Below are 113,190 nucleotides of genomic sequence, written 5' to 3'. Positions count from 1 at the left end.
ACAGCGTCTTCCGGGTGGTGCCCTGGTCCGTCGCCAGATGCCGGACGACCGTCATCAGCTCCGGGAACAGCGCCTCCTGGAGCTTGCCGCGGGAGGGCGCGGGAATGTCGGTCCACTGCTCCGGGTCGTGCGCGAACCGCGCGAAGTAGTGCTGCGAGAGCTGCTTGGCACGGAACGGCTTCTCGCCGACCGCGGCGACCGCCTCCTTGCGCTCGGCGGGCGAGAGATCAGCGAGATGCCGCGGCGGCGTCTTGGCTCCGCGCGGCGCGACGAAAGTGAGTTCTCCGGGCTTAGGCATGGCTCAACCAGTGTCGCAGATCCACTCGGGTGACCTGCGGCTGGCGCTCGCCACGACTGTCGTTAGTAGTCGTCACCGGTCCCGCTGAGCGGCTTCGGACGGCCCAGGGACGATCCTCAGCAACTGCCCACCACTCATCTGAGCCGGACCCTGACCTGGGGGTTAGGCGCATGTCGGAAGACCTCGCCCCTGACGCATGTCCGAGGGCCGGGGGGCCACCCCCTGCGGCCTGGCTGTGATCCCCGCCGGCGCTATGACGTTCGGCACGCCGTCTACGTGCGGCAAAGCCGGTGGCAGTGCACACTTCTTCGCCGTGGAGATCCTCAAGGGCGGGCTTCGACGTTTCTCGTGCGAGGTCCGGTTCACCGCCGAGAATCCGGCACGGGTCGTCGCGGATGCCCGTGCTGTGCTGACGTCTGTGGTCGAGCGGACGGATGACTGGCCCGCCTTCGAGCGGTGGGTTGAGGTAGCCACCACCGGTTGGCCATTCGGCAGCGCTTCGCTGTCTTGACTGATCGAGGCCAGCGGTGGCAGGGAACAGCACGGCCACTTCTGACTGTTCCGGGCCGCTGGTGTTCGTCGACGTTGATGTCACTCGTGGATGTCACGGGGTGACGCCCCTCGACCGTTGAGCGCGTCCGCGAGGGCCTGGGCCTGCCCTGGCGTGATACCGAGCGCGAGCGGGACCTGGCGGGGACTATAGGGCGACGAACATACCGCGATCGGGCTGTCGGCAGTCACGGTCCAGCGGGGCCCCTTGCCTGGCTCGCGTTCACCCAACAAGGTTGTCGCCAACTCGCGGGCCGCCTCGGGAGGTATTCCGCAGTGAGTCAGCGCTTGCGCCACAGTGTCGTGGGCTCCGTGGGGTACTTCCGCATCCCCGAGCATCGGAAGGAGGAGCAAGAGGCGCTGTGACCTGTCGGTCAAGCCTGCACCGTGGTCCGGCGTGGGTGCTGCCAGAGCGGTGAGTTCCGTCCAGGACAGCCCCGGGCCGGCGTCGTCGGCGCCACATTGGCCGAGGTAACCGAGCCGTCCCCAGTCAGGGTGGCGGACGAAGAAGTCGACATTGTTCATGTCTTCGAAGTTGGCGTACACGACGTGGGCCGTATGCCCACCAGCGATGGGAGCGCGCAGGACCGACCAAGGCTCTTCAGGGTCGCTGAGGCGCTCAACCATTTCCTCGTAGGCCGATGCGTCCACCCCGTAGCGCTGCGGGTCCTCGGTCGGGTCACCCACGGTCAACAAGAGGTGGGCGAGCCAGAAGGCCGGCTCCCGCGCGAGATCCTCACCAGCTGTCAGTTCGCAGTCCTCGAGGTACTCCGGGATGTGCACAGGAACAGCCATGCGCGGAGACTACTCGGCAGTTGTCGGGTAGCCGGAGACGGGACAGCCCTCAGACCTCCCTCAGACCCACCGCCGAGGGAGGCCGCACCGCGTCGAACGCGAGGGTAGGGGGCTTACTGCGGCCTGACTACCGCCAGTTCTCCGGGACTTGGGCATAGTCCTACCGGTGTCTCGGATCCACTGTGTGGCCCGCGACCGAGGATTCACGAGGCCGCGAAGGCCGGTTCGGTCTCCTGCCGGCGCGGACCGCGTGCTCCGTCAGGTGGCGCGGATGGCCGCGATGTCGAACTGGAGGCGGACCTTCTCGCTCACCATGGCGCCGCCCTCGGCCAGCCTGGCGTTGTAGGTCAGGCCCCAGTCGGAACGGTTGATCGTGGTGGTGCCGTCGAAGCCGACGCGCTCGTAACCGAACGGGTCCGTCACATGACCGATGTAGGTGAGTTCCAGGTCGACGGGACGGGTGGTGTCCTTGATGGTGAGGTCCCCGGTCATGCGGTAGACGTCGTCGCCCGCGAGGTGCACAGCGGTGCTGGTGAAGATCATCCGCGGGTAGGTCGCGGAGTCCAGGAAGTCGCGGCCGACCAGGTGCGCGTCGCGTTGCTCCACACCGGTGTCGACACTGGCGGTGAACAGCGCTATGTCGGCACGGGAGCGGGCCGGGTCGCGGCCGTCGAAGTAGAGGCGGCTGTCGTACTGCGTGAAGGCGCCGCGCACCGTCGTCACCATGGCGTGCCGCACGGAGAACCCGATCCTGCTGTGCGCGGGGTCGATCATCCACTCGCCGGTGAGCGCCTGCAGGGCGGGATCAGGCAGAAGGCCGACACCGGCATGCGCCCGGTCGGCGGGGCTCAGCGGGGCACCGGGGGCCACGGGTGCGGCGGGAGCCGCCGCGCGTCGGAGTGGAGAGCTGCGGCCGAAAAGGTTCATGAGGCATGTAGTTATGTCAGGGCGACCGGCGCCCGCAAGACCTGGTCAGGAAACCCGACCCTTCATCGGCAGACCTTCACAGGTGAGGGCATCTGCTGGGTGGTGACGCGGCAGAGGGGCCCACCGCCCTGTGGACGACGAGCCCCTCTGCACGGACAGCGCAGGTCAGGCCGACCCCACGAAGATCACCATCAGCAGCCACACCACCGGCGCCGTCGGCAGCAAGGAGTCGAGGCGGTCCATGATGCCCCCGTGGCCCGGCAGCAGCGTGCCCATGTCCTTGATGCCCAGGTCTCGTTTGATCATGGACTCGCCGAGGTCGCCGAGGGTGGCGCTGGCCGCGACCGCGAGCCCCAGCAGCAGGCCCTGCCACCAGGAACCGCCGTCGATCAGGAACTGCATGCACAGGGCGCCCGCGCCCATCGCGAAGGTGACCGCTCCTATGAGACCCTCTCGGGTCTTGCCGGGACTGATGCGCGGGGCCAGCTTGTGCCGGCCGAAACGCCAGCCGATCGCGTACGCGCCCGTGTCACTGACGACCGTCAGGAGCAGGAAGGTCAGCACGCGCTGCGGACCGTCGTCGGCCGTGAGCATCATGGCGACGAACGTCGCCAGGAACGGCACGTAGAAGGCTGCGAAGACGCCTGCCGTGACGTCCCGGAGGTAGCCGTCCGGCGGTTCCGTCATGCGCCACACCAGGGCCGCGAGCGCGGTCAGCGCCATCGCCACCCAGGCTCCCTCGGCGCCCCGCACATACCCGGCGACGACCATTGCCGCGCCGCCGACCGCGAGCGGCACCAGCGGCGCCTTGATGCCCTTGCGTTCCTCCAGCCGCTTCGTCAACTCCCACAGGCCCACCACGACGGCGACCGCTACGACGCCGACGAACACGGCCTTGACGATGAACAACGAGGCAACGATCACGACGCCGAGCCCGACGCCGACCCCTATGGCCGCGCCCAGGTCACGGCCCGCACTCTTCTTCTGCGGTGCGGGTGCCGGCTGCGGGGCGTCGGGCATGGGCTCCGGATTCTGCGGCACCGCCCACGGGGACGGCACCTGCGGCGTCTCGTCGCGGAACAAGGGGCCGCGTCGACGGGCGGCGACCCCCCGGTCGTCATCCTGGTCTCCGCCGGGCGCGGGTACCTCGGGCACGATGGGCATGGGGCGAGTCTGCTGGGCGTCATGCGCATCGTACGCGGGACCCGCCGGGCCGACGCCCTGGCCAGGCCCCTGCTCGGTGGGCCCCCAGTACCCGGCCTGTGGCGGCGCCCCCCAGGAAGAGTCGTTCATCAGACCTCGAGCAGCTCCGCTTCCTTGTGCTTGAGCAGCTCGTCCACCTGGGCGACGTACTTCGCGGTGGTGTCGTCGAGCTCCTTCTCCGCACGGCGGCCCTCGTCCTCGCCGACCTCGCCGTCCTTGACGAGCTTGTCGATGGCGTCCTTCGCCTTGCGGCGCACGGAACGGATCGAGACCTTGGCGTCCTCGCCCTTGCCCTTGGCGACCTTGATGTACTCGCGGCGCCGCTCCTCGGTGAGCTCGGGGAACACCACACGGATGATGTTGCCGTCATTGCTCGGGTTGACGCCCAGGTCGGAGTCGCGGATCGCCTGCTCGATGTTGCGCAGCGCGCTCTTGTCGAACGGCGTCACCACGGCCATACGCGGTTCCGGCACCGAGAACGAGGCCAGCTGGTTGATCGGCGTCGGTGCGCCGTAGTAGTCGGCCACGATCTTGTTGAACATCGCCGGGTGCGCACGACCGGTGCGGATCGCGGCGAAGTCCTCCTTGGCGACCACGACGGCCTTCTCCATCTTCTCCTCGGCCTCGAGGAGGGTCTCTTCGATCACCACTTGCTCCTGCGTGTCTTGAGTAGGCCCGGCAACGGTCCTCATCGGTCTGCGGCCGGCTGCGTCGCGTCTTCTTCCTGCACGGTTCCCGACCGGCAGGACATTGTCCATCCCCCGGTCAGGGTCCGTCGCCCGGACGGGGTCCACCCCCGACGGGTCTGCCTCCGGTCACTCCCGGCCGCCTTGGTCACCCACGAGTGTGCCGATCTTCTCACCCTTGACTGCCCGGGCGATATTGCCCTCCGCCAGCAGCTCGAAGACGAGGATGGGCAGCTTGTTGTCCCGGCACAGCGTGATCGCGGTCATGTCGGCGACCTTCAGGTCGCGGGTGATGACCTCGCCGTAGCTGAGCGAGTCGAACTTGACGGCCTCGGGGTTGGTCTTCGGGTCGGAGTCGTAGACCCCGTCCACACCGTTCTTACCCATCAGCAGCGCCTCGGCGTCGATCTCGAGGGCGCGCTGGGCGGCTGTCGTGTCGGTGGAGAAGTACGGCATGCCCATACCGGCACCGAAGATGACCACGCGGCCCTTCTCCAGGTGGCGCACGGCGCGCAGCGGGATGTACGGCTCGGCGACCTGGCCCATGGTGATGGCGGTCTGCACGCGCGAGTCGATGCCCTCCTTCTCCAGGAAGTCCTGGAGAGCGAGGCAGTTCATGACCGTGCCCAGCATGCCCATGTAGTCGGAGCGGGCCCGGTCCATGCCGCGCTGCTGGAGTTCCGCGCCGCGGAAGAAGTTGCCACCGCCGATGACGACGGCGATCTGGGATCCGTCGCGCACCACGGCCGCGATCTCCCGGGCGATGGCGTGCACCACGTCCGGGTCGACGCCCAGTCCGGTGCCGCCGGAGAACGCCTCTCCGGACAGCTTCAGCAGGAACCGGCCGCGAACTTTGCCGTCGTCGCTCTTCTCGGCCTTGGTGGTCATGGAGATCTCCTCGTGGTGCACATACGAAGAAGGCCATTGCCGGTGGGGCGTGTTTCGCATCCCATGCGCGGCAATGGCCTCCTCGTCAGATCTGCTGTCGTCCGCCACACGCGTGTGCGGGTCGGCCTACGCGAGCGCGCAGACGACTGCTTTCGACCCTACCGGGGTCGCGCGTCGATCGCGGTCCGGACTCAGATGCCGACCTTGATGCGCGTGAAGCGCTTCAGGGTGACACCGGCCTCTTCGAGGACCTTCTGGACGGACTTCTTGTTGTCCAGCGCGTAGGGCTGGCCGAGCAGCGTGGCGTCCTTGAAGAAGCCGTTGAGGCGACCCTCGACGATCTTCGGCAGGGCGGCCTCGGGCTTGCCCTCGGCGCGGGTGGTCTCCTCGGCGATGCGGCGCTCGGACTCGACGACCTCGGCCGGGACGTCCTCCTTGGAGAGGTACTTCGGCGCGAAGGCGGCGATGTGCTGGGCGACGCCCTTGGCGACCTCGGCGTTCGGCTTGTCGAGCTCGACGAGCACACCGATCTGGAACGGCAGGTCGGGCATCGTGCGGTGCATGTACGCCGTCACGTAGCCGTCGGCGAACTGCGCGAAGCGGTCGAGGACGATCTTCTCGCCGAGGTTGGCATTGGCCTCGTCGACGAACGCCTGCACGGTCTTGCCGGGCTCGATCTCGGAGGCGAGCAGGGCCTCGAGGTCGGCCGGGGAGGACTTGGCGACGTGCTCGGCGATCGCCTGGGCGACGGACTGGAACTTCTCGCCCTTGGCGACGAAGTCGGTCTCGCACTTCAGCTCGACGAGGACACCGGAGGAGTTGTCGTCGGCGATGATGGAGACCACGGCGCCGTTCTCGGCGGAGCGGCCCTCGCGCTTGGCGACGCCCTTCTGGCCCTTGATGCGGAGCGCCTCGACGGCCTTGTCGACGTTGCCCTCGGCCTCGTCCAGCGCCTTCTTGCAGTCCATCATGCCGGCGCCGGTGAGCTCGCGGAGCTTCTTGACGTCGGCGGCGGTGTAGTTCGCCATGATTTTCGTGAATCTCTTCTCGGAGTTCGAAGTCTCGGAGCGGCGGCCGCCGACCCGGGGACGGTCGGCCGCCGAAGATCTGGGGGCTACGAAGATCTGCCGCCGGTGAAGATCCACCGATGCGAATCCGTCGCCCTCATGCAGATCTAAGGGCTGCGAGTGAACGGCGGGTGGCGCGCACGGCGCCGCCCGCCCTCACATCAGCCGAACGGCCCTGAAGGTCAGGCCTGCTCGCCCTCGGCGGCCGGAGCCTCGGCAGCCGGAGCCTCGGCCGACTTCTCGGCCTCGGCGGCGGAAGCCTCCTCGGCCTTCTTCTCGCCCTCGAGCAGGTCACGCTCCCACTCGGCGAGCGGCTCGCCGGCGGCCTTCTCGCCCTTGCCCTCGGCGGCCACGCCGGAACGGGCGATGAGGCCCTCGGCGACCGCGTCGGCGATCACACGGGTGAGCAGGGTGACGGAGCGGATCGCGTCGTCGTTGCCCGGGATCTTGTAGTCGACCTCGTCGGGGTCGCAGTTGGTGTCGAGGATGGCGACGACCGGAATGTTGAGCTTCCGGGCCTCACCGACCGCGATGTGCTCCTTCTTGGTGTCCACGATCCACACGGCGCTCGGCACCTTCTGCATCTCGCGGATACCGCCGAGGGTCTTCTCCAGCTTGGCCTTCTCGCGGGAGAGGACCAGGAGCTCCTTCTTGGTCAGACCGGAGGACGCGACGTCCTCGAAGTCGATCTGCTCAAGCTCCTTCAGGCGCTGCAGACGCTTGTAGACGGTCGAGAAGTTGGTGAGCATGCCGCCCAGCCAGCGCTGGTTGACGTACGGCATGCCGACGCGGGTGGCCTGCTCGGCGATGGCCTCCTGCGCCTGCTTCTTCGTGCCGACGAACATGACCGTGCCGCCGTGGGCGACGGTCTCCTTGACGAACTCGTAGGCGCGGTCGATGTACGACAGCGACTGGAGCAGGTCGATGATGTAGATGCCGTTGCGCTCGGTGAAGATGAAGCGCTTCATCTTCGGGTTCCAGCGACGGGTCTGGTGACCGAAGTGGACGCCGCTCTCCAGCAGCTCCCGCATCGTGACGACGGCCATGGCCGTTCTCCTTGTGTTTTCTCGGTTGTCCCTGACGCCCGCGTGCGCCGTGCCGCGAAGGACCGAGGAGGCGCTGACACCGGCCCGCGAGGGGCCGTTGTCGGGGCGTGCGAAGTCGACCCGGTGACCCGGATCGCCACAAGAAGTGTACGGGACCGCCGGGGCCGCGGGTGACGCCGCTGTCCACAACCGGGTAGTTGTCCACAGGTCCCGACGGCCCGGGCCCGTCGTCCGGCACGGTACCCCCATGCGAACGAAACGATGTGTGCGGACATGGCCGACGGCACTCCTGCTGGTCATGGCGGGGGTCCCGGTCTCGGCGGCGTGGGCGGGCGGCTGGCCTTCGGCGGCGGCGCCGATGGCGGCCCCGGGGCCGTCGACAGCGGTGCCTGCGGCGGCCCGGGGGCCTTCGCCGGGGACGCCTGCGCCGGACCCTGGCGGTTCGGTGCCGACCGTGGGCCGTCTGTGGCCGGTGGGGGTGCGCCCCACGGTGGTACGGGGCTGGGAACCCCCGGCGACCCCGTACGGCCCGGGCCACCGCGGCGTGGACCTGGCGGCAGCCGCGGGCGATCCGGTACGGGCGGTCGCCGCCGGGCGGGTGACGTTCGCGGGCCGGGTGGCGGGACGCGGCGTTGTCTCGGTCGACCTGACGGGCACCGGCGACCCACCGCTGCGTACGACATACGAGCCGGTGCGCGCCTCCGTACGGGAAGGTGACGAGGTGGCGCCGGGCGACGTCCTGGGCGCGCTGGAACCGTCGACGGCCCACTGCCCGGGCCCCTGCCTGCACTGGGGCCTGCGCCGAGGGGACACGTACCTGGACCCGCTGTCGCTCCTGCCACCGTGGCTGCTGCGTGCGGGACCGTCTCGGTTGCTGGCGGTGGAGGGGGTGCCTGTGCCGGAATCGGTATCTGTGTCGGTGCCGTAGGCGGGGGCTTGGCTTGGGCTTGAGTGGGGGTGGGGGTGGGGGTGGGCGGGGAGGGGGGAGGGGAGGGGCCCCGGGGAGTGAGTTCAGCCCCGGACGCCGCGCAGCGCCATCGCCACCGCCACTTCCGTGATCGCCGCCGGATCCTCCGCCGCGCCCAGTTCGATCCGCCGTACCGCCGCGTCGACCACGCCCTGGAGCAGCATCGCGGCCAGTCTGGGTTCGCGGTGGCCCAGGTCGCGCAGGGCTTCGACGATCATCGCGACGAGTCCGCCGTGCGCCGCCCTGATCTTCTCGCGGGCCCCGGCGTCGAGTTCGCTGGCCGAGATGGCCACCACGGCCCGGTGCCGCCGGTCCCCCACGAGGGCGAGCTGCCGTCGTACGTACGCCTCGATCTTGGCCTCGGGGCCTTCCGCCGCCGCCATCGCGGCCTCGACCTCCGCCGCCCACACGGGGAAGTCGACCGCGCAGAGTTCCTCGACGACGGCCGCGCGGGAGCGGAAGTACTCGTAGACGGAGGAGCGGGCGAGGCCCGTGCGTTCGGCGAGGGCCGGGAAGGTCAGTGCCTCCGTGCCTCCCTCGGACAGCAGGGACCGTGCCGCGTCCAGCAGGGCGGCTCGCTGCATCGACCGGTGCTCGGCCACGGAGGCCGCTCGAATCCTTGGCACGTCCCCCACTGTACGGACGGACTATCGGCGACGGCAGTCACTCGTGCCACACGCGCCGGTGACGGGATTGCGCCTCAGCGGCCGAAGGCGGCCAGCTTGGCGCGCAGCTGCAGGACCGACTTCGTGTGGATCTGGCTCACCCGGCTCTCGGTCACGCCGAGCACGTTGCCGATCTCGGCGAGCGTGAGCCCCTCGTAGTAGTAGAGCGTGACCACGGTCTTCTCCCGCTCGGGCAGCGTGTTGATGGCTCGCGCCAGGAACCTCCGCAGCTCCCGGTCCTCGGCCACCTCGACCGGGTTGTCGGCGGCGGTGTCCTCCAGGGTGTCCATGAAGCTCAGCCCGTCGCCGTCCTCACCGCCCACGTGCAGCAGTTCCTCGAGGGCCACGACGTTCGCGAGTGACAACTGGCTGAAGACGGCATGGAGCTCCTCCACGCCGATGCCCATTTCCGCGGCCACCTCCGCCTCGGTCGGGGTCCGCCTCAGACGCGCCTCCAGGGTCGCGTACGCCCGCTCCACGCTGCGTGCCTTCTGCCGTACCGATCGTGGGATCCAGTCCAGCGCCCGCAGTTCGTCGATCATGGCGCCCCGGATCCGGGTGATCGCGTACGTCTCGAACTTGATCTCCCGGTCGATGTCGAACTTCTCGATCGCGTCGATCAGCCCGAAGACCCCCGATGACACGAAGTCGGCCTGGTCCACGTTGGCCGGCAGGCCCACGCTCACCCGGCCCGCGACGTACTTCACCAACGGCGAGTAGTGCAGGATCAGCTGCTCCCGCAACCGCTCGTCCCCCGTCTCCTTGTACGACCGCCACAACTCGTCGAGCGTCGAGGGAGCGGGCGGGCGCACGCTGCCGCCGTCACGGGCGGCTGGGGGAACCGCCGCCCGGTCGGACCCGGAGGTGTGCTGGGGCATTCGTCGCCTTGTGCCGTTCTGCCGTGAACTGGTGATGCCTGGGTGAGCTGTCGGTCTGGTGCCGAGATGGCCTGTCTGAGTCGGAACCTCGTGAGCGTAGCGTGACTGTGGTGTCGCAGTGTGCGAAGGGCAACGGATCACCCGTGCGCGAATGGGCCGTGTGGAGCGGTTGCCGCGGGTGCGGGGGTAGCGGTCTGTGATCGCCGGAAAGGGTCAACTGCGGGAAACACCAAGGCTGTCGGGGGTCGCCCGGACGGCCGACACACGCTCGGTCAGCACCGGGGGTGATCTTGTCGACCGGCTGTGATGGCCTGGCGTGTCAACTTCCAGCCATCGCCGTGTCGTTCGACGAATCCAAGTGATCGGAGTTCGTACAGTCTCCCGACCGCGTCGTCCTGGGTCGTCTGTGCGTCGCGGGCGATCTCGGCCGGTGACGCTGTGCCGCGTGCGGGCAGGGCGGCCAGGATCCGTCGGGCGGCGGGTTCCAGCAGGTCGCGGGGCAGGACGGGGCCGCGTCGGTCCGGGGCCAGTTCGCCCATGTCGCCGACCAGTTCCACGACGTCCGCTGCGTCGGTGACGAGTAGGGCTTCACCGCGCAGCAGTTCGTGCACGCCGGCCGAGAGTCCGCTGGTGACGGGTCCGGGGACGCCCATGACGAGGCGGCCGAGCCGCGCAGCGGCACGCGCGGTGGCCAGGGAGCCGCTGCGGTGGGCGGCCTCGACGACGACGGTGCCGCGGGTGAGTGCGGCGATGACCCTGTTGCGGACGATGAACCGGCTGGGTGTCGGATGTTCCCCGGGCGGCAGTTCCCCCACGACCAGTCCCTGTTCCGTGATCCTGCCGATCAGCCGGCTGTGGCCGTGTGGGTAGGGCCGGTCGACGCCGCAGGCGAGGACGGCGACGGTGGCACCGCCGGCCCCGAGGGCGCCTCGGTGGGCGGCGCCGTCGACGCCGTAGGCGCCCCCCGACACGACGACCCAGCCGCGTTCGGCGAGGTCGGCGGCGAGGGTGGCGGCGATGTGTGCGCCGTACTCCGTGCAGGCCCGTGCGCCGACGAGCGCGACGGACTTCAGGGCCCACATCCGCAGACTGGGGCGCCCTCGCACCCACAGCCCGATAGGGCGTGCGTCACCGAGGTCGTCGAGCTGGGCAGGCCAATCGGCCGTCCCGGGGCACACGAACCTCATGCCGGCCTCTCGGGCGGCGGCCCAGTCCCGCTCCGGCTCGGCTCGTGCGGCCCGCGCGAGCAGGCCTGCCCACCGTTTGTCGGTCGCGCCCGGCAGCCGCCTGCCGCCTTCGCGCAGTCGTCGGGCGAGCTCTTCGGGGCCGCGTTCCCGCAGCCAGCGGCCGGCCACCTCGTCGCCGGGCTCGATGACCCGGGTGAGGAAGATCCGGGCGCGGGATGCGGCATCGAGGGAGCCGTCCTCGCTCATGCCGATGCTCCGATCGTCATGGGCACGCCCCGCGGAACGCCGGTGCGCAGTTGCAGTGCCAGGGCGACGTCCGTGGCGTTGGGCCGGTCGTGGCCCACGAGGTCGGCGACCGTCCAGGCCACGCGCAGCACGCGGTCGAGTCCCCGGGCGGTGAGCACGCCCCGTTCCAGGTTGCGCTCGGCCTCGTCCATGGCGCCGGGCGCCGCGTGCCAGCGGCTGCGCAGTTCGCGTCCCGGTACTTCGCTGTTGGTCCGCCAGGGGGTGTCCGCCAGGCGTGCCGCCGCTCGCTGCCTGGCGGCGCGGACGCGGTCGGCGACGGTCGCGGTGGTCTCGCCGCGGGCGCCGCGGTCGGTGAGTTCGGCCCGGGTGACGGGGTCGACCTCGACGCGCAGGTCGACCCGGTCGAGGAGGGGGCCGGAGAGCCGGGCCTGGTAGCGGCGGATCGCCGAGGGCGGGCAGTCGCAGTGGGTGTCGCGCTGGGAGAAGCGTCCGCACGGGCAGGGGTTGGCCGCGAGCACCATGAGGAACTTCGCGGGGAACCGTACGACACCGGCGCTGCGGGCGATCACGACGTGCCCGGACTCCAGGGGCTGTCGTAGGGCGTCCAGGGTGTGGCTGCTGAACTCGGGGGTTTCGTCCAGGAAGAGGACCCCTCGGTGGGCGAGTGACACGGCGCCGGGCCGGGCGACGCCGGGGCCGCCTCCGACGAGGGCCTGCATGGTGGCCGAGTGGTGCGGCGCGCAGTAGGGGGCGATGTCGATCAGGGGTTTACCGGGTGGGAGCAGGCCGGCCACCGAGTGCACCGCCGTGACTTCCAGTGATTCCTGCCTGCTGAGCCTGGGCAGGATGGCGGGCAGCCGTTCGGCGAGCATGGTCTTGCCGGCGCCGGGCGGGCCTTCGAGGAAGAGGTGGTGGCCGCCGGCCGCGGCCACCTCGACGGCGGTGCGCGCCGAGTGCTGGCCCACGACGTCGGCGAGGTCGTGGCCGGTGTCGTGCTGTGCGGCGCCGACGCTGTGCATCCCGGTGGCGGCTCCGGTGCCCGGTACGCGCAGGCCGGCGAGGAGGGGATCGGGGCGACCCTGCACGTCCGGCTCCTCGTCGGGTACGGGCTCGTCGGCGAGGACGGCGATCAGTTGCCGCAGGCTGCGGACGCCGAGTACGGACACGCCGGGGACGAGGGTGGCCTCGGCGGCGGCGCATTCCGGCACGACCACCTGTTCGTAGCCTGCGTCCGCGGCGGCCAGGACGGCGGGCAGGATGCCGCGGACCGGCCGGACTCGTCCGTCCAGGCCGAGTTCGCCGATCATGACGATGTCGGCGAGCACCCTGGGGTCGATGCGTTCGGCGGCGCCGAGTACCGCGCAGGCGACGGCGAGGTCGAACCCGCTGCCGGCCTTGGGCACGGAGGCGGGGCTGAGTCCGACGGTGAGTTTCTTCTGGGGCCATTCGCCGCCCGAGTTGACCACCGCGGCCCGGACCCGGTCCCGGCTCTCCGTGAGGCTCTTGTCGGGCAGGCCGACGAGGGTGAATGCCGCGACGCCTGGTTCGAGGTCGGCCTGGACCTCGACGACCACGCCTTCGACGCCTACGAGTGCCACGGAGCAGGTGCGCGCGAAGCCCATGTCAGGCCACCCCCCGTGCGTGCTGGACGGCGGGTGCGCCGCGCTGCGGGAGCAGGACGCCGATCAGGTCGATGCGGACGCCTCCCGGTGGGGCGCCGCCGTGGGCATGGATCCAGCGTTCGGCGAGGTCGCGCAGCCGCTGCGCCTTCTGGGGGGTCACGGCGGCCATCGGGTGCTCGAAGGAGCCGCCCCTGCGGGTCTTCACCTCGCAGACGACCAGCACGTCGCCGTCTCTGGCGACGATGTCGATCTCGCCGCTTCTGCCGTCGCGCCAGTTGCGCTCCAGGATGGTCATTCCGGCGGCCGTGAGGCGCCGGGCGGCCAGGTTCTCTCCGTACCTGCCGAGTGCGTTGCGTGCCTGGTGTGTGTTCATGTCGGCACCACCTCCGGCGCCAACCGTCACGCATCGGGCTCCACCGGTTGGATCTTGGTGGATTACTCGGCGGTTGTGGAAAACTCCGTCACCCACACGGGGTGGTCACGGGCGCGGTGCTCAGCCGCCCGGCAACTCCAGGTCGCTCTTGTTCAGCTCCTCGATGTTCACGTCCTTGAATGTGAGGACTCGTACCTGCTTCACGAAACGGGCGGGGCGGTACATGTCCCACACCCAGGCGTCCGCCATGGACACCTCGAAGAACACCTCGCCCTGGACCGAGTGCACCTGCATCTCGTAGTCGTTGGTGAGGTAGAAGCGCCGTTCGGTCTCGATCACGTACTTGAACAGACCGACGACATCGCGGTACTCCCGGTAGAGCTTGAGCTCCATCTCGGTCTCGTACTTCTCGAGGTCCTCGGCGCTCATGGCATGTTCCCCTTCAGCCGTGCGATCCCCCCATTGTGCGCCACTCCTGTGAGGCCCTAGACGATTTCCGTGTCCAGGGTCACAGGTTCGGCGGGGGGACCTTCGTCGAGCAGTATGCGCAGCAGCTCGGCGAGTCTCTTGGGATACACCGTCTCATGCGCCTCGGCCAGTTCTCCGCACGTCCACCACCGTGCTCCCGCGACACTGCGCTTTTCCAGTTCCGTGAGGTTCGGCGTGGCCGTGGCCGTCTGGGTCGTACGGGCCAGGTAGTACCACTCGTCCTGGTCCCAGCGGCGGCCCGCGAACGGGAACGAGCATCTTCGCCGCCACAGCACGGGGCCCAGCTCGACCTGCGTGATACCGGTTTCTTCGGCCACTTCCCGCAGCGCGGCCTGCTCGCGTGTCTCGTCGCCCTCGACGCCGCCGCCGGGGGTGAACCACCAGTCGTCCGCCGGGTCCTCCGGCTCGTGGCCGTGCAGCAGCAGGATGCGGTCGTCGGGGTCCAGCAGCACCACCCGGGCCACCTTGCGCGGCGCGTCGGCCCCCGGCACCTCCGGCGTCGGGGGCGCGGGCGGGGAGGGCTCAGCGGGCACGGGCAGGCTCCGTCCGCACCGCGGTGCCGCGCCCCCGTCGCGCGAGCCCGGCGATCGGCCCGTAGGCCGCTCCTCCCAGCACCAGCACCGCGCCCGCCACGATCGCGCCGATGATCAGCCGCAGCGGCCCGGGCGACGAGAGGGCGCCCAGTGTCTCGAAGCCCGTCGGGCGGGCCAGCATGCCGTGCATCGGCCACACCACGGCGTCCACACGGGCATCCACCGCGTTGCGCGGCACCGTGCCGTTGAAGGCCTCCGTGAGGTGGGCGGAGGAGTCCAGGGAGCCGCTGCGCTCGTCGCCGAGCACGAACAGCCGGTCCCTGGGGACCGTGATCGTGGGGATCGTCTTGAACTCGGCGGGCTCGCCCTTGGTGAGGTAGGACTCCTCGATCTGCTTTCCGTTGACGGTCAGCTTGCCCGCGGTGCAGCAGCCGACGGTGTCTCCGCCGACCGCCACGACCCGCTTGACCAGCGGCATGTCGCCCCAGGTCGTCTGGCGGAAGACGACGACGTCGCCGCGCTTGACGTCGGTGCCGTCGACGCGCTGGGCGAGGACCCGGTCACCGGCGGCGATGGTGGGCGACATGGAGTTGGTGGGCACGGTGTAGGGCTGGTAGAGGATCGCGCCCCAGACGAATCCGCCGAGGAAGAGCACACAGCCGAGGGCCACGGCCAGCCCCGACAGCCTGCTGCCGAGCCGTCCGCGGCCCTTGTCCGCACGACCAGTCCCGCTCATTCCCACAGCTCCCAGGTCGGAGAATCGATCCCGCGGCCAAGGTCGGGCCGCGGAAGATCGGCGATCTGGGACGGCACCCTACCCGGCGGTACCGCTGCCGGAAACCCGCGGGTTTCCCTCGGTAAGGTGCGCGGTCAGACGGCGCCTGCGCCACAGCACCAGCGGCACGGCGCCGATCAGGCCGAGGCCTGGGGGGGCCACCGTGTTCAGGCCCTGGTCGAAGGTGTCCGGGATGGGCAGCGTGTCCCAGCGGGTGGGCGGCCAGGCGATCACCACGGCGCGGCCCACGACGTTCCCCACGGGCACGAAGCCCCGGTACTTGTCCTGCTGGTGGTAGCGCGAGTCGAGCGAGTTCTGCCGGTGGTCGCCCATGACCCAGATTTTGCCCGGCGGGACCGTGACCTTGAACTGGCCGCCCTGGTCGTCGACGCTGCACGGGGTGTTGCCCGGGTACACGTACGGCTCGTTGAGCGGCTTGCCGTTGACCAGCAGCGGGCCGGTGTTCCTGCACTCGATGGTGTCGCCGGCGACGCCGACGACCCGCTTGATGAGGTCCTTCTCCTCGGCGGACGGCATCAGACCGATCCAGCTCAGCGCCGTCTGCAGGGCGTTCGGCGTGCTGGTGGGCTCCCCGGCCAGCCAGTTGTCCGGGTCGTGGAAGACCACGACCTCGCCACGCGAGGGCTTGGAGCCGAACCACGGGGTCAGCTTGTCGACGAGGACTCGGTCGCCCTGCTGGAGCGTGTTCTGCATCGAGTCCGAGGGGATCGAGAACGCCTGCACCAGGAACGTCTTGATCAGCAGCGCGAGCACCAGCGCGATGCCGATGAGGAGCGGAAGCTCCTTCCAGAAGGAGCGCTGCTTCTTGGGGCCGCCGCCCTGTCCGCCGCTCTCCCGCGCGCCGTGCGCCGGGGAGTCACTCCCGGTGCCGACGTGCTCTTCCGCGGCCGGGGCAGCCGCCTCGTCGGGTCGCTCCGGCCTCTCCTCGGGACCCTCGTGTCCGGACCGTGCGCCGACCGCCAAATCCCCCACATCCACTCCTCACTCCGTACCGCCGCCGGCGCCCCTGTCGACGCAGGCCCACCACTCCCATAACGAGCGGGAGTTCCGCAGGGCTCGGGAGGGGGATCAATCCGTATCGATCCGCGGAGGCCACCCTATGCGACGGACCGAGTGCGCTGGTGGCACCGCCCGGCAGCGACGCGTAAGTGTCCGGCTCCTTCAATCGGGTCCAGTGCCCGATGGGCCAGGCGATAACCATGGCGCGGCCCACGACGGACTCCTCCGAGACAGTACCGCCGTACGGCTCGTTGCGGTGGTAGCGGGAGTCGGCCGAGTTGGCCCGGTGGTCGCCCATCACCCACAGTCGGCCCGGTGGCACGGTCTCCGAGAACGAGAAGTCCGAAGGTTTGTTCCCAGGGTGAATGTACGGCTCATTCAGCGGTACGCCGTTGACCGTGACCCGCCCTTGCGCGTCGCAGCACTTGACGGTGTCTCCGCCGACCGCGACGACCCGTTTGATGAGGTCCTTGTCGTTGTCGGACGGCAGCAGGCCGATCCAGGTGAGCCCTTCCTTGACCTGCTTGACGACGATGGGGTCGTTCTTCTGGGGCGTCTTCTCGCCCGCGAGCCAGTCGCCGGGGTCCCGGAACACAACGACGTCACCGCGCTGCGGCTTGGAGCCGAACCACGGGGTCAGCTTGTCGACGAGGACGCGGTCGCCGATCTGGATCGTGTTCTCCATGGAGCCCGACGGGATGACGAACGCCTGAACGAGGAAGGTCTTCAGAACCAGCGCTATGAGGACGGCGACCCCGACGAGGAGCGGTATCTCCTTGACGGCGGAACGCCTCCTCTTGCGCTTCACCTTGCGCTGGAGCTTGCGCCGCTCGGCACGGCTGCGTCCGGTGGGGGCTGCGCCGGCAGCGCGTCGCGCGCCGGTGGGCAGCAGGTTCTGCGTGGCGGTGTCGGACGGCGCACCGCGTGGCTTGCCGCGGTTACCCATGCGCACCGCCCCCTGCCTTCGGCGCGTTCGTTTCCGGGGCGCTCGCGCCGGGCGCGGGCACGCACGCGTAGGCGCCGGGGCGGGTGATGTGCCTGAAGTGCGCGGAGGGCCAGATCACCCAGTCGGCCCGACCGATCACTGCGCCGACGGGGACCATGCCGCCGCCCGGCGAGCCGAGGTGGTCCCGGGAGTCGCTGGAGTGACTGCGGTGGTCACCGAGGACGAAGAGCGCGCCGTCGGGCACGACGGCGTCGAAGGGGACGTCGGACGGGCCGTTGCCGGGGTACAGAAACGACGACTCGTCGACCGACCGGCCGTTCACCTCGAGCCTCCCGTCCTTGTCGCAGCAGACCACGTGGTCTCCCCCTACACCTACTACCCGTTTGACGTAGTCGGCGTTCCCGAAGTATCCGGTGCCGTCGAACACGACGACATCTCCCCGCTGCGGCTCGGATCCGAAACGGTACGCCAACTTGTTTACGAGAACGCGGTCCCCGATCCTCAATCCGCGCTCCATGGAACCGCTCGGTATGTCGAACGGCTGCATCACAAACGTGCCGAGGGTGAGGAGAAACAGCAGGCAGGCCAGCACGGTGAGGGTGATCCGGCCACCGGGCAGCCAGTCGGCGACCCGCGACAGCAACGCAAAGCGCGACCGCTCCTCCGGCTCCCCTGTGTCCGAGGTCTCCTCGGGCTGAGCGGGGTGGGAGGAGCGGTCGCGCTCCACGTGCTGTGCTTCGGTGTCCATCGGGGCCAGATGCTATCCGGCCCGCTTGTGAACTCCCTCAGGCGCTCAGTTCTCGCGCTTCTCCTTGATCTTCGCGGCCTTGCCGCGCAGGTCGCGCAGGTAGTACAGCTTGGCGCGACGGACGTCACCCTTGGTGACGAGCTCGATCTTCTCGACGATCGGGGTGTGCACCGGGAAGGTGCGCTCGACGCCGACGGAGAAGGAGACCTTGCGGACCGTGAAGGTCTCGCGCACACCGGAGCCCTGGCGGCGGATCACGACGCCCTTGAACTGCTGCACACGAGAGCGGTTGCCCTCAATGACGCGGACGTGGACGTTGACCGTGTCACCGGGACGGAAGGCCGGGATGTCGGAGCGCAGCGACGCGGCGTCGACGGAGTCGAGCAGGTGAGACATTTCGTCTGCTTTCTTCGCCGATGCCACAGGTCATCGGCGGTACGTAGTTTTTCGGTAAGTGAGTGGTGGCCGACGTCGGGGCGGGCGTCGTGTCCCCCTGTGGCAGGGGCGCACGCCGGACGGCGGGCAACAGCGCACTATTCTTCCATGCCGTCCGGCCTGCGCCAAAATCGGCCGTAGGGTTTGCCGTCCGGGTCCGGCGCCCAGCCCAGGATGGAGAGCATCTCGCGGTCCTTCTTGTCGAAGGCGGCGGGGTCGCAGCGCTCGATCAGGTCGGGCCGGTTGGCCGTCGTGCGCTTCAGGGCCTCGTCGCGGCGCCAGCGGGCGATCTTCCCGTGATGGCCGCTGAGCAGCATCTCGGGGATGCCCCGGCCGCGCCAGGCGGGCGGCTTGGTGTAGACGGGGCCTTCGAGGAGGTTGGCCATCGCGCCGGGCGCGAAGGAGTCGTCCCGGTGGGACTCGGCGTTGCCGAGGACGCCGGGCAGTAGCCGGGCCACCGCCTCGGTGATGACGAGGACGGCCGCCTCGCCGCCGGCCAGGACGTAGTCGCCGATGGACACCTCGTACACCGGCATCCGGGTGGCGTACTCGTCGACGACGCGACGGTCGATGCCCTCGTAGCGGGCGGGAGTGAAGATCAGCCACGGGCGCTCGGAGAGTTCGACGGCGAGCTTCTGGGTGAAGGGGCGCCCACTGGGGGTCGGCACGATCAGCGCGGGCTCGTGGGAGCCGGTCTCGTAGCCGTCGGCGAGTATCTCGTCCAGGGCATCGCCCCAGGGCTCGGTCTTCATCACCATGCCGGGGCCGCCACCGTACGGCGTGTCGTCGACGGTGTTGTGCCGGTCGTACGTCCAGGACCGCAGGTCGTGCACATGGACGTCGAGCTGTCCACGCGCGCGTGCCTTGCCGACGAGGGAGACGTTCAGCGGTTCCAGGTACTCGGGGAAGATCGTGACGACGTCGAGCCGCATTACGCCTCTTCTCGGGAGGACACGATCTCGGCCCTGTCGTCGATCAGTCCCGGCGGCGGATCGATGATCGCCCGCTGCTCCTCGAGGTCGATCTCGGTGACGATCTCCGACACGAACGGGATGAGCACCTCGGTCCCGTCCGGACGCTCGACCACGAACAGGTCCTGCGTGGGCAGGTGCGAGATCTCGGTGATGCGGCCGACCTCGACGCCGTCCTCGGTGACCACGTCCAGGTCGATGAGCTGGTGGTCGTAGTACTCGTCCTCGCCCTCGGGCAGTTCGTCGGGGTCGACCTCGGCGATCAGCAGGGTGTTGCGCAGCGCCTCCGCGGCGTTGCGGTCCCTCACTCCCTCGAAACGCAGGAGCAGGCGGCCGCTGTGGACCCGGCCCGTCTCGATGGTCAGCGGTCCGGCCGAGGCGGGGTCGGTGGCCAGTACGGCGCCGGGTGCGAGCCTGAGTTCCGGCTCATCGGTACGGACCTCCACGGTGACCTCGCCCCTGACCCCGTGGGCGCGGCCGATCCGTGCGACTACCAGCTGCACTGTGCTTGATCTCCTGTCATACGACTACGGGCCGGGGACGGCCCAGTGGCCCTCCCCGGCCCGAGCCGGTGCTGCGTTGGTTCAGCGAACGGAGTCCACGTCGACGAGGTCGACCCGGACGCCGCGGCCGCCGATGGCGCCCACGACGGTGCGCAGAGCACGTGCGGTGCGGCCGTTGCGGCCGATCACCTTGCCGAGGTCGTCGGGGTGGACCCGAACCTCGAGCACACGCCCGCGACGCAGGTTGCGCGAGGCCACCTGCACATCGTCAGGGTTGTCGACGATGCCCCTCACGAGGTGCTCGAGAGCCTCCTCGAGCATGCTCAGGCCTCGGTCGACTCAGACGCAGAGGACTCGGCCGGGGCCTCGTCCTTCTTCTCGACCTTCTTCTTCTGGGTGATCGCCTCGCCCTTGCCCTCGTCCTCGCCGCTGACGGCCTCGAACGACGGACGCGCGGCCTTGGTCTCCGGCTGCAGCAGCGGTGCCGGGGCGGGCTCGCCCTTGAACTTCTGCCAGTCGCCGGTCTTCTTGAGGATGGCGAGCACGGGCTCGGTCGGCTGGGCGCCGACACCGAGCCAGTACGCCGCGCGCTCGGCGTCGACCTCGATCACCGACGGGTTGTACGTCGGGTGGTACTTGCCGATCTCCTCGATCGCCCGGCCATCACGGCGGGTGCGGGAGTCGGCGACGACGATGCGGTAGTGAGGCGAACGGATCTTGCCCAGACGCTTCAGCTTGATCTTGACTGCCACGGGAGTGGGTTCTCCTGGATTTGACGTGGTTGGGCACGGCGAAGTGGCCGCGTGGGGTTGCGGTACCCGAGTGCCCGATGGACGCGTCAGCCGGAGGAGAGAGGGGTCCTGTGCGGCTGTCGAGTACAGCTAGCCATTGTGCCATACCCAGCGGGTCGCTCATGGCCGAGGGGGCGGTGTGCACGCGTGCGGACATGCCGAAGAGGCACCCGGCGCCGGGGTCCCCCGGGCGTTGGTCACGCCACCCGGCGCTCACGGATGCCTGCGGGCAAGTGAGGTACGGCCGCCACGAGCAGCCGTCGGCTCAGCTTGCCGCCGCTCCCACCGGCTCCGGGATGCGGAACGGTTTCCCGCAGCCGCCGCACACGATCGGGGCCTGGGCCAGGACGGAGGGCACCACCCGCACATTGCGGCCGCAGTCGCAGACCGCCTTGACACGGACTCCGCCTCCGGAGGAACCGTGGCGGGCGGCCGGGCCCCGGAACGTGCGGGCCGTGTCGGCGGCCGTCGCCTGCGAGTGGGCCTTGAGCGCGCGCTGGAGCCGCTCGATGGTCGGGCGGTAGCGCCGCTTCGCCTCGGGGTTGAGCGTGACCAGGGAGAAGCCGCTGCTCGGGTGCGGCTCCTCGGGGTGGTCCAGGCCCAGCTCCTCGGCGATCGCGAGGAATCTGCGGTTGTGGTAGCGGCCGGCACGGGAGGTGTCGCGTACTCCACGCGCGGCGGCGATGCCGTGGACTGCCTCATGCAGCAGTCGTTCGAAGGAGAGTTCGTGCCCGCAGGCGGACGACGACTCTCCGATCAGTGACTCGGGCGCGGCAAGATCGGGCAGCTCGGGGTGGTACCGCTGAATGTCGGCCCACGCCTGCGCCAGCTCTGCGGCGAGAACAGGTGGTGTCGTGCTCACGTAATGACAACGAGCCTGAGGCCCCCCGTGTTCCTATTCCGGGGCATCCCAAATAATTTGCACGTACCCGTCAGTTGCCGCTGATGCGTCCTGACGAGGGCGGGTGCGCCGAACTGCGGAGAAGTCTCACAGCCCATCCCAAGGTGGTGCGTAGCGACGCCTACGGCCCGGCGCGTAGAGGAACTCCGCACGCCGGCGCTGCTGTGGTCCTCGGATGCGCAAGAGGCGTTTCGGCCGCTCTTGGCCCACCGACCGGTATCTCAGTAAGCGCGCGCCACGACGGCGACGTTACCGGGTGCGTCGTCGGCGTCGGGAACCGACCCGTCCTCGGCGACCAGACACCGCACGGTCACCGCGTGCTCGGCCAGCCCCGCCTCGCCGTCCTCGCCGAGCACGGCCCACGGGATGCGCGCCCAGCCGCCCGCCGTGGCCGCCTCGACGGCCTCCTCGATCGTGGACACGTCCGCCGTGCGGGACTCTCGGCACTCGCGCGACTGCTCCACCAGCAGCGCCTGGTCCTCCTCGAGGACCGGGGGCAGCATCCCGGCGAGCGCGTCGGCCGGGACCGGCTTCTTGCCTCCCGGGATGCGGCGGACCAGCATCGCGGTGCCGCTCTCCAGGTCACGGGGTCCGATCTCGACGCGTACGGGTACGCCCTTGAACTCCCAGTCGACGGCTCGGCGGCCGAAGGGGATGTCGGTGCGGTCGTCGACGTGGACGCGCAGGCCCGCCCGCCGCTCTCAGTCGGTCGCCGGTCTCGCATTTCCCGCCCGGGGGCGGACCAGGGGCGCGCGGACGGCGCACACCGAGTACCCCACGACCCCTGGACGCCACGACGGGCGCGGAGTTTCCTGGCATACGGAGGCCATACGGGGGCCACGGGGGCCGAGTGCGAGGGCACGTCACGGGGGACGGCATCGTCAGACAGCGGCAACTCACGGCGGATTGGGGCGCTTTCGATGACACCTACGCCCGTGCGGCAGCACCTTTCCCACGCGGGCGCGGTTCCTCGCGTGGACCGGGGTGCACGCGCGCGTGACTGGGCGGAGATCCAGGAGCGGATGCTGGTGCCGCTCTACGAGGCCGTCTACGAGCGGCTGGAAGTGGGTTCCGGGACGCGGCTGCTGGGGCTCGGATGCGGTACGGGACTGGCCCTGCTGATGGCCGCCTCCCGGGGCGCGTCGGTCACCGGCGTGGACTGCGGGGCGTGCGAACGGCTGGCGCTCGCGCGCGAGCGGCTGGGGCCCGCGCCGTGGGGCACGCGCGCGTGTGCCGGTGCCCGGATCGTGGCGGGCTCGCCACGGGACGCGGCGCCCGCACCCGATGGGCCGACGTACAACCTGGTGACCGCGTTCGAGCCGATCGGCTGTGTGGCCGGTGACGCCGAGACCCTTGAGGAGCAGTTGGTGGCGGCGGCGCCGTTCACGGAGCACGGGGCGCCCGTGGTGCTCGCCGGATGGGGTCCGCCGGAGCGGTGCAGCACCGCGTCCGTCCTGCGGGTCGCCGCCAAACTGGCCGATCCGGATCGTGACGGGGGCGGTTGGCGGCCGGCCCGGCGCGACGACCTGGAGGAGGCCGCGCAGCGCTGCGGGCTCAGGCCGGACGGGTCGGGACGGGTCGCCTGTCCCTTCGGCTATGCCGACATGGACAGCGCGCTGCGGGGGATGCTGTCGACGGGGTTGTTCGACGCGGCGATCGACGCGACGGACCAGGAGCAGGTCGACAAGGAGCTGGCGGAGGCGCTGCATCCGCACCGGCGTGCGGACGGCACGGTATGGATGCCGAACGTCTTCCGCTACCTGATCGCCCGCATCCCCTAGTGCTGTGGCCGGAAAGGTTCACCGGCCACAGCACTGGACGACGCCGGGGGCGCCCCTCCTCGAAGGGGCGCCCCCGGCGTCGTACGCGTCGAACGCGGGTCAGCCCATGAACTTCTTGAACTCGTCCGGCAGCTCGAACTCCTGGCCGCTCTGCTGCGGCAGGCCGAAGGCGCCCCCGCTCTGCGCCGCGGCGGCGCGGCGTGCGGCCTCCTCCTGTTCCTGCTGCTTGCGCTTCATCGGGTTGCCGGAGCGCTGCTTGCCCTTGGCCTTCTTCTGCTGCTTCTTGGCGCGGCCGGGGCCGCCGCCCATGCCCGGGATCCCCGGCATGCCGGGCATACCGCCGCCCTGGGCCATGCGGGACATCATCTTGCGGGCCTCGAAGAACCGCTCGACGAGGTTCTTCACCGCGCTGACCTCGACACCGGAACCCTTGGCGATACGGGCGCGGCGCGAGCCGTTGATGATCGTCGGATCCTGGCGCTCGCCCGGCGTCATCGACTTGATGATCGCGGCGGTGCGGTCGACGTCCCGCTCGTCGATGTTCTGGATCTGGTCCTTGATCTGGCCCATGCCCGGGAGCATGCCGAGCAGCTTGGAGATGGAGCCCATCTTCCTGACCTGCTCCATCTGGGCCAGGAAGTCGTCGAGGGTGAAGTCCTGGCCCTTCTTGGACGCCAGCTTGGAGGCCATCTTCTCGGCCTCTTCCTGGCTGAACGTCTTCTCCGCCTGCTCGATCAGGGTGAGCAGGTCACCCATGTCGAGGATGCGGGAGGCCATCCGGTCCGGGTGGAAGGCGTCGAAGTCGTCGAGCTTCTCACCGTTCGACGCGAACATGATCGGCTTGCCGGTGATCTGGCGGATCGACAGGGCCGCACCACCACGGGCGTCACCGTCGAGCTTGGAGAGCACCACACCGTCGAAGCCGACGCCGTCGCGGAAGGCCTCCGCGGTGTTCACGGCGTCCTGACCGATCATGGCGTCGACGACGAACAGGATCTCGTCCGGCGAGACCGCGTCCCGGATGTCCGCGGCCTGCTGCATCATCTCCTGGTCGATGCCAAGGCGGCCCGCGGTGTCCACGATCACGATGTCGTGGACCTTCTGCTTGGCGTGGTCGATGGAGTCCTTGGCGACCTTGACCGGGTCGCCGACGCCGTTGCCCGGCTCCGGTGCGTAGACGGCGACGCCGGCGCGCTCGGCGACGACGCTGAGCTGGTTGACCGCGTTCGGGCGCTGGAGGTCGGCGGCGACCAGGAGCGGGGAGTGCCCCTGCTCCTTGAGCCACTTGCCGAGCTTGCCCGCGAGCGTGGTCTTACCGGCGCCCTGCAGACCCGCGAGCATGATCACGGTCGGGGGCTGCTTGGCGAAGCGCAGACGGCGGGTCTCGCCGCCGAGGATGGTGACCAGCTCGTCGTTGACGATCTTGAGGACCTGCTGGGCCGGGTTCAGGGCCCGGGAGACCTCGGCGCCGAGGGCGCGCTCCTTGACGTTCTTGATGAAGGAGCGGACCACGGGCAGGGCCACGTCGGCTTCGAGGAGCGCGATGCGGATCTCACGCGCCGTGGCGTCGATGTCCGCCTCGGAGAGCCTGCCTTTTCCGCGGAGGCTTTTGAAAGTCGCGCTAAGGCGGTCGGAGAGCGTGTCGAACACGGCGGCGTCGGTCCTCGGGGTCGGGGTCGTCTTGGGCTGCCCTCCAGGGTATCCGGCCGCGCGGGGAAAACGTCCCCGCCCGCCGGGGTCAGCCCCGCAGCGTCTCCTCCAGGGCCCGTGCCACCGACACCGCGTCCTGCGTCGGCAACGGCGCGCCCGTGCCCGTCGTCACGTAGAAGGCGTCCACGGCGTTGGCCCCCAGCGTGGAGACGTGGGCGCTGCGCACCCGCACCCCCGCCTTCTCCAGGGCCCGCCCGATCCGGAACAGCAGCCCCGGTGCGTCCTGGGCACGGACCTCGATCACCGTGGCGTGGCTGGAGGCCGCGGGGGCGACCGTCACGCGCGGCGGCGGGGGCACCACGCCCCGGCGGCGCGGGTAGGCCGCGTCGCGTTCCGCGAGGCGGGCAGAGATGTCCAGGGAGCCGTCCAGGGCCCGTACGAGGTCGGCGCGCAGCCGGGCCGCCTGGGGCAGGGAGCCGTACTCCGCCGCGACCCGCCAGTCGAGCAGCAGCACCGAGCCGTCCATGCCGTCCGGCAGGTCCAGGGCGCGCAGCTCGGCGGTGCGGACGGTGAGGCGGTGCATGGCGAGCACCCCGGACACGGCGGGCAGCACGCCCGGCTGGTCCGGTACGGCGATGAGGAGTTCCACGCCGAGGGGTTCGGGTTCGCCGGACGGTTCCTCGGCGGGTGGCTCGGTCTGTGCGCGCAGCGCCAGGACCGGGCCGCCGGTGCGGTACGCCTCGACGGCGAGCCGTTCCTGCTCGGCGGTGGGCGTGGCGGCCTCGGGGTCGGCGGGCTCGTCGCCGGCCAGCACCGCGGAGACCCGTTTCACCAGGTCGGTCACGAGCGCGCTGCGCCAGGTCGACCAGGCCGCGGGCCCGGTGGCGAGCGCGTCGGCCTCGGTGAGGGCGTGCAGCAGTTCCAGGGTGCTCTGCGAGCCGACGGCCTCGGCGACCGAACTGACGGTGGCCGGGTCCTCCAGGTCGCGCCGGGTCGCGGTCTCGACGAGGAGCAGGTGGTGGCGTACGAGGGTGGCGAGGACGGCGACGTCGTCGCGGTCGAAGCCGATGCGTCCGGCCACGTCACGCGCGATGATCTCGCCGGCGAGGGAGTGGTCGCCGGGCCAGCCCTTGCCGATGTCGTGCAGGAGCGCGGCGACCAGGAGGAGGTCGGGGCGGCCCACGCGGCGCGTCAGCTCGGAGGCGCGTACGGCCGTCTCGATCAGGTGCCGGTCGACGGTCCACAGGTGCACGGCGTTGCGTTGCGGGCGGCAGCGCACCCGCTCCCAGTCGGGAAGCAGGCTGGTGATCAGGCCCTCGGCCTCCAGGGCCTCCCAGACCTCGACGGTCGGGCGGCCGGAGCCCAGCAGGGTGACGAGCTGCTCGCGCGCCTCGGCGGGCCACGGCGTGGGCAGGGGACGCACGGAGCCGGCCATGCGCCGCACGGCGTGCAGGGAGAGCGGAAGGCCCGCCTGGGCGGCGGCAGCGGCGGCGCGCAGCGGGAGCACGGGGTCGCGTTCGGGGCGTGCGGCGCGCGCGAGGACGACTTCACCGTCCTGCTCCACCACGCCCTCGGCCAGGGGGGACCGCTCGGCGACCGGCTTGCCGCCGCCCAGCATGGCGCGCAGCCTCGGCCGCACGGCGCGCGAACGCAGCACACGCCCCACTTCGCGCCAGGTGACGTCGCTCGCGTACGAGATGACGCGCGCCGCCTCGTACACCTGCCGCAGCAGCGTGTCGGCGTCCAACAGGCCCAGCTCGGTGGCGACCTGGTCCTGCTCCTGCAGCGCCAGCCGGTCGGTGGCGCGCCCGGTGGTCAGATGCAGCGCGTCGCGTACGTCGAGGAGCCTGCGCCGGGCGTCGGCCAGTCCCTCGCGCGGGGCGTCCGCGAGCCAGGAGGCGGCGACCGCACGCAGGGCCGTTGCGTCGCGCAGCCCGCCCCGGGCCTCCTTGAGGTCCGGTTCCAGCAGGTACTGCAGCTCACCCTGCCGCTCGGCCCGCTCGGCGCACAGCTGCTGGAGTTCGGGGAGACGTTTCGGCGCCTGGTTGCGCCAGTCGGCCAGCACGGCCGTCCTCAGGCCGGCGGTGAGCCCGAGGTCGCCCGCCAGGTGCCGGGCGTCCAGGAGGCCGAGCTGCACCTTGAGGTCCTCGCCGGCGGTCTTGCGGGCCTCCGCCGGAGTGCGCACGGAGTGGTCGAGGGCCAGACCGAGGTCCCACACGGGGTACCAGATGCGGTCGGCGAGGGCCGCGACCGCCTTGCCGTCGCTCCCGTCGTGCAGCAGGAGCAGGTCGAGGTCGCTGCGCGGGGACAGCTCGCCGCGGCCGTACCCGCCGACGGCGACCAGGGACACGCCCCGCACTCCCTCGGCGCCGGCGGCGAACAGCTCCGCGAGCCAGCCGTCCGTCAGGTCGGACAGGGCGGCACGGCGCGGCGGCCCGGACTGCGCCCCCTCCGTGAGGAGGCGCAGCCGGGCCGCCGCGTAGCCGCTGGGTCCCGAGCCCTCTGCTTCCGTACGTACGTCCGTACTCGTCACCCAGCGACTCCTGTTCCGTGCGTGTCTAGAGCGCGTCGGGTCCGCGCTCGCCGGTCCGGACCCGTACGGCCGTCTCGACCGGGATGGACCAGACCTTGCCGTCACCGATCTTGCCGGTGCGGGCCGCCTTGACGATGACCTCGATGAGCTGTTCGGCGTCGTCGTCCTCGGCCAGCACCTCGATACGGATCTTGGGTACCAGGTCGACCGTGTACTCGGCGCCACGGTAGACCTCGGTGTGTCCCCGCTGCCGACCGTAGCCGCTCGCTTCCGTGACCGTCAGGCCATGGACCCCGAAGGCCTGCAGGGCCTCCTTGATCTCGTCGAGCCGGTGCGGCTTGACGACGGCGGTGATGAGCCTCATGCGTCCACCTTCCTGGTCTCCGTGGCGGCCAGGGCCGAGGCGACGGTCCCGATGACACCGCCACCCGCGCCGCTGAAGTCGTATGCGGTCTCGGCGTGCTCGGCCTGGTCGATGCCCGAGACCTCCTCGTCCTCGGTGACCCGCATACCGATCGTCTTGTCGAGGAGGAAGGCGAGAACCGCGGAGACGACCAGGGAGTAGGCGAGGACCGCGCCGACACCGGCGCACTGCTTCCACAGCTGGGTGAAGCTGTGGTCCCCGTAGAAGACGCCCGTGGCGGTGGACTGGCCCTTGCCGGTGGCGAAGAAGCCGATCAGCAGGGAGCCGATGATGCCGCCGACCATGTGGACGCCGACGACATCGAGGGAGTCGTCGTAGCCGAACTTGAACTTCAGGCCCACGGCCGCGGCGCAGGCGGCACCGGCGATGGCACCGACGGCGATCGCGCCGAGCGGGGAGACCGCACCACCGGACGGGGTGATCGCGACCAGACCGGCGACCGCGCCGGAGGCGGCTCCCAGCGTGGTGAACGCGCCGTGGCGGATCTTCTCGTAGGCGAGCCAGGCCAGCATGGCGGCGGCCGTCGCGACCTGCGTGTTGACGAACATCAGCGCGCCGACGCCGTCGTCGTTGCCGAGCCAGGAGCCCGCGTTGAAGCCGAACCAGCCGAACCACAGCAGACCCGCGCCGAGCATGACCAGCGGAAGGCTGTGCGGACGCATCGGGTCCCTCTTGAAGCCGACGCGCTTGCCGATGACGAGGATCACGCCGAGCGCGGCCGCACCGGCGTTGATGTGGACCGCGGTACCACCGGCGAAGTCGATCACACCGAGCTTGAAGGCCCAGCCGTCGGAGCCCCAGACCCAGTGGGCGACCGGGACGTAGACGATCGTGAGCCACAGCGCGATGAAGAGCGACCAGGCCGAGAACTTCACACGGTCCGCGAGGGCGCCGCTTATCAGGGCCGGCGTGATGATCGCGAACATCATCTGGAAGACCATGAACACGAAGATCGGGATCGTGTAGCCGGGCCAGAGCTCCGTCAGACCGATCTTGCGGAGGCCGAACCAGTCCGAGTCCCAGCCGATGAAGCTGTTGTTCGTGCCGAAGGCGAGGGAGAAGCCGTAGAGCACCCACAGAATGGTGACGATGCCCATGCTGATGAAGCTCATCATCAGCATGTTCAGGGTGCTCTTGACGCGGACCATGCCTCCGTAGAAGAAGGCCAGGCCCGGGGTCATGATCAGCACCAGGGCGGAAGCGATGAGCATGAAACCTGTGTTGGCGGACGACAGCTTGGGTGCGTCCGCCGCAAGCATGATGGCGGCTGGTGCCATCGGCGTCTCCTCGTCGGTTGGTACGGCCCCGTGCGGGCGAAGCCGGAGAGCGGTCCGGTCATGAGGGCGTGGGGGTTATGGGCCACGAGATTGACGCAGCGCCGTTTCGGTGGAAGCCCCTCGATGTTTCACCGCAGTGACGAAGGCGCCCGGCGCGTTACGCGTTGATGAACTGCCGGATGTCGGTCCCGCTGATCGTTATCGTGGCGCAACCTTCGATGGTGGGCAGCACGACCATCGGCGGAATCACACAGCAACCATCAATTGATCAACCCCCACGGCGAGCAACCACCTCCGCGAGAGCGGCGCCGGTCTGGGCGCAAAAGACAGTCCGGCCGCGGCGGCCATCCGGTGACCTGGCATGGGGGGAGCCGAGTCGGGCGGTTCGGGATGGCGGCCGCGGCCGGAGTCCTCGGGGCCCTTGGCCCCTGGTGCCCTGGGAGGGTTCAGACCGCTTCGGCGGTCTCGGGCAGGTGGGTGGCGAGGTGGTCGGTGAGTTCGACGATCTCCGTGAGATCACCGAAATCGCGTACAGCCGTGTCGACGGTTTTTCGAATACGAGTGTTGACACGTTCCGAGCGCACCTTTTTGGCGACCTCCAGGGCCCGCTTGGTGAGCACCGCGCTCTGCTCGGGTTCGCGCTGGAGGAGATGCACGGTGGCCATGCCGATCAGATTGAGCGCGTACGACCGCTGATGCTCGGTGTCATCGGCGAACCGGTCGACGGCCTTCCGCATCAGGGGTTCGGCCAGGGAGGCGTAGGTGGGGCTGCGGCCCGCGACATAGGCGAGGTCACGGAAGGAGTGGGAGTTCTCCGCGTACAACTCGGCCTCGGAGAAGAAGCGGATCCAGTCGGGATCCGGCTCGTCCCAGTCCTCGGCGTCGGCGAAGGTGTCCTCGGCCATCCGGACGGCACGCTTGCACCTGCCGGGCTGCCCCATGTTGGCGTAGGAGCGTGCCTCCATCGCATACAGCATCGCCTGGGTGCGCGGGCCCGCGCAGTCACGGCTGCCGTACTGGGCGAGGTGGATGAGCTCCAGGGCGTCCTCGGGCCGGCCCAGGTGGATCATCTGGCGGCTCATGCTGGAGAGGACGTACGAGCCGAGCGGCTTGTCGCCCGCCTCCTTGGCGGCGTGCAGGGCGAGCACGAAGTACTTCTGCGCGGTGGGCTGCAGTCCGACGTCGTAGCTCATCCAGCCGGCCAGTTCGGCCAGCTCGGCGGCGACCTTGAACAGGCGCTTGGCGGTGGCCTCGGGCTGCGGTTCCTGCAGCAGGTCGGTGACCTCGTGCAGCTGGCCGACGACCGCCTTGCGGCGCAGTCCGCCGCCGCACTGGGCGTCCCACTTGCGGAACATCACGGTGGTGGCCTCGAGGAGGTCCAGCTCGGGCTGGGAGAGCCGGCCGCGGGCGCGCCCGGACGGCGAGGAGGGCGGGGTGCTCTCGCGCGGGGAGGCGGGGCTCGGCACCAGCCAGCGCTGCACGGGCTCGATGAGGGACGGGCCCGCGGACAGGACCAGCGAGGTTCCGAGGAAGCCGCGCCGCGCCAGCATCAGGTCGCTGCGCGAGAACTCGCTGATCATGGCCACGGTCTGCGGGCCCGTCCAGGGCAGGTCGATCCCGGACACCGAGGGTGACTGGTGGGCGGGGCGCAGTCCGAGGTCCTCGACGGCGACGACACAGCCGAAGCGCTCGGAGAACAACTCCGACAGGATCCGCGGGATCGGCTCGCGCGGGTTCTCCCCGTCGAGCCAGCGGCGCACCCGGGAGGTGTCCGTGGAGATGTGGTTCGCTCCCAACTGGCGTGCCCGGCGGTTCACTTGACGCGCCAGCTCGCCCTTCGACCAGCCGCTGCGCACGAACCACGAGGTGAGCAGCTCGTTGGGGCGCTTGTCAGCGTTCGTTGCGCTTCCGTCACTGCCGCCCACTGGAACGCCCCCATCCCTCAGACCACTTGTCGCCGTGCGCGCCAAGCACTACCAGAATGCCGCTGCCCACGGTCCCGCGTCCGGCGGTTCTCACCGGTCGGACGGGAACCGACTTGCCTCCGGCATACCCACGAGCGCATGCGTTTCCAGAAACCGTGCACTCAAAGTAGTCCTACGGTCACCCGTCCAGCCATGGCGTACACAGAAACGCCACCATTCGCCACCCCTTCGAATGAACCAAGGGCGGGCCCCGCACGATTCACTTGACACATGACAGCCGGAATCGGGTGGAGGCGTGCACTCGCCGGCGCGCACGGACCGCACACCACCCTGGGATGCAACCGGGCGCTCCCCGGAACCCCGTGGAGACGACCGACGAGTGGGAACTCAGAGTCACGTTCCGCTCTCATGGCGTAACCACCGGCGCGCTGGACCCGTTGGAGGGGGCATGGGCTTCACGATCGGCGGCACGCGGGGCATTCGCGACATCCGCTCCGGTGCGAGGCGCCGGGGCCGCTCGTCGGAGTGCACGGCCGTGGCCGAGTACACCGGGCTGTGGGGCTGGGACGTGGTGCCCGGCGCACGGGCGGTCGCCGGGCGGTGCTCCTGCGGCAAGGCGGACTGTGGCGCGCCCGGCGCGCACCCACTGGACTTCGCGCCCGTCGTGGGCGCCGGCGCGACACTCGACGAGGTGACCGAGGCCTGGGCCGAGGTGCCGGGCGCCGCGGTGATGCTGCCGGTCGGCCGGGCGTTCGACGTGATCGAGGTCGCCGAGTCGGCGGGGCGGCGCGCCCTGGTCCGGCTGGAGCGCATGGGCCTGCCGCTCGGCCCCGTGACGGCGACGCCGGAGGGCCGAGCGCACTTCTTCGTCGCCCCGGGGTCCGCCGCCGAGCTGCCCGACCTGCTGTACCGGATGGCGTGGGACGACACCGCCCTCGACCTGCACGCCCTGGGCCCCGGCGTGTACATCACGGCCCCGCCCTCGGACCGCGGCGGCCTCGGCCCGGTCCGCTGGCTCCGCTCCCCCGCCCTGGATTCGGCGACGAGACCCCCGGCGGCGCGCCTGCTGATCGGCACGCTGGCGTATGTGGCGCATCGCTCACGCGTCTAGTGCTGTGGCCGGAAAGGTCTGCCGGACAGCTCGCGGCGTCCGGTGCGGTGCATCGCACGGCGGAGCGTCGCCCGCGTACCGGATGTACTCGGGCGATGCGACAACGCGGCGAGGTGCCGTGCCGGGCGTCGCGAGCCGGTGAACCTTTCCGGCCACAGCACCAGGTCGGCCGATTCGAGCGGGGCTGGCTCCACCGACACGGGGAAACCGTTACGGACAAGAGGGGCTCCACCCAAACGGAAGGGCCCCGTTCCAGCTGCACCATGGAACGGGGCCCTTCTTCCGTACGGTCACGCACGCACCGCGTGCGTCGGCGCGCTCAGTCCCCGATAAGCGCATCCACGAACGCTTCCGGCTCGAACGGCGCCAGGTCGTCGGCACCCTCGCCGAGGCCGACCAGCTTCACCGGTACGCCCAGCTCCCGCTGGACCGCCACCACGATGCCGCCCTTGGCCGTGCCGTCGAGCTTGGTGAGCACGATGCCGGTGATGTCCACGACCTCGGCGAAGACGCGGGCCTGGACGAGACCGTTCTGCCCGGTCGTGGCGTCCAGGACGAGCAGCACCTCGTCGAGCGGGGCGTGCTTCTCGACGACGCGCTTGACCTTGCCCAGCTCGTCCATGAGGCCGGTCTTGGTGTGCAGGCGGCCGGCGGTGTCGATGAGCACGACGTCGTAGCCCATCTCCTTGCCTTCCTTCACCGCGTCGAAGGCCACGGAGGCCGGGTCGCCGCCCTCCGGCCCGCGCACGGTGTAGGCGCCGACCCGCTCGCCCCAGGTCTGCAGCTGGTCGGCGGCGGCGGCGCGGAAGGTGTCGGCGGCGCCGAGGACGACGGTGCGACCGTCGGCCACCAGGACCCGGGCCAGCTTGCCGGTGGTGGTGGTCTTGCCGGTGCCGTTGACGCCCACGACCATCACGATGCCGGGCTTGCTGGACTCGGGCTCGGTGCGGACGGTGCGGTCCATGTCCGTGCCGACCAGCGTGAGCAGCTCCTCGCGCAGCAGACCGCGCAGCTCCTGGGGCGTGCGGGTGCCGAGCACCTTCACGCGCTCACGCAGCCGCTCGACCAGCTCCTGGGTGGGCTGCACGCCGACGTCGGCGGTGAGCAGTGTGTCCTCGATCTCCTCCCAGGTCTCGTCGTCGAGGTGTTCCCGGGACAGGAGGGTGAGGAGTCCCTTGCCGAGCGCGTTCTGCGAACGGGACAGACGGGCGCGCAGGCGGATCAGGCGGCCGGCGGTGGGCTCGGGGATCTCGATCGGGGGCGCCTCGACGACGGGCGGCTCCTCGACGGCGACGGGAGCCCCACCGCCCGGAAGATCCACCTCCTCTATCGTCCGGCGCTCCTCGTCGCGCGGCGTCTCGGCCTCGTCGCCGACGTGCGGCTCGGCCGGAGGGGCGGTGATGTCGGGCGTCGTAGGGGGCGGCGGGGGCAGCGGCTTGCGGCGCCGGCTGCCGACGATGAGCCCGCCGAGCGCGCCGAGCACGACCACGGCGATGACTACAGCAAGGATGACGGTTTCCATAACGGGTCCAGTATGCGCGACCGGGCACCGCCCCGTTCGGCGGCGGCTCCGGGGCCGCACACCCCTGGTCGTCTGACGCTCCCTCAGCTAACGTCCCCCCGCGCACCCGTCCGGCGAAGGCGAAGGGGGCCCTGTCATGGCCGTCACGGTCGTACGGTTCAACCTCGTCGAGCCCGGGGCGACCCCGGCCTCGCTGGGTGCCCGATACCGGGCCGCGGTGGAGATGGCCGCGTACGCCGACGACCGGGGGATCACCACCGTGCAGACGGAGGAGCACCACGGGGCGGTGAACAACTGGCTGCCGTCGCCGTTCGTCTTCGCCGGTGCCGTGCTCGGCGCGACCCGGCGGCTCGCGGTCACCGTCTCGGCGGTGATCGGGCCGCTGCACGACCCGCTGCGGCTCGCCGAGGACATCGCCGTCCTGGACCTGGTCAGCGGCGGCCGGCTGGTGACCGTCGCCGGGGTCGGCTACCGGCCCGAGGAGTACGCCTTCCTCGGTGTCGACTTCGAGCGGCGCGGAAGGCTCCAGGACGAGCTGCTGGAGACGGTGCTGAGGGCGTGGACCGGCGAGGAGTTCGCCTATCGGGGCCGTACCGTACGGGTCACCCCGCGCCCGTACACCCAGCCGCACCCCCTGTTACTGGTCGGCGGCTCCTCGAAGGCGGCCGCCCGCCGAGCCGCCCGGCTGGGCCTGCCGTTCTTCCCGAGCGCGCACCTGCCGGAGCTGGAGGCCTACTACAGGCAGCGGCTGGCGGAGTACGGCAGGGAGGGCTGGACGATGATGCCCGCCGAGAGGACGCCGCTGCTGCACCTCGCGGAGGATCCGGACCGGGCGTGGGCCAGGTACGGGAAGCACTTCCTGCACGAGGCGCGGACGTACGCGTCCTGGCAGTCCGGCGGCCGTGGCGTCCGCTCGGCGGTCAGGTCGGCGGCCGCGACGGTGGAGGAACTGCGGGCGGAGGGCGTGTACCGGATCGTGACACCCGAGGAGTGCCTGGGCCTGGGCCTGGACACCCACGTCCTGCATCCGCTGACCGGCGGCATGCCGGTGGACGAGGGCTGGCGCAGCCTGCATCTGTTCTGCGAGAGGGTGCTCCCCGGGCTGGAGAGCTGAGCCTCGTACACAGGAGGCCGGCAGAAGACCGCCGCCCGGCTCGGGCAGTGGCCGAGCCGGGCGGCGGCAGGGTCCGAGGAGAGGGGCAGCGGGGACTTGGCCCTTCTCCTCGAGTTTGAGGAGCCTTTGTCAGGCTCAGCCCATCTCCTCCAGCGCCTTGCCCTTCGTCTCCTTCACGAACTTCAGGACGAACGGGATGGAGAGCGCGGCGAAGACCGCGTAGATCACGTAGGTGCCGGACAGGTTCCAGTCGGCCAGCGAGGGGAAGCTCGCGGTGATGGCCCAGTTGGCGATCCACTGCGCGGCGGCGGCCACGCCCAGCGCGGCGGCGCGGATCCGGTTCGGGAACATCTCGCCGAGCATGACCCAGACGACCACGCCCCAGGACAGGGCGAAGAAGAGGACGAACACGTGGGCGGCGATCAGGGCGATCCAGCCCTGGGTGCTCGGCAGCTTGCCGTCGACCAGGTGGAACGAGAACGCCCAGGCCTCCAGTGCGAGGCCGACGGCCATGCCGATGGAGCCGATGAGCGCGAGCGGCTTGCGGCCGACGCGGTCCACGAAGATCATCGCGATCACGGTGCCGACGATGTTGATGATCGAGGTGGTGAAGGAGTAGAAGAACGAGTCCGTCGGGTCGACGCCGACCGACTGCCACAGCGTCGAGGAGTAGTAGAACGCGACGTTGATGCCGACGAACTGCTGGAAGACCGACAGGCCGATGCCGATCCAGACGATCGGCTTGAAGAAGAAGCCGCCGCCGAGCAGGTCCTTGAAGCTGGACCTGTGCTCGCTCTTCATGGCGTGCTCGATCTCGGTGACGCGGGCGTCGAGGTCCGTGCCCTGGCCCTCGACCTCGGCGAGGATCTCCCGGGCGCGCTCACGCTTGCCGACGGAGATCAGGAAGCGGGGGGACTCGGGGATGGCGAAGGAGAGCAGGCCGTACAGGACGGCCGGGACGACCATGACGCCGAGCATGACCTGCCATGCCTCCAGGCCCATCAGCTTGCCGCGCTGGTCGCCGCCGGCGGCGTTGAGCAGGCCCCAGTTGACCAGCTGGGAGATGGCGATGCCGACGACGATCGCGGCCTGCTGGAAGGAACCGAGCCGGCCGCGGTAGGCCGGCGGGGCGACCTCGGCGATGTAGGCGGGGCCGATCACGGAGGCCATGCCGATGGCGAAGCCGCCGATGACGCGCCAGAGGGCGAAGTCCCACAGCGCGAAAGGCAGAGCGGAGCCGACCGAGCTGACGACGAAGAGAACCGCCGCGATCTGCATCACCCGGATGCGGCCGAGGCGGTCGGCTATGCGCCCGGCGGTGGCGGCGCCGACGGCACAGCCGATCAGGGCGATGGCGATGACCTGGGCCAGCGCTGCGGAGCCGATGTCGTAGCGGTCCCGGATGGCCTCGACGGCGCCGTTGATCACGGAGCTGTCGTAGCCGAAGAGGAAGCCGCCCATCGCGGCGGCCGCCGCGATGAAGATGACGTGCCCGAGATGATCGGGGTGAGCCGTACCGGCTCCTGTCCTGGATGCCTGCGCTGTGCTGGTCAACGTGTACTCCTCGGGCCACCGGCAACGCTGCCGGGGGTGGGCTGGGCCCTTTCGGGTATGGGTGGCGTGTCAAGTACCCGGGGAGCACTCGTTAACGCCGCTCATATCTGAAGGTAAAAGCAACGTTGCAGAGACTATGCCTTCAAGTATCGAAGTCAATACCGGGCCCCTGTGACCTTCGAGGCATGCGAACGAGTGGTTATGTTCAAGTGTTGAAGATGTGAAAACATGCAGCTAGCAACTGGTGTAGAGAGCAGTCGCCTAGCGGAGCCGCTGCGAGATGACTTTCGACACACCGTCGCCCTGCATGGAGACGCCGTACAGCGCGTCGGCGACCTCCATCGTCCGCTTCTGGTGCGTGATCACGATGAGCTGCGAGGCCTCCTGCAGCTCCTGCATGATGCGGATCAACCGCTGCAGGTTCGTGTCGTCGAGCGCCGCCTCGACCTCGTCCATCACGTAGAACGGGCTGGGCCGGGCCTTGAAGATCGACACCAGCAGGGCGACGGCCGTCAGTGACCGCTCGCCGCCGGAGAGCAGGGAGAGCCGCTTGACCTTCTTGCCCGGAGGCCGCGCCTCGACGTCCACGCCCGTGGTGAGCATGTTGTCCGGGTCGGTCAGGACCAGGCGGCCCTCGCCGCCGGGGAACAGCCTGCTGAAGACGCCCTCGAACTCGCGGGCCGTGTCCCGATAGGCTTCGGTGAACACCTGCTCGACGCGCTCATCGACCTCCTTCACCACCTGAAGCAGGTCGGCGCGGGTCTTCTTCAGGTCGTCGAGCTGCTCACTGAGGAACTTGTGGCGCTCCTCCAGCGCGGCGAACTCCTCCAGGGCGAGCGGGTTGACCTTGCCGAGCTGCTGATAGGCGCGTTCGGCGGCCTTGAGCCGCTTCTCCTGCTCGGCGCGCACGAAGGGGCGGGGCTGGTTGCGCGGATGCTCAGGGTCCTCGGGCAGCTGTTCGCCCTCGGCGGGCGGGGACGGCGGTACGAGCTGGTCGGGGCCGTACTCGGCGACCAGGACCGTCGGCTCGAGGCCCAGCTCCTCCAGCGCCCTGGTCTCCAGCTGCTCTATGCGCAGCCGCTTCTCGGCGCCGAGCACCTCGCCGCGGTGGACGGAGTCGGTGAGCTTGTCCAGCTCGGCCTTGAGGTCGCGGCCGTGCGTGCGGGCCGCCGCCAGTTCCTCCTCCCGGCGTGCCTTGACCGCCTCGGCGGCGGCGCGCTCGGCCTCCGCCCGGCTCAGGGAGACCTCGACATGGGCGAGGAGCTGCCGGGCGCCGGAGGCGACGGCCTCGGCGACGGCCGCCTCGTGGCGCAGCCGGGCCCGCCGCTGCTCGGCACGCGCGCGCGCCTCACGTTCGGCGCGGGCGGCCCGGTCCAGGGAGTCGGCGCGTCCGGCCAGTCCCTTGACGCGTTCCTCGTGGGTGCGGACCTGGAGGCGGGCCTCCATCTCGGTCTGCCGCGCGTTGGCGCCGTCGGCGGCGAGGCGGTCACGTACGGAGGTGTCGGGCTCCTCCTCGACCGGCATCTCCTCGGCGACGGCGAGCCGCTCGGCGAGTTCCTCGACCTCCTGCAGGGCCTTGTCGAGCGCCTCCTGGGCGCGCGCGGCGGCGGCGACACTGCGCTCGGCCTCTCCGGCGGCCCCCCGCGCCTGCCCGGCGAGCCGGCCCAGCTGCTGGGCGACCTGGGACTTCTCCCGCTCGGCCGCCCGACGCCCCTCTCCCAGCTCCTCGACGAGCGCGGCACACTCCTTGCGGCGCTCCCCCGCGAGCCGCTGCGCCTCGGCCAACTCCTCGCACCGCGCGGCGAGTTCCTCCAGCTCGGCGGCGGCCTCGTCGACGGAGGCCTGAACCTCGAGCAGGCTGGGCGCCCCGGCGGACCCCCCGTGCGCGAAGTGCGCTGCGAGGAGATCGCCCTCGGCGGTGACTGCGGTCAGCTCGGGGCGCGCCCCGACCAGCTCCTCGGCGTCCTCGAGGGTGCCCACGACGACGATGCCGCGCAGCAGCCGACGTACGGCGGGCATCAGGTCGGCGGGGCCGCGGACGAGGTCGGCGGCGAAGGGATGCCCGTCGGCACCGCCGCTGTCGCGCACGCCCGCCGGCTCCTCAGGCGCCCCCGCCACCAGCAGCGCCGCCCGTCCCCCGTCCTGCTTGCGCAGCAGGCGAAGCGCGTCGGCCGCCGAGGCCGGGTCCGTCACCGCCAGGGCGTCCGCGGCCGTACCGAAGGCCGCCGCGAGGGCGGCCTCGTGGCCCGGGGTCACCGTCAGCAGTTTTGCTGCCGGACCGAGCAGGCCGGCCAGGCGGTCCTTCGCCTCCAACAGGGCGCCCGTGCCGTCCTTGCGGCGCAGGCCCATGGCCAGGGCCTCGTGGCGGGCCTGGGTGGCGGCGCGCCCTCGTTCGGCCGCCGTGACCGCATCGCGTGCGGCCGTGAGGGCGGCCTCCGCCTCGGCGAGCGCGGCCTTGGCCGTCTCGTGCCGTTCTGCGAGGTCCGCGTCGCCCGCGTCCAGCCCGTCGACCTCGGCCTTGAGGGTCTCGTACTCCTCCTGGGCGGCGACGGCGCGCTGCTGTGCCTCGTCGCGCGCGGCGGCCAGCCGGTCGATCTCGGCCTGGGCGGCGGCCGCGCGCGAACGGGCGGCGCCCACCTGCCCGCCCAGCCGGGCGAGCCCTTCACGCCGGTCCGCGATGGCGCGCGCCACGTCCTTCAGGCGCCGTTCCTCGAGCGCCAGTTCGCGCTCCAGCTCGGCCCGGTGCGCGACCGTGTCCTCCAGCGCGCGCTCGGCGGCCTCCAGGGCCGCCTCCAGCTCGGCCTCCTGCTCACGGATGCGGGCGGCCTCGCGCTCCATGTCCTCCGGATCGCGTCCGCGCCGCTCCTCCGGCGGCTGGGAGGTGGCGCTCTTGACCCGGGCGTCGGCCAGCGAGATGGTGCCGCGCACCCGCTCCGCGAGCTGTGACAGCTCGTACCAGGTCTGCTGGGCCCGTTGCAGACGCGGCGTCAGCCGGCGTACCTCGTCCTCCAGGAGCGCCTCACGCTGCAGTGCCCTCTTCAGCTCGGCCTCGGCGGTCTCCTTGCGTTCCTTGAGCGCGGCCTCGTCGGCGATCTCGGCCTTGAGGGCCTCCCGGAACCGTACGAGGTCGTCGGCCAGCAGGCGCAGTCGCGCATCGCGCAGGTCCGCCTGGATCACGGCCGCCCGGCGGGCCACCGCCGCCTGCCGACCCAGCGGTTTCAGCTGGCGGCGCAGCTCGTCGGTGAGGTCCTGGACGCGGGCGAGGTTCGCCTGCATGGCGTCCAGCTTCCTGAGCGCCTTCTCCTTGCGCTTGCGGTGCTTGAGGACGCCCGCGGCCTCCTCGATGAAGGCGCGGCGGCCCATGGGGTCGGCGTGCAGCACGGAGTCGAGCTGGCCCTGGCCCACGATCACGTGCATCTCGCGGCCGATGCCGGAGTCGGACAGGAGTTCCTGGATGTCGAGCAGGCGGCAGGTATCGCCGTTGATCTGGTACTCGCTGCCGCCGTTGCGGAACATGATCCGCGTGATGGTGACCTCGGAGTACTCGATCGGGAGGGCACCGTCGGAGTTGTCGATGGTCAGGGACACCTCGGCGCGGCCGAGCGGCGGGCGGCCGGTGGTGCCGGCGAAGATGACGTCCTCCATCTTGCCGCCGCGCAGCGACTTGGCTCCCTGCTCGCCCATGACCCAGCTGAGCGCGTCCACGACATTGGACTTGCCCGAGCCGTTCGGGCCGACGACGCACGTGATGCCCGGCTCGAACCGGAGCGTGGTCGCCGAGGCGAACGACTTGAAGCCGCGGAGGGTCAGGGCCTTGAGGTGCACGCCGCTGGACTCTACCGTCCGCCTCTGTCTCACTCCATGAACCCGCGGTTTCACCCCTGAACGGGCAGGGCACACCATCCGTTAAAGACAGCGAAGGGGTGCGCGGGGGCGCGGACGATCGCGGGGGGGCAAGAAAGAAGGGACGCCGAAGCGTCCCTTGCAACTCTGACAACTTCAGCGGTGGGTACGAGCAGCCCAACCACTGCTGGTGCCGTGGCGTGATGCAGTGATCAGGTGAGCGCAGGCTCCGCCTGGTGTGCGTCGACGCTCTCCATGAGCCTTTCGTGAGCGGCAGCCGTCGACAGCGCGTCGTTCTCCGCCTGGATCCGTACCAGCTCGGCTTCGAGTTCCTGGACGCGCTGCTGAAGCCGTCGCATCTCGGAGAGGAGTCGCGGGTCGGAGCCGCCGACGTAACCGAGAAGCGCCTTTGCCATGATGGATGGTCCTCCACACTGAGTGACCGACCGATGCGGTGTGGGTCGTGAGGGATTTTCGCACCCGCGGTGCCCGGCATGGTGAGTTCTACGCCGTTCTTCCATGCCAAACAGCTAAGGTGCGCGGGGCTTTCAGCGTCTCACCAAAAAGTTTGACGGTCAACACGATCACGCCCCGCGGTGGCGGGCAACCCGGGGGCGCGCGGCCCTGAGCGGGCGGCGTTGTGGCTCCTGCGGGTCCCTGCGGGCGTGGAGATCATCCTTCCCCGCGGAGCCTGCCACGGCAAGCCGGTTCTTGGCAACCACCAGCACCTTTCCGCTCGGGGCAGATGCCGGTGGCACGTCCCTGCCCTTCGCGGCGGGGGCCTTCGGTGTCCGGCTCAGCGGATCGCGAAGCCGTCGTAGCCGCCGCGGGGCGTGTCCCAAATCTCAGTGACTCCGTCCACATGCCCGGGTGTGTCGTTGCCCCGCAGCCACTCCAGCAGGCGCTCGCACCCCTTCCGGGGCCCCTCGGCGACCACCTGGACCCGTCCGTCGTCCAGATTCAGAGCAAAACCACTCAGGTCGCCGATCTCCAGCGCCTTGGCCCGGGTGAACCAGCGGAAACCCACCCCCTGGACACGTCCGCGCACCCACGCGACCAGCCGTGCGTCGTCGTTCATGGGTGCACGCTAACCGGCCAATGTCCCTCCCGGCACATCCGTCCCGTGCGCGATGCGGTACCGTCCCCACCCATAACTCTCACGTGAAACTCACACGATCGTGTGAGTTGCGCCGACCGCAAGACCAGGAAGGCCAGCAATGGGACGCCACCGACGCTCCGCCGCCGGACGCGCCGCCACGGGGGGCCGCGCCAAGAGGGTCACAGAGAGCTACGACACTCCGCCGGAGCGCTACGGCCCGGAGAACCTCTACGGCTTCGCCGTGGTCCTGGAGGCCGAGCGGCGCGCGACCCGCTCGCACCGCAGGAAGAAGGCCCCGACGCCGGTGCGCACTGGCCTGCTGGGCGTCTCCGCCGCCGTGGCGCTGGGCACCGTGGCGGTCGCCACCGGGGTACTGCCCGGCGGCAACCACTTCTCGGTGAGCGGTGACCCCGGTGATGTGCAGGCCGGCGGCACCACCCCGTCGGGCTTCGCCACCCAGCAGGGCGGCACGAGCGGCACCGCGGACTCCCGCGGGTCCTCGTCCACCAGCCGTGACGCCGACCGCTCGCCCACGCCGGCCGCGACCGCGACCCCCTCCACCCCCTCGGGGTCCTCGGCGGCGCCGACGGTCCAGCCCACCCGGACACCGTCCCCCACCGCGACGGACAGCACGGCGACGGCCGCGCCGCCGGCGCAGCAGCCCACGAAGACGCCGGTGACGATCCCGGCCCAGAAGGTGACCTCCGAGGCCGCCGCCGAGGCCGAGGTGATCAAGCTGGTCAACCGGGAGCGGGCCAAGGTGGGCTGCTCACCGGTGACCCCGAACGGCCCGCTGCGCAAGCTGGCGGAGGCGTTCAGCGAGGACATGGCCGCGCGGAACTTCTTCGACCACACCGACCCCGACGGCAAGGACCCGTGGCAGCGGGCGGCCGTGCTCGGCATAACGGACCTGGGCGGCGAGAACATAGCCCGCGGGCAGGCGACCCCGCAGGACGTCATGGACGCCTGGATGAACAGCCCCGGCCACCGGGCGAACATACTGAACTGCGACTTCACGACGCTGGGCGTCGGAGTGCACTTCGGCTCCGGCGGCCCCTGGTGGACGCAGGACTTCGGCTACTGAGATAACCGCAGGTCAGGGCCCTAGGAACCTTCCTGGGCCGTCTCCGGGCCGTCATCCGCAGCTTCGTCCTCCTGGAAGGCGCGATCAACGGCGGCCCGGGTCCGGGTCTCGCTCGACGGCATCAGGTGCGTGTAGGTGCGCAGCGTGAAGCCGGGATCGTGGTGGCCCAGGTACTCGCTGAGGGCCTTGCTGCTCTCCCCCGCGTCAAGCCCCGGCTGCGCTCCGCTCCGCCGGGCGTGCTCCCGGCTCCGCTGCGGGCGCCGCTCCTGCCTCCGGCCCGCTCCGCCCGCGCTGCGCCGAGGCGCGCCCACTGGTGGATAGGGCCAGTGGCCATGAGTCGATCACCGCGTACGCGACGGTCAGAACAATGCCTCCGGCGGGGGATCGGCCGGCACCGGGATGGAGGGGGCACCGTCGCCGACTGCGGGTCCGTCGTGGCGGATGCTGGGAGCTCCCATCCCGCATACCATCGACCCAGGCAAAGCCGAGCACTCGACCCACAGCTCTGAGGCCCCCGGACGCCCGCCCCATTCAGACGAAACGAGCAGACCCCCACTGTTCGAGGACACCCCGGTCTACAGCCGTCTCATCGTCGAGCAGGGCGACGTCCTCGCCTTGGTGCGGGGTGAAGCCGACCGCATACACCGCCACCTGGCACAGACGATGGCCTGTCCCCGTTCGCGTCCGCGTTGCCGCTTCGGTGGCCCTCGCCTCACCAGAAAACGAGCGCAAGCACCGCGCCGAGCACGACGCATGCCAGGCCGGGGATCCAGAAGACCTTCACGTAGAACCACTCTTCGGCCACCTCAATGTCTGCGAGCATGCCCGTTCTGGCCCGTTTCGGCTTCCTCCGGTCATACACCACCGGCACGACGGTGCCCACCGGCCCCCGCGGCTCCACGCCGACCTCGATGAAACTGGTCAGGGGACTACCCTCGGGCAGTTTGAGGTCGTAATAGACGCGATGCCCTTTGCTGATCCATTCCTGAAGCGTGGAGACGGCTTCCCCTTCTACGCCGTGTAGTTGCAGGTTCCGCAGTTTCAGGAAAAGTAGTAGACCGCCTGAATTGGCGAAACAGATAAGCCCGCCGAGAATCATCAGGATAATGCCCGTGACCGCGATGCCACTCATATTCCCCCCTTCGTGCGGCAATTGGTGCCGAGGTTATCAACGGGTGACCGCCGCGTCAATCCTCGAACCCCACCCAGAGTTTTTTCATGTCGGACGCCAAAGAAGACGAAATCCCGACAAAGGTCGGAGAAGTCCAGCGGGGCGTCGACGACGTCAAGACCGCGGATTCTCCGTCCACTGCCGCCACGAGAAAGCAACTCGAGGACAAAACCAGTTCGATCCTGAAGGCCATCAAAGAGGACACTGAAACCAATAAGGGTATGCTCGAGTAATTCTTCGAATCCCTTGGCATCAAGGATCTGTTCGCTGCCGTCAAGGACGGGGGTAGTGGTACAGCAAGGTCACACTCGCACTCGGCCACCTCGTCGAACGCCCCGAAGCCCACGCAGCCTGAACAACCTCACCAGTTCCACCGATCCTGGCAACTACTCCGCCGTCATCTGATGGGATGCGCGCGATGACGGGTGTGGGTGCTCGACCGCTTCCTCGACGAGGTGGCCGGGCTCGGGGCACAGTCGAACTGAGTCAGTCGGCCGCTTCGACGTACGACGCCAGGTTGGCCAGCGAGGAGGCGATCCCGGCCTCGTGGTCCGCTTGGTCGATGCCGGGTGGCACGTCCGTGGCGGTGACGGTCACCTCGGTCCCGTCACCGGCGGCGGTGAGGTGCCAAGTCATCGTCATGGTGCCCGCGTACGACGGATCGTCAGCCTCGAACACAGCCCGCTGTACCACGCGCTCCGGTGGCACCAGGGCGGCAAACCCGACGTCGACGACATCCGTCGCATCTGATGTCTTGCCGGGACTGTCGGCGGGGTCGAGGTAGGTGAGGACCATCCGGAACCCGCCACCAGGCCGGGGGTCCCACCGCTCGACCCGCCCGCGCATGCCGTCCGGCGGCAGCCAGGCCTCGAGGGACTCCCGGTCGAGGAGGGCGCCGTAGACGGTCTCGGGTGGTGCCGCGATCACCCGGCTGGCGCGGTCGGTCCTTCCCATGGCCCGATTCTAGGACTGAGGTTCCACCAGGCCCATCCTCCTCAACCAACCCGCGGAAGAGGCCGACCCGGAACCAGGAGGCACCCAGCAAGTCGCATGACACGCCGCTCCACAGGTCTTGACTATTCCTCGGCGGCCGGGCCGATCTCTGGACTACGCCGTTCTGACATCCGCGAGTGACATCAACGGCGCCGGACGCCAGCACTCCTAGGCGGTCTGGCACGGCCCGCGTGGCCCGGCGACTCCCCGGCAGTACCGCGCAGCGGTCACAGTGCCTGAGTGTGCCCGGGGCGTCGCGCACAGCTCCAGGACTCAAAGGGCCAGGGCTGCTGTGGGACGCCGTTCCCTTGACCTCGGTTACCCGCGGGAGGAAGATCCGTCTGCCGATCAAGGAGATGTGATGCTGCGGTTCATGGACTGGTCCGTGGTCGCGATGGGGTGCGCGCTAGTCCTCGTGAGTATCGGCAGCCGGTGGTGGGAGCGGACCAAGGTTCGAAAGGGAGCGAGTCCCGATCAGACCATGCGATTCTTTCGGGCATGGTTCCCCCTCCTCGTGGGCCTGGGGATGATCGGCGGCAAGGTGCCGAGGCTGTTGCTCGCGCCCTACTCCGTCGTCATGATCGTGGACACTCTCAACCTCGTGCTGGCGGTCACGGTGGTGGCCTTGACCCTACGGGCGGGGCGTCGCTCCTTTCGGAAACGCGGTCTTCACACCGTCGAATGACAACAAGACGGCCTGTGCCTTGTGAAGCCTGTCCATGACGACGACTGGTACATGGGCAGCCTGTACGACGACGGGAGGCCGCAGGTCAGAGACCCGGCCCGTCACTTCTTCGGCCACTGACGCCCTCCTGTACTGCCGCACCCGTACGCGCGTGCCCCCGCCCCGGGGTCTCCGGGGCGGGGGCACGGCCGTGTCCGGGCGGCTCAGGCGGCCGCGCGGCCGAGCGTGAAGACGCGTGCCGCCTCCGCGACGCGGCGGCCGAGGTGCCGGGCGGTGGCGATGTCGGCCTTGTGGACGGCCTCCGGGCCCTGGTCGTTGTTGGTCTGTGCGGCGGCACCGGCGAAGACGCCGAGGCGGTTGAGGTCGTGCTCGGAGCCGGTGCTGACGTTCCAGCCGGGGTGCAGACCGAGGTTGACCCAGTTCATCCCGTGCTGCGCGGCCAGGATCTGGAAGAACTGCAGGGTGTGCAGCTTGTCGCCGCTCTTGGACCCGGAGTTGGTGAAGCCGGCGGCCAGCTTGTCCTTCCAGTCCTGCCCGAACCACCGCTTCGAGGACGCCTCTGCGAAGACGTGGAAGGCGCCGGACGCGGTGCCCATGTAGGTCGGCGAGCCGAAGACGACGGCGTCCGAGGCGTCGAGGGTCGCCCACTGCTCCTCGGTGATCTCGTCGACCTTGATCAGGTGGACCTGGGCGCCGGCGTCGGCGGCGCCGTCCCGTACGGCCTCGGCGAGGACGGCGGTGTGGCCGTAGCCGGAGTGGTAGGCGATGGAGACAACAGGGGTGGTCACGGTTCGCTCTCCTCAGAGGTCATGAAACGGCAGCCACAGCAAAGGCGTGCAGCTCACCGGCGGCAACCAAAGGAAAGCACTAACTTTTGGTTAGTGCAACCTGGTGGTTAGCGCTGCGCTCGCGTACGCTTGGGGCATGAACGGCACCCAGGAGCGCACGGAGGAACAGGACCTCGCCTACAACGTGTTCGCCAAGGCATGCCCCTCGCGCGGCACGCTGGAGCACGTCACCGGCCGCTGGGGCGGACTCACGCTCGGAGCGCTGTACGAGGGCTCGATGCGCTTCAACGAGCTGCGCCGCCGGGTCGACGGCGTGAGCGAGAAGATGTTGTCCCAGACCCTGCACGCGCTGGAGCGCGACGGCCTGGTGCACCGCGAGGCCCAGCCGACCAACCCGCCGCGGGTGGACTACGAACTGACCCCCGTCGGCCGCGAGGTCGCCGAGCGCCTGCTGGCCCTCATCCACTGTGTGGAGGGCCGTATGGACGACGTCCTTGCGGCCCGCGAGCGTTACGACGAGACGCGCGGCGCCCTCTGACAGCTCGGGCAGAAGTAGCTGGAGCGGTTCATCCAGGGGCGGCGGCGCATGGGCGTGGTGCAGCGCCGACAGGGCTCGCCCTCGCGGCCGTACGCGTCCAGGGACCGGTCGAAGTAGCCCGACTCCCCGTTGACGTTGACGTAGAGGCTGTCGAAGCTGGTGCCGCCGACGGCGAGCGCCGCGTTCATCACATCCCTGATGTGACCGAGGAGTTCAGTGGTACGGGGGCGCGTGAAGTGGGCGGTGGGGCGTTCGTAGTGGATACGGGAGCGCCACAGCGCCTCGTCCGCGTAGATGTTGCCGACGCCGCTGATCAGCGACTGGTCGAGCAGGGCCCGTTTGATGGTGCTGCGCTTGCGGCGCAGTGCCTGGTGGAAGGCCTCGTCGTCGAAGACCGGGTCGAGCGGGTCGCGGGCGATGTGCGCGATGACGTCGGGCAGCCCGTCGGGGGCGGTCTCGTGCAGGGAGAGGCCGCCGAAGGTGCGCTGATCGACGAAGCGCAGCTCGGTGGCGAGGGCGTCGTCGAAGCGGACCCGGATCCTGAGGTGCTTCTCGTCCGGCGCCCGGTGCGGCTGGACGAGGAGCTGGCCGCTCATACCGAGGTGGGCGAGGATCGCCGTGCCGGTGGTCTCGACGGGGATCCAGAGGTACTTCCCGCGGCGGCTGGGGGTGCCGATGCGCTGCCCCTTCAGCCGGTGCGCGAAGTCGTCCCCGCCGGCCAGGTGACGGCGGACGGACCGCGGGTGCAGCACCTCCACCTCGGCGACCGTCCGGTGGGCCACCCAGCGCTCCAGCCCGCGCCGCACGACTTCGACCTCGGGCAACTCGGGCACGGACTCCTCCGGAAGGGTGAACAGGGGGCGACGTCCGCAGCGTACCTCTTGGTCCGGAACGGGTGACGCCCCGTCCGGAACGGCGGGCCGAAGCGCACCGACGGCCGGTGCGTACCGGCACGGAAGGACCGGCGGGCGCGCAAGGGAGCGGACGCCGGCCGCACCGACCGCCCGGCGTGGCATCGCCGCAGCGCTCCGGGCGCGACGGAGCGGACGTCGTCGAAGCGTCTGCGGGCGTCTCAGCACGCCTTGAGCCCGGGTCGTTCCATGAAACGGCCCCTGCCCCGGCAACAGGTGCCGGGGCAGGGGCCGTGATGAAGGAATCAGGCCGTGGCCGTGTCGCTGGCCGGGGCCGTGGCAGCGGTCTCGGTGGTCCCGTCGGGGGCCCCCGCCTCGGCCGCCGCCTTGGCGCGCTCGTCCGCGGCGTCGCGGATGGAGCGCCAGGCCGACTCCGCGGCCTGCTGCTCCGCCTCCTTCTTGCTGCGGCCGGTGCCGGTGCCGTACGAGACGCCTCCGACGCGGGCGGCAGCAGTAAAGGTCTTCTCGTGGTCCGGGCCGGTCTCCGTGACCAGGTACTCGGGAACGCCGAGCCCCTCGGTCGCGGTCAGCTCCTGGAGGCTGGTCTTCCAGTCCAGGCCGGCGCCGAGATTCGAGGACTTCTCGATCAGCGGGTCGAACAGGCGGTGCACCAGCTCCGCCGCCGATTCCAGCCCCTGGTCGAGATAGACAGCACCGATCACCGCTTCGAGGGTGTCGGCGAGGATGGACGCCTTGTCCCGGCCGCCCGTGCCCTCCTCGCCCCGGCCGAGCCGGACGAAGGAGCCGAGGTCGAGCCCGCGGCCCACCTCCGCCAGCGCACGCGAGTTGACCACCGCGGCCCGCAGCTTGGCCAGCTGGCCCTCGGGCAGGTCGGGGTGGGTGCGGTACAGCGTGTCGGTGACGACGAGGCCGAGCACGGAGTCCCCGAGGAACTCCAGGCGCTCGTTCGTCGGCAGACCGCCGTTCTCGTACGCGTAGGAGCGGTGGGTCAGCGCACGCACCAGAAGGGCGGACTCGACCTTGTAGCCGAGCCGCCCTTCCAGAAGCGTGTGGGACGAGGCTGTGTTGTCCGCCTTCTTCCTGGCGTTTGGGTCCGCCTTGGCGTCAGACATCAGACCTCTCACCAGCCGCTCAGACCTCGAGGACCTGGCGCTTGTTGTAGGTGCCGCACGACGGGCACGCGATGTGCTGCTGCTTGGGCTCGTGGCAGCGCTCGCACGCGACCAGGGTGGGGACCGCAGCCTTCCACTGCGACCGGCGGTGGCGCGTGTTGCTGCGCGACATCTTCCGCTTCGGAACAGCCACGGCTACTTCTCCTGCTTCTCGTCGACGCCCGCTTCGGCGCCGCTCGTCTCGTCCTTGTCACCGCTCGTGAGTGAGTCGGCGACTCCCTGCAGTGCCGCCCAACGGATGTCGACGGCGTCGTGGTGGTGGTCCGGGTCGTCCGCGAGCCGCGCACCGCACTCGGCGCACAGGCCCGGACAGTCTTCCTGGCACACCGGCTGCATCGGCAGTGCGAGCACCACCGCATCGCGCAGCAGAGGTTCGAGGTCGAAGAGTCCGTCCTCGAGGAAGAACCGGTCCTCGTCGTCCTCGGCGTCGTCGCCCGGTTCCGCGATCACACGGCCCCGGTCGTCGGCGTCAGGGTACGAGAACAGTTCCTGGAAGTCCGCTTCGAGCTCCAGCTCGACCGGCTCCAGACACCTTACGCACTCCCCCTCGGCCCGGGCACGGGCGGTGCCCGTGACGAGCACCCCTTCCATGACCGACTCCATGCGGAGTTCGAGCTCCACCGGCGCGCCTTCCGGCACTCCGATGACCCCGCGGATACCGAAGTCCTTGGGGGCGTCGACCGTGCGGGTCAGGCGCTGCAGCGCACCAGGCCGCCGACCCAGCTCGTGCGTGTCGAACACGAGGGGGTTGCGGTGGTCGAGGCGGGCGTTCAGGGCCATTCCTGCTTTCGGTCTTCGAAGCTCGGGGAAACGCTGCCCTCCGGTGTTCCCGGGCAGCGGTGATCGCGGACGTCTACGAAACAGCGTGTGCGTACGCGCGACCGAAGAGCCAGGATACTGGACCTTCCGCTCTCGGCCCAATCCGGTCCGCCCGAAGGGTCCCGGAACGCGTGCGCCAGGGCGCTCAGTGACGGCCGCGTTCCTGTTCGTAGGCCCGCAACTGCTCGGCGCTGATCATGCTGGTGTCGAAGAGGCTGGTCTCGTCGAGGGCGTTTGCCCCGCCGTATCCCTGCTGGCTCTGCCCCTGGTCGTACGCGGCCTGCTGGTGTTGGTCGTAGGCCCCGGCCTGGGGATAGGCGGCGTACGGGTCGGCCTGCTGGTAGCCGTAGGCGTCCTGCTGGGCGTACGTCTGCTGGTAACCGTACTGGTCGGGCTGCTGGTAGCCGTACGGGTCCTGCCCTTGCGCGTAGGCCGGCTCCGTCTGCTGGGCCGGGATCGCGGGCGCCGGGTCCGGGGTTTCGGCGAGGGCCGCGAGGTCGGCGAGGTAGTCGGCGTCGCTGGTGTGCTGGACGGTGGTGGTGTCGCCGGCGAGGGCACCGAGGTCGTCGGTGGCGATGCGGCCGTGCAGCTTCTGGCGGCCCTTGCCGACGGCGTCCAGGGTCTTGGCGAGGACGGCCTCGAAGGCGCCGAGCTTGGCGTCCACGTACGCGTCGGCGTCGCGGCGCAGGGTCTCCGGGTCGTGGCTGCGCTCGGGGGCGTCCTCGTCCTCGTAGCCGTTCTCGTCGAGGCCGGGGCCGGTGCCGAGGAGCTTCTCGCGGCCGCGGCCGACCGAGCCGAGCGTCTTGGTGAGGACGACCTCGAAGTTGGCGAGCTTGGAGTCGACGTAGTCGTCGGCCTCGGCGCGGATCTCCTCGGCCTCCTGGCGGGCCTCGGCGAGGATCCGGTCGGCCTCGGCCTGGGAGCGGCGGGCGACCTCGGTGTCGGAGATCAGGGAGCCGCGCTGGGCGTGCGCGCTCTCGATGATCCGCTCGGCCTCCTGGCGGGCGCGTTCGACCATCTGTTCCCGGTCGCCGATGAGCTCCTGGGCCTCGGCCAGGGAGTCGGGCAGCGCCTGGCGCAGCTCCTCGAGCATCGAGAGCAGCTGGGCGCGGTTGACCACGCACGACGCCGACATGGGCATGGACCGGGCGCTGGAGACCACCGCGACGATCTCGTCGAGCTTCTTCTGCACGTCCACCGTGTGCTCGCCACTCTCTACGGATGTGTTGGAGACGGACGGATCGACTGTACGGCCACTGCCGCACCACCCGACACCGAGTGACGGGCTGTCAGGTTCTCGGGGGCCCCGCCGGGGGCCGCTCAGTCCTTCTTCAGGCGCTGGTCGAGGGCTTCGAGGACGATCGGGGGCACCAGGTGGGAGACGTCCCCGCCCCAGGCCGCGACTTCCTTGACGAGCGAGGAGGACAGGAAGCTGTAGGTGGGGTTCGTGGGGACGAAGAGGGTCTCGACGCCGGAGAGGCCGTTGTTCATCTGGGCCATCTGCAGCTCGTAGTCGAAGTCGCTGACGGCGCGCAGGCCCTTGACGATGGCAGGGATGTCGCGCTGCTTGCAGAAGTCGACGAGGAGGCCGTGGAAGGACTCCACCGTGACGTTCCCGAACTCGGCGGTGACCTGGCGGATCAGGTCGATCCGCTCGTCGATCTCGAACAGGCCCTTCTTGGCCTTGTTGATCATCACCGCCACGTACACCTCGTCGTACAGCTTGGAGGCGCGGGCGATGATGTCGAGGTGTCCGTTGGTGATCGGGTCGAACGACCCGGGACAGACGGCGCGGCGCACTTGTGATCCCTCGCTCTCCGGTCCGGTCATCGTGCGTCTTCGCACGTAGAGGCGGCGCGACCGTACCAAAACGTGCCCTCGCCGTAGCGACGGGCCCGGATCGCGTCGAAGCCGTCCGGCCACCGGAATTCCCCGCCTCTGGTGCTGCGCTCCACGGTGACGAGGGCGTCGGCCGCGAGCCAGCCCCCTGAGCGGAGTGTGAGCAGAATCTCGCGAAGATCGTCGTCGGACACGGCGTACGGGGGGTCGAGGAAGACGATGTCGTACGGGTCCCCCGGCACCGACGTCCGGATGATCTGTTCCGCTTTGCCCGCCCTGACTTCCGCGCCGGGCAGGCCGAGCGCCCTGACGTTCTCACGGACGGTGCGGGCGGCGCGGGCGTCGGCCTCCACGAGGAGAGTGTGGCCGGCCCCGCGGGACAGGGCCTCCAGGCCGACGGCGCCCGAGCCGGCGTAGAGGTCGAGCACCCGTTCGCCGTCCAGCGGACCGCCGAGGAGGGCCTGCCAGGTCGAGAAGAGGCCCTCGCGCGCCCGGTCGGAGGTGGGGCGGGTCCCGTGCCCGGGCGGAACGGCGAGCCGGCGCCCGCCGGCGCGACCGGCGATCACGCGGGTCATCTCTTCGGTCCTTGTCGGTCTTGTCGGTCTGCGTGCGGTGACGTCTTCAGTCTCTCAGCCACGTCCGGCCCCGAGCACGCCCGCCCTGAGAGCGACGGGGTCACCCCTTCTCCAGGTACTGCTCCCTCTCGTCGTCCAGCAGGGCCTGCAGCGCCGTGCGCAGCCCGGGCAGGTGTTCCAGGTCCGGGTCGGCCGCCACCACCGCCGCGGCCTCCTCGCGGGCCTGGGTGATGATCTCCTCGTCGTCGATGACGGCGAGCATGCGCAGGGAGGTGCGGGCGCCGGACTGGGCCTGGCCGAGGACGTCGCCCTCGCGCCGCTGCTCGAGGTCGAGCCGGGAGAGTTCGAAGCCGTCGAGCGTGGACGCGACCGCGGTCAGCCGCTGGCGGGCCGCGCTCGCCTCCGGCATCTCGGAGACCAGGAGGCACAGCCCGGGCGCGGATCCCCGTCCGACCCGGCCGCGCAGCTGGTGGAGCTGTGAGACCCCGAAGCGGTCCGCGTCCATGATCACCATCACGGTGGCGTTCGGGACGTTGACGCCGACCTCGATGACCGTCGTCGCGACCAGGACGTCGGTCTCGCCGGCGGCGAACCGGCGCATCACCGCGTCCTTGTCGTCGGGCTGCATCCTGCCGTGCAGCACCTCCACCCGAAGGCCCTTCAGCGGCCCCTCGGCGAGTTGGGCGGCCACGTCGAGCACCGCGAGCGGCGGACGCTTCTCCGCCTCGTCCTCGGGCGACTTGCGCGCCTTCCTGGGGTCTTCCTCCTCGTCGCCGATCCGCGGACACACCACGTACGCCTGATGTCCGCCCGCCACCTCCTCCCGGACCCGCTCCCAGGCGCGCGCCAGGAAGTGCGGCTTGTCCGCGGCGGGCACCACATGGCTGGCGATCGGCGACCGCCCGGCCGGAAGCTGATCGAGCACGGAGGTCTCCAGGTCGCCGAAGACGGTCATGGCGACGGTCCGGGGAATCGGCGTGGCGGTCATCACCAGCAGGTGCGGTGGCTGCTTTCCCTTGCCGCGCAGTGCGTCGCGCTGCTCCACACCGAACCGGTGCTGCTCGTCCACCACCACCAGCCCGAGGTCGCGGAACTGCACCTTGTCCTCGATCAGGGCATGGGTGCCGATCACGATCCCGGCCTCCCCGGTGGCGAGATCGAGCAGCGCCTGCCGTCGTGCGGCCGCCCCCATGGACCCGGTGAGCAGCACCACCTTGGTGGCCTGCTCGGCCCCGCCGAGCATCCCCGACTCGGCCAGCTCGCCCATCATCTCGACGATCGAGCGGTGGTGCTGCTGGGCGAGGACTTCCGTGGGCGCGAGCATGGCGGCCTGCCCGCCCGCGTCGACGACGGCGAGCATGGCGCGCAGGGCGACCAGGGTCTTGCCGCTGCCGACCTCGCCCTGGAGCAGCCGGTGCATCGGGTGTTCCGTCGCCAGGTCGGCGAAGATCTCCTTCGAGACCTTCTGCTGGCCTTCCGTGAGCGTGAAGGGCAGGCGCTCGTCGAAGGCCGCCAGGAGGCCGTCCGGCTTCGGTCTGCGGGCCACCGCCGGGAGTTGGGTGTCCGCGTGGCGGCGGCGGGCCAGGGCGACCTGGAGGACGAACGCCTCGTCCCACTTCAGGCGGGAGCGGGCGTCGGCGATGTCCGCCTTCGTGTGCGGGCGGTGGATCTTCAGCAGGGCCTCGGGGAGGGGGATCAGGCCTCGGCCCGCACGCAGGGACCCCGGGAGGGGATCGATGGCCTCCTGGGCGCTGGGCAGCACCGTCTGCACCGCCTTGGCGATCTTCCAGGACTCCAGCTTGGCCGTGGCCGGGTAGAGCGGGATCAGGGCGCCCGCCCAGCTGTCCACCGCTTCGGCCACATCGTCGCCGCGCAGCAGTTCGTAGGCCGGATGGGCGAGTTGGAGCCTGCGGTTGAAGACCGAGACCTTGCCCGCGAACAGCGCGCGGGTGCCCGGCAGGAGTTCCTTGTGGGGCTTGTGCACGCCGTTGCCGAAGAAGACGAGTTGGAGGCGGCCACTGCCGTCGGTGATGGTCACCTCCAGGCGCTGGCCCTTGCCACGGGGGGCCTTGGCCGAGGCGAACGTGTGCAGGCGGGCGTCGGCGACCTGGGCGACCACCGTGACGTGCTCGTCCATGGGGAGGTCGGCGAGGTGGGTGAGCTGTCCGCGCTCCTCGTATCTGCGCGGGTAGTGGTGGAGCAGGTCGCCGACGGTGTGCAGGCCGAGGTGCTCGGCCATCACCTTCGCGGTGGCGGGGCCGAGCACTGACTTCAGAGGTTGTTTCGGTGGTTCTTGCAGTGCGGGCACGAGATCCATTGCACACCACGGCACTGACAATGCCGTATACGTCTTGCAAAAGCGCTGGTCAGCGGGGTGGTTTCGGGCCTACGATGGCCCACCCCCGGCTCGCTCCGCGGTCACCGCCCCACCGGGACCGCCCGACCCCGCGCCGTCGAACGTCCCCCACCCGCGGCGCCGTGACGATGGATTCCCAGACCTCACAGTCCTCACAGGCCTCACAGTCACCCACGTCGGCCCATACCTTCCAGGTCGACCTGCGTGGCCTGGTGGACCTGCTCTCCCATCACCTCTACTCCAGCCCCAAGGTCTATCTGCGCGAGCTGCTGCAGAACGCGGTGGACGCGATCACCGCCCGCCGTGCCGAGCAGCCCGGTGCGCCCGCCACGGTCCGGCTGTACGCGGACGGCGGCGCGCTGCGCGTGGAGGACTCGGGCATCGGGCTCACCGAGTCCGATGTGCACAACCTCCTCGCCACCATCGGGCGCAGCTCCAAGCGGGCCGACTCGGCCGCAGGGCTGCAGGAGGCGCGCTCCGACTTCCTCGGGCAGTTCGGCATCGGACTGCTGGCGTGTTTCGTCGTGGCCGAGCGCATACGGGTCGTCAGCCGCAGCGCCCGTACGCCGGATGCGCCGCCCGTGGAGTGGACGGCCGCCGACGACGGTTCGTACATCGTGCGCACCCTGCCGTCGGACGCCCGGCCCGAACCCGGCACCACCGTGCACCTGGTGGCGCGCCCGGGTGCCGGTGACTGGCTCTCCGCGGACCGGGTGCGGTCCCTGGCACGGGACTTCGGTTCGCTGCTGCCGTACGACGTCCGGGTCGGCGACGAGCCGGTCACGGATCTGCCGGCGCCCTGGGACCGCGCCCACCCCTCCCCCGCGGCCCGCAGGGTGGCCCTGGCGCGCCACTGTCACGACCTGTTCGGGTTCGCCCCGCTGGACTCCATCGACCTGGATGTGCCGCTCGCGGGCATCCGGGGTGTGGCGTACGTGCTGCCGACCGCGGTGAGCCCGGCGCAGCGGGCGGGTCACCGGGTGCACCTGAAGGGCATGCTGCTGACGGAGCGGGCCGAACAGCTGCTGCCGGACTGGGCGTTCTTCGTACGCTGTGTGCTCGACACGGACAGCCTGCGGCCCACGGCGTCGCGCGAGTCGCTGTACGAGGACGAGACCCTCGCGGCCGTGCGCGACGCCCTCGGGGAGCGCATCCGGTCCTGGCTGACCTCTCTCGCCGCCGGTGACCCCGAGCGGCTCGCCGCCTTCCTGTCGGTGCACTACCTGGGCGTGAAGTCGCTGGCGCGGCACGACAAGGAGATGCTGCGCACGATGCTGCCGTGGCTGCCCTTCGAGACGACCGACGGGCGGCTGTCCCTGGAGGAGTTCGCGCAGCGGCACCCGGTCGTGCACTTCACGCGGACGGTGGAGGAGTACCGCCAGGTGGCGCCGATCGCGTCCGCGCAGGGTGTCGGGGTGGTCAACGGCGGCTACACGTACGACAGCGAGCTGATCGAGGCGCTGCCGTCGGTGCGCCCGGGCACGGTGGTCGCCGAACTGGACGCGGACACGGTGACCGCGCACCTGGACGCGGTCGACCCGGCCGAGGAGCTGGCGCTGTCCGCCTTCCTGGCGGCGGCGCGCGCCAGGCTCGACGCGCTGGGCTGCGACGTCGTGCTGCGCGCGTTCCATCCGCTGTCCGTGCCGGCGCTGCACCTGGACGACCGTCAGGCTCGCCACGAGCAGGCACGCGCGGAGGCCGAGGAGCAGGCCGACGAGCTGTGGGCGGGCATCCTGGGCTCGCTGCGGGGCAGTGCTCCACGCGCGCGTCTGGTGCTCAACCACCTCAATCCGCTGGTCCGCAGGATCAGTTCCCTGAAGGAACCGGAGTTGATCGGCACGGCCACCGAGTCGCTGTACGGGCAGGCCCTGCTGATGGCCCAGCGGCCGCTCAGGCCCGCGGACTCCGCGCTGCTGAACCGTGCCTTCATCGGTCTTCTGGAATGGGCCACCCACACCGACTCGCCCAAGGACGGCTTCCGATGAGCCAGGTCACGGACTTCGACTCGCTGCGCCGGGCGATGGCGGACAACTACGAGCAGCCGGAGGGCCCGGCGCGCAACGCGCGCGCGGAGCAGCTGTTGGTGGAGGCCGAGAAGCTGGGCATCCCGCTGGCCGTGATCGAGGCGCTCGGACACCAGCTGAAGGTCTACAACTACAGCTTGGAGAAGGACAAGATGTTCGTCCCGTTCGCGCGGCTGCTGCGCATGTGGGACGAGCGCCCGGAGGACTTCGACGAGTACGAGTCCCATTCGCTGCACTGGGTCTTCAAGTGGATGTCGGCGGGCATGCTGGGCCAGCCGCACATTCCGCTCGCCTCCATGGAGAAGTGGCTCGGCGAGATGGAGCACCGCTACCGGCTGGCCGGGTACTCCGAACGGGCCGTGCGCAGCGCCGAGTTCAACATCGCCGCACACGTCGGGGACCTGGCGCGGGCGGAGCGGGCGTACGCGGCGTGGCTGGCCGCCGACCGGGACGCGATGGCCGACTGCCATGCGTGCGAGCTGCACGACCAGGGCTGGTGGCAGTCCCGCAAGGGCGAGGACGAGCAGGCGCTGGAGCTGTGGCGGCCGGTCCTGGAGGGCGAGCACGTCTGCGCGCACGAGCCGCACGCCGTGCTGGCCTCCTCCCTGCTGCCGCTGCTGCGGCTGGGCCGCCCGGACGAGGCACGGGCGCACCACCTGCGCGGGCTGCGGCTGGTGCGGGCCATGGAGAGCATGCGCTCCTCGTACGCGGACCACGTGGAGTTCTGCGCGCTGACCGGCAACGAAGCGCGCGGCCTGGAACTGCTGGCCGAGCGGCCGGCGTACTTCACGGACTCCGGTGAGCCGCGCAGCAAGCTGGACTTCCTCGCCGTGGTGGCCCTGCTGATGGACCGGCTGGTCGAGCGCGGGCTCGGTGACCAGGTGGTGCCGGGGCCGGCGGGCCGGGAGTGGACCGCCCGGGATCTCGCCATCCACGCGCGCGGGGAGGCGCTGGCGCTGGCCGCCCGCTTCGACGCGCGCAACGGCACGCCGTACGTCGGTGAGCGCGCCCGGGAGCGCATGGACCGCCGCCCGCTGGTGGACCGGCTGCCGCTCGGCGTGCGCACCACCCGCCCGGCACCGGCGGCGCCGACCCCGCCCGCCCCGCGGACCGAGGAGCGGGACTTCGCGGACCTGCTCGCCGAGGCGCGGCGGCTCGCGGACGCCCTGGACCCGGCCGCCATGGACGCCTGGGCGGCGGTGGCGCGTGCCGCTCAGGGCCGGGAGCTGGACCCCCGCGACCAGGCGGACCTCGTCGACCACGAGGCGATGAGCCGGGGCCCGGAGGGCATCGAACTGTTCGAGCGGGCGGCCGAGTTGTACGTGGCCGCGGGCGACCCCGGTGAGGCGCTGGCGGCACGCGCGCGTGCGGCCTTCGTCCGCTCCCTGACGGGCCGGCCGGACGAGGCGCTTCAGACGGTCACCGCGCTGCGCCAGGAGGCGCTCGCGCTGTTCGAGGCGGGCGGGACGGGGGTGCGGCAGACGGCGTCCGTGCTCGTCGGGCGGGCCCGCGTCCTGATGAACCGGCTGCACGAGGAAGGCGGCGACGCCGGGGCCGCCGAGGCTGCCGCCCGGGAGCTGCTGGCGTTCGCCGGGCCGCACACCGCCGATCGGCACCTGGCGTATCGGGCCGCCGAAGCCAAGGCCGTGCTCGGGGAACTGGCGCTGCACGCCGGGGACCCGCGGGCCGGGGCGGAGCTGCTGGCGCGGGCGGCGGAGGAGTACGTGGCGGCGGGCCTGCCGTGGTTCGCGGTGGAGTACGAGGCGCGGCTCGCCGGGGTCGCCCGGCAGCTCGGCGACGCGGAGTCGGCCGAGCGTGCGGCCCGTGCGGCGCTGGAGCACGGCCGGGGGCACCTGGAGCCGGTCGGGCAGGCGCAGCTGCACCTTCAGGTGGCGGAGGCGCTGGCGGCGTCGGGGCGGTTCCCTCAGGCCGCCGGGCACGCCCTGGAGGCGGCGCACTGGGCCGACGAGGCGGGCGAGGGTCCCACGCTGGGCGCCTGGGCGCGGCACCAGCTGGGCGGGTTCCTGCTGCGGCAGGGACGGTTCGCGGAGGCGGCGGAGGTGCTGGAGTCGGCGCTGCCCGACCTGACCGCCGAGACGCACGGCGAAGAGGCGATCGTGCAGACCCAGTGCTGGCTCGGCGACTGCCACACGCAGCTGGGCGAGCACCGGGAGGCGGCCGAGCGCCGGCTGCGGGCCGCGGAGATCGCCCGGCACTGGCCGGACCAGCGGGACCACGCCATGCTGGCGCACCTGGCCGCCGAGGCGCTGGGCCGCGCGGATCTGCCGGCGGAGGCGGACCGTGCGTACGCGCGCGCCGGTGACCTGTGGCGCGAGCTGGGCGACACGCCGGGCCTGGTACGCGCGCTGCGTGCCCGTGCGTGGCTCGCGGCGGGCGGGGAGGCGGGCCTGGACGCGGGGCGGGAGCTGATGGCCGAGGCGGCGTGGGAGTGCTCGGCGGCGGCGGACGCCGCGGCGGACGACGACGCGCGCGCCCGGCTGATCATCGAACTCGGCCACACCCGGCGTCAGTTCGGCGAGCTGGTCGCCCGGTCGGTCGGCGACGGCGCGGACGCGGAGGCGACGCAGGCGGCGTTCGAGGAGGCGCTGACGCACCTCGCGGAGGCGATCGCCGCCTTCGCGTCCCTCGGCGCGGGCGCCCTCGGCTCGCGGACCGCAGCCGAACTGGCCGCGGGATGGCTGGAGGCCGACCTCGGGCGCCCGGACGAGGCGTCGGCACGCGCGCGTACGGTGCTCGCGGCCTACGAGGACGCGGACGCCGACGCGGAGACGGCCGAGGCCCGGCGGGCCGAGGCGGAACGTCTGCTGGACGTGGTGGCGGCCCGGCAGGGCGGGTGACGGTCGTCGCCGGGCGCCCGCCTCCTCGGGGAGGGGCGCCCGGCGGCGCTCCGGATCACTCCACGCCGATCAGCAGCAGCGGCCCCTGACGGCCGCCCCGGTACACCACCGTGTCCACCGCCAGGTACGACTCGCGCACCCGCGCCTCCAAGTGCTCCGCGACGGCTTCCGGGGCCTCGTCGGCGAGGACCAGGGTGACCATCTCGCCGCCCGCCGCGAGCATGCGGTCAAGGACCGTCTCGGCCGTCACCGTGACGTCGGAGCCGATGACCGCGACATCGCCGTCGATGAGGCCGAGGACGTCCCCGGCCTGGCAGATGCCGGCCATCGTCCAGGACCGCTCCGCCGCCACGGTCACCTCGGCGTACCGGGTCGCCCCGGCCGCCGACGTCATCGCCACGACGTCCTCGTCGAAGCGCCGCTCCGGCTCGTGCACGGCCAGCGCCGCGATGCCCTGCACCGCGGACCGGGTCGGGATCAGCGCCACCCGGACGCCCTCGGTGCGGGCCTGCTCGGCCGCGGCTGCCGCGGTGTGGCGCAGGTCGGCGTCGTTGGGCAGGAGCACGACCTCGCGCGCGTGCGCCCGCCGTACCGCCTCCACCAGCTCCCCGCTCGCCGGGGGCTCCCCCGGGCGGGCGAGCACGGTGGTCGCCCCGGCCTCCTGGTAGAGCCCGGCCAGGCCCTCGCCCGGCACCACGGCCACCACCGCCCGCTGCACCCGCTCGCGCGGCGGTCGCCCGGCGCCCGCGGTGTGCGCGTCATCGGCGCCGAAGTGGGTGATCCGGATGCGGTGCGGCCGCCCGGCCTCGATGCCCGCCTCCACGGCGGCGCCCGCGTCGTCGGCGTGCACATGGACGTTCCACAGCCCGTCCCCGCCGACCACGACGAGTGAGTCCCCGAGCGCGTCGAGCCGCTCCCGCAGCCGCGCCACGGCCGTGTCGTCGGCCTCCAGGAGGTAGATCACCTCGTACGCGGGCCCACCCCCGTCGGCGGAGCAGTCCCCGGACCCCTGGCGGGGCACGGTGATCCTGGGGTCCGGCACGCGCGCGCGGCCGTCGGAGGCGGCGGCCGGCGCCTCCACGGCCACCCGGGGCGTCTCGCCGGTGAGCGTCTCCACCAGCGCCGCGAGCACCGCCACCAGCCCCCGGCCGCCCGCGTCGACGACTCCGGCGCGCTCCAGGACCGCCAATTGCCCGGGCGTCGCCGCCAGGGCCGCCCGCGCTCCCTCGAACGCCGCCCGTGCGACGCTGCCGCAGTCGCCCTCGGCGCCGGTGACCGCGTCGGCGGCAGCCGAGGCGACGCTCAGCACGGTGCCCTCCACGGGGTGCGCGACGGCCTGGCGAGCGGAGTCGGCGGCCTGCCTCAGGGCGAGCCGCAGCCCCTGCGCATCGGCATGGGCCGTCTCACCGTCGGCGGCGAGCACCTGTGCCATGCCGCGCAGCAGCTGCGCGAGGATCGTCCCGGAGTTGCCGCGGGCCCCGATCAGCGCGCCGTGCGCCATGGCCCGTACGGCGTCGGCGAGCGCCGGCCGCCCCTCGCTGCCGGCGGCGCCCGTCTCGTAGCCGGCGAATACCGCCTCGACTGCCGCCGCCGCCGACTCCACGGTCAGATACAGGTTCGTGCCGGTGTCCCCGTCGGCGACGGGGTAGACGTTGATCGCGTCGATCTCCTCGCGCGCCCGCCCCAGCGCCTGAAGGGCGAGAGAGCACCAGGTGCGCACCGCGAGAGCATCCAAGGGCTGCGGCACCTGCGCCACCTGCGCCTCCTTCAGCTGCTGGACGTGGGAGGCAGCGTAGACCCACAAGGGGTCCGGGCCGGAAGAGGGCCGGGGCCGCCGGTGGTCGGGCCGCCCACGGGGCCGCGACGAGGTGCGGCGCGACCGTGGTAGTTTCGTTCTACGGGCGCAGCCGATGTATGCTGCTCCGGTTGCCCGATCCAGGTCGGGCGTTTTCCCCCGGCAGCGCCACTCAGATCCTGCGATCTCGATCCCGGCATGCCGGGACCACAACCGTAAGTGCATCTGAAGTCTTTGGAGTGACCCGTGGCTGCCAACTGCGACGTCTGCGGCAAGGGGCCGGGCTTCGGCAACAACATCTCGCACTCGCACCGCCGTACGTCCCGTCGCTGGAACCCGAACATCCAGCGTGTACGTACTGTGGTGGGCGGGACGCCGAAGCGCGTGAACGCTTGCACCTCGTGCATCAAGGCCGGCAAGGTCTCGCGCTGACGCCCAGTTAAGCGCGCGGCCACCGCTGGTTCGCTGCACTGAGCCGGTCCACCTCGGTGGGCCGGCTTTTTGCTGTGCCCGCGCGGGCGTGGCCTGCCAGGATCCGCCGCATACGCTTCGGCATCCTCGGCCCCTCGACGTCCGCACCGAGGAGGGCACCCCGCTCGGCGCCGACGGCCCCGCCCCCGGGCACTCCTCACCCTGCTCCTCCTCGACGTCGGGCGGACGGTGTCCACCGAGCGCCTCACCGACGGCCTGTACGGCGACGAGCCGCCCGCGGGAGCCGCGGGCGCCCTCCAGCCGCAGATCTCCCGGCTGTGCAGGCGGCGGGGCCCCACTCGGAGATCGAGGCCGCCCCACCGGCTACCGCCTCGCCGTCTCCGCAGCGCCCTGGTGGCGTACGAGGCGAGGATCCGGGACTTCGCCCAGGGCTGCCAGAAGATCTCCGGCAACGCGGGCCCGTTCTTCGCACCGGCCGCCGAGCGGCGGATCGGCATGGGATTCGGATGTACCGGCCGCTGGGCTCCCGGCCTCTCGCGGGGTTCTTCAAACGGCTGACGGAGAAGGCGGCGACGGCCATCGGGCTGCCGGAGTACCCGTTGTGAGACCCCGGCTGCTACTCGATGTCCGAGAAGTGGTCCCAGCCGCCCTTGCTGGTCCACGGCGCCCCGTCGACCGTCACCTGGGGCAGCGCCGACGGGTTGAGGACCTCGCCGATCACCTTCCAGCGGGCCGGGAGTTTCACATCCGGCGGGAAGGTGGCGACGATCGCGTGGTCCTCACCGCCCGTGAGCACCCACTGCAGGGGGTCCACGCCCACGGCCTGCCCGATGTCGTTCATCTGGGAGGGGATGTCGATGGCGCCGGAGCGGATGTCGATCCGCACCTTGCTCGCCTCCGCGATGTGCCCGAGGTCGGCGATGAGCCCGTCGCTGACGTCGCACATCGCGGTGGCGCCGAGCCCCGCGGCCGCCGGACCGGCGTGGTACGGCGGCTCGGGGCGCCGATGGGCCTCCACGAACGCGCGCGGCGAGCGGAAGCCGCGGGAGAGCACCGCGTACCCGGCCGCGGACCAGCCGAGCCAGCCGGTGACGGCGACCACGTCGCCGGGCTGGGCGCCGGCCCGGGTGACCGGCTCCTGGTTGCGCAGGTCGCCGAGCGCGGTGATCGAGATCATGATGGTGTCACCGCGTACGACGTCGCCGCCGACCACCGCCGCGCCCGCGACCTGGCACTCGTCGCGCAGGCCGTCCATCAGCTCGGTGGGCCAGGTGGCGGGCAGTTCGGCGGGGACGACCAGACCGAGCAGCATCGCGGTCGGCACGGCGCCCATGGCGGCGATGTCCGCGAGGTTCTGCGCGGCCGCCTTGCGGCCGACGTCGTAGGCCGTCGACCAGTCGCGGCGGAAGTGCCGGCCCTCCAGCAGGATGTCGGTGCTCGCCACCACCCTGCGGTCGGGCGCGGCGACCACCGCGGCGTCGTCGCCGGGGCCGACCCGGACCGCCGGGGTGGTGGTGAGCCGGGAGGTGAGCTCCCTGATGAGCCCGAACTCGCCCAGCTCGCCCACGGTGCCCTTCATCGTCGTACGTCCCCTTCTCTTGCCTTCCGCGCCCGGTCGCGAGCCCTCATCGTCCTCGGTACGGTCGTCTCGACCGTCACCTTGCATCGCCGGTGTTGCCCGGCGCTCACGCCACAGCCCCCGCAGGTCTCCCCTCGGTGAGCGACGACGCGGTACCGTGGCGTCCCTTCTCTCCACATGATCCTCGTGGCCGCCCTGGAGGTTCCGTGGTACAGGCGTACATCCTGATCCAGACGGAGGTCGGCAAGGCGTCGACCGTCGCCGAGACGATCAGCAAGATCCCTGGGGTGATCCAGGCCGAGGACGTGACGGGCCCGTACGACGTCATCGTGCGCGCCCAGGCCGACACCGTCGACGAACTCGGCCGCATGGTGGTCGCGAAGGTCCAGCAAGTGGACGGCATCACCCGCACCCTGACCTGCCCGGTGGTGCACCTGTAGCCCCCGTCTACGCTTGCCCGGTGAACAACCTGCGTCACCGGCTGCTCGGTCTGCCCGCCCTCGCCCTGCTGATCGCCGCCGTGGGCTGCTCCTCGAGCGACGCGCACCCCTCGGCCGCGGTTCCCAGCCCGGACGCGAAAGTCGCGAAGCTGTGCCGGAACCTGGACGAGATGCTGCCGCGGAAGGTGGGCGGCCAGGGCCGGAACGACCCCGAGCCCCGGTCCGCGCTGACGGCGGGCTGGGGAAGCCCGGCGATCATACTGCGCTGCGGGGTGGCGCGGCCCGCGGAGATGTCGGACCCGGACGCCGACGGTGTGGAGGTCAACGGGGTGGGCTGGCTGCTGCAGAAGGAGAACGACGGGTCGTTCCGGTTCACGACGACGCTGCGGCAGGCGTATGTCGAGGTGAGCATTCCGAAGGCGCGTACCGCCGGCGGCATGGCGCCGCTCGTCGATGTCGCCCCGGCCATCAAGAAGGCGATCCCCGAGGGGATCGCCTCCTGAGAACGGATGTGGCACGGGCTCCGAGCCGTACGGTCCTCAGCGCAGCCCGGTGGAGCGGTTCAGCGCCGCCTGGATCAGGCGGTCGACCAGCTCGCCGTAGGAGATCCCGCTCGCCTGCCACATCTGCGGGTACATCGAAATGGGCGTGAACCCGGGCATCGTGTTGATCTCGTTGATCACGAACTCGCCCTCCTCCGTCAGGAAGAAGTCGGCGCGGACCAGCCCTTCGCAGGACGCGGCCTCGAACGCCGCCACCGCGAGCCGCTGCACCTCGGCGGTCTGCTCGTCGGTCAGCGGAGCGGGCACGATGCCGGGCGTGGAGTCGATGTACTTCGCCTCGAAGTCGTAGTAGGCGTGCGTGTCCGGCGGCGGGATCTCGGCCGGTACGGAGGCGCCCGGACCGGCCTCGAACTCCAGGACGCCGCACTCGATCTCCCGGCCCCGCACCGCCGCCTCGACGATGATCTTCGGGTCGTGGCGCTGAGCCTCGGCGATCGCCTCGTCGAGGCCGGAGAGGTCCTCGACCTTGGTGATGCCGATCGACGAACCCGCCCGTGCCGGCTTCACGAACAGCGGCCAGCCGTGCTCGCCGGCGAAGTCGACGATCTTCTTGCGGGCGGCGGACTCGTCGCGCTGCCACTCACGCGGCCGGATCACCACGTAGGGGCCGACCTTGAGCCCGGACGAGGCGAACACCCGCTTCATGTACTCCTTGTCCTGGCCGACGGCCGAGGCGAGCACGCCCGAACCCACATACGGGACGCCGGACAGCTCCAGGAGACCCTGGAGGGTGCCGTCCTCCCCGTAGGGGCCGTGCAGCACGGGGAAGACCACGTCGACCTCGCCCAGCGCCTTGGGTACCGAACCGGGCTCGCTGTAGACGACTTCGCGGCTCGCCGGGTCGACGGGCAGGACGACGCCGCCCTCCTGCGATTCCGCGAGGTCCTCGACGCTGGGCGTGCGGCGTTCGGTGATCGCCATGCGCTCCGGCGCATCGGCGGTGAGCGCCCAACGGCCTTCCTGGGTGATGCCGATCGGCAGGACGTCGTACTTCGTCCGGTCGATGGCGCGCAGCACCGCGCCGGCGGTGACCACGGAGATCCCGTGTTCGGAGCTGCGGCCGCCGAAGACGACGGCGACACGCGGCTTGCGGGGCGGCTGCCCAGGGCTCTGGGGGAGGTTCTCGGTGCTCATATCGCGATGAGAGTACCCGTAGGCAGTGCCCTGGGTCAGCGTGCGCCCCGCAGGCGAACGATCAAAACGGGGCGGGATCGCTCAGCGTCGTTCGGGTTTCGCGCTGCGCGACATCAGTTCCTTCAGGGCGACCACCGGGGGCTTGCCCTCGTGGACGATGCCGACGACCGTCTCCGTGATCGGCATGTCGACTCCGTGTCGGCGGGCCAGATCCAGCACGGACTCACAGGACTTGACCCCCTCGGCGGTCTGCCGGGTGACAGCGATGGTCTCCTCCAGCGTCATGCCCTTGCCGAGATTGGTGCCGAAGGTGTGGTTGCGCGACAGCGGCGAGGAGCAGGTCGCGACCAGGTCGCCCAGCCCGGCCAGTCCCGAGAACGTCAGTGGGTCGGCGCCCATGGCGAGCCCGAGCCGGGTCGTCTCCGCGAGCCCGCGGGTGATGAGCGAGCCCTTGGCGTTGTCGCCGAGGCCCATGCCGTCCGCGATGCCGACCGCCAGGCCGATGACGTTCTTGACCGCGCCGCCGAGTTCGCAGCCGACGACGTCCGTGTTGGTGTACGGGCGGAAGTACGGCGTGTGGCAGACGGTCTGCAGCCGCTGTGCGACGGCCTCGTCGGTGCAGGCGACCACGGCGGCGGCGGGCATGCGCGCGGCGATCTCACGGGCCAGGTTGGGCCCGGTGACGACGGCGACGCGTTCCGGGACGACCTTGGCGACGTCCTCGATGACCTCGCTCATCCGCATGGCGGAGCCGAGTTCGACGCCCTTCATCAGGGAGACGAGGATCGTGTGGGGCGCGAGCAGCGGCGCCCACTCGGCGAGGTTCCCACGCAGGGTCTGGGAGGGGATCGCGAGTATCGCGAAGTCGGCGTCGCGCGCGGCCTCGGCGGGGTCCGTGGTGGCGCGCAGGTTCCCGGGGAGTTCCACGCCCGGCAGGTAGTCCGGGTTCGTACGGGTGGAGTTGACCGCCTCGACGAGTTCGGCGCGGCGCGCCCAGAGGGCGACCTCGCACCCGGCGTCGGCGAGCACCATGCCGAATGCCGTCCCCCACGATCCCGTTCCGAACACGGCCGCCTTGACCGGCTTGCTCACTGGCCCTGCCCCTCCTTCTCCCGTGCCTTCTGCTGTGCGGCGGACCGGCGGCGCTGCTGGATGCGCACCTCGCGCGGGTCGTACGGCTTCTCGGGCGCCTTCTCGCCGCGGATCTCCTCCAGCTGGCGCGTGATGGCGGCCATGATGACCTCCGTCGCCTCCTTCAGGACGTCGGGGGACATCTCCTTGCCGTAGAAGCGCGTGAGGTCCACGGGCGGGCCGGCGAGCACGTGGTGCGTCTTGCGCGGAAAGAGGTTGGGCTTCTTGGCGTAGGGCGGCAGCAGCTCGTTGGCGCCCCACTGGGCGACGGGGATGACCGGGCACCTGGTCTGCAGGGCGACGCGGGCGGCACCGGTCTTGCCGGTCATGGGCCAGCCGTTCGGGTCGCGGGTGAGGGTGCCCTCGGGGTAGAAGGCGACGCACTCGCCTCGGTCCACGGCGTCGATGGCGGCCCGGAAGGCGCTGAGCGCGTCCGTGGACTCGCGGTAGACGGGGATCTGGCCGGTGCCGCGCATCGCGGCACCGACGAATCCCTTCTTGAAAAGGCCGCTCTTCGCGAGGAATCGGGGAACGCGCCCGGTGTTGTACTGAAAGTGGGCGTAGGCGAAGGGGTCCACATGGGAATTGTGGTTCACCACGGTGATAAATCCACCTTCGGCCGGAATGTTCTCCATTCCGCGCCAGTCCCGCTTGAGCAGAACCACCAGCGGCGGTTTGCAGAGGACCGCTGCGAAGCGGTACCAGAAGCCGATTCTGCGGCGGGGCACGCGGACACCTTCCTCTAGAGACCCGGCACGAGGGGCCTGGCGCTTGGCTGTGGGCCGCACAAGTGTCGCCCCAGGCCGCCCGTCTGTCGAGAACACCGTACGCCCGCCTGTCTCCGACGACCGCGCTGCGTGCGGCTTCGCACATGTTCTCCATGGGGGCGGGTGACAATGGGCGCGACGAGGACAGGGACGGAGCGCTCGTGCAGTGGACTGTGGTCGTACCCCTGAAGGCCCTGGCGCAGGCCAAGAGCAGACTCTCGGACACCGCGGCGGACGCGGTGCGTCCGGGGCTGGCGCTCGCCTTCGCGCAGGACACGGTGGCCGCGGCGCTGGCGTGTGCCGCGGTGCGTGATGTGGCGGTCGTCACGGACGACCCAGCGGCCGGGCGGGAGCTGGCGGCCCTGGGTGCCCGGATCGTCCCGGACGAGCCGGCGGGCGGGCTGAACGCCGCGCTCGCGCACGGTGCGGCCGCCGTACGGGCGCTACGCCCGCTCGGTGCGGTGGCGGCGCTCAACGCGGATCTTCCGGCGCTGCGGCCCGTGGAATTGGCCCGGGTCCTGGACGCGGCCGCGGAATTCCCGCGCGCTTTTCTGCCGGACGCCGCCGGAATCGGGACGACGCTGCTGGCCGCGACACCCGGCGGTGAATTGCGGCCGTCGTTCGGCCCTGATTCCCGGGCACGTCATCGCGCGTCGGGAGCGGTGGAACTCGACCTCGACGAGGTGCCTTCGGTACGCCAGGACGTGGACACCGGCGACGACCTGCGTGCGGCCCTGTCCCTGGGCGTGGGCCCGCACACCACGGCGGCTACGGCCCGGCTGCTGATTCCCGGGCAGCCGGGGGGCTGACGGACGCCTCCGGCGAGTGCCCGGTACGGCGGGCCCGTGACCGGGTGCGACCGGCCGACAGCCGCCGCCCGGTACGCGCGGCCGGCGCTCGTGCGACGCACGGAGGCGGATGGTGAGCCGGAGAGGGGCCACGACTCCCTCCGCGGACGGTACCGACTGCCGACAGTGCGTGCGGGCCGCCGCCAGGCGGCCCCGGGCACCGTGGCGCCACCTCGACGGGCCTCCAGGTCCCGTCTGCGCACGGTCCCGCCTCCGAGCCCCTGCCGCCGGGCTCGCCGCCCGCCGGCGCCGATAGGCTGCGGTCATGCAGGCGACCGCGTACACCTACGACCCCGACAGCCGCACCGGGCAGGTGCTGCTCGACGACGGCACCCCCGTCCCCTTCGACGCGGCGGCGTTCGACGCGGGCGGGCTGCGCCTGCTGCGGCCGGGACAGCGGGTGCGGGTCGACATGGAGGGCGAGGGTGAGGGCCGGCGGATCACGCTGGTGACCCTGTACACGTTCTGAACACACCGCGGGCCGGGCTCCTGACGGGAGCCCGGCCCGGCGCGTGAGTGCCCGTGCGCCCCGGTTACCTGCGGGCGGTGGTCTTCTTGGCGGTGGTCTTCCGTGCCGTCGACTTCTTGGCCGGAGCCTTCTTGGCCGGGGCCTTCTTCGCCGCCTTCTTCGTGGTGGTCTTCTTGGCGGTGGTCTTCTTGGCGGCCGCCGTGGTCTTGGCGGGCGCCTTCTTCGCCGCGGCCTTCTTGGCCGCCGCCGTGGTCTTCTTGGCGGGCGCCTTCTTCGCCGCGGCCTTCTTCGCGGCCGGTGCCGCCTTCTTGGCGGCGGCCTTCTTGCCGGCAGCCTTGGCGATGGTGGGCGGCGGGCCGGACAGGCTGCCCTTGGGCGCCTTCTTGACGGCGACCTCACCGCCGCGCGGGAGCTTCTTCGTGCCGCTCACCAGGTCCTTGAAGCCCTGGCCCGCGCGGAAGCGCGGCACGGAGGTCTTCCTGACCCGAACCCTCTCGCCGGTCTGGGGGTTGCGGGCGTAACGGGCCGGACGCTCGACCTTCTCGAACGAACCGAAGCCGGTGACCGAGACCCGCTCGCCCGCGACGACAGCGCGGACGATGGCGTCCAGGACATGATCGACAGCATCGGCGGCCTGCTGGCGGCCACCCAACTTGTCGGCAATCGCTTCTACGAGCTGCGCCTTGTTCACGTCTTCCCCTTCGGAGACATCGCCGGAACGAAAGTGTTCAAGCTTTTCGCACGTTAGGCAGATATATACCGCAAATCAAACACGAAACGGGCTTATCACCCTTGTGCCGCAACAGACTCGGCCGCCTCAGACTTCCTCTTCGGGGATGCGCTCCTCGTCGAGGTCGCCCATGAACCGCTCCAGACGCCGGGCCGCTTCGGCGGGATCGTGCTTGGCCGCGGCCGTGATGACCAGCAGCTTCCGGGTCAGCGCCATCCGTACGCCCTCCGGGACTTGCAGTGCGCGCACCCTTGCGTGCGCTTCCTTGAGTTGGCCCGCGACCGCCGTATAGAGCTGGAGTTGGCCGTCGTTGTCCATGCACAGATTGTGCCATCTGGGGCGAGTTGTCGCCCCCGCTGGGGGCAACTGCCGCGCCCTGGAAGCCCTCCGGGCGCCTCGGCACATCAGGGTGTCAAGATGCGGGTACCCAGGCAATGACCTCTGTAACTGCGGTAGTTGATGACCATCGCGGCGCCCCGCGGACCCTTCCGGGGGCGGATACGGCTGTACCCCCAACCGTCCACGATTGGGGGTACAGAGCAGTGCTGCGTTGGCCGAAACCAGCTCTTGCGCGAGGGCCGGGTGTCGGACCTGCGTCAGACCTGGAGCGTCCGCGGCTTGTAGGAGGGGCGGCGGGCCTCGTACGCGGCGATGTCGGCCTCGTTCTGGAGCGTGATGGAGATGTCGTCGAGGCCGTTCAGCAGCCGCCAGCGGGAGTTCTCGTCCAGTTCGAAGGCGGCGGTGATGCCCTCGGCGCGAACCTCACGAGCCTCAAGGTCCACAGTGACCTCAGCAGTGGGGTCCTTGTCCGTGAGCTCCCAGAGCGCGTCCACGATCTTCTGCTCGAGGACGACCGTGAGCAGCCCGTTCTTGAGCGAGTTGCCGCGGAAGATGTCGGCGAAGCGGGAGGAGATGACCGCCTTGAAACCGTAGTTCTGCAGCGCCCAGACGGCGTGCTCACGCGAGGAGCCGGTGCCGAAGTCGGGGCCGGCGACCAGCACCGTGGCGCCCTGCCGCTCGGGGCGGTTGAGCACGAACTCCGGGTCCTTGCGCCAGGCCTCGAACAGCCCGTCCTCGAACCCGTCGCGCGTGACCTTCTTGAGCCAGTGGGCGGGGATGATCTGGTCGGTGTCGACGTTGCTGCGGCGCAGCGGGACGGCCCGGCCGGTGTGCGTGGTGAATGCTTCCATGACTCTCAGACTCCAGCGGGCGTACGAGTGTCGGCGTCGGACAGGTCGGCGGGGGACGCCAGGTGACCGAGGACGGCCGTGGCGGCGGCGACCTGCGGCGAGACCAGGTGCGTCCGGCCGCCCTTGCCCTGCCGGCCCTCGAAGTTGCGGTTGGAGGTGGACGCGGAGCGCTCGCCCGGGGCCAGCTGGTCGGGGTTCATGCCGAGGCACATCGAGCAGCCCGCGTGCCGCCATTCGGCGCCGGCCTCCTTGAAGACCACGTCCAGGCCCTCGGAGACGGCCTGCAGACCCACGCGCGCGGAGCCCGGCACGACGAGCATCCGTACGCCGTCGGCGACTTTGCGGTCCTTGAGGATCGAGGCGGCGGCGCGCAGGTCCTCGATACGGCCGTTGGTGCAGGAGCCTACGAAGACGGTGTCCACCTTGATGGAGCGCAGCGGCTGCCCGGCATCCAACCCCATGTACTCCAGGGCCTTTTCGGCGGCCAGGCGCTCCGAAGCGTCCTCGTACGAAGCCGGGTCGGGGACGGACGCCGAAAGCGGCGCACCCTGGCCCGGGTTGGTGCCCCAGGTGACGAACGGCGAGAGCGCGGAGGCGTCGATGTGGACCTCGGCGTCGAATTCGGCGTCGTCGTCGGTCCGCAGCGTCTTCCAGTACTCGACGGCGGCGTCCCAGTCGGCCCCCTCGGGGGCGTGCGGGCGGCCCTTGAGGTACGCGAAGGTGGTCTCGTCCGGGGCGATCATGCCCGCGCGGGCGCCGGCCTCGATCGACATGTTGCAGATGGTCATCCGGGCCTCCATCGAGAGCTTCTCGATGGCCGAGCCGCGGTACTCCAGGATGTAGCCCTGGCCCCCGCCGGTACCGATCTTCGCGATGATCGCGAGGATCAGGTCCTTGGCGGTGACGCCCTCGGGCAGCTCGCCGTCGACCGTGATCGCCATGGTCTTCGGGCGGGCCAGCGGCAGCGTCTGGGTGGCCAGCACGTGCTCGACCTGCGAGGTGCCGATGCCGAAGGCCAGCGCACCGAAGGCGCCGTGCGTGGAGGTGTGCGAGTCGCCGCAGACGACCGTCGTGCCGGGCTGGGTCAGGCCCAGCTGGGGGCCGACGACGTGCACGACGCCCTGCTCGACGTCGCCCAGCGGGTGCAGGCGGACGCCGAACTCCGCGCAGTTCTTGCGCAGCGTCTCCAGCTGGGCGCGGGAGACGGGGTCCGCGATGGGCTTGTCGATGTCGAGGGTCGGGGTGTTGTGGTCCTCGGTCGCGATGGTGAGGTCGAGCCTGCGCACCTGGCGGCCGCTCTTGCGCAGCCCGTCGAAGGCCTGCGGGCTGGTCACCTCGTGCAGCAGGTGCAGATCGATGTAGAGGAGGTCGGGCTCGCCCTCGGCGCGCCGGACGACATGGTCGTCCCAGACCTTCTCCGCGAGTGTCCTACCCATCGCTTTCCCTCCGGTCGGCAAAGAGTGCACCGACCCAACTAGAGATCTTGGGGTGGCGGCGCCCGTACCCCTGGTTTCCGGGTGTGTGCCGCCGGGCCCGATGGTCCGCGGGCCGCCGTGACATCAAGGGTGGCGCGTTCCACGAAAAATTGAACTTGCGTTTCACAGAGTGAGACGTGAGTATCGTTGCATGGACAACAGTAGCGGCGTCGGCGTTCTGGACAAGGCGGCCCTCGTCCTGAGCGCTCTGGAGTCCGGTCCGGCCACCCTCGCGGGCCTGGTCGGCGCCACCGGACTGGCACGACCCACGGCGCACCGCCTCGCCGTGGCGCTTGAGCACCACCGCATGGTGGCGCGCGACATGCAGGGCCGTTTCATTCTCGGCCCCAGGCTGGCCGAGCTGGCCGCGGCGGCGGGCGAGGACCGCCTGCTGGCGACGGCGGGCCCGGTGCTGACCCACCTCCGCGACATCACGGGCGAGAGCGCGCAGCTCTACCGGCGCCAGGGTGACATGCGCATCTGTGTGGCCGCGGCGGAACGCCTGTCCGGCCTCAGGGACACGGTCCCGGTCGGCTCGACACTCACCATGAAGGCGGGCTCCTCGGCACAGATCCTGCTGGCCTGGGAGGAGCCCGAGCGACTGCACCGCGGACTGCAGGGCGCCCGCTTCACGGCGACGGCCCTGTCGGGCGTGCGGCGCCGCGGCTGGGCCCAGTCCATCGGCGAGCGCGAGCCGGGCGTGGCGTCCGTCTCGGCGCCCGTACGGGGCCCCTCCAACCGCGTCGTGGCCGCGGTGTCCGTCTCCGGTCCCATCGAGCGCCTGACCCGCCACCCGGGCCGTATGCACGCCCAGGCGGTCATCGACGCGGCCGCCCGGCTCTCCGAGGCGCTGCGCCGCTCGGGCTGATCCGGCAGAAGTCAGCGAGGGGGCCGGCCTCAACGCCGCGGCAGGCCCCTCCCGCTCCCCTTCGACGCGCGAACGACGCCCTCGGGAGATCCGCATCCGGTCAGCGGCCCGGTCGTCCCGGCGGACGACCGGCACCACACCCGTGGCCCTGCCCAGGCCGAACTCGGGCATGTCCATGTAGATCGACTCATGCGACCCGGCCGGCACGACGTACGTCTCGTGGCAGAAGCCGACCTTTCCCTTCCCCTCGCGCAGCCGCCGGTTGAAGGCGGCCCAGGCCGGCCGGTGGTTCCTGTCCGGGGCGGCGGCGTAGGCGAGGAGTTTCTCCTTCGACTCCCAGTACTGGACCAGTACGGCTCCCGCACCCCGCTCAACCGGGACTTGTAGCCGAGCAGTCCGCTGTCCTCGTCCCGTGCGAGCTCCGCGAGCATGGCGCGCTTCTGGACCGGCTCGGCTGGAGCTACATTGCCACGCCCGGCCCGTCCGGAGAGCCTGCCTCACCCGCGTACGGGATGCCGGTGACCGCGGTCACCGCGCTGTCCCGACTCGGTTGTCCCTGCGCCCTCGAGGACTTGGAGCCCTAGCCCGGGCGATGGAGCGGATCGCGGTCACCGACCTGGACCTGGTGGAGCGCCACGCGACGCCGAACGAACAGGTGGAGGCAGCCGTGGCACGACAGTGCTGTACGACCCGGTGCTTGCTGAGTCTGCGACGGCTGGCGGAGGCGGAGGAGTCACGCCGCCGGTTCGGCGGGAAGTGACCCACGAACAAGGGCCCTCCCGAGGGAGGGCCCTGTCGACTGCGTACCCCCGACCGGATTCGAACCGGCGCTACCGCCTTGAGAGGGCGGCGTGCTAGGCCGCTACACAACGGGGGCGTGGATCATGCGTTTCCGCAGATCAGCTGGTCTACCTGGACTCGAACCAAGACTAACTGAACCAGAATCAGTCGTGCTGCCAATTACACCATAGACCAAAGGTGGTTTAGACCTTTCAGTACCCCCGACCGGATTCGAACCGGCGCTACCGCCTTGAGAGGGCGGCGTGCTAGGCCGCTACACAACGGGGGCCCATGTGATCCTGGAAGGATCCGTACCCCCGACCGGATTCGAACCGGCGCTACTGCCTTGAGAGGGCAGCGTGCTAGGCCGCTACACAACGGGGGCTTGCGGATGAGATCCGCGGGTGCAGATGAGCTCTGCGAGCTGGCCTACCTGGACTCGAACCAAGACTAACTGAACCAGAATCAGTCGTGCTGCCAATTACACCATAGGCCACTGGAACGCAAGCCCCTGAGGGGATCTTGTTCTAGTTCTGCGCTTGGAGATTCCGGCCTTCCGGCCCGCTCCCCGCGGCGCAGGAAGAACATTACCTGAAGGTGGACGGCGCTCCAAAACGGGTATCGGCGCGGAGGATCGCGGGGAGTTCGGCGAGGGACGAGATCCGGTGGGGGCCCTCGGTGGCGTCGCCGCTGATGAGCGCGGTGTCACGGCAGATCCAGACCGACAGCAGACCCGCCTCGGCGGCGCCCCGCCCGTCGATCTCCGGATGGTCGCCGACGTACGCCACCTGGTGGGGGGCGAGCCCCAGGGCGTCGCAGGCGGCACGGAAGGCCCGGGCGTCCGGCTTGGAGACGCCCAGCTCGGCGGCGCACAGCACAGCCTCGAAGCGGTCACGGACGCCGAGGGTGCGGAGCTTGTGCTCCTGGACGTGGACGCTGGAGTTGGACAGCACGGCGTGTCGGTGGCTGGCGGCGAGGGCGTCGAGGACGGGCAGGACGTCCGGGAAGAGCGCCCAGGCGGCCTCGTAGTGGGTCAGGTAGCGCTGGAACCAGGCGTCGGCCTCGTCGTCGGGCAGGCCCCTCCCCAGAAAGACCCGGACCCGGTCGCGGCGCTGCCCCTCGAAGGAGACCTCCCCGGCCGCGTACCGCGCCCACTGGGCGTCGGTGATCTCCCGCCAGCGGGCGATGGCCTGCTCGACGGTCGCGAAGCCGTCCAGCAGGCCCTCGGCCGTGAGATGTGCCCGCATGCCGGCCCGGTCGGCGGTGGTGTAGTCGAAAAGGGTGTCGTCGACGTCCCATACGACAGCTCTGATGCCCATGACAGGACGGTACCGGCAGACCGGCCGGGGGTTCCGCGGGCTGCGGAGTCAGGCGCACCCGAGCCCCGGAGCCCCGGACACGCCGAGGGGCGGCACCCGGTCGCGGGTGCCGCCCCTCGGCGTACGTGCGGACAGGTCAGGCCGCGAGCCTCGCCAGCGCCGAGTCGATGCGCGCGATCGTCTTCTCCTTGCCCAGGACCTGCAGGGACTCGAAGAGGGGCAGGCCGACCGTACGGCCGGTGACGGCCACGCGGACCGGGGCCTGGGCCTTGCCGAGCTTGAGGCCGTGCTCCTCGCCGGCCGCCAGCACGGCGTCCTTCAGCGACTCCGGGCTGCTGAAGTCGGCCTGGAAGAGCTTGGCGCGGGCCGTGGTCAGCAGGGCGTCGGAGCCCTCCTTCATCGCCTTCGTCCAGCTCGCCTCGTCGAAGACCGGCTCCGGGAGGAACAGGAAGTCGACGTTGTCGGTGATCTCGGACAGGACCTTGACGCGGGTCTGCGCGTGCGGCGCGATCGCCTGCCACTTCGCCTCGTCGAAGTCCTCGGGCGCCCACGGGGCGAACGGGGCCTTCAGCCACGGCCGGCAGCGCTCGGTGAAGTCCTTCACGTCGAGCAGCCGGATGTGGTCGGCGTTGATCGACTCGGCCTTCTTCAGGTCGAAGCGGGCCGGGTTGGGGTTCACGTCCGCGATGTCGAAGGCGGCGACCATCTCGTCGATCGAGAAGATGTCGCGGTCGGGTGCCAGCGACCAGCCCAGCAGGGAGAGGTAGTTGAGCAGGCCCTCGGGCAGGAAGCCCCGCTCGCGGTAGAGGTTCAGCGACGACTGCGGGTCGCGCTTCGACAGCTTCTTGTTGCCCTCGCCCATCACGTACGGCAGGTGGCCGAACTCGGGCACGGCCTTGGCGATGCCCAGCTCGATCAGCGCCTTGTACAGGGCGATCTGCCGCGGCGTGGAGGAGAGCAGGTCCTCGCCGCGCAGGACGTGGGTGATCTCCATCAGGGCGTCGTCGACCGGGTTGACGAGCGTGTAGAGGGAGGCGCCGTTGGCGCGGACGATGCCGTAGTCCGGCACGTTCTCCGGCGTGAAGGTCAGCTCGCCGCGGACCAGGTCGGTGAAGGTGATCGGCTCGTCGGGCATACGGAAGCGGACGATGGGCGTGCGGCCCTCGGCCTCGTACGCCGCCACCTGCTCGGCGGTCAGGTCCCGGCAGTGCCCGTCGTACCCGGACGGCTTCCCCGCGGCGCGCGCGGCGTCACGTCGGGCGTCCAGTTCCTCCGTGGTGCAGTAGCAGTGGTAGGCGTACCCGCCGTCCAGGAGCTTCCTCGCGACGTCCTTGTAGAGGTCCATCCGCTGGGACTGGCGGTACGGCGCGTGGGGGCCGCCGACCTCGGGGCCCTCGTCCCAGTCGAAGCCCAGCCAGCGCAGCGAGTCCAGAAGCTGGACGTAGGACTCCTCGGAGTCGCGGGCCGCGTCCGTGTCCTCGATCCGGAAGACGAACGTGCCGCCGGTGTGGCGGGCGAACGCCCAGTTGAACAGGGCGGTGCGGACCAGGCCCACGTGGGGGTTGCCGGTCGGGGACGGACAGAAACGTACGCGGACGGAGCCGTTAGCCACGCTTGATCACCTTGTTGGTGAGAGTGCCGATGCCTTCGATGGTGACGGCGACCTCGTCGCCGACGTTGAGAGGGCCGACCCCCGCGGGGGTGCCCGTGAGGATCACGTCGCCGGGGAGCAGCGTCATGGCCTCGGAGATGTTGACGATCAGATCCTCGATCGGGTGGATCATCTCGCTCGTGCGGCCGAGCTGGCGCTGTTCGCCGTTGACCGTGAGCTGGATGGTGAGGTCGCCCGGGTCGACGTCGGTCTCCACCCAGGGACCGAGCGGGCAGGAGGTGTCGAAGCCCTTGGCCCGGGCCCACTGCTTCTCGCGGCGCTGGACGTCGCGCGCGGTGACGTCGTTGGCGCAGGTGTAGCCGAGGATCACGTCCTTGACGCGCTCGCGCGGGACCTCGCGGCACATGCGGCCGATCACCACGGCCAGCTCGGCCTCGTGGTGCAGTTCCTGGGAGAAGGAGGGGTAGGCGATCTCGTCGCCGGGGCCGATCACCGAGGTGGACGGCTTGAAGAAGGCGAACGGGGCCTCGGGGACCTCGTTGCCCAGCTCGCGCGCGTGCTCCGCGTAGTTGCGGCCGAAGGCGACGACCTTGTTGGGGAGCACCGGCGGCAGCAGCCTGACCTTGCTCAGCGGGACCTTGGTGCCGGAGAGCTCGAAGTCCGCGAACGGGATGCCCTTGATGATGTCGAGGACGAGCTCGTCCGGCTTGTCACCCTCGACCACGCCGAAGGCGACGTTCCCGTCGATGGAGAATCTGGCGATGCGCACGGGATCCTTGCGCCCCTTAACTGAGCTGGCTGGAGTCTGACGCTCCAGGCTAACGCGGCAGGGGGCGCGCACCTCGCGGTTTACGGGCGCCGAGGGTCCCATATGGCATCGGAGGGGCACCTACGGCGCACGGCTCGGGGGGCGCCGGCAGGCCGTACAGGTCGGCGGGACGCCACCAGCCCGGTGCCTGATGGGCGCCGACGCCACCAGCCCTGTGCCGTCGGCGGAACACCATCGGATCCGCCCGGACCGGCGGAACACCATCGGCCCCTTTCCGGACCGGCGGGCACCGCCGGACCCGTGCGTCATCGGCGGGGCACCGCCGGACCCGTGCGTGATCCGCGGTACGCGTCGGGAGTACGGTCATCCGTTGACCCTTGGTGAGCGGCCGGCCACCAGCGCCACTGGATCCGGCACGGCATACGCGGCGCCCCACGGCCGCCTCGACCCGTTGAGCGTGCGGCACCCGATGTGCGTACTACTGCGCGACGGAGGCCTGGACCGGGACCTCCATGAGGACGGTGCGCTTGGGATTGGCGGTCTGGGTGGGAAGGTCGACGGAGTGTTCCGGGGTCGCCGGCGCCTGCAGCTCCTCGGCGTCGGTGAGGTGCACCAGCGTCGTCCGCCGCGGGTTCGCTATGGTGCGGAACATCATCGTGGTCTTCACTGTTGTCGTCGACCTCGTCGTTGCGGGCGCCGGGCGGGCCTCAAGGGCCGTCGCCGGGGCGCAGGTTGTCGGATTGGCCATCCCTGTAAAGCGTCAGGCTAAACATCCAATTCCCGCGCAAAGCCCTGAAGAGGGTCTGATCACCGTGTGAGTTTGCTCACTGACCGACGGACAAAAAAGGGCAATCGGCACCAGCAACCCCCTTCAGCGAAACGGACATTGTTTCACTGAAGCCCTCATTCCGCTCCTGATCATGGCGACTGGGACACCGGACATCCGTCAACACTTCGCCCGTATGCGCCCGTTATGTACGGGATCAGTTTCTACGTCCGGTGACGCGCCCCTCACAAGGCGTCACGGTAGTCACACGCTCGCCCGTTGGCCTTGTTGGAGATCCGGCACTGTGCTGGAATTCCACGGACCGCCGCGGGATCGCACCGGCGCACAGGGGGCGCAACGCAGCGCCGAAGAGCGGCGGGAAGGGGGAGCCAGCGCCGGTCACTCACGACCACCCGGGGAGCGTATTCAGGGCGCTCCCCACAACGCCGACACCGTCCCACCGCTCGCGCGGAGGGGCGCCTGGTCCAGAGGTTGCGACGCTAGTGCAGGGACGTTTCAAGAGGGATGGCAGCGCTTCGGCGGAGCCGGAGCCGCACGGCGGGACCGACCGCGGTTCCTCGCCCCAGCACGCCCAGAACCCGGGACCGGCACCGGCCGCCGGCGGCCCCGATCGACCCGGGCGTACCGGCGCGCCCAAGCTCGGCACGCCGCCCCCGGCGCCCCCGGCACCCAAGGGCAGCGCTCCCCCGGTCGACGCCGGTTCACGCCTGGCGCTGCGCAACTGGCGCATCTCCACGCGCCTGGTGTCACTGCTGGCGCTCCCCGTGGTCGCGGCGACCTCGCTCGGTGCCCTGCGCATCAGCGACAACGTCGACCAGATCCAGCAGCTCGACAACATGAAGCTGCTGACGGACATGACCCGGCAGGCGACACAGCTCGCGGAGGCGCTCCAGGACGAGCGCGACCAGTCCGCCGGCCCGCTCGCCCACGGCGCGAGCGCGAGCGACTACACGGTCAAGGGCGTCCGCGACAAGACCAACCGCGCCCGCTCCGCCTTCCTGGAGGGCACCCAGGAGATCGGCGACGCCTCCGGCAGCGGCCAGCTCTCGGGTGTGCGCGACAGCATCGTCGGCATCGCGAGCGAGCTGAACAACCTCAGCGCGGTACGCGCCAACGCCTACAAGGACTCGCAGAACTCCACCCAGACGGTCGAGGCCTACCACCGTCTGATCACCGGACTGCTCAGCCTGTCCCAGGACATGGCACAGGCCACCAGCAACCCGGAGATGATCCAGCGCACCCGCGCCCTGGCGGCCTTCTCCACCGCCAAGGAGTACGCGTCGATGCAGCGCGCGGTGATCGCGGCGGCCCTGCCCGCGAGCAACACCACGTTCGGCCATCTCTCCGAGAACGACCGTCAGTACGCCCTCTCCGCCCTGGAGAGCCAGGACTCCGAGCTGGACAGCTTCCGCAGCATCTACGGTGACGGCGCCGAGGACCTGACGAAGCCGATCGACCAGGGCAGCCCGACGATCGAGGCCGCCGACCAGTACGCCGGCCGCGTGCTGAAGAGCTCCAACGGCCTGCAGTCGCAGGACAAGCGCTCGTACAAGGACTGGATCGACGACGACTCGACCAAGATCCAGCAGATGAAGAGCATCGAGGGCACGCTCCTGGAGCAGATGGAGCAGAAGGCCCGCGAGCTGAAGAACGTCTCGCAGCGCGAGGCGATCATCTCCGGTGCGCTGATCCTCCTCGTCCTCGGTGTCTCCCTCGTCGGCGCCTTCGTCGTGGCCCGCTCCATGATCCGCTCGCTGCGCCGACTGCAGGAGACCGCGACCAAGGTCGCCCAGGAACGCCTGCCCGAGCTGGTCAAGCAGCTGTCCGAGGCCGACCCGCAGGACGTCGACACGTCCGTGCAGTCGGTCGGTGTGCACTCCCGGGACGAGATCGGCCAGGTGGCCGCGGCCTTCGACGACGTGCACCGCGAGGCGGTCCGCCTCGCCGCCGAGCAGGCCCTGCTGCGGGGCAACGTCAACGCGATGTTCACCAACCTCTCGCGCCGCTCCCAGGGTCTGATCCAGCGCCAGCTGTCGCTGATCTCCGAACTCGAGTCCCGCGAGGCCGACCCGGACCAGCTGTCCTCGCTGTTCAAGCTCGACCACCTCGCGACGCGTATGCGCCGTAACGGTGAGAACCTCCTCGTCCTCGCCGGTGAGGAGCCGGGCCGCCGCTGGACCCGCCCGGTCCCGCTGGTCGACGTGCTCCGCGCCGCCGCCTCCGAGGTGGAGCAGTACGAGCGCATCGAGCTGGCCGCCGTGCCGACGACCGAGGTCGCCGGCCGCGTCGTCAACGACCTCGTGCACCTGCTCGCCGAGCTCCTGGAGAACGCCACCTCGTTCTCCTCGCCGCAGACCAAGGTCAAGGTCACCGGTCACGCGCTGCCCGACGGCCGCGTCCTGATCGAGATCCACGACACCGGTATCGGTCTGTCGCCCGAGGACCTCGCGGCGATCAACGAGCGGCTCGCCTCGCCGCCCACCGTGGACGTCTCCGTCTCCCGCCGCATGGGCCTCTTCGTGGTCGGTCGTCTGTCGCAGCGCCACGGCATCCGCATCCAGCTGCGCCCGTCCGACTCCGGTGGTACGACCGCGCTGGTCATGCTCCCGGTCGACGTGGCCCAGGGCGGCAAGAAGCCCGCCCCGGGCAAGCCGGGCCAGGGCGCCCCGCACAGCGGTGGCCCGGCCGCCGCTCAGGCCGCCGCCGGCGCGGCCGCGGCCCGACGCCAGGCGCAGCAGGGCAACCGGTCCGCCGGTGGCCCCGGACTCGACGCCGCCGCGGAGCGTGGACAGGTGGGTGCCGGTCAGGGCCCGCGCACCGCGCTGCCCGGCGCCTTCCCCGGTGGCCGCCCCGGCGGACCCGGCGGTCCGCAGGCCCCCGTCTCCCCGCAGGGCCGTCCGGCCCCGGCGGGCGCGGGAGCGGGCGCCGGTGCCTTCGGGCAGAGCGGCCCGCAGGGACTGCAGGCGGCCCAGCCCTTCCAGGCGCCCGGTTCCCGGCAGGGCGGCTTCGGTGACGGCGGCCCGGGTCTGCGCCCGGCCGGGTTCGGCGACAGCGCCCCCGTACCGCCGCAGCAGCCTCAGCAGCAGCAGCAGTCGCAGCAGCCCAAGGAGCGCGGTGGCCGTCGCCGTCCGCAGCTGCCGGGGCGTGGCGGTCCGCGGCCGGAGCTGCCCGGTGCCGGCGCGCAGCAGCGCACGCCGAGCTGGAGCGACGAGAACGCGCAGCCGCCGGTGCCGCGCGCCTCGCTGGACGCCCCGCGCGGCCACGAGGAGCCGGACGCGCTGACCTCGACCTCGCCCATGCCGCGGATCGACGACCGTCAGGGCCCCGGTGCGACGGCGGAGTTCCCGCGGATCGACGACCGCCAGGAGTTCCCGCGGATCGACGACCGACAGGGCCCCGGCTCCACTTCCGATTTCCCTCGGCCGGACTTCAACGCCCCGCGCCCCGCCGCCGATGCCGCGGACAACGGGCAGTTCGTCCGCTCCGACGTCTTCGGCGCCCCAGGTGCGGGCGGCCCGACGGGCCAGTTCCCGGCGGCCGGACAGGGCCAGGACACGGGCCGCTTCCCGGCGCCCGGCCGCGCCCAGGGCCCGGCCACGGGCCAGTTCGCCCCGCAGGGCTACGACGGCTCCAGCACGGGCCAGTTCGCGTCCCCGGGCTTCGGCAACCGCCAGGACCCGTCGTCCACCGGGCAGTTCGAGCGTCCGCAGACGGGCGGTGACGCCTACGGCGCGCCCCGGCCGCCGGCCCCGCAGCAGCCTCAGCGTCGCCAGGAGCCCGAGGCCCTGCCGCCGGCGGCGGGCCCCGGCGACGGGCGCACGCCGCTGTACGACACGCTCGAGACCAACTGGTTCCGCGAGCGGCAGCAGGGCGACGCCCCCGCGCCGCCGCAGGCCGCCCCCCAGGCCCAGCCCTCCCCGGGTCCCCAGCGTCCGGCCGGTTCGGCCTGGCGGACCTCCCCGAACGACGAGCTCGTCCGCCAGGCCGAGCGCGTGCGGCAGCCCGCCTCCGGCGGGGTCACCACCTCCGGCCTGCCGCGCCGGGTCCCGCGCGCGAACCTCGTGCCGGGCACGGCCCAGCAGCAACAGCACCACAGCGGTCCGCAGGTCTCGCGTGCGCCCGACGACGTGCGCGGTCGGCTGACCAATCTCCGACGGGGCATCGCCCAGGGTCGCCAGGCCGGTACCGGCCCCCAGACCGGCAGCTTCCCCAGCCCCACTCACCAGCAGGAGCGTTAGTTGAGCCCGATGAGCCAGGCGGCACAGAACCTCAACTGGTTGATCACCAACTTCGTGGACAACACCCCCGGGGTGTCCCACACCGTCGTCGTGTCCGCCGACGGTCTCCTGCTGGCGCTGTCGGAGGGCTTCCCGCGTGACCGCGCCGACCAGCTCGCGGCCGTGGCCTCCGGGCTCACGTCCCTGACGGCAGGAGCCTCCCGGATCTTCGAGGGCGGCACCGTGGCACAGACCGTCGTCGAGATGGAACGCGGCTTCTTGTTCCTGATGTCCATCTCGGACGGCTCGTCCCTCGCCGTGCTCGCTCACCCGGAGTGCGACATCGGCCTGGTCGGCTACGAGATGGCGCTCCTGGTCGACCGCGCGGGCGCGGTACTCACCCCCGACCTGCGCGCCGAACTCCAGGGCAGTCTGCTCCACTGACCGGCCCCGGTACCACCCACCTCACGAAATCACCGTCAGGCCGCCACAGTCCCCCCACCGGCCCCGTCAGACGGCTAGCCCGACCGACTTGCTGTCCCGCCCGGAGGATTCATGACCCCGCCCACCGCCTCTCACGATCCGTACGCCGAGCCGTACGGGGACGAGGGCGACCAGCCGCTGGTCCGTCCGTATGCGATGACGGGCGGCCGGACCCGGCCGCGCTATCAGCTCGCCATCGAAGCGCTGATCAGCACCACGGCCGACCCGGCCCAGCTGATGGGACTGCTGCCGGAGCACCAGCGGATCTGCCACCTGTGCCGCGAGGTGAAGTCGGTGGCCGAGGTGTCGGCGCTGCTGGCCATGCCGCTCGGTGTGGCCCGGATTCTCGTCGCGGACCTCGCCGAGGCCGGACTCGTCGCGATCCACCAGCCGGGTGGCGACGAGAACAACGGCGGCGCGCCGGACGTGACACTGCTCGAAAGGGTGCTCAGTGGACTTCGCAAGCTCTGACGGAGGGCGGGCGACCACCTCCGCGAAGATCGTGGTGGCGGGCGGCTTCGGCGTCGGCAAGACCACGTTCGTGGGCGCCGTCTCGGAGATCAACCCGCTGCGCACGGAGGCCGTCATGACCTCGGCGTCCGCGGGCATCGACGACCTCACCCACACCGGGGACAAGACCACCACCACGGTGGCGATGGACTTCGGCCGTATCACCCTCGACCAGGACCTGATCCTCTACCTCTTCGGTACGCCGGGTCAGGACCGCTTCTGGTTCATGTGGGACGACCTGGTCCGCGGCGCGATCGGCGCGGTGGTGCTCGTGGACACCCGGCGCCTGGCCGACTGCTTCCCCGCGGTCGACTACTTCGAGAACTCGGGTCTCCCCTTCGTGATCGCCCTCAACGGTTTCGACGGGCACCAGCCGTACACGCCCGACGAAGTGCGGGAAGCGCTGCAGATCGGCCCGGACACCCCGATCATCACGACGGACGCCCGGCACCGGGCGGACGCGAAGAGTGCGCTGATCACGCTGGTGGAGCACGCGCTCATGGCCCGCCTGCGGTAGATCAAGTCGGCGGCACCATACGGCAGTTGTTCTGGATCACCGGGCGCCGGCTGTGGCGTTTGACACGGTCGGCCCCGGTGTTCATAACGTTTCGACAGAGAAATTCGGTGGTACCGACACACCGCGCGGTCGGTCGGTACCGCTGCGCTCACAAAAGCCCCGCCTTTTGGCGGGGCTCGCTCTTTATGACCGTTTTATCTAGGGCATCCAGCCTTCGGAATCCTCGATTCCGAGTGTTTGGAATCGCGCAGGCTGACGTGCTGGAATGCCTGAACTGCCCATGGGTCAAAGACGTACAAGTCTCGGACAGGGCTCTGGAGACACCGCGGCACGACGCAGGTGCCGTCGCCGAGAGGTTGTTGGTCGAGTGAGGCGAAGCAAGAACGGTCCCGAGCCGTCGGCACGGGGCAACTTCACCCCGCCGCCGCGCGGAGCGGCACCCGCACAAGTGCCCGGCCCGGAGCCGACGGCTCTCCCGCCCAGCGGCAGCCGCTTCTCCCCGCGCAACTGGCGCGTGCCGACCAGGCTGAACGCGATCCTGCTCATACCCGTGCTGGTCGGCCTGGTGATGGGCGGCTTCCAGGTGAAGAGCTCGATCGACACCTGGCGGCAGGCGCGGGACGCGGAGAACACGGCCCGTCTCGTCCAGGCCTCCCTGACCTACGCCAACGCGCTCGTCACCGAGCGCGACGTCAGCGCCGCACCCCTCCTCCAGGGCAAGGGCCAGAACGACTCGACGGTCGTCCAGGCACGCGGTGCCACCGACCAGGCAGCCAAGGCCTTCGACCAGGCGGCCCAGAACATGCCTCACACGGCCGGCCTGGAGCGCCGCCTCTCCATCTTCCGCAAGGCAGAGACCAAGCTGCCGGCGCTGCGCCAGGGCTCCTACACCTCCGCCCTGAGCGGGGTGCAGACCGAAGAGGGCTACGTCCAGGTCCAGCACCCGCTGATGGAGTTCGCCAACGAGCTCGGTCTGGGCACCGGCAACATCACCAGCTACGGCCGGACCGTCTACGCCATCTCGCTCACAAAGGCCGCTCTGTCCCTGGAGCGCTCGATCGGTATGCACATGCTGATCAAGCCCGGCACCTCGGACACCAGCCTCGCCAAGCAGCGCGTCGCGCTGTCCTCGTACGCCTACCTCGAGGGCATCGCCGTCGAGGAGTACATCGGCGGCGGTACCCAGGCGGACGCCGACAAGCTCACGGTCCTCCAGAAGAAGATCCAGTCCGACGGCGCGGCGATGGCCCAGCAGGCCAAGGCCAAGGACCCGAGCTACGTGCCCCCGCCGTCCGACCCGACCAAGATGGTCGCGGCTCTCGCCTCGCTGCAGTCCACCGACACCACCGCCCGCGCCGCGCTCGCGCAGCAGGGCGTCACGCCGCAGAACTGGTGGGCGGTCAACACCCTCAAGTTCAACGCGTACCGCCAGATCGAGTCGGACATGGCCGACAAGGCCGTGGCGGACGCCTCGGCCATCGCCGACAACGCCAAACAGTCCGCGTTCGTCACCGGCGCCATCGTCGTCGTCGCCCTGCTCGCCGCGTTCATCATCGCCGGTCTCATGGCCCGCCAGATGAGCCGCTCGATGCGCCAGCTGCGCAACGCGGCCTTCGGCGTCGCCGAGCAGCGCCTGCCGATGCTGGTCGACCAGCTCTCGCGCACCGACCCCGGCCGTGTCGACACCCGGGTCGCGCCCATCCCGATCTCCTCCACGGACGAGATCGGCGAGGTCGCCCGCGCCTTCGACCAGGTCCACCGCGAGGCCGTCCGGCTCGCCGCCGAGCAAGCCCTGCTGCGGGGCAACATCAACGCGATCTTCACCAACCTCTCGCGCCGCAACCAGTCGCTGATCGAGGGCCAGCTGACCCTGATCACCGAGCTGGAGAACAACGAGGCCGACCCGGACCAGCTGGAGAACCTGTTCAGGCTGGACCACCTCGCGACCCGTATGCGCCGCAACGGCGAGAACCTCCTCGTCCTCGCCGGCGAGGAGCCCGGCCGCCGCTGGGACCAGCCGGTCCCGCTGGTCGACGTGCTGCGCGCCGCCTCCTCCGAGGTGGAGCAGTACGAGCGCATCGAGCTGTCCGGCGTCCCGGAGGCCGAGATCCACGGCCGCGCCGTGACCGACCTCGTGCACCTGCTCGCCGAGCTGCTGGAGAACGCCACGACGTTCTCCTCACCGCAGACCAAGGTCCGCGTCACCGCGACCCGTCTCCCCGACGGCCGCATCATGATCGAGATCCACGACAAGGGCATCGGCCTGACCGCCGAGGACTTCGCGGACATCAACCACAAGCTGGCCAACCCGCCGACGGTGGACGCCGCGATCTCACAGCGCATGGGCCTGTTCGTGGTCGGCCGGCTGTCCGACCGGCACGGCATCCGGGTCCAGCTGCGTCCCTCGGGCGAACAGGCCGGCACCACCTCGCTGGTCATGCTGCCCGACGCCATCACCCACGGCGGTGGCGGCGAACAGCCGCTGGAGCGCGACGAGTTCACCGTCTCCCAGATCATTCCCGAGCAGTATCCCTTCCAGGGCGAGAACTTCGACGGGCAGCCGCTGCGGACGGCGGCGGAGCTGGGCTTCGACGACAGCCGCTACACCGAGGTCCCGAACGACATACGCGAGTTGAACCCCGTCGGCCGCTCGCTGATGCGCGAGGAGCGCCGTGCGGCCCTGGAGGCTCAGGTCCAGGGCACGAACCGGCAGCAGGAGCCGCAGGAGAGCGATCGGACCGCTCCCTCGTACCAGGACGGCTACGAGACGCGGCAGCCCGCGTACGGCGACGGACAGCACGCGTACGACAACGGTCAGTCCCCGTACGACAACGGGCAGCACGCGTACGAGGAGCAGCAGGCCGCGTACGACCAGCAGACGGCGTACGCGGAGCCCCAGCAGACTGCGTACCAGGATCCGTACTTCTCCCAGAACGGCGGCCTGCCGCAGAACGACGGCTTCCCGTCCGGTGGCGGCTACCCGGAGCCCGCGTATGCGGAGCAGGCGCCGGAGGGCCGTATGGCGGACCGGTCCGGTCCGGCGGAGACGTTCTCCGCCCTCGAGGAGGCGTCGTACCAGGACGACTGGCCCCAGCAGGACGACTTCCAGAGCGGCTACCGCTCCGAGTACGCTCCCGAAGCGGAATCCGCGCAGGCCGGTGACGTAAGTGAGCGGGACCGCGTAGGCTTCGACCGTCCGGGACCGTCTCCCTCCGCCGGCCACGAGCTGACCGATGCCGGACTGCCCCGCCGCGGCTCCACCGCGAACGGCACCGCCGGCCGGCCCCAGCCCGTGACGCAGGATCCGCCGGCGGCCAAGGAGACGGGCGGCGACTGGCGCTCCGCGAACGACGAGCGGTGGCAGCAGGCAGCGCAGCTCCGGAAACCCAAGGCGGGCGGGGTCACCGCTTCCGGTCTGCCTCGACGGGTACCCAAGGCGAACCTGATCGAGGGCGCCGCGGAGGCGACCCCGCAGGGAGGCCCCCAGGTCTCCCGTGCCCCCGAGGACGTCAGGGGCAGGCTGAGCAACCTGCGCCGAGGCGTCCAGCGGGGACGCCGAGCAGGCAGTGAAACGAACGGCCAGGGCTTCGGTCCTGACAGCACCTACAACCAGGAGCGTTAGTGTGAGCCCGATGAGCCAGGCGGCACAGAACCTGAACTGGTTGATCACCAACTTCGTGGACAACACCCCCGGGGTGTCCCACACGGTGGTGGTCTCCGCCGACGGACTCCTTCTGGCGATGTCCGAAGGCTTTCCGCGCGATCGCGCCGACCAGCTGGCGGCCGTCGCCTCCGGTCTGACCTCGCTGACCGCGGGCGCCTCCCGCATCTTCGAGGGCGGCAGTGTGAACCAGACGGTTGTGGAGATGGAGCGGGGATTCCTCTTCATCATGTCCATCTCCGACGGTTCGTCGCTCGCGGTACTCGCACACCCGGAGGCGGACATCGGCCTCATTGGGTACGAGATGGCGCTCCTGGTGGATCGTGCCGGTACGGTCCTGACTCCGGACCTTCGTGCGGAGCTCCAGGGCAGCCTTCTCAACTAGAAGACGGACGGTGCGTTTGAGCGTCCCGGGGCCGTAAGGTTTCGGGACGCGGCTTCCACAGGGATGGGTGCCCGGCGCAGTCGGAGGAGGAGAGAACGTGGCAACACCCCCAGGCGGTTCGCCTACCGGCAACTGGTCCTACGGCCCCGGTCAGGGCCCGGGCCAGGGTGACCAGAACCGGTACGACTTCCCCTCCGCGCCGGGCCAGTGGCGGCAGCCGTACGCGCCGCGGGGCCCCCAGGGCCCGGGTCCGTCTCCGTACGACCAGCCGCCGGCGCCGCGTATCCAGCCCGTGCAGCCGCAGCGCCGCTCGCCCGAGCCGGCGCCCGCCGGGTCCTCGAACAACCCTCTGGTGCGCCCGTACGCCATGACGGGTGGCCGCACCAGGCCGCGCTACCAGCTCGCCATCGAGGCGCTGGTGCACACCACCGCGCAACCGCACCAGATGCAGGGCCAGTTGCCCGAGCATCAGCGGATCTGCAACCTGTGCCGGGAAATCAAGTCGGTGGCCGAGATCTCGGCCCTCCTCACGATCCCTCTCGGCGTGGCCAGGATCCTCGTCGCCGACTTGGCGGAGGCGGGCCTGGTCGCCATCCATCAGCCCGGCGGCGACGAGAACGCCGGCGGCCAGCCAGACGTGACACTGCTCGAAAGGGTGCTCAGTGGACTTCGCAAGCTCTAGCGGCGGTCCTTCCCGCTCCACCACCTCCGCGAAGATCGTGGTGGCGGGCGGCTTCGGCGTGGGCAAGACCACGTTCGTCGGCGCCGTCTCGGAGATCAACCCGCTGCGCACGGAGGCCGTCATGACGTCTGCTTCGGCGGGCATCGACGACCTCACCCACACCGGGGACAAGACCACCACCACGGTGGCGATGGACTTCGGCCGTATCACCCTCGACCAGGACCTGATCCTCTACCTCTTCGGTACGCCGGGCCAGGACCGCTTCTGGTTCATGTGGGACGACCTGGTCCGCGGCGCGATCGGCGCGATCGTCCTGGTGGACACCCGGCGCCTGGCCGACTGCTTCCCCGCGGTCGACTACTTCGAGAACTCGGGTCTCCCGTTCGTCATCGCACTCAACGGTTTCGACGGGCACCAGCCCTACACGCCCGATGAGGTGCGCGAGGCGCTGCAGATCGGCCCGGACACCCCGATCATCACGACGGACGCCCGGCACCGGGCGGACGCGAAGAGTGCGCTGATCACCCTCGTGGAGCACGCGCTCATGGCCCGGCTTCGCTAGTTTCGGCCACCGGGCTGCGCCAGCCGGTCGTACGCCGACTGCGGGTGGTTCGTCGTTGCTCGCGCCCACGCTGCGGAACCGCAGGTCGATACAGCCCTGCGCCCCTCGAGGGGCCCACCGGGGGCCCCTTCTCATGGAGGGGCCCTTACTCGTCCTCGGCCGTATCCGCCCGCGTACCCGGCCGGAACCCCCTTCATGCCTGCGCAGCAAGAAGGGCCCCTCCCGAGCGGAGGGGCCCTTCAGGAACGGCTCGGGCAGCGCGGCTACGCGTGCCAGCTGTGCGGGGCGCGGAAGCCCGGTTCGCGCTCGAGGCGGCGCCAGCCTGCCTTGGCGCGGCCCCGGTGGGACACGGTCGTGGCAGGGGTCTGGGCCGCGGCGCGGGCCAGGAGAACGGCCGTGATGGCGGCCACTTCCTCGGGCTCGGCGTGGCCCTTCTCGACGCGGATGTCAGGGTTGCTCATGGGTGTCAGTCTCCGTGAGAGAGGGGTCCGCGGGGTTGCCGCGGTGGGTCCGCCCGGTTACTGCGGGGGGTTGCCGTGCTTGCGGGACGGCAGGTCGGCGTGCTTCGCGTGCAGCATCGCCAGGGACCTGATCAGGACCTCGCGGGTCTCGGCCGGGTCGATGACGTCGTCCACCAGGCCCCGCTCGGCCGCGTAGTACGGGTGCATCAGCTCGGACTTGTACTCCTTGACCATCCGCGCCCGCATGGCCTCGGGGTCCTCAGCCCCTGCGATCTGACGGCGGAAGATGACGTTGGCCGCGCCCTCCGCGCCCATCACGGCGATCTCGTTGGTCGGCCAGGCGTAGGTGAGGTCCGCCCCGATGGACTGGCTGTCCATCACGATGTACGCACCTCCGTACGCCTTGCGCAGGATCAGCGAGATCCGCGGCACGGTCGCGTTGCAGTACGCGTACAGCAGCTTCGCCCCGTGCCGGATGATGCCGCCGTGCTCCTGGTCGACACCCGGAAGGAACCCGGGAACGTCCAGGAACGTCACCAACGGGATGTTAAAAGCGTCACACATCTGCACAAAACGCGCAGCTTTTTCACTGGCCTCGATGTCGAGCACACCGGCGAGCGTCTGCGGCTGGTTGGCGATGATGCCGACCACCTGGCCGTCCAGCCGGCCCAGCGCGCAGATGATGTTCCGCGCCCAGCGCTCGTGGACCTCGAGGTACTCGCCGTCGTCGACGATCTCCTCGATCACCTTGGCCATGTCGTACGGCCGGTTGCCGTCCGCCGGCACCAGGTCGAGCAGGACCTCCGAGCGGCGGTCGACGGGGTCGGCGCACTCCACCCGCGGCGGGTTCTCCCGGTTGTTCTGCGGGAGCAGGGAGAGGAGGTAGCGCACCTCGGCGATGCAGGTCTCCTCGTCGTCGTACGCGAAGTGGCACACACCGCTGGTCTCGGCGTGGACGTCCGCGCCGCCCAGACCGTTCTGCGTGATCTCCTCGCCGGTCACCGCCTTGACCACGTCCGGGCCGGTGATGAACATCTGCGAGGTCTCACGGACCATGAACACGAAGTCCGTCAGGGCGGGGCTGTAGGCCGCGCCGCCCGCGCACGGGCCGAGCATCACCGAGATCTGCGGGATGACACCGGAGGCCCTGGTGTTGCGCTGGAAGATGCCGCCGTAGCCGGCGAGGGCGCTCACACCCTCCTGGATGCGGGCGCCCGCACCGTCGTTGAGGGAGACGAGCGGCGCCCCGGCCGCGATGGCCATGTCCATGATCTTGTGGATCTTGGTGGCGTGGGCCTCGCCCAGCGCGCCCCCGAAGATGCGGAAGTCGTGGGCGTAGACGAAGACCGTGCGGCCCTCCACCGTGCCCCAGCCGGTGATCACACCGTCGGTGTACGGCTTCTTCGACTCCAGGCCGAACCCGGTCGCCCGGTGCCGGCGCAGCTGCTCGACCTCCTGGAAGGAACCTGGGTCCAGAAGCAGTTCGATGCGCTCCCGGGCGGTCAGCTTGCCCTTGGCGTGCTGCGCCTCGGTCGCCTTCTCGCTCGGGCCCGCGAGCGCCTGCTTGCGGATCTCGTGCAGTTCGGCGACCCGCCCGCGCGCGTCCGCGGGCTCGCTCCCGGAATCCACAGCCTCGTCCAAAACGGTCATGTAGCGACCTTACGAAGTCAACCAAGGAAAGCTCGCCGTCGACTCCGTACAGTCTCAGGCCCGTTTTCCTGGTAACCCTGAACAGAACACTGCCCGGATGCAGCCGTTCTGACTGCCCAGAGGGCCTCGGCGTTGTCAGGCTCCCACAAAGTCGGAGGCGGAGAGCGATCACACCATGGCGGGCGGCACATGCCATCGCCCGAGTGACAGGGGGCCTCGAACGGCCGAATGCGACATGCCCAACGGTACCGGTCGACCCGAAGCACAGGCGCCGCGGAGACTCCGTGGCGGACACGCACCGGATGATGTTGAAAGTCGAACGGAATAGGTCTACCGTCTCTCCTGTTGAGCTCGTTGAATATTAAACAGCTTCGAGCCGCGGCCTCCCTCCGGGACCGCGATCCGTCCCCCAAAGGAGCACGTCATGAGCATCTTCAGCCGCAGGAACAGCACCGAGACCGCACCGGCCGCCGCAGTGAACCCGGACCTCGCCGCACTGACCGGCGAGTACACGCTGGACCCGGCGCACAGCACCATCGGGTTCGTGGCCCGGCACGCGATGGTCACCAACGTCAAGGGCGGCTTCAAGGACTTCACCGGCACCCTGCACCTGGACGGCTCGGACCCGTCGAAGTCCACGGCTTCCATCGACGTGACGATGGACAGCATCGAGACCGGCTCCGCCGACCGCGACAACCACCTCAAGAGCTCCGACTTCTTCAGGATCGACGAGCACCCGACGATGACGTTCCGCTCCACTCGCGCGGAGGCGCTCGGCGGCGACGAGTACCGGATCACCGGTGACCTCACGATCCTCGGCACGACCAAGCCGATCACCATCGACCTGGAGTTCAACGGTGCGGCCAAGGACCCGTTCGGCAACGAGCGCGTGGGCTTCGAGGGCAAGGCGGAGATCCTGCGCTCCGAGTGGGGCCTGACCTGGAACGCGGCCCTCGAGACGGGCGGTGTGCTGGTCTCCGACAAGATCAAGCTGGTCTTCGACATCTCGGCGATCAAGCAGGCGTGACCCCGCCGGAACCGACGCGGAGCGCCCGCCCTCCCGGATCAGGAGGGCGGGCGCTCGCGTCTTCTCCCGACCTCTGCTCGGACCGACGCTCCCGCTCCGCAGGCGGTCAGAACCCCCCGCTGAAGTCCCCGCCGCCTCCGCCGAAGTCCCCTCCCCCGCCGTCCCCGAAGCCGCCGCCGAAGTCCCCGGGGTCGAAGTCGGCGCCCGAGACGTCGCCGCCCTCGAACCCGCCGAAGTCGCCGTAGCCGGTGCCGTAGTCGGCGGCGTACGAGGGGGTGGCCATCATGCTGCCGAGCAGCGTGCCGACGAGCAGCCCGGGCAGGAGGCCGCCGCCGAAGTAGCCCCCCGCCCAGGGGCCGTAGGCGGGGCCGGCGTCCCAGTACGGACGGCGGCCGTGCTCCGTGTCCACCTCGCGGATCATGGGGTCGCGGCCGTCGGCCAGACGAGCCCGGTCGGCCGCGCAGACCGGGACCTCGCGCGGGGCCCCGCCCGCAGGTGTCCAGGCCGCGTCGGCGACGGACGGGCCGTGGCGCGGGTCGAAGAAGCAGGGCGCCCGGCGCTCGGGCAGCGGGCGGCCCTCGCGGCGGGCGGCGAGCGTCGCCAGCGCGAACCGGCCGTCCTCCAAGGCCTGGGTCACGGCCTTCACGTCCTCCGGGCGCCGCGCCGCCGCCATGGCGGACTTCGCCTCCTCGTACGCGTCCAGGGCGCGTGCGTAGTCGGCGCGCATCGCGTCGTCGGCGCCCGGCTCCCCCGGCCGGAAGTCCAGGCGATCGAGTTCCTCGCCGAAGGCGGTGATGTCCTCGTCCACCACGACCCGCAGCTTCTCCAGCGAGGCCTGCTGCTCCTCCTCCCGCCGGCGCCGGCCGCGCCGTACGAGCATGTAGGCGCCGGTGCCGCCGAGCACCAGGACCACGGCGAGCGTGATCAGCCCGGTGGACGACCCCCGGTGGCTGCTGCCGGAGGTGCCCCAGCTCGACGGGGCGTGGCCGCCGACGTTGGCGAGAGCACGGTCGGTGAAGTCGTTGAGCTGGGCCTTGGCGGTCTCGCCCTGGACGCTGGTGACCAGGTTCCGCACGGCGCTGTGCCCGAGGACCGAGGAGTCGGCGCGGGCGTCGAAGCGGTCGCCGAGGCGGACGCCGTACAGGCCGGTGATGCCGGTGGCCGTGCGCAGGTCGGCGAAGAGGTCCCGCGTCGGGTAGTCGGCGGGAAGGACCACGAGGAAGACCGGCTTGCCCGCGTCCTCGATCTTCTTGGCGAGCGCGTCGGCGTCCGCGACGGACAACTGCCGGGAGGCGGCCGGATCGACGTACACGGGACCGCTGCGAAGCGCCTGGGCGATGGCGGAGACGCCGGTGGCGGCCTGTGCGCGCGGCGCACCGGTGGACAGCACCGTGAGCGTGGCCATGAGCAGGGCGACCAGCGGTGCGAGGAGTCCTCGACGGATCACGGCGTTCATACTTCGAACCTACCGGAAGCCCCCCAAACCCGGATGCCGGTCCGGGTGGGCGGCACGCACCGCCCACCCGGACCGGGTTTCCGTCAGGCCGCCGCCCGGTAGGCCTCCGTCAGCTTGGCCACGGCTGCCGCGTACCTGCCCGTCAGCAGCAGGTGGTCGGCGTCGGCGAACGGTTTCGCGATGGCCGCCGTCATCGCGGACCCCGCCTTCCGCTGGACGAGCAGCCGGGCCCTGCTGACGATCTCGCGTCCGGCCCGGTCGGAGCCCGTCCTGTCGGCCGCGGCGGCCGCGAGCGCGAGCGCCTTCAGGGTCGCCGTGCCTCCCTCGGGGATCTCGGTCAGCGTGGTGAGCCCCCACCCGTACGGGAACTGCGGATCGTACGAGGCGTCGCCGACGTTGATCGGCAACTGGTTCTCCGACCTCGGCCAGGTGACGGGGAGCTGCCCGGTGAAGGGCCGCCTGCCGTAGAGGACGTCCGCCACGCCGTCGCCCTCGGTGCCGGGCAGCCAGGACGCCACGAGCGCGTCGATCTCGCCGAGCCGGTCGCCGATGATCTGCGGGCGCCCGGAGACGATCAGCACCGCGCACCTCATGGCCCCGCACACCTTGTCGACGGCGGCCTGGTCGGCGGCGGAGAGCCGCAGGTCGTGCCCGTTGCCGACGTCACCGACACCCTCGGCGTAGGGGGTCTCGCCGACGACGACCACACCGACGTCGTAGCCGTTCGTCGGCGCCGAGGCGTCCTTGGAGTAGGTGATGGCCGCGTCCGGCGCGGCCTTCCGCATGCCCTGGAGGATGGTCGTGCCCTGGGTGTGGGTGCCGGAGGCGCCCTGCCAGGTGATGGTCCAGCCGCCCGTCTGGTTACCGAGGTCGTCGGCGTCGGAGCCGGCCACGTACACCTTCTGGTTCTTGTTCAGCGGCAGGACGCCGTGCGCGTTCTTCAGCAGCACCTGGGACTCGGCGGCCGCCTGCCGGGCCACGGCCCGGTGGGCCGCCGAGCCGATCCGCGAGGCACCGGTGGTGTCGGCGTAGGGGTGCTCGAAGAGCCCCAGCCTGAACTTCTGCGTGAGGATGCGGGAGACGGCGTCGTCGATGCGCCGCTCGCTGATGCGGCCGGCCTTCACCTCGTCGACGAGTGTCGTGCGGAAGTCCTTGTACGTGTACGGCACCATCATCATGTCGACGCCCGCGTCGACCGCCGTGCGGACGTGGGCCGCGTAGTCGCCGGGGAGCTGGTCGATGGCGTTCCAGTCGCTGATGACGAAGCCGTCGAAGCCCATACGGCCCTTGAGGACACCGTTGATCATGTCGCCGCGGGCGTGCATCTTCACGGGGCCCCGGCCGTCGCCGACGATGTCGAGCGAGGAGTACGACGGCATGACCGAGCCGATGCCGCGTCGGACGGCCGTCTCGTACGGCGCCAGGTGGACGGCCTCCAGCTGCTGCCTGGTGAGCGTGGTGACGCCCTGGTCGATGGTGTAGGAGCCGGTGGTGGACGAGCCGTACGCGGTGCCGCCGTCGCCGACGAAGTGCTTGGCGGTGGCGAGCACCTTGTCGTCGCGGCCGAGGTCGCGTCCGTCCGGCCTTCCCTGCAGGCCCTGGATGATCGTCTCCATGGACTGCACGAGCGCCGGGTCCTCGCCGAAGGACTCGTAGGAGCGGCCCCAGCGTTCGTCACGGGTGACGCACAGGCAGGGCGCGAAGTCCCAGGGGACGCCGGTGGCGCGTACCTCGGAGGCGGTCACCGCCCCGGTCTTCTCGGCCAGTCGGGGATCTCTGGTGGCTCCGATGCCGATGTTGTGCGGCATGATCGTGGCGCCGGTGAGGTTGTTGTGGCCGTGCACCGCGTCCACACCGTAGATCAGCGGGATCTGGAAACGGGCGGCCTGCGCCTGGAGCTGGAAGCCGTCGATCATCTTCGCCCAGGCCTCGGGGGTGTTGGGCGTGGGGGTGGAGCCGCCGCCCGAGAGGAGTGAGCCGAGGGCATAGGTGGCGATGTCGCCCTGGTCGGCGAGCGCGGCGCGTTCGGCCTGGGTCATCTGGCCGGCCTTCTCCTCCAGGCTCATGCGGGAGAGGAGGTCCGCGACGCGCTTCCTGACGGGCAACCTGCTGTCCAGGTAAGGCAGTCCGTGGGCGTCGACGACCACCTGGGGTGTCTCGGCAGGGGCCTTGGCTCCGGTGACCGTGAGCTTGACGGGGATGGTCTCGGCGGGCTCGGCCGACCTGTCCTTGAGGGTGGCGACCCGGATGGTCCGGGAGGCGCCGGAGGCGGTGCCCGCGGGGAAGGTGAGGGTGCCGGAGACCGGGGTGTAGTCCTTGCCGGGCTCGGCGCTGCCGCCACCGGTCTCGTACCGCACGGTCACGGGCTCGTCGATCGGAGCGGAGCCGGTGGTGGCGACGGTGACCCTGACGGTCGCCGTTGCGCCCTCCTCGACCGGGTAAACGGGGGCGTCGGTGGTGACGGAGGCGCGCAGCGACTGGTCGGGCTTGCCGTACAGCTCCACGTCGTCCATGGCGAAGTGGCCCTTGACGCCGACCGGGAGGGTGACGGCGTAACCCCACATCTGCGTCAGGCCGAGGACGTGGTCGATTCCGCCGACCGGCTGGTAGTCCGTGCGATAAGTGAAGTCGGTGAAGGGGATCTCGATCTGTTTCCAGCCGGTGAAGTCGTCGGTGAAGGAGGTCGTCCAGAGCTCCGACGCCTCGCCGTTCGCGCCGCCGTCCTTGATCTCGAAGGCGATCTTTTTGCCGTCGTTCCGGCCGTCCCACCAGAAGCGGATTCCCTTGTGGGAGGACCAGTCGTGGGCGGGCCGGTCGGCGGCGAAGTCGTGGGTGAAGCCGCCGTAGCCGCTGATGTCGTAGCTGCCGCTGAGAACCTTGGTGCCCTCGGGGGCGTCGGCGCGGTCGGCCAGTTGGAGCGTGGGCGGGTCGTCGCTGTCGCCGCCCCAGGTGAAGATGCCCTCGGCCGGCTGCTGGGCGAAGGGCACCTCGCCTTCGAAGCGGTCGACGGGGACAGCGGGGGCGGGGTCGTCGGCCGCGCGCGCCGACGCCAGGGGGATCAGGGCGGTGAGCAGGGTGGCGGAGGCGAGCAGGGCGGTTCTTCGCATGGACGGACCTTCCCTCGACTCATCAAGTCGTCATGGTTCACTCATGACTTAGATCACGCCGTGAGTTAACTAGCGCCCCGCAGAGCCGTCAAGACTTCACGTCACAACGGGTGCAGACACAACTCCAGGCCGAATGAGGCCTCTTGTCGCTTCGGCCTCTGAACGCGCACCCTCTTGACGCGTATACGAAGCCGTCATTTACTCACGCCTCGCACGCCCCCATCCCCCACCTCCAGAAGGGCGGCGCTCCATGAACAGACACAGGCGTACGATCCGGCTGCTGCTCGCCGGGCTGCTCACCACCGCCGGTTTCGCGGCGGCCACGCCCGCGCACGCGACCGGTGAACAGGTCACCGCCTGGCTCACCACGACCGACGACTCGGGCGGGCGCCATGTGGTGCGGGGCCTGCAGCCGCAGACGCCGTTCGCCTTCCAGCCCGGAACCGGTGGCAGCGGTGAGAACCTCACCGTGGACGAGAACACGCGCTACCAGACCTTCACCGGCGGCGGGGCGTCCTTCACGGACACCGCGGCCTGGCTGATGAACAGCAGCGGGGCGCTCACGCAGGCGACGCGGGACACGACGATGCGGAAGCTGTTCTCGCCGACGGACGGGATCGGCCTGTCGTTCCTGCGCAATCCGATGGGCGCCTCCGACCTGGCGCGCTACGGATACACGTACGACGACGTCCCGGCCGGTCAGACCGACCCGTCTCTGGCGAAGTTCTCCATCGCGCACGACCTGGCGGACGTGGTGCCGCTGACGAGGCAGGCGCTCCAGCTGAACCCGCAGCTGACGGTGATGGCCTCCCCGTGGACGGCGCCCGCCTGGATGAAGGACAGCGGGCAGCTGGACGGGGGCTGGCTGAAGGCGGAGGACTACGGGGCGTACGCCTCTTACTTCGTGAAGTACCTCCAGGCCTACCGGGACCAGGGCATCCCCGTCTCGTACGTCACGGCCCAGAACGAGCCGACGTGCTGCTCGGGTTATCCGTCGATGAGCTGGAACGCCTCCGGGCTCGCCTACTTCACGAAGAACGAGCTGCTGCCGAAGCTCCAGGCGGCGGGTCTGACCACGAAGGTGCTGGCGCACGACTGGAACTGGGACACGTACGACTCCTACGCCGCCCAGACGGTGGACGACGCGGCCGTCCGCTCGCACCCGAACTTCGGCGGGATCGCCTGGCACGGGTACGGGGGTGACGTCACGAAGCAGACGGCCGTCCACAACCAGTACCCGCAGCTGGACGCGTTCGGCACGGAGCACTCGGGCGGCACCTGGATCGCGAACCAGCAGCGCGAGGACATGCTCAACATCGTCGACTACACCCGGAACTGGGCGAAGTCCGTGACGAAGTGGTCGCTGGCCGTCGACCAGAACATGGGGCCGCACAACGGCGGCTGCGGCACCTGCACCGGACTGATCACGGTCCACAACGGGGACGGTGCGAGCGGGACGGTCGACTACACGATCGAGTACTACACGATGGGGCATCTGACGAAGTTCGTCCGGCCGGGCGCACAGCGCATCGCCTCGACGGCGTCGTCGTCCGTGCCGAACGTGGCGTGGCGGAACCCGGACGGTTCGAAGGCACTGATCGCGTACAACGACGCGACGTCGGCGAAGACGGTGACGATCGACTGGGGAGCGCAGCACGCGACGTACTCCCTGCCGGGGAAGACGTCGGCGACGTTCACGTGGTCGGGTGCGCAGTCGGGCGGCGGCGACCGGTCGGGGGCGTTCGTGGGGCTCGCGGGCAAGTGCCTGGACGTGGCGGGTGCGTCGAACGCCAACGGCACGGCCGTGCAGCTGTACGACTGCAACGGGACGGCCGCGCAGCAGTGGACGGTGAAGGCCGACGGGTCGATCCAGGCGCTGGGGAAGTGCCTGGACGTGACGTCCGGGTCGACGGCCGACGGGGCGAAGGTGCAGTTGTACGACTGCAACGGCACGGGAGCGCAGCAGTGGTCGTACAACGCGTCGACGGGTGACGTGGTGAACATCGCGGCGAACAAGTGCCTCGATGTGATGGACAACTCGTCGGCGAACGGGGCCCGGGCGCAGATCTGGTCGTGCACGGGTGCGGCGAACCAGAAGTGGCGGTTGCAGTAGCCCGCCGGTGCCGGGCCGAGGCTGCCGGCAGCCTCGGCCCGGCATCGGCCGCCCCGGTGGCTACTCCGCCGGTTCCACGCCGGCCCGCAGCAGGCCGTACGTGTACGCGTCCTCCAGTGCCTGCCACGACGCCGCGATCACGTTCTCCGCCACGCCCACGGTGGACCATTCGCCCTTGCCGTCCGACGTGGAGATCAGGACGCGGGTCGTGGACTGGGTGCCGTGCACGCCCTCCAGGATGCGGACCTTGTAGTCGACCAGGTCCAGGGCGGCCAGCTCGGGATAGATCTTCTCCAGGGCCACGCGCAGGGCGCGGTCCAGGGCGTTGACCGGGCCGTTGCCCTCCGCCGTCGCCACGATCCGCTCGCTCTTCGCCCACAGCTTCACCGTGGCCTCGTTGGCGTGCGTGCCGTCCGGGCGGTCCTCGACGATCGCCCGCCAGGACTCCGTGCGGAAGTAGCGCAGCGGCTTGCCCGCCACCTCCTCGCGCAGGAGCAGTTCGAAGCTCGCGTCCGCCGCCTCGTACGTGTAGCCCTTGAGCTCCCGCTCCTTGACGCGCTCGACCACCCGGCCCACCAGCTCGCGGTCACCGCCCAGGTCGATGCCCAGTTCCTTGCCCTTGAGCTCCACCGAGGCGCGGCCCGCCATGTCGGAGACCAGCATCCGCATGGTGTTGCCGACCAGTTCCGGGTCGATGTGCTGGTACAGGTCCGGGTCCACCTTGATGGCCGAGGCGTGCAGCCCCGCCTTGTGGGCGAAGGCCGAGACGCCCACGTACGGCTGGTGGGTGGAGGGGGTGAGGTTCACGACCTCCGCGATCGCGTGGCTGATGCGCGTCATCTCGCGCAGACGGCCCTCCGGCAGCACCTTCTTGCCGTACTTCAGCTCCAGGGCCGCCACCACCGGGAACAGGTTGGCGTTGCCCACCCGCTCGCCGTACCCGTTCGCCGTGCACTGCACGTGCGTGGCGCCCGCGTCCACCGCCGCGAGGGTGTTCGCGACCGCGCAGCCCGTGTCGTCCTGGGCGTGGATGCCGAGGCGGGCGCCCGTGTCGGCCAGCACCGTCGAGACCACCGCGTGGACCTGGGCCGGCAGCATGCCGCCGTTCGTGTCGCAGAGGATGACCACGTCGGCGCCCGCCTCGGCCGCCGTACGCACCACCGACTTGGCGTACGCGGCGTTCGCCCGGTAGCCGTCGAAGAAGTGCTCGCAGTCGACGAAGACCCGGCGGCCCTGCGCCCGCAGGTGGGACACCGTGTCGCGGATCATCTCCAGGTTCTCGTCGAGCGTCGTGCGCAGCGCCAGTTCGACATGGCGGTCGTGGGACTTGGCGACCAGCGTGATCACCGGAGCCCCCGAGTCCAGCAGCGCCTTGACCTGCGGGTCCTCCGCGGCCTTGCCGCCCGCGCGGCGCGTCGCGCCGAAGGCCACCAGCTGGGCGTGCCGGAAGTCGATCTCCTGCTGGGCGCGCGCGAAGAACTCGGTGTCCCGCGGGTTCGCGCCGGGCCAGCCGCCCTCGATGAATCCCACGCCGAAGTCGTCCAGGTGCCGTGCGATGGCCAGCTTGTCCGCGACGGTGAGGTTGATCCCCTCGCGCTGCGCGCCGTCGCGCAGCGTTGTGTCGAAGACGTGGAACGAGTCGTCGAGCTCGCTGGTTGCCGTCTCGGTCATGGTCTCAAGGCTCCTGTTTTGGATCTCGGTCTTACCGGAATGACCGGTTCCACCGTCCCCCCATACTCCCTCGCGCTCCGCCCCCGGCTGAAGGTGGGCCAGGAAACGAAAAAACCCCTCGCGGGTGCGAGAGGTCTGCGCGCGGGTCGAGGACGACGGTGGCCACCCGTACCTGGTCGTACGTGGCGGTCACTGCGGACCGGCGCGCCTGCTGCCAATAATCATGGCGAACGAGAGCACGGGGGCAGTCTGGCACAGTCCGCCCCCGTGCTCACCGCCGTCTCAGGATGCGGTCGTCAAGGAGGAGGACTCCGCGCCCTTCATCCGGGTGAGGTCCAGGTCCCTGGTCTCCCGCATGGTGACGTACACGACCAGCGAGACGGCCGCACAGGCCGCCACGTACCAGAAGAAGCCGGACTCGGCGCCCGCGTCCTTGAACCACAGGGCGACGTATTCCGCCGTTCCGCCGAACAGGGCGTTGGCCACCGCATAGGGAAGCGCCACACCCAGCGCGCGCACGCCCGTCGGGAACAGCTCCGCCTTCACGCAGGCGTTGATGGAGGTGTATCCGGTGACCACGACCAGGGCGAGCAGGGCCAGGCCGAGCGCCGGCCAGAAGCTGTCCGCGTGCTTCAGCAACGTCATGATCGGGACTGTCAGCAGGGTCGAGCCGACGGCGAAGGTGATCAGCAGCGGGCGGCGGCCGATCCGGTCGGAGAGCCGGCCGGCGAGTGGCTGCAGGCAGGCGAAGACGATCAGTGCGGTGAAGGAGACCAGGGTCGCGGTCCGCTTCGGCAGGCCCGCCGAGTTCGACAGATACTTCGTCAGGTACGTGGTGTACGTGTAGTACGCGACCGTGCCTCCCATGGTCAGCGCGATCACCAGGAACGCCTCACGCTTGTGCCGCCACAGCGCGCGCAGCGTGCCGCGCTCCTCTCCTTCCCTCTCGTCGGCCCCCGCCTCGTAGACGTCCGTCTCCAGCATGTTCCGGCGCAGGTAGAAGACCACCGCCGCGCCGAGGGCGCCCAGCACGAACGGGATGCGCCAGCCGTAGTCGTGCAGCGCGCCGTCGGACATGGTGCGCTGGAGGACGATCTGCAGGCCGAGGCCGACGATCTGGCCGGCGGTCATCGACACGTACTGGAAGCTGGAGGCGAAGCCGCGCCTGCGCGGGTCGGACGCCTCGGTGAGGTAGGTCGCGCTGGCCGCGTACTCGCCGCCCACCGACAGCCCCTGCAGCAGTCGGGCGACGAGCAGCACCGCGGCGCCGCCGTATCCGGCGACGGCGTACGTCGGAGCGATCGCGATGAGGATCGCGGAGGCGGACATCAGCGTGACCGTGAGGGTCAGCGCGGCCTTGCGGCCCCTGCGGTCACCGACCCGGCCGAGCAGCCAGCCGCCGACCGGGCGCATGAAGAAGCCGACCGCGAAGATGCCCGCGGTGTTCATGAGCTGGGCCGTGGGGTTGCCGTCGGGGAAGAACGCCCCGGCGAAGTAGGTGGCGAAGCTGGCGTAGACGAACCAGTCGTACCACTCCACCATGTTGCCGGCCGAACCGATCCAGATCTTCTTCCAGTGCTCTCGTCCCATGGGCCGTAACGTGCCGGGCGTTCGAGGGTGCGACAAGAGCGCCTCGGGTTTCGTTCATTGCGTTCATGACGCGCGGGCGGGCCGGCCGCATGCTCCCGTGCGTGAGAAGAGAGGGCCGCCCGGAGGTGAAGTCCGAGGCGGCCCCTGAAGGATTGCGGCGGGCGTCAGCCCAGCTGGTGCATCCAGCCGTGCGTGTCCTCGCGCGTGCCCCGCTGGATGTCGAGCAGCGCCTCGCGGAGCTTCAGCGTGACCTCGCCCGGCTCGCCGCCCGACTGCTTCCACTCGGCGGTGGCGCGCTTGACCGTGCCGACCGGGGTGATGACCGCGGCGGTGCCGCAGGCGAAGACCTCGGTGAGGGCGCCGTTCTCGGAGTCGGCCTGCCACTGGTCGATGGAGATCCGGCCCTCCTCGGCCTCGTAGCCGAGGTCACGGGCCACCGTCAGCAGGGAGTCACGGGTGACACCCTCCAGGATGGAGCCGGTCAGCTTCGGGGTGACGATCTTGTTGCCGTACACGAAGTACAGGTTCATGCCGCCGAGCTCCTCGACCCACTTGTGCTCCACGGCGTCGAGGTAGCAGACCTGGTCGCAGCCCTTGGCTGCGGCCTCGGCCTGGGCGAGCAGGGAGGCCGCGTAGTTGCCGCCGGTCTTGGCGTCGCCCATGCCGCCGGGGACGGCGCGGACGCGGTCCTCGGACGCCCAGATGGAGACGGGCTTGACGCCGCCCGGGAAGTAGGCGCCGGCCGGGGAGGCGATGACCAGGAACAGGTACTCGTTGGCGGGCTTGACGCCCAGGCCGACCTCGGTGGCGATCATGAAGGGGCGCAGGTAGAGGGACTCCTCACCGCCGTGCGCCGGCACCCACGCCTTGTCCTGCTGGACGAGGACGTCGCAGGCGTCGATGAACGTCTCGACCGGCAGCTCGGGCATCGCGAGGCGCTTGGCGGAACGCTGGAAGCGCAGGGCGTTCATCTCAGGGCGGAAGGTGGCGACGGAGCCGTCGGGCCGGCGGTAGGCCTTGAGACCCTCGAAGATCTCCTGCGCGTAGTGCAGGACGTTGGTGGCCGGGTCGAGGGAGATCGGCGCGTAGGGGACGAGCTGACCGTCGTGCCAGCCCCGTCCCTCGGTCCACTTGATCGTCACCATGTGGTCGGTGAAGTGGCGGCCGAACCCGGGGTTGGCCAGCATCGCCTCCCGCTCCGCGTCGGAGAGCGGGTTGGAGGAGGGCTTCAGCTCGATCGTGGGCGTCGTCATGTGTGGTTGTCCTTCACCGGTTGTCGTGACGGGCCGCGCTCGCTCCCGCACCGGCAGTGGCCGGTGCTAGGACGTCCGAGCATTCCCTCAATCCGCGGCTCCGCGTTCGATTATGGCAAGCGGGTGAGGGATGGGGGCACCCCCACGCCTTTCGGGCTGTGGGGGAGAAACGGTGTGAATACGGCCCAGGAATAGCACAGGGGTGGGTCGATGGTGACACCCGGCGAAGGCATGGGAAAGCCGCCGGGTGCGGTTGCGACCCGGCGGCCTTGACTCAGGAGGTGTGAGCAGGGCGGCGGGTCAGCCGGCTACTCGTACGGCGAGCGCGTCGCCGATCTCGTCGGTCGTGCGGGCAGGCTTGCCCACGCGCTCCGCGAGGTCGGCGGAGACGGCCTCCTCGATGCGGGCGGCCTCGGCCTCGTAGCCGAGGTGGCGCAGCAGGAGGGCGACCGACAGGACGGTGGCCGAGGGGTCGGCCTTGCCCTGGCCCGCGATGTCGGGCGCCGAGCCGTGCACGGGCTCGAACATCGACGGGAACTCGCCGGACGGGTTGATGTTGCCGGAGGCGGCGACCCCGATGCCGCCGGAGATGGCGGCGGCGAGGTCGGTGATGATGTCGCCGAAGAGGTTGTCGGTGACGATCACGTCGAAGCGCTCGGGCTGGGTGACGAGGTAGATCGTCGCCGCGTCGACGTGCATGTACTCGGTGGTGACCTCGGGGAACTCCTCGGCCACCTGGTTGAAGATGTTCGTCCACAGGTGACCCGCGAACGTGAGCACGTTGTTCTTGTGGACCAGGGCCAGCTTCTTGCGCGGGCGCGCCTGGGCGCGGGCGAAGGCGTCCCGGACCACACGTTCGACACCGAAGGCGGTGTTCACGGACACCTCGGTGGCGACCTCGTGCGGGGTGCCCTTGCGGATGGTGCCGCCGTTGCCCGTGTACGGGCCCTCGGTGCCCTCGCGGACCACGACGAAGTCGATCTCGGGCTGGCCCGCGAGCGGGGTCGCGACGCCCGGCAGCAGCTTGGAGGGCCGCAGGTTGACGTGGTGGTCGAAGGCGAAGCGGAGCTTGAGCAGGAAGCCGCGCTCCAGCACGCCCGACGGCACGGAGGGGTCGCCGATCGCGCCGAGCAGGATCGCGTCGTGCTGCTTGAGCTGCTCGAGGTCGGCGTCGGTGAGGGTCTCACCGGTGGCGTGGTAGCGCCGGGCGCCGAAGTCGTACTCCTTGGTCTCCAGCTTCACATCCTGCGGAAGGACGGCGGAGAGGACCTTCAGCCCCTGGGTCACGACCTCCTGGCCGATGCCGTCACCGGGAATCACTGCGAGATTGATGCTGCGAGACATGACGGCACCGTACTCCGTGTCCCACGCAATGACACGGGGCGTCCGCGATGCGGACACCGGCCCATCGTCGAGGTGCGGCGCGGCAGAGGGTGTAGGGCGCCCGGCCACGCCGCACCTCGCGCGGGTGCGGCTCCCGGCTTACGGGTGCAGCCTTGTGGGTGAGGGTGCGGGGTCGTACGGGTGAGGGCCTGGGACGCGGAGGCGCGGCTCAGTGGCCGGTCGCGCCGCCGTTGTCCCTGCGGTCGAGGGCGCGCTGAAGCGCAGCTGCGGCGTTCTTGCGGTCGGACTCGCTCGTACGGGAAACGTGACGGACTCGGCGGCGGGCGGTCGTCTCGGCCATGGGAAATCGACTCCTTCGGCATCCGGGAGTGCGGAAAGGGGGTTGCGAGACTCCCCCACTGCTCAACGCGCGGGAGGTGCCCCCAGCCGGGGCGGAGAGCGGTGCCGCAGGGGTGGCCTGCACGGGGCCCGGCTCACGACCGCCATTCGCTTGATCGAGCGAGACGTTCGGCTTCTACAAAAGTAAGTGAGGACCGGGCGCCTGTCTCCACAATTACTCGGACTTCCTACTATCTGAGACGGCGCAGTGGGCCATACGAGCGCGACCTGCGAAAACCGTCGCCGACGGTCAGAGGACGTCCCCGTCGCGCCAGTCGAAGACCAGCTTGCGCTTGAAGTCGAGGTCGCCCGCTGCGGCGGGGCGCACATAGGTGCAGTCCTCGTCGTCGCGCAGGCGGACCACACCGCGGGGGCCGAGGCCGCAGAGACGGCCGCGCCACAGCCGCCAGCCGCGGGCGGCGTAGAGGTGGGCGCCGTCGTCGCTGGCGGAGAGCGCGCCGAGGTCGTAGGCGCGGTCGACGATCCGCTCGATCTCCGCCATGACACGCCCGCCGAGTCCCTGGCGCCGCAGGTCGGCGCGGACGCCCACGCCCTCGACGTACCCGACGCGCAGCCATCGCTTGCGATACCGGGCGCGCCGCTGGATGACGCACCCGTGTGCGGCGAGCCCCTGTTCGTCGCTGACGAGCACGTGCATCCCGCCGAGCGCGTGCTCCCAGTCGTCATCGTCGTAGTCGCCGTCGAACGCGGCGTCGAGCAGCGCGCGCACGGCCCGGAGCTCGGCGGGGTCGAGGTCGGCGGTGTGGGCGGTACGGACTCCGGCTGTCACGTGATCAGTATCACTCGTTCCGTCGTGTTCTCCCTGCCCGACGCCCCTGCCGCTCTCCTGCACGAGGCTCTTCACGGCCGCGTGCCGGAGGCCGCTCGCACGAGAGCGCCGGGCCCAGCCGGGTCACAGCACGTCCGCGACCGCCTGACGGAATCCCTGCGGGTCCTCCGTCCACGGCATGTGCCCGGCATCGTGCAGGACCACCCGCCGCACCATCGGCAGGGCCCGTTCCAGGGAGTCGACCGCCGGACGCGGCCGGATGTCCCGGCCGCCGTCGACGATCAGCACGGGCACGTCGAGGGTACGACAGGCGGCGTGCAGCTCCGGGGTGCCCCAGGTGCGCTTCCGCTCCTCGTTGAGGGCGCTGGTGCACTCGGCGTTGACGCCGAACCAGGGATGGGCCATGCGTCCGGCGTGCTCCGGAGCCCGCTCGCGGTCCTCGAACTCGATCGACCACTGCAGGACGGCCCGCTCCCGGTCCTCCTCTTCGGTGCGCTCGGAGCGATCGGTCAACTCTCGCCAGCGGGCGAGTCGTTCGGGTTGTTCCCCAAGTCTGGCGAGGAGGTTCTCGCGGTACGCGGGGTGCCAGGTGTCGTCCGAGTCGATGCCCGTACCGGAGACGTAGATCAGCGCGCTCACCCTCTCCGGGTGCGTCAGCGCGTAGCTCAACGCCAGTTGCGCGCCCCAGGAATGGCCGAGCAGGGCCATGCGGTCGAGGCCGAACCGCCCTCGCACGGCGTCGAGATCGGCCACGAAGCGGGCGCTCGTCCAGGGTCCGGCGCACCGCTGCGACCGCCCGCAGCCGCGCTGGTCCCAGCGGAGCACCGTGAAGCGGTCCCCGAGCAGTTCCGCCACGTCCTCGAACATGTCCCACAGGCCGGGCCCGCCGTGGCACAGGATCAGCGGATCACCCCGGCCCGACCGCGCCGCCCACAGGTGTACGCCGTCGTCGGCGGTCACCGTCCGCGCGTCGATCATGCGACCAGTCTGCCCCGCGACACGCCAACGGGCCGGGTCCGTGCGGGAACCCGGCCCGTTCCGGCCGTCGCGGGCGTCAGCCCATGTGCGGGTACGTGTAGTCCGTCGGCGGGACCAGCGTCTCCTTGATCGCGCGGGTCAGGGTCCAGCGCAGCAGGTTCTGCGGGGCGCCCGCCTTGTCGTTCGTACCGGAGGCGCGGCCACCGCCGAAGGGCTGCTGGCCGACCACGGCGCCGGTCGACTTGTCGTTGATGTAGAAGTTGCCGGCCGCGTAGCGGAGCCTCTCGGCCGTGTACGCCGCCGCAGCACGGTCGTTCGCGATGACCGAGCCCGTCAGGGCGTAGTCCGAGACCGACTCCATCTGGGTCAGCATCTCGTCGTACTTGTCGTCCTCGTAGACGTGGACCGCGAGGATCGGGCCGAAGTACTCGGTGCGGAACACCTCGTTCTCCGGGTCGCTGCATTCGATGACGGTCGGGCGCACGAAATAGCCGACCGAGTCGTCGTAGGAGCCGCCCGCGACGATCGTGCAGGCCGGGTCCTCCTTGGCGCGGTCGATCGCGGCCTTGTTCTTGGCGAAGGCGCGCTCGTCGATGACGGCGCCGATGAAGTTCGACAGGTCGGTGACGTCACCCATGCTGATGCCGTCGACCTCGGCCGCGAACTGCTCCTTGAAGCCGTCGTTCCAGATCGACGCCGGGATGTATGCGCGGGAGGTGGCGCTGCACTTCTGGCCCTGGTACTCGAACGCACCCCGGGTGAGCGCCGTCTTCAGGACCGCGCGGTCGGCCGACGGGTGGGCCACGACGAAGTCCTTGCCGCCGGTCTCACCGACCAGGCGCGGGTAGGAGCGGTACTTCTCGATGTTGTTGCCGACCGTCTTCCACAGGTACTGGAAGGTCTTGGTGGAACCGGTGAAGTGGATGCCCGCGAGGTCCCGGTGCTCCAGGGCGACCTGGGAGACCTCGATGCCGTCGCCGGTGAGGAGGTTGATGACGCCCTTGGGCAGGCCCGCCTCCTCCAAGAGCTGCATCAGCAGGACGGCGGCGTGGGTCTGGGTCGGGGACGGCTTCCAGACCACGACGTTGCCCATCAGCGCCGGGGCCGTCGGCAGGTTGCCCGCGATCGCGGAGAAGTTGAACGGGGTGATCGCGTAGACGAAGCCCTCCAGCGGGCGGTGGTCGAGGCGGTTCCACACGCCCGGGGAGTTGGCCGGGGGCTGCTCGGCCAGGATCTGGCGGGCGTAGTGCACGTTGAAGCGCCAGAAGTCGACCAGCTCGCACGGGGTGTCGATCTCGGCCTGCTGGGCGGTCTTGGACTGGCCGAGCATGGTGGAGGCGGCCAGCGTCTCGCGCCAGGGACCGGCCAGCAGCTCGGCGGCGCGCAGGATGATCGCCGCGCGGTCGTCGAAGGACATCGCACGCCAGGCGGGCGCTGCGGCCAGGGCGGCGTCGATGGCGTCCTGGGCGTCCTGCTGCGTGGCGTTGCGGTAGGTGCCGAGGACGGCCTTGTGGTTGTGCGGCTGCACGACCTGGAACTCCTCGCCGCCGCCCATGCGCCGGACGCCGCCGATGGTGCAGGGCAGGTCGATCGGGTTCTCGGCCAGCTCCTTGAGCTTGACCTCCAGGCGGGCACGCTCGGGCGTGCCGGGGGCGTAGCCGTGCACCGGCTCGTTGACGGGGGTGGGGACCTGGGTCACAGCGTCCATGGGTTCCGTAACTCCTTGACGTGAGCGGTGTTGCGAGCGGGGGTGCGGGCTCAGCCCTTGCTGACCATCGAGCGGACGAAGAAGCGCAGGTTCGCCGGCTTCTCCGCCAGACGACGCATGAAGTAGCCGTACCAGTCGGTGCCGTACGCCGTGTAGACGCGCATGCGGTGGCCCTCTGCGGCCAGGCGCAGGTGCTCCTCGCTGCGGATGCCGTACAGCATCTGGAACTCGTACTCGTCCATCTTGCGCCCGGCACGGTGGGCGAGTTCCTGGGCGACGGAGATCAGGCGCGGGTCGTGGGAGCCGATCATCGGGTATCCCTCGCCCTCCATGAGGGTCCTCAGGATGCGGACGTACGCCTTGTCGGTCTCGTGCTTGTTCTGGTAAGCGACCGACGCGGGCTCCTTGTACGCCCCCTTCACGATACGCACGCGGCTGCCGCTCGCGGCGAGGCGGCGGGCGTCGGCCTCGGTGCGGAAGAGGTAGGCCTGGATGACGCAGCCCGTCTGCGGGAAGTCCTTCCGCAGCTCCTCGTGGATGGCGAACATCGAGTCGAGGGTGGTGTGGTCCTCCGCGTCCAGCGTGACCGTCGTGCCGATCGCCGCGGCCGCCTCGACGACCGGACGGACGTTCTTGAGGGCCAGCTCGTGGCCGTCCTCCAGCGCCTGGCCGAACATCGACAGCTTCACCGACATCTCGGCGCGGGTGCCCAGCTCCAGGGGCTCCAGCCGGTCGATCAGCTCCAGGTAGGCGTCGCGCGCGGCCGCGGCCTGCTCGGGGGTCGTGATGTCCTCGCCGACGACGTCCATCGTCAGTTCCAGCCCCTTGCCGGTGAGGTCCTGGATGATCGGCACGACGTCGTCGACCGTCTCGCCCGGGATGAAGCGGTCGACGACCTGCTTGGTCACCGGGGCCGCCGAGATCAGGCGTCGCATCCGGTCGCTGCGCGACGCGGCGAGAATCACGGGACCCAGCACGGGGCACCTCCACAGAACGGGCAAGAGGCCGCGACCCGACCATTCGGGTACGGCACGGAGAACCACCGTGAAACCTAAGGATCCCTCCGATCGTCGGCCATCGACAGCTGTCACGCATCCGTGCCCCGGATCTCAGACAGATGTATGAGCGGGATGGGAAAATGCGGGAGAATGCCCCTGTGGCGGACGTTTTCAAGGCAGGGCGCGGCGATTACCAGGAGCTCGTCGACGAGATCTCCGCGCTGCTCGGCGCCCCGGCAACCCTGGAGAACCGGGACTTCGAGCTGATCGCCTTCGCCGCGTACGACAGCGAGGGCGACTTCGACGAGGCGTCCCTCGACCCCGTGCGCACCCGCTCGATCCTCACGCGCCGCTCCACGGCGGCGGTGCGGAAGTGGTTCGAGGGCTTCGGCATCGCGCGCGCCACCGGGCCGGTGCGGATTCCGCCCACTCCGGAGGCCGGCGTGTACCGGGGAAGGATCTGCCTGCCGGTACGCCATCGGGGTGTCGTCCTCGGCTATGTGTGGCTGCTGGCCGACGAGCCGGGCCCCTCCGAGACGCAGCTGTCGGCCGCGATGGAGATCGCGACGCGGATCGGCGACCTGCTCGCGGAGGAGGCGCAGGCGGGCGCGGAGGTGACGCGTGAGCTGCGCGCCGTGCTGACGGCGGAGCGCGGCTGGCCGCAGGACATGGCGGTGGCCGAGCTGCGGACGGCGCTGGGCACGCGCGGCGAGGGCCTGCACACGGTGGTCTGTGTCGCGCCCTGGCCCTCGGCCGACCCGGACGACGCGCCGTCGGCCCGGACGATCCCGGCGGCCACCGCGCTGTGCACGGTGCCGTGGGGCACCACCGGCCAGAGCCTCGCGCTGCTGGTGCGGCTGCGCTCGGCGGACGTGCTGACGCCGGCGCTGACGGCGGCCACCCGGCTGCTGCGGGAGGCGGGACACCACGGCGCGGGCTCCGCCGCCGGGGTGGCCGGCGCCCGGCACGGCCTCGCCGAGCTGGGCGCGGCCTGGCAGGAGGCATCGGCGGCGGCCCGCGCCGCCCTGGCGGAGCCCCGGCTCGGCCCGATCGCCCAGTGGTCTGCCATCGGCCCGTACCGCCTGCTGACGTCGCTGCCACCGCAGGCGGCCCACGATCCGGCCGTCAGCGCCCTGCTGACCCCCGCCCACCGCGAACTGGCCCGCACCGCCGAGGTGTTCCTGGACTGCGCGGGCCAGGCGGGCCGCACGGCCGCCGAACTGGGCGTCCACCGCCAGACCCTGTACTACCGCCTCTCCCGCGTCGAGCAGCTCACGGGCCTGGATCTGGACGACGGCGAAGACCGTCTGCTGCTGCACATGGCGCTGAAGGGGGCGCGACTGTAGGACCGTCCGCTCTCCGCGGGCACCCGTCCGGCACCTCGCAGGACGTGCAGGACACGATGGCGTTCAGTGCCCTGCACGGGATCCGCCCGATGGTCGAGACCGTGCCCCTGGACCAGGCGGGCGAGGCGTACCAGAAGATGCTGTCCGGCGCCGCCCGCTTCCGGATGGTGCTGACCACCCGCTGAGCGGGCCTCAGCCCTTCTCGACTCCTGCGATCACCTGACGCAGCCCCTCGGTGAGCCGGTCGGCGTCGGGGGCACTCTTCGGGTCGAAGGACCACTGCGTGATGAGGCCCAGCATCAGGGTGGTGTAGAAGGCGCCGAGCGTGTCCACGGTCTCCTCCGGGACGTCCTCCTCGCGCATGCCCGTGAAGAACGCCACGAAGCCGCGCGAGCCCTCCCGCTGGGCGCGCGCCAGGTGGTCGCGCAGCTCGGGCATCTGGTCGCCCATCGCCACGATCTCCACGCTCAGCCGCCACACGGAACCGGGCTCCCGCATGGTCGCGATGATGTTGGACCAGACCTCCCGGAAGCGTTCCAGCGAGCCGGGCTCGCCACGGATCTCCTCGCTCCCCTCGAAGGCATCGGACATCTCCTCGACCAGCGCCACGTAGGCCTGTGCGAGCAGCGCGTCCTTCGACCCGTAGTGGTAGCCGATCGACGCCAGGTTGGTCCCCGACTCCCTGACGATGTCGCGCGCCGTCGTACGCGCGAACCCCTTCTCCAGCAGGCAGCGCTTGGCGCCCTCGAGCAGATCCTCACGGTGTCCCATGCCCACGACCCTACCGCGATTCATACGGCCGTCCTAGACGAACGATTTAAACAACCGTACTAGACAAGCGTTTAAGACGTCCGTACAGTCCCTGGCATGACGAACCCGACGAGCACGACCACGACCGCACCGGGCGCGAAAGCCCGCGCCGGCCGCCGTGAATGGACCGCCCTGGGCGTCCTGATGCTTCCGCTGCTGCTGGTCTCGATGGACGTCTCGGTCCTCTACTTCGCGATCCCCGCGATCAGCGCGGACCTGGAGCCGAGCAGCACCCAGCAGCTGTGGATCTTCGACATCTACGGCTTCGTCCTGGCCGGCCTGCTGATGACGATGGGCTCCCTGGGCGACCGCATCGGCCGCCGCCGACTGCTCCTGATGGGCGCCGCCGCCTTCGGCACCGCCTCGGTGCTCGCGGCCTACGCGAACAGCGCCGAGACCCTGATCGCCGCGCGAGCGGTGCTCGGCATCGGCGGGGCCACCCTGATGCCTTCCACCATGGCCCTGCTGCGCACGATGTTCACCGATCCCGGCCAACGCGCGAAGGCGATCGGCCTGTGGTCGGGCGTGATGACGGGCGGGATCGCGCTCGGCTCGGTGATGAGCGGCGTCCTCGTCGAACACTTCTGGTGGGGCTCGGTCTTCCTGGTCAACCTGCCCGCGATGCTGCTCCTGCTCGCCCTCGGCCCGGTCCTGCTCCCCGAGTCCCGCAGCGCGAACCCCGGTCGCTTCGACTGGGTGAGCGTCCCGCTGTCGATGGCCGCCGTGCTCCCCGTGGTCTACGGCCTGAAGGAGATCCCCTCCGAGGGCTGGCACGTGCCGTACGTCGTGTCGGTCGCTGCCGGGCTGCTCTTCGCCGCGCTGTTCGTCCACCGGCAGCGCACCGCGGCCTCCCCGCTGATCTCACCGGCCCTGTTCCGCGCCCCCGGCTTCACCCCGTCGGTCGTGCTCACCCTGGTCTCCGCCTTCGGGATGATGGGCTCGGCCCTCTTCACCACCCAATACCTGCAGTCGGTCCTCGGCAAGAGCCCCCTGGAGGCCGCACTGTGGAGCCTGCTCCCCTCGGTCCTCATCGGCGTCGCGGGACCGGTCACCGCCCAGCTCGTCCAGAGGGGCGCCAACCGCGGGCACGTCGTCGCCACCGGCTTCGCCGTCACCGCGGCCGGATACGGCATGCTCGTCCTGGCCGGCACCGACTCCCTGTGGCTCACCCTCGCCGCCGCCGGCGTCCTCGCCTCCGGGGTCGTCGTCGTGATGTCCCAGCTGTCCGACCTCCTCATGAGCACCGCCCCGGTCGAGCAGGCGGGTGCGGCGTCCTCCGTCATGGAGACCGGCACCGAGTTCGGCGGCGCCCTCGGCATGGCGGTCCTCGGCTCCATCGGTACGGCCGTCTACCGGCACGAGATCCCGGCGTCGGCCCCGGCGTCAGCCCACGAAACCCTGGGCGGCGCGCTGGCGGTGGCCCACGGAATGCCGGGCCGGGCGGGAGCGGAGCTGCTGGCCGCGGCACGGGAGGCGTTCACCGCCGGGATGCACGGGGCGGCGATCGCCGGGGCGGTGGTCCTGGTGGGGGCGGCGGCACTGGCGGCGACGAGCCTGCGCCGGATCCACGTACGCGACACCGAGGAGTGACAAGAGGAGAAACGAGCCGGGGCCCGGGCACCCCCGGGGGGGCGGGGCTCGGCTCTTTTTTTCTCTTTTTCCTCCTCCGTTTCGGGTCCGTGGAGCCTG

The 113,190-nt window shown here is 70.7% G+C and carries 104 protein-coding genes, 5 tRNA genes and 4 pseudogenes (1 of these 113 only partly in view); 32 read left to right on the top strand and 81 right to left on the bottom strand.

Features of this window, described 5'->3' with window-relative positions:
- Positions 1-298, bottom strand: the start of a protein-coding gene (gene rlmN / locus ACZ7L1_RS19640) for a dual-specificity RNA methyltransferase RlmN (protein WP_471438687.1). 809 nt of this gene lie to the left of the window's left edge; 298 of the gene's 1,107 nt are visible here — the first part of the coding sequence; its start codon is at positions 296-298; its stop codon lies beyond the left edge, outside the window.
- Between the two features lie 313 nt (positions 299-611).
- On the opposite strand from rlmN, the gene ACZ7L1_RS19635 reads away from it, so the two are divergent.
- The gene (locus ACZ7L1_RS19635; RefSeq protein ID WP_471438685.1) at positions 612-809 is read left to right on the top strand and encodes a hypothetical protein; all 198 of its coding nucleotides are present in this window, start codon (positions 612-614) and stop codon (positions 807-809) included.
- An 80-nt stretch (positions 810-889) separates the two neighbouring features.
- Here ACZ7L1_RS19635 and ACZ7L1_RS19630 read toward each other — a convergent pair whose 3' ends face one another.
- The 7 genes from ACZ7L1_RS19630 to rpsB form a co-directional block, all read right to left on the bottom strand.
- On the bottom strand, positions 890-1,642 hold the full coding sequence (locus ACZ7L1_RS19630; protein ID WP_471438684.1) for a hypothetical protein: 753 nt from the start codon (positions 1,640-1,642) through the stop codon (positions 890-892).
- 258 nt (positions 1,643-1,900) lie between these two features.
- Entirely contained in the window at positions 1,901-2,569 is a 669-nt protein-coding gene (locus tag ACZ7L1_RS19625; protein ID WP_471438682.1) for a YceI family protein, read from the bottom strand.
- Between the two features lie 165 nt (positions 2,570-2,734).
- The gene (locus tag ACZ7L1_RS19620) at positions 2,735-3,862 is read right to left on the bottom strand and encodes a phosphatidate cytidylyltransferase (RefSeq protein WP_471438681.1); all 1,128 of its coding nucleotides are present in this window, start codon (positions 3,860-3,862) and stop codon (positions 2,735-2,737) included.
- Entirely contained in the window at positions 3,862-4,419 is a 558-nt protein-coding gene (gene frr / locus ACZ7L1_RS19615) for a ribosome recycling factor (protein ID WP_044388432.1), read from the bottom strand. The genes ACZ7L1_RS19620 and frr overlap by 1 nt, the downstream gene beginning before the upstream one ends.
- 168 nt (positions 4,420-4,587) lie before the next feature.
- On the bottom strand, positions 4,588-5,346 hold the full coding sequence (gene pyrH, locus ACZ7L1_RS19610; RefSeq protein ID WP_103839950.1) for a UMP kinase: 759 nt from the start codon (positions 5,344-5,346) through the stop codon (positions 4,588-4,590).
- A 191-nt stretch (positions 5,347-5,537) separates the two neighbouring features.
- Positions 5,538-6,374: a translation elongation factor Ts gene (gene tsf / locus ACZ7L1_RS19605; RefSeq protein ID WP_471438679.1), complete on the bottom strand. Its 837-nt coding sequence runs from the start codon at positions 6,372-6,374 to the stop codon at positions 5,538-5,540.
- 221 nt (positions 6,375-6,595) lie between these two features.
- Positions 6,596-7,459: a 30S ribosomal protein S2 gene (gene rpsB / locus ACZ7L1_RS19600; protein ID WP_471438677.1), complete on the bottom strand. Its 864-nt coding sequence runs from the start codon at positions 7,457-7,459 to the stop codon at positions 6,596-6,598.
- A gap of 247 nt (positions 7,460-7,706) precedes the next feature.
- Here rpsB and ACZ7L1_RS19595 point away from each other — a divergent pair, with 247 nt between their 5' ends.
- Entirely contained in the window at positions 7,707-8,387 is a 681-nt protein-coding gene (locus ACZ7L1_RS19595) for a murein hydrolase activator EnvC family protein (RefSeq protein ID WP_471438676.1), read from the top strand.
- 83 nt (positions 8,388-8,470) lie between these two features.
- Here ACZ7L1_RS19595 and ACZ7L1_RS19590 read toward each other — a convergent pair whose 3' ends face one another.
- The 18 genes and pseudogenes from ACZ7L1_RS19590 to ACZ7L1_RS19505 form a co-directional block, all read right to left on the bottom strand.
- The gene (locus tag ACZ7L1_RS19590; RefSeq protein WP_471438891.1) at positions 8,471-9,028 is read right to left on the bottom strand and encodes a TetR/AcrR family transcriptional regulator; all 558 of its coding nucleotides are present in this window, start codon (positions 9,026-9,028) and stop codon (positions 8,471-8,473) included.
- Positions 9,029-9,126: 98 nt separating this feature from the next.
- A complete protein-coding gene (whiG, locus tag ACZ7L1_RS19585) occupies positions 9,127-9,969 on the bottom strand; it encodes an RNA polymerase sigma factor WhiG (RefSeq protein ID WP_471438674.1) in 843 nt (280 codons plus the stop codon).
- Positions 9,970-10,241: 272 nt separating this feature from the next.
- Positions 10,242-11,402 (bottom strand): DNA-processing protein DprA, encoded by a 1,161-nt coding sequence (gene dprA / locus ACZ7L1_RS19580; RefSeq protein ID WP_471438673.1) that lies wholly within the window; start codon positions 11,400-11,402, stop codon positions 10,242-10,244.
- Positions 11,399-13,024 carry a YifB family Mg chelatase-like AAA ATPase gene (locus ACZ7L1_RS19575; protein WP_471438671.1) on the bottom strand — a complete coding sequence of 542 codons (1,626 nt, stop codon included), beginning with the start codon at positions 13,022-13,024 and terminating at the stop codon, positions 11,399-11,401. Before ACZ7L1_RS19575 ends, dprA begins: the two co-directional genes overlap by 4 nt.
- A 1-nt stretch (position 13,025) precedes the next feature.
- Entirely contained in the window at positions 13,026-13,427 is a 402-nt protein-coding gene (locus ACZ7L1_RS19570; protein ID WP_471438669.1) for a YraN family protein, read from the bottom strand.
- A 90-nt stretch (positions 13,428-13,517) separates the two neighbouring features.
- Positions 13,518-13,826: a DUF2469 domain-containing protein gene (locus ACZ7L1_RS19565; protein WP_003965949.1), complete on the bottom strand. Its 309-nt coding sequence runs from the start codon at positions 13,824-13,826 to the stop codon at positions 13,518-13,520.
- Between the two features lie 56 nt (positions 13,827-13,882).
- Positions 13,883-14,419, bottom strand: a complete 537-nt coding sequence (locus tag ACZ7L1_RS19560) for an NUDIX hydrolase (protein ID WP_471438667.1) — start codon at positions 14,417-14,419, stop codon at positions 13,883-13,885.
- On the bottom strand, positions 14,409-15,155 hold the full coding sequence (gene lepB, locus ACZ7L1_RS19555) for a signal peptidase I (RefSeq protein ID WP_471438665.1): 747 nt from the start codon (positions 15,153-15,155) through the stop codon (positions 14,409-14,411). Before lepB (ACZ7L1_RS19555) ends, ACZ7L1_RS19560 begins: the two co-directional genes overlap by 11 nt.
- Positions 15,156-15,233: 78 nt before the next feature.
- The gene (gene lepB / locus ACZ7L1_RS19550; RefSeq protein ID WP_471438664.1) at positions 15,234-16,187 is read right to left on the bottom strand and encodes a signal peptidase I; all 954 of its coding nucleotides are present in this window, start codon (positions 16,185-16,187) and stop codon (positions 15,234-15,236) included.
- Positions 16,072-17,160 carry a signal peptidase I gene (lepB, locus tag ACZ7L1_RS19545; protein WP_471438662.1) on the bottom strand — a complete coding sequence of 363 codons (1,089 nt, stop codon included), beginning with the start codon at positions 17,158-17,160 and terminating at the stop codon, positions 16,072-16,074. Before lepB (ACZ7L1_RS19545) ends, lepB (ACZ7L1_RS19550) begins: the two co-directional genes overlap by 116 nt.
- The gene (gene lepB / locus ACZ7L1_RS19540; protein ID WP_471438660.1) at positions 17,153-17,908 is read right to left on the bottom strand and encodes a signal peptidase I; all 756 of its coding nucleotides are present in this window, start codon (positions 17,906-17,908) and stop codon (positions 17,153-17,155) included. Before lepB (ACZ7L1_RS19540) ends, lepB (ACZ7L1_RS19545) begins: the two co-directional genes overlap by 8 nt.
- A gap of 45 nt (positions 17,909-17,953) precedes the next feature.
- Positions 17,954-18,304, bottom strand: coding sequence for a 50S ribosomal protein L19 (gene rplS / locus ACZ7L1_RS19535; RefSeq protein ID WP_388570548.1), 351 nt, complete (start codon positions 18,302-18,304; stop codon positions 17,954-17,956).
- Positions 18,305-18,441: 137 nt separating this feature from the next.
- A complete protein-coding gene (gene trmD / locus ACZ7L1_RS19530) occupies positions 18,442-19,275 on the bottom strand; it encodes a tRNA (guanosine(37)-N1)-methyltransferase TrmD (RefSeq protein ID WP_471438658.1) in 834 nt (277 codons plus the stop codon).
- Complete coding sequence (rimM, locus tag ACZ7L1_RS19525) at positions 19,275-19,817, bottom strand: ribosome maturation factor RimM (protein WP_471438656.1); 543 nt, start codon at positions 19,815-19,817, stop codon at positions 19,275-19,277. The genes trmD and rimM overlap by 1 nt, the downstream gene beginning before the upstream one ends.
- An 81-nt stretch (positions 19,818-19,898) precedes the next feature.
- Positions 19,899-20,138 carry an RNA-binding protein gene (locus tag ACZ7L1_RS19520; RefSeq protein ID WP_471438654.1) on the bottom strand — a complete coding sequence of 80 codons (240 nt, stop codon included), beginning with the start codon at positions 20,136-20,138 and terminating at the stop codon, positions 19,899-19,901.
- Positions 20,139-20,140: 2 nt separating this feature from the next.
- Positions 20,141-20,569: a 30S ribosomal protein S16 gene (rpsP, locus tag ACZ7L1_RS19515; protein ID WP_471438652.1), complete on the bottom strand. Its 429-nt coding sequence runs from the start codon at positions 20,567-20,569 to the stop codon at positions 20,141-20,143.
- A gap of 304 nt (positions 20,570-20,873) precedes the next feature.
- On the bottom strand, positions 20,874-21,470 hold the full coding sequence (locus ACZ7L1_RS19510) for a hypothetical protein (RefSeq protein WP_200422616.1): 597 nt from the start codon (positions 21,468-21,470) through the stop codon (positions 20,874-20,876).
- 260 nt (positions 21,471-21,730) lie between these two features.
- Positions 21,731-22,207: pseudogene (locus ACZ7L1_RS19505) on the bottom strand (His/Gly/Thr/Pro-type tRNA ligase C-terminal domain-containing protein); the annotation flags it as partial.
- Between the two features lie 222 nt (positions 22,208-22,429).
- Here ACZ7L1_RS19505 and ACZ7L1_RS19500 point away from each other — a divergent pair.
- Positions 22,430-23,290 carry an SAM-dependent methyltransferase gene (locus tag ACZ7L1_RS19500; protein WP_471438651.1) on the top strand — a complete coding sequence of 287 codons (861 nt, stop codon included), beginning with the start codon at positions 22,430-22,432 and terminating at the stop codon, positions 23,288-23,290.
- A gap of 99 nt (positions 23,291-23,389) precedes the next feature.
- Here the strand turns inward: ACZ7L1_RS19500 and ffh are convergent, their stop codons facing one another.
- From ffh to nsdA, 5 genes are all read right to left on the bottom strand, one after another.
- Complete coding sequence (gene ffh / locus ACZ7L1_RS19495; protein ID WP_471438649.1) at positions 23,390-24,940, bottom strand: signal recognition particle protein; 1,551 nt, start codon at positions 24,938-24,940, stop codon at positions 23,390-23,392.
- Between the two features lie 88 nt (positions 24,941-25,028).
- Entirely contained in the window at positions 25,029-27,473 is a 2,445-nt protein-coding gene (locus ACZ7L1_RS19490) for a [protein-PII] uridylyltransferase (protein ID WP_471438647.1), read from the bottom strand.
- Between the two features lie 25 nt (positions 27,474-27,498).
- Positions 27,499-27,837: a P-II family nitrogen regulator gene (locus tag ACZ7L1_RS19485; protein ID WP_103839971.1), complete on the bottom strand. Its 339-nt coding sequence runs from the start codon at positions 27,835-27,837 to the stop codon at positions 27,499-27,501.
- Positions 27,834-29,174: an ammonium transporter gene (locus ACZ7L1_RS19480; protein WP_471438646.1), complete on the bottom strand. Its 1,341-nt coding sequence runs from the start codon at positions 29,172-29,174 to the stop codon at positions 27,834-27,836. Before ACZ7L1_RS19480 ends, ACZ7L1_RS19485 begins: the two co-directional genes overlap by 4 nt.
- A 446-nt stretch (positions 29,175-29,620) precedes the next feature.
- A complete protein-coding gene (gene nsdA, locus ACZ7L1_RS19475) occupies positions 29,621-31,099 on the bottom strand; it encodes a transcriptional repressor NsdA (RefSeq protein ID WP_471438645.1) in 1,479 nt (492 codons plus the stop codon).
- A 448-nt stretch (positions 31,100-31,547) separates the two neighbouring features.
- Here nsdA and ACZ7L1_RS19470 point away from each other — a divergent pair, with 448 nt between their 5' ends.
- Positions 31,548-32,210, top strand: coding sequence for a bifunctional DNA primase/polymerase (locus ACZ7L1_RS19470; RefSeq protein WP_471438643.1), 663 nt, complete (start codon positions 31,548-31,550; stop codon positions 32,208-32,210).
- Between the two features lie 319 nt (positions 32,211-32,529).
- Here the strand turns inward: ACZ7L1_RS19470 and ftsY are convergent, their stop codons facing one another.
- On the bottom strand, positions 32,530-33,732 hold the full coding sequence (gene ftsY / locus ACZ7L1_RS19465; RefSeq protein WP_471438641.1) for a signal recognition particle-docking protein FtsY: 1,203 nt from the start codon (positions 33,730-33,732) through the stop codon (positions 32,530-32,532).
- Between the two features lie 136 nt (positions 33,733-33,868).
- On the opposite strand from ftsY, the gene ACZ7L1_RS19460 reads away from it, so the two are divergent.
- Entirely contained in the window at positions 33,869-34,846 is a 978-nt protein-coding gene (locus tag ACZ7L1_RS19460) for an LLM class flavin-dependent oxidoreductase (protein WP_471438640.1), read from the top strand.
- Between the two features lie 135 nt (positions 34,847-34,981).
- On the opposite strand, the gene ACZ7L1_RS19455 is transcribed toward ACZ7L1_RS19460, so the two are convergent.
- The 4 genes from ACZ7L1_RS19455 to ACZ7L1_RS19440 all read right to left on the bottom strand — a co-directional run bounded on the left by ACZ7L1_RS19455 (position 34,982) and on the right by ACZ7L1_RS19440 (position 41,321).
- On the bottom strand, positions 34,982-36,400 hold the full coding sequence (locus ACZ7L1_RS19455; RefSeq protein ID WP_471438638.1) for a sugar porter family MFS transporter: 1,419 nt from the start codon (positions 36,398-36,400) through the stop codon (positions 34,982-34,984).
- Positions 36,401-36,661: 261 nt separating this feature from the next.
- Positions 36,662-40,225, bottom strand: coding sequence for a chromosome segregation protein SMC (gene smc / locus ACZ7L1_RS19450; protein WP_471438636.1), 3,564 nt, complete (start codon positions 40,223-40,225; stop codon positions 36,662-36,664).
- 230 nt (positions 40,226-40,455) lie between these two features.
- On the bottom strand, positions 40,456-40,659 hold the full coding sequence (locus ACZ7L1_RS19445; RefSeq protein WP_471438634.1) for a hypothetical protein: 204 nt from the start codon (positions 40,657-40,659) through the stop codon (positions 40,456-40,458).
- Between the two features lie 380 nt (positions 40,660-41,039).
- Positions 41,040-41,321, bottom strand: a complete 282-nt coding sequence (locus ACZ7L1_RS19440; RefSeq protein WP_471438633.1) for an acylphosphatase — start codon at positions 41,319-41,321, stop codon at positions 41,040-41,042.
- Between the two features lie 139 nt (positions 41,322-41,460).
- Here ACZ7L1_RS19440 and ACZ7L1_RS19435 point away from each other — a divergent pair, with 139 nt between their 5' ends.
- The gene (locus ACZ7L1_RS19435) at positions 41,461-42,426 is read left to right on the top strand and encodes a CAP domain-containing protein (RefSeq protein WP_471438632.1); all 966 of its coding nucleotides are present in this window, start codon (positions 41,461-41,463) and stop codon (positions 42,424-42,426) included.
- A gap of 20 nt (positions 42,427-42,446) precedes the next feature.
- Here ACZ7L1_RS19435 and ACZ7L1_RS19430 read toward each other — a convergent pair.
- A pseudogene (locus ACZ7L1_RS19430) lies at positions 42,447-42,635 on the bottom strand (site-specific integrase); the annotation flags it as partial.
- Between the two features lie 503 nt (positions 42,636-43,138).
- Positions 43,139-43,558, bottom strand: coding sequence for a hypothetical protein (locus tag ACZ7L1_RS19425; protein WP_471438630.1), 420 nt, complete (start codon positions 43,556-43,558; stop codon positions 43,139-43,141).
- 86 nt (positions 43,559-43,644) lie between these two features.
- Between ACZ7L1_RS19425 and ACZ7L1_RS19420 the strand changes: the two genes are divergently transcribed.
- Complete coding sequence (locus tag ACZ7L1_RS19420; protein WP_471438628.1) at positions 43,645-43,830, top strand: hypothetical protein; 186 nt, start codon at positions 43,645-43,647, stop codon at positions 43,828-43,830.
- Between the two features lie 253 nt (positions 43,831-44,083).
- On the opposite strand, the gene ACZ7L1_RS19415 is transcribed toward ACZ7L1_RS19420, so the two are convergent.
- A complete protein-coding gene (locus ACZ7L1_RS19415) occupies positions 44,084-44,551 on the bottom strand; it encodes an SRPBCC family protein (protein ID WP_471438626.1) in 468 nt (155 codons plus the stop codon).
- A 400-nt stretch (positions 44,552-44,951) separates the two neighbouring features.
- Between ACZ7L1_RS19415 and ACZ7L1_RS19410 the strand changes: the two genes are divergently transcribed.
- The gene (locus tag ACZ7L1_RS19410) at positions 44,952-45,275 is read left to right on the top strand and encodes a hypothetical protein (protein ID WP_471438624.1); all 324 of its coding nucleotides are present in this window, start codon (positions 44,952-44,954) and stop codon (positions 45,273-45,275) included.
- A gap of 203 nt (positions 45,276-45,478) precedes the next feature.
- On the opposite strand, the gene ACZ7L1_RS19405 is transcribed toward ACZ7L1_RS19410, so the two are convergent.
- Positions 45,479-46,063: a flavodoxin family protein gene (locus ACZ7L1_RS19405; RefSeq protein WP_471438622.1), complete on the bottom strand. Its 585-nt coding sequence runs from the start codon at positions 46,061-46,063 to the stop codon at positions 45,479-45,481.
- Between the two features lie 136 nt (positions 46,064-46,199).
- Between ACZ7L1_RS19405 and ACZ7L1_RS19400 the strand changes: the two genes are divergently transcribed.
- A complete protein-coding gene (locus ACZ7L1_RS19400; RefSeq protein WP_471438620.1) occupies positions 46,200-46,601 on the top strand; it encodes a winged helix-turn-helix transcriptional regulator in 402 nt (133 codons plus the stop codon).
- On the opposite strand, the gene mutM is transcribed toward ACZ7L1_RS19400, so the two are convergent.
- The 8 genes from mutM to recG all read right to left on the bottom strand — a co-directional run bounded on the left by mutM (position 46,574) and on the right by recG (position 54,195).
- Positions 46,574-47,434, bottom strand: a complete 861-nt coding sequence (mutM, locus tag ACZ7L1_RS19395; protein ID WP_471438619.1) for a bifunctional DNA-formamidopyrimidine glycosylase/DNA-(apurinic or apyrimidinic site) lyase — start codon at positions 47,432-47,434, stop codon at positions 46,574-46,576. The two genes, ACZ7L1_RS19400 and mutM, sit on opposite strands and share 28 nt — an antisense overlap.
- A gap of 323 nt (positions 47,435-47,757) precedes the next feature.
- A complete protein-coding gene (rnc, locus tag ACZ7L1_RS19390; protein WP_471438618.1) occupies positions 47,758-48,585 on the bottom strand; it encodes a ribonuclease III in 828 nt (275 codons plus the stop codon).
- 19 nt (positions 48,586-48,604) lie between these two features.
- On the bottom strand, positions 48,605-48,778 hold the full coding sequence (gene rpmF, locus ACZ7L1_RS19385; protein ID WP_003951102.1) for a 50S ribosomal protein L32: 174 nt from the start codon (positions 48,776-48,778) through the stop codon (positions 48,605-48,607).
- 2 nt (positions 48,779-48,780) lie between these two features.
- Positions 48,781-49,425 (bottom strand): YceD family protein, encoded by a 645-nt coding sequence (locus ACZ7L1_RS19380; RefSeq protein ID WP_471438616.1) that lies wholly within the window; start codon positions 49,423-49,425, stop codon positions 48,781-48,783.
- A 184-nt stretch (positions 49,426-49,609) separates the two neighbouring features.
- Entirely contained in the window at positions 49,610-50,662 is a 1,053-nt protein-coding gene (locus tag ACZ7L1_RS19375; protein WP_471438615.1) for an ATP synthase F0 subunit B, read from the bottom strand.
- A 122-nt stretch (positions 50,663-50,784) separates the two neighbouring features.
- Positions 50,785-51,264: a pantetheine-phosphate adenylyltransferase gene (gene coaD / locus ACZ7L1_RS19370; protein WP_366027882.1), complete on the bottom strand. Its 480-nt coding sequence runs from the start codon at positions 51,262-51,264 to the stop codon at positions 50,785-50,787.
- Between the two features lie 26 nt (positions 51,265-51,290).
- Positions 51,291-51,878: a 16S rRNA (guanine(966)-N(2))-methyltransferase RsmD gene (gene rsmD / locus ACZ7L1_RS19365; protein ID WP_471438614.1), complete on the bottom strand. Its 588-nt coding sequence runs from the start codon at positions 51,876-51,878 to the stop codon at positions 51,291-51,293.
- A gap of 100 nt (positions 51,879-51,978) precedes the next feature.
- Positions 51,979-54,195 carry an ATP-dependent DNA helicase RecG gene (gene recG, locus ACZ7L1_RS19360; RefSeq protein WP_471438612.1) on the bottom strand — a complete coding sequence of 739 codons (2,217 nt, stop codon included), beginning with the start codon at positions 54,193-54,195 and terminating at the stop codon, positions 51,979-51,981.
- 167 nt (positions 54,196-54,362) lie between these two features.
- Between recG and ACZ7L1_RS19355 the strand changes: the two genes are divergently transcribed.
- On the top strand, positions 54,363-56,219 hold the full coding sequence (locus tag ACZ7L1_RS19355; protein ID WP_471438889.1) for an HSP90 family protein: 1,857 nt from the start codon (positions 54,363-54,365) through the stop codon (positions 56,217-56,219).
- Positions 56,216-59,116: a tetratricopeptide repeat protein gene (locus ACZ7L1_RS19350; RefSeq protein ID WP_471438610.1), complete on the top strand. Its 2,901-nt coding sequence runs from the start codon at positions 56,216-56,218 to the stop codon at positions 59,114-59,116. Before ACZ7L1_RS19355 ends, ACZ7L1_RS19350 begins: the two co-directional genes overlap by 4 nt.
- A 55-nt stretch (positions 59,117-59,171) precedes the next feature.
- Here ACZ7L1_RS19350 and ACZ7L1_RS19345 read toward each other — a convergent pair whose 3' ends face one another.
- On the bottom strand, positions 59,172-60,872 hold the full coding sequence (locus ACZ7L1_RS19345) for a DAK2 domain-containing protein (RefSeq protein WP_471438608.1): 1,701 nt from the start codon (positions 60,870-60,872) through the stop codon (positions 59,172-59,174).
- A 285-nt stretch (positions 60,873-61,157) separates the two neighbouring features.
- Here ACZ7L1_RS19345 and rpmB point away from each other — a divergent pair, with 285 nt between their 5' ends.
- Both rpmB and ACZ7L1_RS19335 read left to right on the top strand, forming a co-directional pair.
- Complete coding sequence (rpmB, locus tag ACZ7L1_RS19340; protein WP_003993230.1) at positions 61,158-61,343, top strand: 50S ribosomal protein L28; 186 nt, start codon at positions 61,158-61,160, stop codon at positions 61,341-61,343.
- A gap of 228 nt (positions 61,344-61,571) precedes the next feature.
- Positions 61,572-61,901 carry a hypothetical protein gene (locus ACZ7L1_RS19335; RefSeq protein WP_471438606.1) on the top strand — a complete coding sequence of 110 codons (330 nt, stop codon included), beginning with the start codon at positions 61,572-61,574 and terminating at the stop codon, positions 61,899-61,901.
- A gap of 58 nt (positions 61,902-61,959) precedes the next feature.
- Here ACZ7L1_RS19335 and ACZ7L1_RS19330 read toward each other — a convergent pair whose 3' ends face one another.
- Entirely contained in the window at positions 61,960-62,922 is a 963-nt protein-coding gene (locus ACZ7L1_RS19330) for a thiamine-phosphate kinase (RefSeq protein WP_471438605.1), read from the bottom strand.
- 206 nt (positions 62,923-63,128) lie between these two features.
- Between ACZ7L1_RS19330 and ACZ7L1_RS19325 the strand changes: the two genes are divergently transcribed.
- Both ACZ7L1_RS19325 and ACZ7L1_RS19320 read left to right on the top strand, forming a co-directional pair.
- Positions 63,129-63,362, top strand: coding sequence for an Lrp/AsnC family transcriptional regulator (locus tag ACZ7L1_RS19325; RefSeq protein ID WP_028802415.1), 234 nt, complete (start codon positions 63,129-63,131; stop codon positions 63,360-63,362).
- Positions 63,363-63,382: 20 nt separating this feature from the next.
- The gene (locus ACZ7L1_RS19320) at positions 63,383-63,865 is read left to right on the top strand and encodes a DUF3515 domain-containing protein (protein WP_471438603.1); all 483 of its coding nucleotides are present in this window, start codon (positions 63,383-63,385) and stop codon (positions 63,863-63,865) included.
- A gap of 36 nt (positions 63,866-63,901) precedes the next feature.
- Here ACZ7L1_RS19320 and ACZ7L1_RS19315 read toward each other — a convergent pair whose 3' ends face one another.
- From ACZ7L1_RS19315 to ACZ7L1_RS19305, 3 genes are all read right to left on the bottom strand, one after another.
- Entirely contained in the window at positions 63,902-65,059 is a 1,158-nt protein-coding gene (locus ACZ7L1_RS19315) for a D-alanine--D-alanine ligase family protein (protein ID WP_471438601.1), read from the bottom strand.
- 81 nt (positions 65,060-65,140) lie between these two features.
- A complete protein-coding gene (locus ACZ7L1_RS19310) occupies positions 65,141-66,151 on the bottom strand; it encodes an NAD(P)H-dependent glycerol-3-phosphate dehydrogenase (protein ID WP_471438600.1) in 1,011 nt (336 codons plus the stop codon).
- The gene (locus ACZ7L1_RS19305) at positions 66,148-66,918 is read right to left on the bottom strand and encodes a lysophospholipid acyltransferase family protein (RefSeq protein WP_471438598.1); all 771 of its coding nucleotides are present in this window, start codon (positions 66,916-66,918) and stop codon (positions 66,148-66,150) included. The genes ACZ7L1_RS19310 and ACZ7L1_RS19305 overlap by 4 nt, the downstream gene beginning before the upstream one ends.
- Before the next feature lie 200 nt (positions 66,919-67,118).
- On the opposite strand from ACZ7L1_RS19305, the gene cofC reads away from it, so the two are divergent.
- Positions 67,119-67,766 carry a 2-phospho-L-lactate guanylyltransferase gene (gene cofC, locus ACZ7L1_RS19300; RefSeq protein WP_471438596.1) on the top strand — a complete coding sequence of 216 codons (648 nt, stop codon included), beginning with the start codon at positions 67,119-67,121 and terminating at the stop codon, positions 67,764-67,766.
- Positions 67,767-68,070: 304 nt separating this feature from the next.
- Positions 68,071-68,274, top strand: a complete 204-nt coding sequence (locus ACZ7L1_RS19295) for a hypothetical protein (RefSeq protein WP_471438594.1) — start codon at positions 68,071-68,073, stop codon at positions 68,272-68,274.
- A gap of 64 nt (positions 68,275-68,338) precedes the next feature.
- Here ACZ7L1_RS19295 and ACZ7L1_RS19290 read toward each other — a convergent pair whose 3' ends face one another.
- From ACZ7L1_RS19290 to leuC, 4 genes are all read right to left on the bottom strand, one after another.
- Entirely contained in the window at positions 68,339-68,965 is a 627-nt protein-coding gene (locus tag ACZ7L1_RS19290; RefSeq protein ID WP_471438592.1) for an HU family DNA-binding protein, read from the bottom strand.
- A gap of 126 nt (positions 68,966-69,091) precedes the next feature.
- Positions 69,092-69,322: an SCO5555 family protein gene (locus ACZ7L1_RS19285; RefSeq protein WP_471438590.1), complete on the bottom strand. Its 231-nt coding sequence runs from the start codon at positions 69,320-69,322 to the stop codon at positions 69,092-69,094.
- 278 nt (positions 69,323-69,600) lie between these two features.
- Positions 69,601-70,194: a 3-isopropylmalate dehydratase small subunit gene (leuD, locus tag ACZ7L1_RS19280; RefSeq protein WP_471438588.1), complete on the bottom strand. Its 594-nt coding sequence runs from the start codon at positions 70,192-70,194 to the stop codon at positions 69,601-69,603.
- Positions 70,195-70,199: 5 nt separating this feature from the next.
- Complete coding sequence (leuC, locus tag ACZ7L1_RS19275; protein WP_471438587.1) at positions 70,200-71,630, bottom strand: 3-isopropylmalate dehydratase large subunit; 1,431 nt, start codon at positions 71,628-71,630, stop codon at positions 70,200-70,202.
- A 190-nt stretch (positions 71,631-71,820) separates the two neighbouring features.
- Here leuC and ndgR point away from each other — a divergent pair, with 190 nt between their 5' ends.
- Positions 71,821-72,537, top strand: a complete 717-nt coding sequence (ndgR, locus tag ACZ7L1_RS19270) for an IclR family transcriptional regulator NdgR (protein WP_039656563.1) — start codon at positions 71,821-71,823, stop codon at positions 72,535-72,537.
- Between the two features lie 87 nt (positions 72,538-72,624).
- Here the strand turns inward: ndgR and ACZ7L1_RS19265 are convergent.
- Positions 72,625-72,968 (bottom strand): annotated as a pseudogene (locus tag ACZ7L1_RS19265) (monooxygenase family protein); the annotation flags it as partial.
- Positions 72,969-73,129: 161 nt separating this feature from the next.
- Between ACZ7L1_RS19265 and ACZ7L1_RS19260 the strand changes: the two are divergent.
- Positions 73,130-73,297, top strand: coding sequence for a hypothetical protein (locus ACZ7L1_RS19260; protein ID WP_471438585.1), 168 nt, complete (start codon positions 73,130-73,132; stop codon positions 73,295-73,297).
- Between the two features lie 44 nt (positions 73,298-73,341).
- On the opposite strand, the gene ACZ7L1_RS19255 is transcribed toward ACZ7L1_RS19260, so the two are convergent.
- The 9 genes from ACZ7L1_RS19255 to ACZ7L1_RS19215 all read right to left on the bottom strand — a co-directional run bounded on the left by ACZ7L1_RS19255 (position 73,342) and on the right by ACZ7L1_RS19215 (position 77,684).
- Positions 73,342-73,414 (bottom strand) — tRNA-Glu (locus ACZ7L1_RS19255).
- Positions 73,415-73,440: 26 nt separating this feature from the next.
- Positions 73,441-73,512: transfer RNA gene (locus ACZ7L1_RS19250), tRNA-Gln, on the bottom strand.
- Positions 73,513-73,533: 21 nt separating this feature from the next.
- Positions 73,534-73,606: transfer RNA gene (locus ACZ7L1_RS19245), tRNA-Glu, on the bottom strand.
- Positions 73,607-73,629: 23 nt separating this feature from the next.
- Positions 73,630-73,702: transfer RNA gene (locus ACZ7L1_RS19240), tRNA-Glu, on the bottom strand.
- A gap of 39 nt (positions 73,703-73,741) precedes the next feature.
- Positions 73,742-73,813, bottom strand: a tRNA-Gln gene (locus tag ACZ7L1_RS19235).
- Between the two features lie 91 nt (positions 73,814-73,904).
- Positions 73,905-74,636, bottom strand: coding sequence for an HAD family hydrolase (locus ACZ7L1_RS19230; protein WP_471438583.1), 732 nt, complete (start codon positions 74,634-74,636; stop codon positions 73,905-73,907).
- A 136-nt stretch (positions 74,637-74,772) separates the two neighbouring features.
- The gene (gene gltX / locus ACZ7L1_RS19225) at positions 74,773-76,248 is read right to left on the bottom strand and encodes a glutamate--tRNA ligase (protein WP_471438581.1); all 1,476 of its coding nucleotides are present in this window, start codon (positions 76,246-76,248) and stop codon (positions 74,773-74,775) included.
- Positions 76,241-77,017, bottom strand: a complete 777-nt coding sequence (locus ACZ7L1_RS19220; RefSeq protein ID WP_471438579.1) for a fumarylacetoacetate hydrolase family protein — start codon at positions 77,015-77,017, stop codon at positions 76,241-76,243. The genes gltX and ACZ7L1_RS19220 overlap by 8 nt, the downstream gene beginning before the upstream one ends.
- Before the next feature lie 478 nt (positions 77,018-77,495).
- Positions 77,496-77,684: a hypothetical protein gene (locus ACZ7L1_RS19215; RefSeq protein ID WP_200422574.1), complete on the bottom strand. Its 189-nt coding sequence runs from the start codon at positions 77,682-77,684 to the stop codon at positions 77,496-77,498.
- A gap of 602 nt (positions 77,685-78,286) precedes the next feature.
- Here ACZ7L1_RS19215 and ACZ7L1_RS19210 point away from each other — a divergent pair.
- The 8 genes from ACZ7L1_RS19210 to ACZ7L1_RS19175 all read left to right on the top strand — a co-directional run bounded on the left by ACZ7L1_RS19210 (position 78,287) and on the right by ACZ7L1_RS19175 (position 88,821).
- Positions 78,287-82,042, top strand: a complete 3,756-nt coding sequence (locus ACZ7L1_RS19210; protein ID WP_471438577.1) for a sensor histidine kinase — start codon at positions 78,287-78,289, stop codon at positions 82,040-82,042.
- A gap of 9 nt (positions 82,043-82,051) precedes the next feature.
- Positions 82,052-82,465: a roadblock/LC7 domain-containing protein gene (locus tag ACZ7L1_RS19205; protein WP_103838061.1), complete on the top strand. Its 414-nt coding sequence runs from the start codon at positions 82,052-82,054 to the stop codon at positions 82,463-82,465.
- A 111-nt stretch (positions 82,466-82,576) separates the two neighbouring features.
- Complete coding sequence (locus tag ACZ7L1_RS19200; RefSeq protein WP_103838060.1) at positions 82,577-82,975, top strand: DUF742 domain-containing protein; 399 nt, start codon at positions 82,577-82,579, stop codon at positions 82,973-82,975.
- Positions 82,956-83,531, top strand: a complete 576-nt coding sequence (locus ACZ7L1_RS19195; RefSeq protein ID WP_054219273.1) for a GTP-binding protein — start codon at positions 82,956-82,958, stop codon at positions 83,529-83,531. Before ACZ7L1_RS19200 ends, ACZ7L1_RS19195 begins: the two co-directional genes overlap by 20 nt.
- A gap of 367 nt (positions 83,532-83,898) precedes the next feature.
- A complete protein-coding gene (locus ACZ7L1_RS19190; RefSeq protein ID WP_471438575.1) occupies positions 83,899-87,153 on the top strand; it encodes a sensor histidine kinase in 3,255 nt (1,084 codons plus the stop codon).
- A gap of 10 nt (positions 87,154-87,163) precedes the next feature.
- Positions 87,164-87,577, top strand: coding sequence for a roadblock/LC7 domain-containing protein (locus tag ACZ7L1_RS19185; protein WP_004983065.1), 414 nt, complete (start codon positions 87,164-87,166; stop codon positions 87,575-87,577).
- Positions 87,578-87,674: 97 nt separating this feature from the next.
- The gene (locus ACZ7L1_RS19180) at positions 87,675-88,259 is read left to right on the top strand and encodes a DUF742 domain-containing protein (RefSeq protein WP_471438573.1); all 585 of its coding nucleotides are present in this window, start codon (positions 87,675-87,677) and stop codon (positions 88,257-88,259) included.
- Positions 88,240-88,821: a GTP-binding protein gene (locus ACZ7L1_RS19175; protein ID WP_200422570.1), complete on the top strand. Its 582-nt coding sequence runs from the start codon at positions 88,240-88,242 to the stop codon at positions 88,819-88,821. The genes ACZ7L1_RS19180 and ACZ7L1_RS19175 overlap by 20 nt, the downstream gene beginning before the upstream one ends.
- Positions 88,822-89,084: 263 nt before the next feature.
- Here ACZ7L1_RS19175 and ACZ7L1_RS19170 read toward each other — a convergent pair whose 3' ends face one another.
- Both ACZ7L1_RS19170 and ACZ7L1_RS19165 read right to left on the bottom strand, forming a co-directional pair.
- Entirely contained in the window at positions 89,085-89,282 is a 198-nt protein-coding gene (locus tag ACZ7L1_RS19170) for an acyl-CoA carboxylase subunit epsilon (protein ID WP_471438571.1), read from the bottom strand.
- 57 nt (positions 89,283-89,339) lie between these two features.
- On the bottom strand, positions 89,340-90,932 hold the full coding sequence (locus ACZ7L1_RS19165) for an acyl-CoA carboxylase subunit beta (protein WP_471438569.1): 1,593 nt from the start codon (positions 90,930-90,932) through the stop codon (positions 89,340-89,342).
- 424 nt (positions 90,933-91,356) lie between these two features.
- Here ACZ7L1_RS19165 and ACZ7L1_RS19160 point away from each other — a divergent pair, with 424 nt between their 5' ends.
- Positions 91,357-91,959 carry a YceI family protein gene (locus tag ACZ7L1_RS19160; protein ID WP_471438568.1) on the top strand — a complete coding sequence of 201 codons (603 nt, stop codon included), beginning with the start codon at positions 91,357-91,359 and terminating at the stop codon, positions 91,957-91,959.
- Positions 91,960-92,065: 106 nt separating this feature from the next.
- On the opposite strand, the gene ACZ7L1_RS19155 is transcribed toward ACZ7L1_RS19160, so the two are convergent.
- Together ACZ7L1_RS19155 and ACZ7L1_RS19150 are read right to left on the bottom strand one after the other, a co-directional pair.
- Entirely contained in the window at positions 92,066-93,415 is a 1,350-nt protein-coding gene (locus tag ACZ7L1_RS19155; RefSeq protein ID WP_471438566.1) for a hypothetical protein, read from the bottom strand.
- Positions 93,416-93,498: 83 nt separating this feature from the next.
- Positions 93,499-96,522: a glycoside hydrolase family 3 protein gene (locus ACZ7L1_RS19150; RefSeq protein ID WP_471438564.1), complete on the bottom strand. Its 3,024-nt coding sequence runs from the start codon at positions 96,520-96,522 to the stop codon at positions 93,499-93,501.
- A 250-nt stretch (positions 96,523-96,772) separates the two neighbouring features.
- Here ACZ7L1_RS19150 and ACZ7L1_RS19145 point away from each other — a divergent pair, with 250 nt between their 5' ends.
- On the top strand, positions 96,773-98,635 hold the full coding sequence (locus ACZ7L1_RS19145) for a ricin-type beta-trefoil lectin domain protein (protein ID WP_471438563.1): 1,863 nt from the start codon (positions 96,773-96,775) through the stop codon (positions 98,633-98,635).
- Positions 98,636-98,695: 60 nt separating this feature from the next.
- Here the strand turns inward: ACZ7L1_RS19145 and cimA are convergent, their stop codons facing one another.
- From cimA to ACZ7L1_RS19100, 9 genes are all read right to left on the bottom strand, one after another.
- Positions 98,696-100,306, bottom strand: a complete 1,611-nt coding sequence (cimA, locus tag ACZ7L1_RS19140) for a citramalate synthase (protein WP_263232240.1) — start codon at positions 100,304-100,306, stop codon at positions 98,696-98,698.
- 282 nt (positions 100,307-100,588) lie between these two features.
- The gene (locus ACZ7L1_RS19135; RefSeq protein ID WP_471438561.1) at positions 100,589-101,896 is read right to left on the bottom strand and encodes an MFS transporter; all 1,308 of its coding nucleotides are present in this window, start codon (positions 101,894-101,896) and stop codon (positions 100,589-100,591) included.
- A 164-nt stretch (positions 101,897-102,060) separates the two neighbouring features.
- Positions 102,061-103,149: a branched-chain amino acid aminotransferase gene (locus ACZ7L1_RS19130; RefSeq protein ID WP_471438560.1), complete on the bottom strand. Its 1,089-nt coding sequence runs from the start codon at positions 103,147-103,149 to the stop codon at positions 102,061-102,063.
- A 300-nt stretch (positions 103,150-103,449) separates the two neighbouring features.
- A complete protein-coding gene (locus ACZ7L1_RS19125) occupies positions 103,450-104,493 on the bottom strand; it encodes a 3-isopropylmalate dehydrogenase (protein ID WP_471438558.1) in 1,044 nt (347 codons plus the stop codon).
- Between the two features lie 208 nt (positions 104,494-104,701).
- Positions 104,702-104,833, bottom strand: coding sequence for a hypothetical protein (locus tag ACZ7L1_RS19120; protein ID WP_103838047.1), 132 nt, complete (start codon positions 104,831-104,833; stop codon positions 104,702-104,704).
- Positions 104,834-105,121: 288 nt separating this feature from the next.
- Positions 105,122-105,661: a GNAT family N-acetyltransferase gene (locus tag ACZ7L1_RS19115; RefSeq protein ID WP_471438556.1), complete on the bottom strand. Its 540-nt coding sequence runs from the start codon at positions 105,659-105,661 to the stop codon at positions 105,122-105,124.
- A 123-nt stretch (positions 105,662-105,784) separates the two neighbouring features.
- On the bottom strand, positions 105,785-106,639 hold the full coding sequence (locus tag ACZ7L1_RS19110) for an alpha/beta fold hydrolase (protein ID WP_471438555.1): 855 nt from the start codon (positions 106,637-106,639) through the stop codon (positions 105,785-105,787).
- Positions 106,640-106,715: 76 nt separating this feature from the next.
- Positions 106,716-108,347 (bottom strand): L-glutamate gamma-semialdehyde dehydrogenase, encoded by a 1,632-nt coding sequence (gene pruA / locus ACZ7L1_RS19105; RefSeq protein WP_471438554.1) that lies wholly within the window; start codon positions 108,345-108,347, stop codon positions 106,716-106,718.
- A gap of 50 nt (positions 108,348-108,397) precedes the next feature.
- Entirely contained in the window at positions 108,398-109,324 is a 927-nt protein-coding gene (locus ACZ7L1_RS19100; protein ID WP_471438552.1) for a proline dehydrogenase family protein, read from the bottom strand.
- A 161-nt stretch (positions 109,325-109,485) separates the two neighbouring features.
- On the opposite strand from ACZ7L1_RS19100, the gene ACZ7L1_RS19095 reads away from it, so the two are divergent.
- Both ACZ7L1_RS19095 and ACZ7L1_RS19090 read left to right on the top strand, forming a co-directional pair.
- Positions 109,486-110,691, top strand: a complete 1,206-nt coding sequence (locus tag ACZ7L1_RS19095) for a PucR family transcriptional regulator (protein ID WP_471438551.1) — start codon at positions 109,486-109,488, stop codon at positions 110,689-110,691.
- An 11-nt stretch (positions 110,692-110,702) separates the two neighbouring features.
- Positions 110,703-110,876: pseudogene (locus ACZ7L1_RS19090) on the top strand (alcohol dehydrogenase); the annotation flags it as partial.
- Between the two features lie 7 nt (positions 110,877-110,883).
- Here the strand turns inward: ACZ7L1_RS19090 and ACZ7L1_RS19085 are convergent.
- Positions 110,884-111,462, bottom strand: coding sequence for a TetR/AcrR family transcriptional regulator (locus tag ACZ7L1_RS19085; protein ID WP_471438550.1), 579 nt, complete (start codon positions 111,460-111,462; stop codon positions 110,884-110,886).
- A 96-nt stretch (positions 111,463-111,558) separates the two neighbouring features.
- Between ACZ7L1_RS19085 and ACZ7L1_RS19080 the strand changes: the two genes are divergently transcribed.
- A complete protein-coding gene (locus tag ACZ7L1_RS19080; protein WP_471438548.1) occupies positions 111,559-113,091 on the top strand; it encodes an MFS transporter in 1,533 nt (510 codons plus the stop codon).
- Positions 113,092-113,190: the final 99 nt, after the last annotated feature.

It is taken from the genome of Streptomyces sp. NPDC107546 (genome assembly GCF_055639175.1).
Note: the sequence above shows the minus strand (reverse complement) of the source record. Positions and strands in the feature narration are given on the sequence as shown.

Bases quoted from the DNA above. Each gene is read 5' to 3' on its own strand.
- ACZ7L1_RS19630 (WP_471438684.1), bottom strand. From the start codon at position 1,642: ATGGCTGTTCCTGTGCACATCCCGGAGTACCTCGAGGACTGCGAACTG.
- ACZ7L1_RS19625 (WP_471438682.1), bottom strand. From the start codon at position 2,569: ATGAACCTTTTCGGCCGCAGCTCTCCACTCCGACGCGCGGCGGCTCCC.
- ACZ7L1_RS19620 (WP_471438681.1), bottom strand. From the start codon at position 3,862: ATGAACGACTCTTCCTGGGGGGCGCCGCCACAGGCCGGGTACTGGGGG.
- pyrH (WP_103839950.1), bottom strand. From the start codon at position 5,346: ATGACCACCAAGGCCGAGAAGAGCGACGACGGCAAAGTTCGCGGCCGG.
- tsf (WP_471438679.1), bottom strand. From the start codon at position 6,374: ATGGCGAACTACACCGCCGCCGACGTCAAGAAGCTCCGCGAGCTCACC.
- rpsB (WP_471438677.1), bottom strand. From the start codon at position 7,459: ATGGCCGTCGTCACGATGCGGGAGCTGCTGGAGAGCGGCGTCCACTTC.
- ACZ7L1_RS19595 (WP_471438676.1), top strand. From the start codon at position 7,707: ATGCGAACGAAACGATGTGTGCGGACATGGCCGACGGCACTCCTGCTG.
- whiG (WP_471438674.1), bottom strand. From the start codon at position 9,969: ATGCCCCAGCACACCTCCGGGTCCGACCGGGCGGCGGTTCCCCCAGCC.
- dprA (WP_471438673.1), bottom strand. From the start codon at position 11,402: ATGAGCGAGGACGGCTCCCTCGATGCCGCATCCCGCGCCCGGATCTTC.
- ACZ7L1_RS19575 (WP_471438671.1), bottom strand. From the start codon at position 13,024: ATGGGCTTCGCGCGCACCTGCTCCGTGGCACTCGTAGGCGTCGAAGGC.
- ACZ7L1_RS19565 (WP_003965949.1), bottom strand. From the start codon at position 13,826: ATGAGCGCCGAGGACCTCGAGAAGTACGAGACCGAGATGGAGCTCAAG.
- lepB (WP_471438665.1), bottom strand. From the start codon at position 15,155: ATGAGCGGGACTGGTCGTGCGGACAAGGGCCGCGGACGGCTCGGCAGC.
- lepB (WP_471438662.1), bottom strand. From the start codon at position 17,160: ATGGGTAACCGCGGCAAGCCACGCGGTGCGCCGTCCGACACCGCCACG.
- lepB (WP_471438660.1), bottom strand. From the start codon at position 17,908: ATGGACACCGAAGCACAGCACGTGGAGCGCGACCGCTCCTCCCACCCC.
- rplS (WP_388570548.1), bottom strand. From the start codon at position 18,304: ATGTCTCACCTGCTCGACTCCGTCGACGCCGCGTCGCTGCGCTCCGAC.
- trmD (WP_471438658.1), bottom strand. From the start codon at position 19,275: ATGCGGCTCGACGTCGTCACGATCTTCCCCGAGTACCTGGAACCGCTG.
- ACZ7L1_RS19520 (WP_471438654.1), bottom strand. From the start codon at position 20,138: ATGCTCGAGGAGGCTCTCGAGCACCTCGTGAGGGGCATCGTCGACAAC.
- ACZ7L1_RS19500 (WP_471438651.1), top strand. From the start codon at position 22,430: ATGACACCTACGCCCGTGCGGCAGCACCTTTCCCACGCGGGCGCGGTT.
- ACZ7L1_RS19485 (WP_103839971.1), bottom strand. From the start codon at position 27,837: ATGAGGCTCATCACCGCCGTCGTCAAGCCGCACCGGCTCGACGAGATC.
- ACZ7L1_RS19480 (WP_471438646.1), bottom strand. From the start codon at position 29,174: ATGGCACCAGCCGCCATCATGCTTGCGGCGGACGCACCCAAGCTGTCG.
- ACZ7L1_RS19470 (WP_471438643.1), top strand. From the start codon at position 31,548: ATGGGCTTCACGATCGGCGGCACGCGGGGCATTCGCGACATCCGCTCC.
- ftsY (WP_471438641.1), bottom strand. From the start codon at position 33,732: ATGGAAACCGTCATCCTTGCTGTAGTCATCGCCGTGGTCGTGCTCGGC.
- ACZ7L1_RS19460 (WP_471438640.1), top strand. From the start codon at position 33,869: ATGGCCGTCACGGTCGTACGGTTCAACCTCGTCGAGCCCGGGGCGACC.
- ACZ7L1_RS19445 (WP_471438634.1), bottom strand. From the start codon at position 40,659: ATGGCAAAGGCGCTTCTCGGTTACGTCGGCGGCTCCGACCCGCGACTC.
- ACZ7L1_RS19440 (WP_471438633.1), bottom strand. From the start codon at position 41,321: ATGAACGACGACGCACGGCTGGTCGCGTGGGTGCGCGGACGTGTCCAG.
- ACZ7L1_RS19435 (WP_471438632.1), top strand. From the start codon at position 41,461: ATGGGACGCCACCGACGCTCCGCCGCCGGACGCGCCGCCACGGGGGGC.
- ACZ7L1_RS19425 (WP_471438630.1), bottom strand. From the start codon at position 43,558: ATGAGTGGCATCGCGGTCACGGGCATTATCCTGATGATTCTCGGCGGG.
- ACZ7L1_RS19420 (WP_471438628.1), top strand. From the start codon at position 43,645: ATGTCGGACGCCAAAGAAGACGAAATCCCGACAAAGGTCGGAGAAGTC.
- ACZ7L1_RS19415 (WP_471438626.1), bottom strand. From the start codon at position 44,551: ATGGGAAGGACCGACCGCGCCAGCCGGGTGATCGCGGCACCACCCGAG.
- ACZ7L1_RS19410 (WP_471438624.1), top strand. From the start codon at position 44,952: ATGCTGCGGTTCATGGACTGGTCCGTGGTCGCGATGGGGTGCGCGCTA.
- ACZ7L1_RS19400 (WP_471438620.1), top strand. From the start codon at position 46,200: ATGAACGGCACCCAGGAGCGCACGGAGGAACAGGACCTCGCCTACAAC.
- rnc (WP_471438618.1), bottom strand. From the start codon at position 48,585: ATGTCTGACGCCAAGGCGGACCCAAACGCCAGGAAGAAGGCGGACAAC.
- ACZ7L1_RS19380 (WP_471438616.1), bottom strand. From the start codon at position 49,425: ATGGCCCTGAACGCCCGCCTCGACCACCGCAACCCCCTCGTGTTCGAC.
- rsmD (WP_471438614.1), bottom strand. From the start codon at position 51,878: ATGACCCGCGTGATCGCCGGTCGCGCCGGCGGGCGCCGGCTCGCCGTT.
- recG (WP_471438612.1), bottom strand. From the start codon at position 54,195: ATGGATCTCGTGCCCGCACTGCAAGAACCACCGAAACAACCTCTGAAG.
- ACZ7L1_RS19355 (WP_471438889.1), top strand. From the start codon at position 54,363: ATGGATTCCCAGACCTCACAGTCCTCACAGGCCTCACAGTCACCCACG.
- ACZ7L1_RS19350 (WP_471438610.1), top strand. From the start codon at position 56,216: ATGAGCCAGGTCACGGACTTCGACTCGCTGCGCCGGGCGATGGCGGAC.
- ACZ7L1_RS19330 (WP_471438605.1), bottom strand. From the start codon at position 62,922: ATGAAGGGCACCGTGGGCGAGCTGGGCGAGTTCGGGCTCATCAGGGAG.
- ACZ7L1_RS19315 (WP_471438601.1), bottom strand. From the start codon at position 65,059: ATGAGCACCGAGAACCTCCCCCAGAGCCCTGGGCAGCCGCCCCGCAAG.
- ACZ7L1_RS19295 (WP_471438594.1), top strand. From the start codon at position 68,071: ATGCAGGCGACCGCGTACACCTACGACCCCGACAGCCGCACCGGGCAG.
- ACZ7L1_RS19285 (WP_471438590.1), bottom strand. From the start codon at position 69,322: ATGGACAACGACGGCCAACTCCAGCTCTATACGGCGGTCGCGGGCCAA.
- leuD (WP_471438588.1), bottom strand. From the start codon at position 70,194: ATGGAAGCATTCACCACGCACACCGGCCGGGCCGTCCCGCTGCGCCGC.
- leuC (WP_471438587.1), bottom strand. From the start codon at position 71,630: ATGGGTAGGACACTCGCGGAGAAGGTCTGGGACGACCATGTCGTCCGG.
- ndgR (WP_039656563.1), top strand. From the start codon at position 71,821: ATGGACAACAGTAGCGGCGTCGGCGTTCTGGACAAGGCGGCCCTCGTC.
- ACZ7L1_RS19260 (WP_471438585.1), top strand. From the start codon at position 73,130: ATGGAGCGGATCGCGGTCACCGACCTGGACCTGGTGGAGCGCCACGCG.
- ACZ7L1_RS19230 (WP_471438583.1), bottom strand. From the start codon at position 74,636: ATGGGCATCAGAGCTGTCGTATGGGACGTCGACGACACCCTTTTCGAC.
- ACZ7L1_RS19205 (WP_103838061.1), top strand. From the start codon at position 82,052: ATGAGCCAGGCGGCACAGAACCTCAACTGGTTGATCACCAACTTCGTG.
- ACZ7L1_RS19200 (WP_103838060.1), top strand. From the start codon at position 82,577: ATGACCCCGCCCACCGCCTCTCACGATCCGTACGCCGAGCCGTACGGG.
- ACZ7L1_RS19185 (WP_004983065.1), top strand. From the start codon at position 87,164: ATGAGCCAGGCGGCACAGAACCTGAACTGGTTGATCACCAACTTCGTG.
- ACZ7L1_RS19170 (WP_471438571.1), bottom strand. From the start codon at position 89,282: ATGAGCAACCCTGACATCCGCGTCGAGAAGGGCCACGCCGAGCCCGAG.
- ACZ7L1_RS19165 (WP_471438569.1), bottom strand. From the start codon at position 90,932: ATGACCGTTTTGGACGAGGCTGTGGATTCCGGGAGCGAGCCCGCGGAC.
- ACZ7L1_RS19160 (WP_471438568.1), top strand. From the start codon at position 91,357: ATGAGCATCTTCAGCCGCAGGAACAGCACCGAGACCGCACCGGCCGCC.
- ACZ7L1_RS19155 (WP_471438566.1), bottom strand. From the start codon at position 93,415: ATGAACGCCGTGATCCGTCGAGGACTCCTCGCACCGCTGGTCGCCCTG.
- ACZ7L1_RS19150 (WP_471438564.1), bottom strand. From the start codon at position 96,522: ATGCGAAGAACCGCCCTGCTCGCCTCCGCCACCCTGCTCACCGCCCTG.
- ACZ7L1_RS19145 (WP_471438563.1), top strand. From the start codon at position 96,773: ATGAACAGACACAGGCGTACGATCCGGCTGCTGCTCGCCGGGCTGCTC.
- cimA (WP_263232240.1), bottom strand. From the start codon at position 100,306: ATGACCGAGACGGCAACCAGCGAGCTCGACGACTCGTTCCACGTCTTC.
- ACZ7L1_RS19135 (WP_471438561.1), bottom strand. From the start codon at position 101,896: ATGGGACGAGAGCACTGGAAGAAGATCTGGATCGGTTCGGCCGGCAAC.
- ACZ7L1_RS19130 (WP_471438560.1), bottom strand. From the start codon at position 103,149: ATGACGACGCCCACGATCGAGCTGAAGCCCTCCTCCAACCCGCTCTCC.
- ACZ7L1_RS19125 (WP_471438558.1), bottom strand. From the start codon at position 104,493: ATGTCTCGCAGCATCAATCTCGCAGTGATTCCCGGTGACGGCATCGGC.
- ACZ7L1_RS19120 (WP_103838047.1), bottom strand. From the start codon at position 104,833: ATGGCCGAGACGACCGCCCGCCGCCGAGTCCGTCACGTTTCCCGTACG.
- ACZ7L1_RS19110 (WP_471438555.1), bottom strand. From the start codon at position 106,639: ATGATCGACGCGCGGACGGTGACCGCCGACGACGGCGTACACCTGTGG.
- pruA (WP_471438554.1), bottom strand. From the start codon at position 108,347: ATGGACGCTGTGACCCAGGTCCCCACCCCCGTCAACGAGCCGGTGCAC.
- ACZ7L1_RS19095 (WP_471438551.1), top strand. From the start codon at position 109,486: ATGCGGGAGAATGCCCCTGTGGCGGACGTTTTCAAGGCAGGGCGCGGC.
- ACZ7L1_RS19085 (WP_471438550.1), bottom strand. From the start codon at position 111,462: ATGGGACACCGTGAGGATCTGCTCGAGGGCGCCAAGCGCTGCCTGCTG.
- ACZ7L1_RS19080 (WP_471438548.1), top strand. From the start codon at position 111,559: ATGACGAACCCGACGAGCACGACCACGACCGCACCGGGCGCGAAAGCC.